Below are 115,343 nucleotides of genomic sequence, written 5' to 3'. Positions count from 1 at the left end.
TTCAAGTATGCAACTATCGTTAGCCTCAGCGAGTGTGGTCGCGTGCCCGCGACCTACCCTTGACGTGCTGATACGTCCCGACAAGGAGGCGACGATGGGGGAGTTCTCTCCGTGGCACTGGTTGATCGTCGCAGTGGTCGTGCTCGTGCTGTTCGGGTCCAAGAAGCTTCCGGACGCGGCCCGCTCGCTGGGCCGCTCGTTGAGGATCTTCAAATCCGAGGTCGGTGGCCTGCATGCCGACGACGACGCTTCACGGCCCACCGTGACTGCTGCGCCTCAGGTGCCCATCACGGCCGCTCCGGATCCGGCGGGACCGCCGCCCGCGTCACGCGACCAGGCCGGTGGATCGGCCGAGGCTGAAACCGGCCCGGTCGGGCGGGGATGACTGCGCGGTTCCCATGGTGCTCGCGCGTTCACCCGTCCGTCTGCAATCGCTTGAGGCCTTTGTCGGCATCTGATATTTGTACAACTCTGCAACTATCCAGCAGGCGGCTTGGCCGTCACGGTCGCTGAACACGTTGGTGCGCCAGGTCGCGGCCCGCAGGGGATCACCCGATCCGGCCTCAGGACGCTCGACCGGGGCATCGGCGAGCGGAAGGTCGGGAGACTGCATGGCATTGCGTCAGGCTGACCAGCGTGTGGTGTCGGGACACGGGTCCGTTCCGGTCGCCGGATTGTGGCGGGCGCTGGGCCTCACGCTCGCGTCGGTGTTCGTATGGGGCGTGGCGCATATCGGGGCCGGACGCCGCCTGGCCGGCTTCGCCCTCATGGGATTGTTCGGCGCGCTGGTGGCCGGCACCGTGACGGCCGTACTGGGGTTTCAGGAGAAGCTCAAGCAGATCGCGGTTCAGCACACCTGGCTCGGCGCCATCACCATCGGGCTCCTGGCGCTCGCCGTGGTCTGGGCGGTGGTCGTCATCCGCTCCTATCAGGTGGTCCGGCCGGTCGGCCTGCCGCTCGCGATACGCGTCGTGGCGGGCTCCTTGGTCGTGGTGATGACGCTTCTGGTCTGCACGCCGCTGGTGTACGCGGCGAACACCACCTACGTGCTCGGCAACACGCTGTCGAACATCTTCCCCGGAGAAGATCATTCCGGGCAGCAGGTGAACGCCGCGAACCCGTGGAAGAACCTGCCCCGGCTGAACGTCCTGCTGCTGGGCGGTGACGGCGGGCAGGACCGTACCGGCATCCGCACCGACAGCATGACCGTCGCCAGCATCGACACCAAGACCGGCGACACCGTGCTGTTCGGTCTACCCCGGAGCCTGCAGAAGTTCGCGATGCCGCCTCGGCTGCGATCCCGGTGGCCGAACGGCTACACCGGGGATCCCGGGGACCAGGGCCTGCTGAACGAGCTGTACATCATGGGGGAGCGCCATCCGGAGCTCGAACCGGGCTACACGAAGGGGCAGCGCGGCCCGCACCTGCTCGAAGACGTGATCGGGTACCTGCTCGACCTGAAGATCAACTACTACGTCCTGGTGAATCTGGGCGGCTTCAAGGACATCGTGAACGCCATGGGCGGCGTACGGGTGCACATCGAAAAACGGCTGCCGATCGGCGGTGAACCCGAACGAGGCATCCCACCCACCGGCTACCTCGAACCCGGCTGGCACAGGCTCGATGGGGAAAAGGCCCTGTGGTACGGCCGCAGCCGGCACGCCGACGACGACTTCCACCGCATGGACCGCCAGAAGTGCCTGCTGAAGGACATCGCCGACCAGGCCGACCCGCAGACGGTCGTCACCCACTTCGAGAAGCTGGCCAGGGCGGCCCAGAACACCATCTTCACCAACATCCCCTCGGCGCTCCTGCCGGCCCTGGTGAAGTTGTCCGGCACGGTCAAACACGGTGCCGACATCCGGAACCTGGCCTTCAACCCCTACAAACTCGCCGGCTTCCACGTGTACCAACCCGATGTCGCTCTCATGCGCGGGGTGGTCGCCAGGGCCGTCGCGGACAGTGGGAACCCGCAGCCGTCGAGTACGCCGACCTCCGCGGCGAAGAAGAAACACCCGGCGCACAGGACGGTGTCCGCCACGGCGACGCCGCCGAGCACGAGCGGCGGCGCCGTCTCGTTGAAGAACGTCTGCGGTTGAATCGGAGTCATCGATGTACGCGCCAATGCACTCGGACGGCCTTGCGGAACAGATCCGATGACGCGGTGGTGTCGTTTGCGCATCCGTGGTCTCCTCCGGAAGGCTGACCATTGGGCGGTGGCAGAACAGACGCGGAGGTTGTCGTGACGGATACCGGTACCGGCGAGCCGGAGTATCTGTCGCCCGAGTTCCTTCAGGACATGGCGGGCACCTTCGGGCTGCTGGCCTCGACGATGCGTCTGCACATCATGTGGGTGCTGGCCCATGGGGACTGCGACGTCGGGACGATCGCCGGCCACGTCGGCGGAAGTGTCCCGACGGTCAGTCACCACCTCGCCAAGCTCAAACTCGCCGGGCTGGTGCGGTCGCGCCGGGACGGGCGACGCCAGATCTACCTGGTCGACGACCCGCACATCGTGACGGTCGTGCGGCAGATGGTCGACCGCATGCGAGACCGGTCCACCGGCCTGGGACGCCGCCGTGGCGTGGGCACCTGACTCCCTCACCGCCCTCCCTCCGCCGCAGCCTGAGGCGGCTGAGAAGCCAGGACTCCCCGAGGTACGCGGCCGGCTCGGCGAGTACGCCTCGATGCCGGTCCTGCAGGTGCTCCGGCGGCTGAGCAGCGGACCGCGGGGCCTGGAGGAGGACACGGCACAGGAACTGCTGGCGCGTCACGGCGACAACATCATCGCCGGTTCCCCCGCACCGCGCCGGGCCACCAGGCTCCTGCACGCGCTGACCAACCCCTTCGTGCTGATCCTGCTGGTGCTCGGTGGCGTGTCGGCGGTGCTCGGAGCGTTCGGCGCGGCGACGGTGATCGGCGTGATGGTGCTGATCAGCTGCTGGTTGCAGGTCCGCCAGGAGCAACGATTCGACCGCGTCGCCGCCACCTTGCGGGCGATGGTGGTCACCACGGCCACCGTGGTACGCCGCGCGAGCTCCGACGCACCGCCGGCCGCCCGCGAGATACCGATCGACCAGCTCGTTCCCGGCGACATCGTGACCCTGAGCGCCGGCGACATGATCCCCGCCGACGTGCGGCTGCTGCGGTCGTCGGGCCTGACCGCGGACCAGGCCGTGCTGACCGGAGAAGCGATCCCGGCCGCCAAGCACGCCACTTCCGAGGACGCGGTCCCGGACGTCTCGGCCGGCGGCCGGGCGACCGGCGATCTCGGAACCATCGACTGCCCGTGGCTGTGCTTCATGGGGAGCACGGTGACCGCCGGTGCCGCCACCGCGGTGGTCATCACCACCGGCACCGCGACGTACTTCGGGGCCATGCACGCCCACCTGGCGCCGAGACGCGCCGAGACCGCCTTCGACCGGGGCGTCAAGGGCGTGTCGCGTGCGCTGATCGGTCTGATGCTCGTGTGCGCCCCGCTGGTGTTCATCGTCAATGCCACCGTGCACGGCGTCAGGTACGCCGCGTTGTGGTTCGCCATCTCCGTCGCGGTCGGCCTCACCCCGGAGATGCTGCCGGTCATGGTCAGCACGGCGCTGGCCCGCGGGGCGAGGGCCGGCGCCCGTCACAACGTGATCATCAAGCGGCTGCCCGCCATCCACAATCTCGGCGCGATCGACGTGCTGTGCACGGACAAGACCGGCACGCTCACCCAGGACCAGGTGGGCGTCGACCGTCACCTTGACGCCGACGGGCACCCCGATCCTCGGGTGCTTCGCTGGGCGGCGCTGAACAGCACCATGGCGGCGCACGGCGATGCCGCCGTCCTGTTCAACGAGCTCGATGAGGCATTGCTGGCCCACGCCGAGCAGACGGGCATCCCGGTCGACGATGTCACCTGCGTCGACGTGATCCCGTTCGACTCCACCCGCCGGCGAAGCAGCGTGATCGTGCGGGCGGGCGACCGCCCGGGCACGGACATTCTGATCACGAAGGGCGCTGCGGAGCAGGTCATCGACTGCTGCACTCGGCTGCGCCGCGATGACGGCGACGTCCCGCTGACCGAGGCGGAACGTCAGCGGCTGCTCGAGTTCGGAGACCGGCACGCCGCCGACGGAGTACGGCTGCTGGCCGTCGCCATCGCCGACCGGCCGCCACGTCTCGGTGCCTACCGGCAGACGGACGAACGCGAACTCACGCTGATCGGCTTCGTCGGCTTCCGCGACCGTCCCCGGGAGTCCGCGGCCGCCGCGGTGGCGTCCCTGGCGGCGCGCGGCGTCACCGTCAAGGTCCTCACCGGAGACCATCCGCTGGTCGCCGCCCGTGTCTGCCGAGACGCCGGCATCGACGCCGGGCGGATCGTGCTCGGCGACGACATCGACGCGCTCGGCGACGCCGAACTCGGCGACCTCGCCGACCGGACCACCGTGTTCGCGCGCATCGACCCGGAACAGAAGGCACGGATCGTCCGTACGCTGCGGGCGGCCGGCCGTACGGTGGGATTCCTCGGCGACGGCGTCAACGACTCACCCGCACTGCGCGACGCCGACGTCGGGATCACCGTCGACGGTGCCGTCGCGATCGCGCGCGAGTCCGCCGACGTCGTACTGCTGCGCGGTGACCTGCTCTCGGTGACCGATGCCATCACCGAGGGACGCCGGACCTTCGCCAACATCAAGAAGTACCTTGAGATCACCATCTCCTCGAACTTCGGCAACGTGCTGTCCATGCTGGCGGCCAGCGTCCTGCTGCCGTTCCTGCCCATGCTGCCGCTGCAGATCCTCGTCCAGAACCTGTGCTTCGACCTGTGCCTGCTCCCGCTCGCCTTCGACCACGTCGACGAGCGCGCGCTCCGGCGGCCGCGTACCTTCGACTCGGCCCGCCTGACCCGGTTCGTGCTGTGGCTGGGGCCGGTCAACACCATGGCCGACCTGGTCGCGTTCGGGATCTTGCTGCACATCACCGGTGACCATCCCGCGCCGGCCGCCCAGGCGCTCTTCCACACCGGCTGGTTCGTCGAGAATCTCCTCACCCAGGCGGCCGCGATCCATCTCCTGCGCAGCCGCCGACTCCCTTCACGGCGCGACCACGCCGCGCTTCCCGTCCTGCTCGGCACGGCCGCGATCGGCGCCATCGCCATGACCCTGCCGTGGTCTCCGCTGGCGGCCCCTCTGGGAATGACGGCCCTGCCCATGATCTGCCTGCTGTCGTTGATCCTCGTGCTCGTTCTCTACTGCGTACTGATCGGCGCGGCGAAGACCCTGTGGCACAGGATCGAGGGCCGTACATCAGCCGCCGCTGGACCGCGGAGCGACGGCCGCCCGGCGACATGGTGATGTGCGACGTCGCCCGGAGGCGGCCGACGAGGTCCTCGACGGGCTGCACGCCTAGTGCGCGAACCGTACGGTGATGGCCAGGCCGCCCTCAGGGCGTGCGCTGGTGGTGAGGGTGGCGTGGTGAGCCTGGGCGACGGCGTTGACGATGGCGAGGCCGAGACCGTAGCCCTCACGACGGCTGTTACGGTCGTGCGCCAGTCTCTGGAAGGGTTGGAAGAGGCGCTGGATCTGGTCGTCGGGGATGACCGGCCCGCTGTTGGTGATCGTCAGAATCGCCCGCGTGCCAGCGGTCTGAGTGGTGATCTGTACGTGCCCGCCTGGGTGGTTGTGGCGGATGGCGTTGTCGATGAGGTTGGCGATGAGGCTTTCGACCAGTCTCGGGTCCCCGGCCGTCACTGCGGGCGTTAGGTGCTCGGCGAGGTCGATGCCCTTTTCTGTCGCCTGGTCGCGGCGTGAGGCGAGCACTCCTCGGACGACGTGGGCGAGGTCGAGGGTGTCGGAGCGGGTGACGCCGCGCTCGCTGGTGGCCAGGGCGAGCAGTGCCTGAACGAGCCGTTCCTGGTGTCCGCCGAGGGCGAGGGCCTCCTGACAGGCCGAGCGCAGGGTGTCGGCGTCGGCGTCGGGGTCGGCGAGGGCGACCTCGAGGAGGGTTCGCAGGCCGGCGAGGGGGGTGCGCAGCTCGTGGGAGGCGTTGGCGACGAAGTGGCGTTGGGCGTCGAAGGAGGCCTGGAGGCGGGCGAAGAGGTCGTCGAGGATGTGGCCCAGTTCGGTCAGCTCGTCGGCGGGCTCGCCGAGGTTGAGGCGCTGGTGGAGGTTTCCGGCGGAGATGGCGGTGGCGGTGGCGGTGATGGCTCGCAGGGGCCTGAGGAAGCGGCCGGCGACGAACCAGCCGGCGGCCAGGGCGATGGGGATGAGGACGGCGAGCGCGACGACGGAGCCGACGAGGAGTCGGTGCGGGCCGATCCCGTGCCCGGTGCCGGCGATCGTGCCTGGCGCTGAGCTGTGGACGGGACGGGTCGACCGGATGCCGACCAGAGGGACGGTGGCGACGGCGAGGACCACGATCCCGGCGGCGAAGATGCCCGCGGCGTAGAAGAGCGCGAGCCGGGCCTGCAGGGATCGTCGGGGGAGTGGCCGGGGGTCGGTCATGGTGGCCCGATTCGGTAGCCGCCTTCGCGGATGGTCTCGATCACCGGTGGGTCGCCGAGTTTGGCCCGCAGCCGGTGCATGGTGTGCTTGACCGCGGAAGTGAAAGGGTCGGCCGCTTCGTCCCAGACTCGTTCGAGTAGTTCCTCGGCGGACAGGACCAGGCCAGGCGAGCTCAGCAGGCATTCAAGGAGCGCGAACTCCTTCGGGCTGAGCTCGAGCCGCCGGCCGGCGCGGAACGCCACCCGGCGAGCCGGGTCCAGGGTGATGTCCCCGCAGGAGAGGGTGGGAGGAAGCGGCGGGGTGGCCCGCCGGGCCAGGGCACGGACGCGGGCGACCAGTTCGGCGAAGGCGAAGGGCTTGGGCAGATAGTCGTCGGCGCCGAGGCTGAGCCCGTCGACGCGGTCCTCGATCGTGTCGGAGGCGGTGAGCATCAGTACGCGGGTGTCGGAGCGGTCGTTGGCGAGTTTTCGGCAGATCTCGTCCCCGTGGACGCCGGGCAGGTCGCGGTCGAGGATCACCACGGCGTAGCGGGTGACGGCCAGGCGGTCGAGGGCGTCGGTTCCATCCAGGACGACGTCGACGGCCATGCCCTCGCGGCGCAGCCCGGTTCCGATGGAGCGGGCGAGGACCTCGAAGTCCTCGACGACGAGGACCCTCACCGCCACTCACCGCCTGTCGTACGGGAAGGACGGCGGGGCGGGCCGCCGGTTCGAGGTGCCATGTGTTCAACGATGCCAGTTCACCGGTCGCAGCCGGGTCGCAGCCGCTGCGACCGGGCTGGAACCGGGTGCCGCGTACAACCGTCGGCATGAATCCATTTCGAACCGTGAGCGAGCTGCGGTGAGCGCCCCGGGGATCGTCGTCGCCGGGCTGCGCAAGCGGTATGGGGCGACCCTGGCTCTCGACGGCATGTCCTTTTCGGTCCGTCCGGGACTGGTGACCGGCTTCCTGGGGCCGAACGGGGCCGGCAAGTCCACCACGATGCGGGTGATCCTCGGCTTGGACGCGGTCGACGAGGGCACCGCGCTCATCGAGGGCAAGCCGTATCACAGCCTTCGGCATCCGCTGAGCCACGTCGGTTCACTGCTGGACGCGGCGGCGCTGCACCCCGGCCGGAGCGCTCGTAACCATCTGCTCTGGCTGGCGCATTCACAGGGCCTGGCCGCGCGGCGGGTGGACCAGGTGATCGAGCAGGTCGGCCTGACCTCGGCGGCCCGGCGCAAGGCCGGCGGCTACTCGCTCGGCATGCGGCAGCGGCTCGGGATCGCCGCGGCCCTGCTGGGCGACCCGCCGATCATCATGCTCGATGAGCCGTTCAACGGGATGGACCCCGACGGCATCATCTGGATGCGTGGCTTCCTGCGGTCGCTGGCCGCTGAGGGCCGCGCCGTCCTGGTGTCCAGCCACCTGATGAGCGAGGTTCAGGACACCGCCGACCACCTCATCGTGGTCGGGCGCGGCAAGGCCATCGCCGACGCCGGCGTGGCCGACCTGATCGCGGCCGCGTCCGGGAACCGGGTGGCCCTACGGACCACGGCCGGGACGCACGCGATGAGGGTGCTCGCGCACGCCGGCGCGACCGTGGCGGCCACCGGCCGCGACACCATCACCGTCTCCGGCCTGCCGGCGGATCGCATCGTGGCGTTGCTCAACCAGAGCGCGGTCCCGTTCTCCGAGGTATCAGCACACCGCGCCACCCTGGAGGACGTCTACCTGGAGCTCACCCGCGGGGCGGTCGAGTTCCGTTCCGCGACGCCCACGGAGGTATCACGGTGACCGCCCCTACCGTTGCGCCTCACCGCCCCGGGCAACGGGCCGGGCGGGACGGCTTCCTCCAGTTGCTGCACGCGGAATGGACCAAGTTCCGGACGGTTCTGGGCTGGGTGACCGGCATGGTGGTGGCGGCACTGCTGGTGGTGCTGGTCGCCCTGCTCACCGGGGTCAGCAGCGATCAGAAGGGCTCACCAGCCGTTCCGACCGGACCGGGCGGTGAGCCGGTCACCGACAGCTTCTACTTCGTGCACCAGCCGCTCGCCGGAAACGGCAGCATCACCGTCTCCGTCTCCGCGCTCAAGAGCAGCATCCCCAAGGGCCCCGGGGACCTGCGGCCCGGCACCGTGCCGTGGGCGAAGGCCGGGCTCATCATCAAGGACGGCACCCGCCAGGGATCACCCTACGCGGCGATCATGGCCACCGGCAGCCACGGCGTGCGGATGCAGGACGACTACGTCAACGACACGGCCGGCCCCCCTGGTCCGGCCTCCGCCGAGTCCCCCCGATGGCTGCGGCTGGACCGCTCGGGCGACACGATCACCGGCTACGCCTCCACCGACGGTACGAACTGGGCCAAGGTGGGCACCGCGCAGGTGAGCGGGCTCGGATCGACCGCGCAGGTCGGGCTGTTCGTCGCCTCTCCGCAGGCCGTGGTGGGCCTGGGCACGACCGGCAGCGTATCGACGGCCGCCTTCGGGGACCTTCGTTTCCAAGGGGGCTGGACCGGTGATGAGTGGACCGGTGCGCAGCTGGGAGCCCACTCACCCACCTTCGCCGGCTTCCCGGAGAACGGGTCGGGTTCGTTCACCCGGTCCGGCGGCCGGTTCACGGTGACCGGCGCCGGCGACATAGCGCCCGCCGTCCGCTATTCCCTCCCGGCCGCCGGCACCCTCAGCGGCGTCCTCACCGGCACGTTCGCCGCGCTGATCGCGGTGATCGTCGTGGGGGCGCTGTTCATCACCACGGAATACCGGAAGAACCTGATCTACGTCACCCTGGCCGCCAGCCCGAGACGGGGCCGGGTGCTGCTGGCCAAGGCGATCGTGCTGGGAGCCGTCACCTTCGTCGCCGGGCTGGCGGGAGCGGTCCTCGCGGTTCCGCTCGGCGAGCGGCTCTCCCGGGCCCACGGCGTGTACATGTTCCCGGTGACGCCTTCGACCGAACTGCGAGTGGCGCTCGGAACCGCGGCGCTGCTCGCGGCCGCCTCGATCCTCGCCCTCTCTGTCGGTGCCATCTTCCGGAACAGCGCCGGCGCGGTCACCACCGTCATCGTGGCCATCGTGCTGCCGTACCTCCTGATCGCCAACCCGTTCATGCCCGCGAGCGTGGCGAACTGGCTGACTCGGGTAACGCCGGCCGCGGCCTTCGCCGTCCAGCAGACGCTTGTGCGGTACCCCCAGGTCGCAAACCCCTACACGCCGTACAACGACTACTACCCGCTGGCGCCGTGGGCCGGGCTCGCCGTCCTGGCCGGCTACGCGGTGGCAAGCCTGGCCGTAGCAGCCGTCCTTCTCAACAGGAGGGACGCATGAGACCGGCCCTGCACGCGGAATGGACGAAGATACGGACCGTCGCCGGCCCACTATGGCTGCTGCTCGGCATGATCGCGGCGACAGTGGCCCTGAGCACCGGGGCGACCTCGGTGGCGCACTGCACGGCCAGCGGCTGCGGCGGTGACACGACCAGGCTCAGCCTTATGGGCGTCTACATCGGCCAGGCGCTGGTCGCCATCCTGGCAGTGCTGATCATCAGCGGGGAGTACGGCTCGGGCATGATCCGCACCACCCTGACGGCGGTGCCGCGGCGAGCCACCGCCTTCGCGGCCAAGGCCATCACTCTCACCGGCGCCGTGGCCGTCGGCGGAACGGTCGCCGTCCTCGGGTCCGTGCTCGCCGGGCGGCTCGTCCTGCCCGACGTCGGCGACCAGGCCCTGTCCTTGACCGACGGGCCGACGCTGCGCGCGGTCTTCGGGACGGTCCTTTACCTGATTCTGATCGGCCTTCTGAGTCTCGGTGTCGCGACCGCCGTGCGGGACTCCGCGACCAGCATCGGGATCGTCCTCGGCCTGCTCTACCTCTTCCCCATCCTCTCCCAGACGATCAGCGATCCGGACTTGCAGCGCCTGCTCGAGAAGATCGCGCCGATGAGCGCCGGGCTCACCATTCAGGCCACCACCGATCTCCACAGTCTGCCCCTCAGCCCATGGGCCGGTCTCGGCGTCACCGCCGGATGGGCCGCCGCCGCGCTCGTGGCCGGCGGCCTGCTGCTACGCATACGCGACGCCTAGAGCGCCCCTGCTGTCGGGCAAGCGGCCGAAGCCTGCTCTCGTTCAGCGGAGGCGGAGGGCCAGGAAGAGGTCGACGCGGTCCTCGAGGCGGGCGAGGTCACGGCCCGTGAGTTCCTCGATGCGCTGGATGCGGTACCGCACCGAGTTGACGTGGAGGTGCATCTGGTCGGCGCACCGGCTCCAGGAGCCGGAGACCTGAAGGAAGGTCTCCAGCGTACGGATCAAGTCGGCGCGGTGCGCCTCGTCGTAGGCGCGGAGCGGCCCGAGCACGCGATCCCTGAACAGGGTCCGCGCGTCGTCGGGAACGCTGGCCAGCAGCAGGGCGTGGGTGGCGAGTTCGCCGGGGCCGACGACGCGGACCGGGTCGGTGCCGCCGGCGGCCAGCGCGCGGGCATGGCGGGCCTCCTTGACGGCGCCGCGCAGTCCCTCGGCGGTGGTGGCCTTGGCGACGCCGACCGCCAGGCCGCCGTCGGTGAGCCCGGGAGCCAGGACCAGGAGCGCCTGCCGGATCTCTCCGGCGAGGTCGTGATCCGGCCCGGCGGCCGGGACCAGCGCGACCGCCTCGTCGTCGAGGAGTCCCACGGCGGACCCGGTGGGAAGGATCTCGCGGAGTAGGTGGCACAGCTCGTCCGGACGTGGTGCGTGCTCGGCGCTCGCGGCCACGGCGATGACGGCGGCGGCGTCCAGCCCGGCCAGTTCCAGGCGGGGAAGGATCTCGGTGGTGGCGGCGTCGGCCACGACGAGGCGTACGAGCTCCTGGGCCAGACGGCTCCCGGCGCTCAGGCGATCGTCCGAGCGGGCCCGCTCGATGGCCACGATCGCGGTCAGCTCGGAGGTCAGGGCCCGGCGTTCGGCGGACCATTCGGTCCAGTCACCCTCGCAGACGAGGAACCAGTCGGCGACGCGTGACGTGGTGTCCCGGGCGACGGGAAGGATCGAGAGGTCCTGGCCCGGGAGCGGGGCCGGCAGGCGGGGGGCGGTGAGGAAGGCGCGGACCAGGTCGGCGGGGGAGAGGGCGTCGGGCAGGTCGTGGGAGCCGGCGACCAGCCGGCCGGGAGGTGCCAGCACCCAGCAGCGCATGCCCAGGTCACGGCCGACGAGATCAAGGAGGGGACCGAGGCCGGCGCCTTCGGTGGCACCCGCGACGAGGCGGCGGTGGCGGCCCAGCACGGCGGTCAGGTCGGCGGCGCGGGCGGTGGACAGGCGCCGCATGACCTGCTCGGTGACGCTGGCGAAGGCGACGTCCTCCGGCACCCGGAAGAGCGGCAGGCCGTGGTGGCGACAGGCCTCGATCAGGTCGGCGGGGATGGTGGCGGCCTCGGCGTCCCAGGCGGCCAGGGCGGAGACCCGGGCCTTGGTGAGGGCCCGCACGAAGATCTCGGTGTCGGCGGGACGGGCCCGCCAGACGAGGCCGGACAGGACCAGCTCGCCGCCGCTCAGGTAACGGCCAGGGTCCTTCAGGTCGGTGGTGACCACCCAGCGGATCGTTCGGTCGAGCTCACCGTGTCCGGTGACCAGTTCCAGCCGCAGATCCGGGATGGCCAGGAGACTCCGCAGCCGCATGAGGGCTCCCTTCGTCGGTCGTCTCCGATCGGTGGACACCCTCGGAGTCGCGGCCGGACGGCCGGCGCGAACGGCCGAGGTTGGAGGAACCTACGGAATACCGCGGAGGCCGGCGGTCACTGTTCGGAGGTCCTGCGTCTCGACCTACCCAGCCCGGCCTGTGTGTACTTGCCGGAACCGGGCGAAAGGCCGAACGGGCGAGGAGGCACGGTGGCGGTACGGTCCGATCAAGGGAGGCCAGGCGATTCTACGCGAGTGCCGTCCGAGGCGGAGCTGCTGGCCTGCTGCGCCTCCCGCCGATGGGTCCGTGCGGTCGCGGCGGGGCGCCACGACGATCTGGCCGCCCTGCGGACCGCCTCGGCCCGCGCCCTGGCCGAGCTGGGCTGGGACGACGTCCTCGAGGCGCTGGCCGCCCATCCCCGGATCGGGGACCGGCCGGACGGGGCCGGGCGCGAGGCCCGGTGGTCCCGTGGCGAGCAGTCCGGGATGGACGCGGCCGCCGCGGAGATCCGGCGGGCGATGGTCGAGGGCAACCTGGCGTACGAGGAGCGTTTCGACCATGTCTTCCTGATCTGCGCCACCGGGCGGAGCGCCGCCGAGCTGCTCGCCGAGCTGCGGGCCCGGCTGGACCACGACGTCGAGACCGAGCGCCGCGTCGTCCGCGCCGAGCTGTCCAAGATCGTCGATCTTCGTCTCGCCAGGCTCGTCACGGAAGGAGATCGCTGAGATGTCCCTGTCCACCCACGTCCTGGACGCCGCGGTCGGACGGCCGGCCGAGGGCGTGCCCGTACGGCTGGAGAGCCGCGCGGCCGACGGATCCTGGAAGCCGGTGGCCACGGGCCGTACCGACGCCGACGGGCGGTTCCGGGACTGGCCGGCCCCCGGCGCGGGCGTCCACCGGCTGGTCTTCGAGACCGAGGGGATCTCCGTCTTCTATCCCGAGGTCGCAGTGGCGTTCACGATCACCGAGCCCGAGCGGCACTACCACATTCCCCTGCTGCTCAGCCCGTTCGCCTACTCCACCTATCGAGGGAGCTAGACCGTGGCAGTCGTGCTCGGGCCGAACAGGTACGGCAAGGCCGAGACCCGGGTCGTCCGGATCACCAGAGACGGTGGCGTCCACCACCTCAAGGACTGCAACGTCAGCGTCTCCCTCTCCGGGGACATGGGGGCCGTACATCGGGTCGGCGACAACGCGGCGGTCCTGCCGACCGACAGCCAGAAGAACACGGTCTTCGCCTTCGCCCGGAAGTACGGCATCGCCGAGATCGAGGAGTTCGCGCTGCTGCTGGCGCGGCACTTCGTCGACTCGCAGCCGACGATTCACCATGCGCGGGTCGAGGTCGAGGAGTACTTCTGGGACCGTGTCCGTACGGAGGGAGCGACGGACCAGGGGCAGCACTCCTTCGTCCGGTCCGGCCGCGAGATCCGCACCTGCGTCGTGCACCACGACGGGCCGTCGAGCCAGGCCACGATCGTGTCCGGGCTGAAAGGACTGACCGTCCTCAACTCCACCGGCTCGGAGTTCCACGGCTTCATCGAGGACGAGTACACCACCCTCCGGCCGACCCGCGACCGCGTCCTGGCCACCGACGTCAACGCCGCGTGGCGGCATCGGGGCGAGCACGAGGACTTCGGCACGTCGTACGAGCGGGCGCGCCGGGCCCTGCTCGACGCGTTCGCCGGGACCCACAGCCTCTCGCTCCAGCAGACGCTGTACGCGATGGGCGGCCAGGTCCTGGAGGCCTGCGCGGAGATCTGCGAGATCCACCTCGCGATGCCGAACAAGCACCATTTCACGGTCGACCTGGAGCCCTTCGGCCTGGACAACCCGCAAGAGGTGTTCTTCGCCGCCGACCGTCCATACGGCCTGATCGAGGGCGCCGTCCTCACCGACGACGCTCCCGACGCCGGATTCGCCTGGGAGTGAGCATGGACTTCCTGCGCCCCGTGACCTGGGAGGAGGCGCTCGCCGCCAAGGCCGAGCGCCCGGACGCCCTGCCCATCCAGGGCGGCACCGACGTGATGGTCGAGCTGAACTTCGACGCGCGCCGCCCGGCGGCGCTCCTCGACCTCGGCCCGGTCCGCGAGCTCGCGACCTGGGAGCCGCTGCCCGATGGATCCGTGCGCGTCGGCGCCGGCGTCCCGTACGCCCGGCTGATCGGCGAGCTCGGCGACCGGCTGCCCGGTCTCGCCCAGGCCGCCCGTACGGTCGGCTCGCCGCAGATCCGCAATCGCGGCACGGTCGGTGGCAACCTCGGCGCGGCGTCGCCGGCCGGCGACGCGCATCCGCCGCTGCTGGCGGCGGGCGCGGTGTACGAGGTGGAGTCGGCGGCCCGGGGCGTCCGGTCGATCCCGGCCACCGAGTTCTACCTGGGCGTCAAGCGCAACGCGCTGCGGGCCGACGAACTGATCCGCGCGTTCCGGCTGCCTCCGGTCGCGGGCCCGCAGTACTTCTCCAAGATCGGCACCCGCAACGCGATGGTGATCGCGGTCTGCTCGTTCTCCATCGCGCTCTTCCCGGGCGAGCGGCGTGTCGGCACCGGACTCGGCTCCGCCGCTCCGACCCCGCTCCGCGCGTACGCGGCCGAGGAGTTCCTGGCCGACGCGGCGGACTGGGACGGCGATCTGGACGAGGCGGTGGCCGGGCGCTTCGGCGAGCTGGTCGGCGCGGCGGCGAGCCCGATCGACGACGTGCGCGGCACGGCCGAATACCGCCGGCACGCGCTGGGCGTTATGGCGCGCCGGACCCTGACCTGGGCGTGGAACGACCACCGGAAGGGAGCCCTGGAGTGCGCGTGAGGTTCAGCGTCAACGACCGGGAACAGGTCGCCGACGACGTGTGGGAGGGCGAGAGCCTTCTGTTCGTGCTCCGCGAGCGCCTGGGCCTGCCCGGTGCCAAGAACGCCTGCGAGCAGGGCGAATGCGGCTCGTGCACGGTCTACCTCGATGACGTGCCGGTCTGCGCGTGCCTCGTCGCCGCCGGGCAGGCGCAGGGCCGGGAGGTGCGGACGGTGGAGGGCCTGGCCTCCGCCGACGGGCTCACGCCCGTCCAGCAGGCGTTCGTGGAGTGCGGAGCCGTGCAGTGCGGCTTCTGCACACCAGGCCTGCTCGTGCAGGCCGACGACCTGATCAGACGGGTGCCCGACCCCTCCGACGCGGAGATCCGCGAGGCGCTGGCCGGCAACCTGTGCCGCTGCACCGGCTACGAGAAGATCCTGGACGCCGTACGGCGGGCGGCCGAGCTGAAGGCCGCCGGCCGATGACCGTCATCATCGAGGGCGCCTACCTCGCGCCGGTCGCCGGCGCCGAGATCCCCGACGGCCATCTGGTGATCGAAGGCGACCGGATCACCGCGATCGGGTCCGGCCCGGCACCGTCCGTCGCCGACCCGGACCGGGCGGAGCGCATCGACGCCGCCGGCTGCCTGGTCACCCCGGGGCTGGTCAACACCCACCATCACCTCTACCAGTGGGCCTCTCAGGGGCTGGCCAAGGACGACACGCTCTTCGACTGGCTGGTGACGCTCTACCCGACCTGGGCGCGGATGGACGCCGACGTCGTGGGTGGAGCGGCCGCCGCCGGGCTCGGATGGCTGGCCCGGTCGGGCACGACGACAACCACCGACCACCACTACGTCTTTCCCAAGGGCCGCGGCGACCTGTTCGCCGCCGAGATCGATGCCGCCCGGCGCGTCGGCGTCCGCTTCCATCCCTGCCGGGGCTCGATGGACCGCGGCCGGTCGGACGGCGGGCTGCCACCGGACGAGGTGGTGGAGAGTCTCGACGACATCCTCGAGGCCACCGCCGCCGCGATCGACACCTACCACGACGACTCGTTCTCCTCCATGCTGCGGATCGCGGTGGCCCCCTGTTCCCCGTTCTCAATCAGCAAGGACCTGCTGGTCGAGTCGGCCGCCCTGGCGCGGGCCAAGGGCGTACGGCTGCACACCCACCTCGCCGAGACCCTCGACGAGGAGGAGTACTGCCGCGAGCAGCTGAACCGCACTCCGGTGGAGTACATGGAGCAGGTCGGCTGGCTCGGCGACGACGTGTGGTTCGCGCACACCGTCCACCTGAGAGACTCGGACATCGCCACGATGGCGGACACGGGCACCGGCACGGCACACTGCCCCAGCTCCAACGCGCGGCTGGGCGCCGGCATCGCCCGTGTCCGCGACCTGCTCGGCGCCGGCGTCCCGGTCGGCCTGGGAGTGGACGGCCCGGCGTCGGCCGAGATGGTCCCCATGGTCGGCGAGCTCCGGCAGGCCATGTACCTGCAGCGGGCCCGGTACGGCCCGAGCGCGCTGACCGCCCGGCAGGCCCTGGAACTCGGGACTCTCGGCGGCGCCCGGCTCCTCGGCCGGCAGGACGAGATCGGCTCCCTGGAGGTCGGCAAGCTCGCCGACGTCGCCGTCTGGCGGGTGGACGGCTTCCACGCGGCGGTCGGCGACCCGGTGGTCGCCCTCGTCCACGGCCAGTCCCCGCCGCTGGCCAGGCTGCTGGTGGGCGGCCGGACGGTGGTGGCCGACGACGTGCTCGTCTCCGCGCCGCAGCATGAGATCGCCGAGGCGGGCGCCACCGCGCGCCGCCGCCTGATGGAACTGGCGGAGGAGGTCCTGTGACGACGGTTCCGGTATCCGCGGCGAAGGACGTCGTCGCCCCCGGCCGGGGCGGGGTGGGCGACAGCGTGCTCCGGCCCGACGGCACGCTCAAGGTCACGGGCGAGTTCGCCTACGCCTCCGACCTCTGGATCGACGGGATGCTGTTCGGCGCGACGCTGCGCAGCCCGCACGCGCGCGCCAGGATCCGCTCGATCGACATCGGCCCCGCACTCGCGGTGCCCGGCGTCGAGGCGGTCCTCACGCACGAGGACGTGCCCGGGCGCAAGGTGTACGGACTGGACCACCCCGACCAGCCCGTGCTCGCCATCGGCGAGGTCCGCCACCAGGGGGAGCCGATCGCGCTCGTCGCGGCCGATCATCCGGAGACGGCCCGGCGCGCGATGGAGAAGATCAGAATCGACTGGGAGGTACTGGAGCCGATCACCGACGCGCGCGCCGTGATCGCCGACCCGGCCAGCCTCAGGGTCCAGGAACGCGGCGGCATCGCCCGCCACCAGCCGGTCCGTGTCGGAGACGTGGCCGCCGCCCGCGCGCGGGCGCAGGTCGTCGTCTCCGGCGACTTCTCCGTCGGCATCCAGGACCAGGCGTTCCTCGGGCCGGAGTCCGGCCTGGCGGTGCCGGGCGAGGACGGCGGGCTCGACCTGTTCGTCGCCACCCAGTGGCTGCACAACGACCTCCGCCAGATCGCGCCCTGCCTCGGTCTGCCCGACGAGAAGGTCCGGATGACGCTGGCCGGCGTCGGCGGCGCCTTCGGCGGGCGGGAGGACCTGTCGATGCAGATCCACGCGGGCATGCTGGCGTTGCACACCGGCAAACCCGTCAAGATCGTCTACAACCGGTACGAGTCGTTCTTCGGCCACGTGCACCGGCACCCCGCGCTGATGCGCTACGAGTACGGCGCGACGCGCGACGGCAGGATCCTCTACGCCACCGCCGAGATCGTCCTCGACGGCGGCGCGTACACCTCCTCCACGCTCGCCGTGGTGGCGAACGCGGCCTCGCTCGGCGTGGGACCGTACGAGATCCCCAATCTCGAGATCGACGCGTACGGCGTCTACACCAACAACCCCCCGTGCGGCGCGATGCGGGGCTTCGGGGCGGTGCAGGCCTGCTTCGCCTACGAGTCGATGATGGACCGGCTGGGCGAGGCGTGCGGCGTCGGGCCGGTGGCGATCCGCCGGATCAACGCCGTGAGCCAGGGTTCCAAGCTGGCGACCGGCCAGGTCATCGACTCTCCGGCGCCTCTCGTCGAGATGCTCACCCGGCTGGAGGCCATTCCGCTGCCCGCGCCGCCGGACACCGCCGACCTGCGGAACCTGCCGGGCGGCGTCTCCCAGACCACCCGCGGCGAGGGCGTGGCCCGCGGCGTCGGCTACGGCGTGGGCATCAAGAACATCTGTTTCTCCGAGGGCTTCGACGACTACTCGACCGCCCGGGTACGGCTGGAGGTCGTCGGCGGTGAGGCGACGGCGGTGGTGCACACCGCCGCCGCCGAGGTCGGCCAGGGCCTGGTCACACTGCAGGCGCAGATCGCCCGTACCGAACTGGGCGTCGACCGGGTCGTCATCCAGCCGGCGGACAACGGGGTGGGCGACGCCGGCTCCTCCTCCGCCTCACGCCAGTCCTACATGACCGGCGGCGCCGTGAAGGCGGCCTGCGAGTCGGTCCGCGCGGACGTCCTCGCGCTGGCCCGGGAACGCCTCGGCGGGACCTACGAGGATCTGTCGCTGGCCGGTGGAAAGGTCGTGTCGGCCTCGGCGGGCACGCTGGCCACGGTCGCCGACGTCCTCGGCGACCGGGTCGTCGAACGGACCCGCGAATACCACCACCGGCCCACCGTCGCCATGGACCCCGTCACCGGACAGGGCGACACCCATGTCCAGCTCGCGCTCTGCGTGCACCGCGCCGTGGTCGACGTCGACGTGGAGCTCGGCCTGGTCAAGGTGGTGGAGCTGGCCGCCGTCCAGGACGTCGGAAAGATCATGAATCGGCTCTCGCTGGAAGGCCAGATCCACGGCGGCTCCGCGCAGGGCCTCGGGCTGGCGCTGATGGAGGAGATCGTCGTCCAGGACGGCCTCGTCCGGAACCCGTCCTTCACCGACTACCTCATCCCCACGATCCTCGACATGCCGCCCATGCGGCTGGACATCCTGGAGAGTCCCGACCCGGCCGCCCCGTACGGGCTGCGGGGCGCGGGAGAACCGCCCACGCTCTCCTCCACGCCCGCCGTCGTCGCGGCCGTCCGTGACGCCACCGGAAGGGCGCTCACCCGGGTACCGATCCGACCGGAGCACATATGCCGCTGATGTTCCTCAATGGCGGGGCGATGCGCGGCGGGCCGCTGCATCACCTCCTGGACGGCGCGCCGCTGGCCGCCGCGACCACGACCGCACCCCGATACCGCTTCTACTCGGTCGCCGACCGGTTCCCCGCGCTTCTTCCGGTCGCACACGGTGGGGCCCGCATCGCGGGCGAGGTCTATGACGTGCCGATGGACGTGCTGCGCGACCGGCTGCTGCCGGCCGAGCCGCCCGAGCTGGAGCTGGGCGTGATCGAGCTGGTCGACGGCACGTCGTCCCTGGCGATGGTGCTCCGCCGCCCGTCGACGTCCTTCCCCGAGCTGCTCGACATCACCGAACACGGCGACTGGTCCGCATACCGGAGAACGAAGTCCCCATGAGCCCGGACTCCGTCTTCGACCTGGTCGTGCGCTCGCGTCGCACGCTGCTCCCGGAAGGGGAGCGGCCCGCGGCCGTGGCCGTGCGAGGCGGGAGGGTCGCCGCCGTCGGTGACCACGATGACCCTCCGCCGGCCGGCACCTGGGTGGACCTCGGCGACATCGCGCTGCTTCCGGGACTCGTCGACACGCACGTCCACGTCAACGAGCCGGGACGTACCGAGTGGGAGGGCTTCGCGACGGCGACCCGCGCGGCCGCCGCGGGCGGCGTGACCACGATCGTGGACATGCCGCTCAACTCGCTCCCGCCCGTGACCACCGCCGCCGCGCTGGCCGTCAAGAAGGAGGCGGCAGCCGGCCGGTGCTTCACGGACGTCGGCTTCTGGGGCGGCGCGGTTCCGGGCAACACGCGGGAGCTGCGGGCCCTGCACGACGGCGGTGTCTTCGGCTTCAAGTGCTTCACCGCGGACTCCGGCGTCCCGGAGTTCCCGCCGCTGTCCTATGCCGAGATGGAGGAGGCGTTCGCCGAGATCGCGTCCTTGCGGGGGCTGGTCATCGTGCACGCCGAGGACCCGGGGGCGCTGTCGGCCCCGGCCGACGGCGGTTATGACGCCTTCCTGGCCGCGCGGCCGCCGAGCGCGGAGCACAAGGCGGTCGAGCAGGTGATCCGGCTGGCCGAGACGACGGGGGCGCGGGCGCACATCCTGCACCTGTCGGCCGCCGACTGCGTCGAGCCGCTGGCCCGGGCACAGGCCCGGGGCGTGCGGATCACCGCCGAGACCTGCCCGCACTACCTGACGCTGTCGGCCGCCGAGATCCGTCCGGGCGCCACTCACTACAAGTGCTGCCCGCCGATCCGGGACGCCGCCAACCGGGACGGGCTCTGGCAGGGCCTTGCCGCCGGAGTGGTCGGCTGCGTCGTGACGGACCACTCGCCGTGCCCGCCCGAACTCAAGCGCGGCGGGTTCGACGAGGCCTGGGGCGGGATCTCCTCCCTGCAGCTCGGCCTGCCCGCCGTCTGGACCGAGGCGCGCCGGCGCGGTCACGACCTGGCGGACGTGGCGCGGTGGATGTCGGCCGCGCCGGCGGCGCTCGCGGGCGTTCCGGGCAAAGGCGCCATCGCGGTCGGGAACGACGCCGACCTGGTGGCGTTCGCCGCGGACGAGACGTTCGCCGTCGACCCGGCGGCGCTACGGACCCGTCACCACGTCACGCCCTACGCGGGCCGCGAGCTCACCGGCGTCGTGCGGGCCACCTGGCTGCGCGGCGAGGTCGTGGGCGACACGCCGCGCGGGCGTCTCTTGGAGAGGTGACCGATGGCCGATTTCACATTGTTGCCGGATCTCGCGGTCCGGAACCTCGGCGGATCCGTCATCGCCGCGAGCGACGAGTCCTTCGCGGAGCGGGAGAACCTGATCAACCCCTGGCCGGCCGGGCACCAGGCGGAGACCTTCGGGCGGAAGGGCCAGGTCTACGACGGCTGGGAGACCGCGCGGCGGCGGCCGTCCGCGCTCGGGCTGAAGGTCGACGACCGCGGCCACGACTGGGCGCTGGTCCGGCTCGGACTGCCCGGCGTGATCCGGGGGGTCGTCATCGACACCGCCTGGTTCCGGGGGAACTTCCCGACGTACGCCTCGGTCGAGGCGTGCGCGGCGGAGGGCCATCCGTCGGCCGAGGAACTGGCCGCCCGCGCGTGGGTGGAGATCGTGCCGCGGAGCCCGCTGACCGGGGACGCCGAGCACCGGTTCCCGGTCCTGGCAGCGCGGCGGTTCACCCATGTCCGCCTGAACATCTTCCCGGACGGCGGTGTCGCGCGGCTCCGCGTGCACGGCGAGGTCGTCCCGGATCCGCGGCTGCTGACCGGCCTGACGGTGGACCTGGCCGCGCTGGAGAACGGCGCGCGCGTCACCGGCTGCTCGAATCTGTTCTACTCCGCGCCGGCGAACATCCTGGCCCCAGGCCTGCCACGCCACCAGGGCGAGGGCTGGGAGACCGCGCGGCGGCGCGACGACGGCAACGACTGGGTCACGGTGGAGCTGGCCGCCCGAGGGACGCCGAGGCTGGTCGAGATCGACACCACGCACCTGAAGTTCAACGCCCCGGGCTGGGCGGCGCTCTCCGGCCGGGACGCCCGGGTGTCGGAGGAGTGGACCCCTCTCCTGCCGCCCACCCGGATCCAGCCGGACGGCCGCCACCGGTTCCGGCTCGACTCTGCCGCCCCACCGGCCGAGGTGACCCACGTACGGCTGGACATCTACCCCGACGGGGGTGTGGGCCGGCTCCGTGTCTGGGGTGAGCTGACGGCCGACGGCGAGCGGGCTCTCCGCGACCGCTGGGACGCCTTCGATGCCTGACTCCGCCGCGGCCGGCTCACGTGAAGTTCCTGTTACATCCCTGACCGTCCCGTTCCCGCGGGCTCAAGCGAAAGGTAGCGTCCAGCTGTGCTGATCAGCCCACACGAGCAGGAGCGGCTGCTGATCCATGTGGCGGCCGGCCTCGCCCGCGACCGGCGTGCCCGCGGGTTGCGGCTCAACCATCCCGAGGCCACCGCGGTCATCGCCTCGTACGTCCTGGAGGGCGCCCGCGACGGGCGGAGCGTCGCCGAGCTCATGGAGGCCGGGCGCACCGTGCTCACCCGCGAGGACGTCATGGAGGGGATCCCGGAGATGCTCGACTCCGTGCAGGTCGAGGCGACCTTCCCGGACGGCACCAAGCTCGTCACCGTCCACCGGCCGATTCCATGACGTCGCCCCGCGGCCGGCGGTCCGTGCCGGTCCTGCCCGGAGCAGAGAAGAGGTTCGGATGAGCGCGGGTTCCGCCCCGGGCGAGATCGTGACCGGACATGGAGCGGTGGAGCTGAACCCCGGCCGTCCGCGTACGACGATCACGGTCGTCAACACCGGGGACCGGCCGGTGCAGGTCGGCTCGCACTATCACTTCGCGCAGGCCAACGACGCGCTCGACTTCGACCGGGAGGCCGCGCGCGGCCACCGGCTCGACGTGCCCGCGGGCACCGCCGTGCGGTTCGAGCCGGGCATCGCGCGCGAGGTGTCGCTGGTGCCCTTCGGCGGGCGCGCGGTCGTACCGGGGCTGCGCCATGACTGAGATCTCCCGCTCTCGCTACGCCCAGCTGTACGGACCGACCGTCGGCGACCGCGTACGCCTGGCCGACACCGACCTGTTCATCGAGGTCACCGAGGATCTGTCCCGGGGCGCGGGGGCCGGCGACGAGGCGGTCTTCGGCGGCGGCAAGGTGATCCGCGAGTCGATGGGCCAAGGTGTGGCGACGCGCGCCGAGGGGGCGCCCGATCTGGTGATCACCGGCGTCGTCGTGCTGGACCACTGGGGTGTCGTCAAGGCCGACGTGGGCGTGCGCGACGGCCGGATCGTCGCGCTCGGCAAGGCCGGCAACCCGGACACGATGGACGGGGTCCATCCCGGCCTGGTGATCGGCCCGTCCACCGAGATCCTGGCCGGCAACGGCAGGATCCTCACGGCCGGGGCGGTCGACTCGCACGTCCACCTGATCTGCCCGCAGCTCGTCGGCGAGGCCCTCGGCGCCGGTATCACCACGCTCATCGGCGGCGGCACCGGCCCGGCCGAGGGCACCAAGGCGACGACGGTGACCCCCGGCGCCTGGCACCTCGCCCGGATGCTGGAGGCGATGGACTCCTTCCCGGTCAACGTGGCGCTGCTCGCGAAGGGCAACACGGTGTCCGAGGAGGGCATGTGGGAGGCGCTGCGCGGCGGCGCGTCTGGCTTCAAACTGCACGAGGACTGGGGATCGACCCCGGCGGCGATCGACGCGTGCCTGCGCGTCGCCGACGCCTCCGGAGTCCAGGTGGCCCTGCACTCCGACACCCTCAACGAGGCCGGGTACGTCGAGTCGACGCTGAACGCCATCGGCGGCCGGTCCATCCACGCGTACCACACCGAAGGCGCCGGCGGCGGCCACGCGCCGGACATCATCACGGCCGCCGGGTACCCGAACATCCTGCCGTCCTCGACCAACCCGACCCGGCCGCACACGGTCAACACGCTCGACGAGCACCTCGACATGCTCATGGTCTGCCACCACCTGAACCCATCGGTGCCGGAGGACCTCGCGTTCGCCGAGTCGCGGATCCGCCCGACCACGATGGCGGCCGAGGACGTCCTGCACGACATCGGCGCGATCTCGATGATCGGCTCGGACTCCCAGGCCATGGGCCGGATCGGCGAGACCGTGATCCGCACCTGGCAGACCGCGCACGTGATGAAGGGCCACCGCGGCGGCCTGGACGACAACCTCCGCGCCCGTCGCTACGTCGCCAAGTACACGATCTGCCCGGCGATCGCGCACGGTCTCGACGCGGAGGTCGGCTCGGTCGAGGTGGGCAAGCTCGCCGACCTGGTGCTGTGGGATCCGGCGTTCTTCGGCGTGCGGCCGCACGTCGTGCTCAAGGGCGGCATGATCGCCTGGGGGCAGATGGGCGACGCGAACGCCTCGATCCCGACGCCGCAGCCGGTGTTCCCCCGCCCGATGTGGGGCGCGACCGCGGCCCCGGCCACCTCGGTGCACTTCGTGGCCCCGGCCGCGCTGGAGGACGGCCTCGCCGAGCGCCTCGACGTGCGGCGGCGCCTGATCGCCATCAAGGACACCCGGCGGCTGGCCAAGGCGGACATGCCGCTCAACGACGCACTCCCGGAGATCAAGGTCGACCCGGACACCTTCACGGTCAGCGTCGACGGGAACGAGGTCGAGCCCGCGCCCGCGTCCGAGCTGCCCATGGCCCAGCGGTACTTCCTCTTCTGATGGACCGCTGATGGACGCCGCACTGCTGCTGCTCGCCGACTCGCGGCTTCCCGCCGGTGGGCACGCGCACTCCGGCGGCCTCGAGACGGCCGCCGCGACCGGCGTCGTCCGCGACCTGGCCACCCTCGCCACATTCCTGCGCGGCCGGCTCGCGACCACGGGCCTCGTCACGGCGGGCCTGGCGGCGGCCGCCTGCGAGTCCGCGGCCCGGGTACGGCCCGATGCGGATGCCGGCGCGCCGCCTGGGGACCTCGCCGGCTGGGCGCGGCTCGACGCCGAGGCCGACGCGCGCACCCCGTCGCCCGCGCAGCGCCGGGCCTCACGGGCGCAGGGGCGGGCGCTGCTGCGCGTCGCCCGCGTCACCTGGCCCGGTCCCGTTCTGGAGACCCTGGCCGCCGCGTCCGGCGGCCCGCACCATCCGGTCGCGCTCGGCGCCGCGGTCGCCGCCGCGGGCGGCGCTCCGGAACGGGCGGCGCAGATCGCGGCGTACGGCTCGGTGACCGGTCCGGCCTCCGCGGCGGTCCGCCTGCTCGGGCTCGATCCCCTGGGCGTGCACCGGGTGCTCGCCGGCCTCGCCGGACGGATCGACGCCGTCGCGGAGGAGGCGGCCGAGGCCGTACGCGCCGGTGACCTGCCCGCGGCGTCCGCGCCCGCGTTGGACGTGTTCGCCGAGCTTCACCAGCAGGCCGAGCTGCGCCTGTTCGAATCCTGAGATCGGAGGCCCTCTTTTGGGACTGGACCACAGCCACGACCCGCACGAGCCGCGGTCGCACCGCGCCCTGCGGCTCGGCATCGGAGGCCCGGTCGGCAGCGGCAAGACCGCCCTGGTCGCCGCGCTGTGCCGCCTGCTCCGCGACGAGGTCGCGCTGGCCGTCGTCACGAACGACATCTACACGACCGAGGACGCCGACTTCCTGCGGCGGAACGGCGTGCTCGACGACGACCGGATCGCGGCCGTACGCACCGGCTGCTGCCCGCACACGGCGATCCGCGACGACATCTCCGCCAACCTCGACGCCGTCGAGGCGCTGGAGGACCGGCACGGCCCGCTCGACCTGGTGGTCGTGGAGAGCGGCGGCGACAACCTCACCGCGACGTTCAGCCGCGGGCTGGTCGACCGGCAGATCTTCGTCCTCGACGTGTCCGGCGGCGACAAGGTCCCCCGTAAGGGCGGACCGGGCGTCACCACCGCCGACCTGCTGGTGATCAACAAGACCGACCTCGCGCCGTTGGTCGGCGCCGACCTGACCGTCATGGCGCGCGACGCCGAACGCGTGCGGGCCGGCCTGCCGATCGCCTTCACCTCGCTGCGGGAACGCCCGGACGTCCCGGAGGTGACCGCCTGGGTCCGCTCCGCCCTCGCCGAACGCGCCCCCGCGTGACTCTTGCCGCGCGGGCCCGCACGGCCGTTCCCACGGACACCGGCCGGGGCGCGGGTGCCGACGGGCGCACCGGTTTCGCGGCCCGCGCCGCCGTGCGCGCCGAGCGCGGCCCCGGCGGGCGGACCCGGATCACGCGGTTGAGGTCGGACGGCCCGCTCGCGCTGCGCGAGTCCGGTGACTCGGTCTACCTGGTCGGCGCGGGGGCGGGGCCGCTGGGCGGCGACGACCTGGAGCTGACGATCGGGGTCGGCCCGGGGGCGCGGCTCGACGTCCGCTCGGCCGCGGCGGCGCTCGTTCTGCCGGGACGCCGGGACGCCGGGGCGTCACGCCTGATCGTACGAGCCGACGTCGCGGCCGGAGGGCGGCTCGTGTTCGCCCCCGAACCCACGATCGCCGCGGCCGGCTGCGACCACCACGCGCTGGCGGAGGTCACTCTCGACGAAGGCGCGGAGCTGGTGTGGCGGGAGGAGATCGTCCTCGGCCGCCACGGTGAGCCTTCGGGACGCTATGTCAGCCGGTTCGACGTCACGGCGGGCACGACGCCGCTGCTCCGCCACGAACTGCGGATCGACGAGAACGCCACGAGCGGCGCCGTGCTCGGCGACGCGGGGGCCGTCGGCACCCTGCTGATCACCGGCGTCACCGCGGAGCCGCACGCCGACGAAGGGCTGGCCGTGCTACCGCTGGCCGGCTCCGGCGTCCTGGTGACGGCCATGGCCGCCGACACCGTACGGCTGCGGGAGCGATTGGACCGGGGCCGCCGCCTCTTCACCTGACGCGCGGTCCCCCAAGGGTAGATCGAGACCCGGAAGCGTTGACCGGGCCCGGTCAGCGGCCGGTGACGCGGTGGGCGGCGGTGGCCAGGAGCAGGGCGGCGTGCACGTCGGGGTCGGTGACCGTGTGGCCGAGCAGTGCCTCGATGCGCTGCAGACGCTGGTAGAACGACTGGCGGCGCAGGTGGAGCACTGCCGCCGTCCGGGTGGCGCTGCAGCCGTGCAACAGGAATGTCTCCAGGGTGCGCACCAGGTCCGTACGGTGTGCGGCGTCCCACTCCACGAGCGGGCCGATGGTGTGGCGGACCAGGTGGCCGAGGTGGCCGCTCCCGCCGTGGCGGGTGAGTTCCAGGTCGAGCGCGATGGAGCGCGCGCTGATCAGGCGGGAGCCGGGCCGCAGGTCCAGGGCGGCCCGGGCGTCGCGCAGCGAACCGCCGAGTTCGCCGACCTCGGTCGCCGGATGTCCGACGGCGATCCGCACCTGCGGCGCGCTCAGCCGGCGGAGAGCCTCGTCGAGCGCCTGCTGCGCCGCACCCACGACGTCGCCGACACTGCGGGGGACGGCCAGGACGCCCAGGACGAGCCGGGACACCCGGCCGCGCAGCGCGGGCGTGTGCAGGACCCGGGCGGCTCGGTCGATGACGGCCAGCGCCGCCGCGGTCTCCAGCGCGTCGGCCGCGAGCCCGATGAGCAGGTGATCCGCCGCCGGGCGGAAGCCCGCCAGCGCCGCCCGTACCGACGACTCGGCCTGGCCTTCGGCGGTGCCCTCCAGAAGGTCGGTGAGCAGGGCGGCGGCCAGCCGGTCGGGTTCGCGCGGCGGGTCGCCGGTGCGCAGCATCGCCAGCGCCAGCGCGACCGTGGTCCGCTCCAGCGCCACCGCCAGGTCCTCGGCGGGCAGCGGGGAGCCCGGCCCGGCGATCAGCCGTCCCCACGTGGTCCCCAGCACGGTGACCGGCGCCTCGGCGAGCGGCGTCTCCGCGGCCCGCCACGCCTCGCGGTCGCCGGCGACGCCGTGCGCGGCGACCAGCGCCCCGTTGTCGGCGACCAGGATCAACGGCCCGTCCACCACCCCGGCGGCTGCCGCGAGAAGCCCGGGGACGCCGATGCCCGCGATCAGGACGTCGTTGAGCGCGCGGCTGATGGAATCGCCCAGCCGCAGCCGGTGGCCCGCCTGGTCGACGATGCGGGTGTTGGCGACCTCGGCGATCCGGCTGAAGGGGACGACGGCGTTCAGGGCGATGAACGGCAGTGCCTGCCGGCGGGCCTCGGTCACAAGTTCGCCCGGTACCTCGGGGAACGTCCGGCCGAGCTCCAGCGCGACGCCGGCGACGTCGCGTTCGGCGATCTCCCGGAGGTAGTGCCGCCGCGCTCCGGCGTCGGTGCCCGACAGGCCGAGGCCGGTGGTCAGCAGCAGTTCGCCGCCGGTCAGCAGCGGGCCGATCTCGTAGATCTCGCTCGAGTGCACCCAGCGGACGATGCGGTCGAGCGCAGTCTCGCCGGCGAGCACCACGGGGCAGGCCTCGCGCATCACGTCGAACGCGAGGATCTCGCGGAGCGTGAGGGCCATCACACCCTCTCCTGACGGATCGTCCAGTTCAGAGGCTAATAGTACGGACGTCATGTCCATTCCCCCTTCCCGGGTCGCCCGGCGATAGTGAGCCCATGACCAGTGATGTCGTCGATGACGCGGCGATGCTGAGCGTCGCGCTGGAGGAGGCGCGCGCCGGGTATGCCGCGGGCGGCGTCCCGGTCGGGGCCGCGCTGTTCGGCGCCGACGGGCGGCTGCTCGGGCGTGGGCACAACCGGCGGGTGCAGGACGACGACCCGTCGACGCACGGCGAGACCGCGGCGTTCCGCGCGGCCGGCCGGCAGTCCACGTACCGCGGTACCACCATGGCCACGACGCTGTCGCCGTGCTGGTACTGCAGCGGGCTGATCCTGCAGTTCGGCATCTCCCGGGTGGTCGTCGGCGAGGCGCGGACGTTCGAGGGCCACCACGAGTGGCTGGCCGGGCACGGTGTCGAGGTCGCCGTGTTCGACGATCCGGAGTGCGCCGAGCTCATGACCGCCTTCATCAAGGAACGCCCCGACATCTGGAACGAGGACATCGGAGAGAGCTCATGAGTACGAGTGGCGTCGTTCCCGTCATCGACCTCACCGCCTGGTTCGAGGGCGACGCCGCCGCCCGGGCGGACGTCGCGGCGCGCGTCGACGCCGCCCTGGGGGAGATCGGTTTCCTGGTGGTCACCGGGCACGGAGTGCCGGCCCCGTTGCGTGAACGGATCCGCTCGGCGGCCAAACGGTTCTTCGCGCTCCCCGACGCGGTGAAGGAACCGTACGCCGTCACGGTCGGCGAGCGCGGCTGGCTGCCGCCCGGCGTCGAGGCCAACGGCTACGCCGAGGGCACGCCGACCCCGCCGGACCTGAAGGAGACGTTCGCGGTCGGCGCCGACCGGCCGACCGGCGACGCGGAGATCGACGCCGAGTGGTTCCTGCCGAACGTCTGGCCGACCGAGGAGCCTGACCTCGAACCGTTGCTCACCGACTACCTCGACCGGATGCGGGCGCTCGCCGACGAGCTGCTGAGGTTGTGCGCGGCGGCGCTCGGGCTCGCGCCGGACTTCTTCACGGCAGAGACGGGGCACCCGTCGTACACGCTGAACATCAACCGGTATCCGCCGCTGTCCCAGGTGGGCCCGGCCGAGCCGGGGCAGTTCCGCATCGGCCCGCACACCGACTTCGGCACCGTCACGATCCTCGACCGGCAGAACGGCGTTGGCGGCCTGCAGGTGTACAGCGCCGACGGCGGCTGGGTGAACGCGCCGTACGTCGAGGACTCCTTCACCATCAACATCGGGGACCTGCTGGCCCGCTGGACCGGTGACCGCTGGCGGTCGAACCGGCACCGGGTCCTGCCACCGGATCCCAGCGCCCCGGACGAGGAACTCGTCTCGCTCATCTACTTCTACGAGTGCGATCCCGGCGCCCGAATCGAGTCCATCGCGCCGCCGATCGGCCGGGTGACCCATGAGCCGGTGCGCGCCTCCGACTATCTCCTCGACAGGCTCAACGCCATCACGGTGGGCTGAGCACTCCCCGCTGGATCGAAAGGCACGCCCATGACGGTGCTCAAGGAGCCCGCTCCCTCCCTGGACGTACGGGAGGGCACGTACGGTGAGAAGGTCGCGGCGGTCGAGCCAGGCGGCGCGGAGTTCATCCCCCTCGCCGAGCGCCACGGCCGGCCCCGGCAGCTGCTGTGGACCTGGACGTCGCCGAATCTGGAGTTCGCCACCGTGTTCCTCGGCGTGCTCGCGGTGGGCGCGTTCGGGCTGAGCTTCTGGCAGGCGGCGCTGGCGATCGTCGTCGGCACGGCCCTCGGCTCGGTGACCCACGGCGTGCTGTCGGCGCGCGGCCCGGCGCACGGGGTGCCCCAGATGGTGCTCAGCCGGATCTCCTTCGGCCACTGGGGCAACGCGCTGCCGGCCGGGCTGAACGCCGTCGTCGCGGGGATCGGCTGGTTCGCCGTGAACAGCGTCAGCGGCGCGCTCGCGCTGAACACGCTGACCGGCTGGCCGCAGGCGCTGTGCCTGGTCATCGTCGTCGTCGCCATGGTGGTGCTGGCCTTCTTCGGGCACAACCTCGTGCACGCCTTCGAGAAATACGCCCTGCCGGTGCTCGCCGTGGTCTTCGCCGTGGCCTCTGTGATCATTCTGGCGAAGTCTCACCCTGGCGCCCCGGGGCACGGCGGAGGCATGGGCGGTTTCCTGCTGACCGTCGGCGCGACATTCGGGTACGCGGCCGGCTGGAACCCGTACGCGGCCGACTACACGCGCTACCTCCCGGCGGAGAGCAGCCGGAAGGCCGTCGGTCTGTACGCCGGGCTCGGCGTGTTCGTCTCCTGTGTCGTCCTGGAGATCGTCGGAGCGGCGTCCGTCACGATCGGCGGCGACGCGCTGGGCCAGCCCACCTCGGCCTTCACCGGTCACCTCCCGACGGCCGTCGCCGACCTCACACTGGTGGCGATCGCGCTCGGCGGCATCGCGGCCAACGCGCTGAACGTCTACTCGGGGGCGATGTCCTTCGTAGCCCTGGGCATCAAGCTGCCGATGACACTGCGGCGGGCCATCGTCGCCGTCGTGTTCGGCGCGATCGGCTTCGTCGTCGCGCTGTCCGGCCTCCACGACGCCGGGCAGAAGTACGAGGCGTTCCTCCTTGTGATCTCGTACTGGATCGGCCCCTGGCTCGCCGTGGTCCTGCTCGACCAGTACCTGCGACGCGGTACGGACGTGGACGGCCTGCTCTTCGACAGGCGGCACCGCAACTGGGCCGGGCCGGTCGCGATGCTGGTCGGCGTGGTGCTGTCGGTGTGGCTTTTCTCCAACCAGCAGAAGTACGTCGGGCCAGTGCCGAAGCACGTCAAATCGGTCGGCGACATCGCGTTCGAGGTCGGCTTCGTGATCTCGGCTCTGGTGTACCTCGTGCTGCGGCGGCCGAAGGCCGGGCGCGCCGGGGAGGTGTGACCCGGCTCTATCGGCGGTGGCGGTGAGCGGCGTCGGCGAAGGCCGCACTGGTCTCGCCGGCGCGTCGCATCGGAGGATCGTCGGCGGTGACGCGGAGGATCTCGGGTTCCCCGACGTCGGTGAGTATCTGCCGCACCAGGTCGGCTTGGCGAGCGAAGTCCTGGTAGTGGCGTGGAACCGGCCCGGTCGCCGCCGGCGCGGCTTCCTCGGACAGGCGTGGAGGAGAGGCTGCGTACGCGGACAGGTCAGGGAGGTCGTCGCGGCGCGGTTCGGGGAGGCTGAGCATCGAATGGAACGGGGCGGCCCAGTCGTCGCGGTCGGTGAGAGGCGCGGCGTTCGGTGCGAACAGTGCGCGCAGCGTGGCGGGGATGCTCGCGTGGTCGCGGACCTCGGCGTCGACGGTGCTTTTTGGGATGTAAGGCGAGACCACGATCGCCGGAACACGCGGACCCAACATCGTGAAGTCGAAGGCCGCGGCCTTGCGGTGGTAGAGCAGATGGCACAGGCGGGACAGACGGCCGATGGGATCGCCGGGCGCCGGAACCCCGGTCGGCGGGGGAACGTGATCGTAGAAACCGCCGTGCTCGTCGTACGTGATCAGGAGGATGCTGCGTTCGAACACGTCCCGGTTCGCATGTAGCGCCTCATAGATCGTGGCGATGAGGGTCTCGGCACGGGCGAAGTCGATGTCCCCACCATCGGCGAAGGTGTCGTACGCGTTGTCGTCGACCAGGTTGTTGCCGGGGTGCTGGCTGTTGCTGCGGTCGCGAGTGCCGATGAGCGGAGTGTGGTCGAGCGTGTGAACGGGTGGGCGGTGATTCGGCTCCACGAACGAGTAGGTGGGAAGCGACCCGGTCTTGGCATGCCGAATGAAGTCAGCGTGTGGGAACCAGCGCGCGTGACGTTCCGGGAGGTTCCACAGATGGGGGAAGGCCCACACCTGTGGGGTGTCATCGTGATAGATATGCCAGGTTTTCCCTTGCTCTTCAAGTAGTTCGAAGATCGTGCGGTCGGTATAGGAACGGACGTTGATGTCGGTCTCGCCATCAGAGGTCGCGGCATGCATGAAGTTGCGATTCGGCCAGGTCTCGCCGGGAACCGAGCAGAACCAGCGGGTGCAGACCGCGAAATCGAGAGCGAGGCGGCTCAGCACCGGCGCTCGCTCTTGGCGCTGGCAGTGCATGATCAGCGGCCCGCGTCCGGTGATCGGAGCCTTCCGGGACGACGCATGACGGGCCCACCAGTTGAGCAGTCCGCCGGCCAGCCCACCGAAGGTCGGCGGACACAAGCCGCGGCCCTTCTTCTCGTAGCTGGCGACGAAGCCGGTGTTGGTCGGCCGCCTCCCGATGCGGCGGAGGGCGAGCTGTTCCATCACCGCATCATGCGAATGATCCGGATCGACGGGCAGGACCATCTTCGCCGTGGGTCGGGCTCTCACTTTCGACCCTGGCGGCCAGGCTGGATTGCTGAACTCTCCGCCGTCGAGGCCATCGAATGCTGAATCAGGGTGACGGAGAAAGCCGAGCATGTGATCGAATGACCGATTCTCCAAGGCCAAGACGATGACGTGTTGAATATCCGGCATGTCTCTATGACGCAATGATTCAGATTGAGTGAATAGGGCCGAAGGTCCTGACCCGCAGTGGAGTCGACTGCAAGCAAGATAGACGGCTAAAATAGAGTAATGCGTCCGATGACGCAAAGTAAATGATCCCTGACCGGTCGTGGCAGAGGCCGGCGCGCCGGTAGCCCGCTTGCGTGGCGTCCCGGTCGGCGAATGGTGTGCGCCGACCGGGACGCCGGGGGCTGCGGCGGGTGGGGAATCGCCGGTGGCCGCGCTCAGTCCTTCTGCGCGTCTTGGGCCGGCGCGCTTCTCGCGCCGATGGTGGGCATGGCGAGGTCCACCGGTCCTGCGCTCCTGCTCTTGCACTGGTCGTGGCAGTTCTTCTCCAGGCTGCAGCAGAGCGAGCAGATCGTCCCTGAGTGGAACGGGCACCCGGCGATGTCGGGACGTTCGAAGACGTCTTGGCAAACGGTGCAGGTGAGGGTGGCCGCGGAGGGCAGGCCGTCGACGAAGAGCGGCTCGGGCAGGTCGTCGGTTCGGGCGATGTAGTACCGGCCCTTCGTCGCCACGGCGAGAACCGGGGAGAGGACCATCGCGATGCCCAGGGCGATGAAGGGGGAGAACGCCTTGCCGTACGGTCCGAAGGCGTTGAAGTACGCCAGGATGGAGACGGCCGAGGCGACGAGCATGGAGCCGAAGCCGACAGGGTTGAAGTTGTACAGGTGAGCTCGTTTGAACTCGATGTAGGACGGGCTGAGCTTCAGCGGCTTGTTGATCATCAAGTCGGCGACGACCGCGCCGATCCAGGCGATGGCCACGTTGGAGTAGAAGCCGAGGACCGTGTTGAGGAAGCCGAAGACCCCGCCCTCCATGAGCGCGAGTGCGACGCCGACGTTGAGGAAGATCCATACCACCCGGCCGGGATGCCAGTGCAGCAGCCGGGAGAAGAAGTTGGACCAGGACAGGGACCCGGAGTAGGCGTTGGTCGTGTTGATCTTGATCTGGGACAGCACGACGAAGAAGGTGGCCAGGCCCAGCGCGACGGGTGCGGCGAAGGTGCGGAAACCGGCGAGGTACTGCTGGATCGGCTGATCCGCCTTCACCAGACCGACGCTGTCGGCGATGTAGAAGGCCAGAAAGGCGCCGCCGAGTTGTTTGAACGCGCCGAGGATCACCCATCCGGGGCCGGCGCTGAGCACGGCCGCCCACCACGTGCGGGAGTTCTCCGGGGTCTTGTCGGGCATGAAGCGCAGGTAGTCCACCTGCTCGCCGATCTGCGCGATCAGAGAGAGCGCGACGCCCGCTCCGGCGCCCACACCGAGCATGCTGAACGCGGATCCGGTGGGTGAGTTGCCGGCGAAGTGGGTGAAGCGCGCGAACTTGTGGGGGTCCTGGACGGCGATGGAGATGAACGGGGCGACCATCAGGACCAGCCAGATGGGCTGCGTCCATACCTGCATCTTCGACAGCGCGGTCATGCCGTAGATCACCAATGGGATGATCGCCAGCGAGGCGATGAGGTAGGCCACGGGAAGCGGAATGTGCAGGCCCAGTTGGAGTGCCTGGGCCATGATCGAGCCTTCGAGAGCGAAGAAGATGAAGGTGAAGCTCGCGTAGATGACCGAGGTGAGGGTCGATCCCAGATATCCGAAACCGGCCCCTCGGGTCAGCAGATCCATGTCGATGGAGTACTTGGCCGAGTAGTACGAGATCGGGATGCCGGTGGCGAAGATGACGACGGCGGCGGCCAGGATCGCGATGAGCGCGTTGGTGAAGCCGTTGGAGATGGCGATGGATCCGCCGATGGCGAAGTCCGCCAGGTAGGCGATGCCGCCGAGCGCCGTGGTGGCGACGACATAAGGGGTCCAGCGGCGGAAGGACTTCGGCGCGTAGCGAAGCGAGTAGTCCTCGAGCGTGGAGTTCTGTGTCCAGCCGTTGTATCGGCGGGAGGTCGTTCCCGAGGCGACGTCCGGGGGGTTCTCCGATGCCTGTCCGGGCGTCGCCGCCCGGCTGTCCACTGCTTCGGTCACGGTCTGCTCTCCTCTGCGGGGGTGAAGGCTGCGCTCTCCGAGACGTGAGGGGTGACGAGAAGAGCTTCCGGCCGCAGTGTTGCGTGCGGGTTTCGCCCGGTGGTCGGCGTTGTTCGGCGGCCATCACCCCGCCCACGCCTCGACCGTTACGGTGCATTCGTGACAGAGGTCAACATGCGCCACCTCCGGTCATTCGCGATGGTCGCGTAGGAGTCGACCATCACGCGGGCCGCGGAGCGGCTGCATCTGGCTCAGCAGGCGGTCTCGACCCACATCCAGCAGCTCGAACGGGCGCTCGGCGTCACCTTGCTGGTGCGTACCTCGCGCGGGGTGGTCGGGTACGGACCTCGGCGAAGCGCAGCCGCTCGTCGCCCACCGGTGTCCACAGGAACGCGGCGTCGGCGCCGCCCGAGGTCAGCAGTGGCAGCGGTGGAGCGGATGGATGGCGCGGTTCGGTGAGCTCAAACGCACGGGCCGTCGTCGGCCATCTGGCGGGCGGTGGCGCGCTCCTCGTCAGTGTCGTGGTCATCGCCGCGGTCGCTGTCCAATCCTTATGCGCTCGCCGGAGTTCTCCCAAATCGCGGTTCGCGGTGGTGGTGTAGCCGAATACCGTGCCCGGCCATCCCTACGGTGAAGGCGTGCTTCGTTTCCGGCTGGCGACATCAGATGCTGATGCGGGCCATGACCGGTCTCAGCTGTCTTCGGAGTCAGGCGGCGGGCTCCGACGGTCTCCACGTATCGGTTCGAAGGTAGGACATCATCGTCAGCCGGGCCCAGTTCGGGGTCACGATGGACCGGAAAGGCGGCGACCAGGACGGGGGGAGTGGCTGTCCCTCGTCGTCTGGGCCGCGTTGATCGTGGGCTCGTTCGAGGCGGGCGCGATGCTGCGCCGGGCTGGGGCGATACCGGTGGACGCGTTTCCGCCGTTGCACGCCGAGCCTCGGTTACTGCTCCGTCCCCTGCTGCCCGCGGTGGCCTTTGGACTGGTCGGGGTGGCGGTACTCCCGGTGATGACGCGGCGGTTGCCCTGGCGACTGCTGTTGGCGGTCGCGTGGCTCGGCTCGGCGGGCTGGGCGGTGGTGCTCCAGCTTCCCGATGGCATCGCGCGACCACTGACCACGCCGACCGAGTACCTCGCCGGGCTGCCTGCCATGGGTGACGATCCCCTGGGCTGGCTGCGTGCCTTCACCATGGAGATGCCGTCCTTTCCCACGCACGTGAAGGGGCATCCGCCGCTGCCCATGCTCGTTCTGTGGGCGGTCCAGTGGACAGGGCTGGCCGGCGCGGGGTGGGCGGCTGCTCTTGTGATCACGGTTGGGGCTTCGGCGGCGGCCGCCATCGCGGTCACCGTACGGGTGATCGCGGGCGAGGACGTCGCCCGCCGGGCGGTGCCGTTCCTCGTGCTCTCGCCCATCGCGCTTTGGGTCGCCACCAGTATGGACGCCCTCTTCCTCGGGGTGGCGGCATCGGCGGTGGCTCTGGTCGCCGTCGCGACCGTCGAGCCGGACTCGTCCCTGAGCCGTATGGCCGGCCGGGGCGTGCGTATCGGGCAATTGAACCGGGCGATGGTCGCGTTGGCGGGAGGGTTGCTGCTCGGTTCCCTGCCGTATCTGAGTTATGGCCTGTTGCCGATCTTCGCGCTGCCGCTCGCGGTGCTGGTGCTGACGCGGCCGGCCTGGCCGGTTCTCATCGCGCTCGTGGCTGGATGCCCGGTCGTTCCGATCGCCTTCACCGTCGCCGGGTTCTCCTGGTGGGAGGGGGTGCTCGGGACGCATGTCGCCTGGCTCATCTCTCATGGCTCCAGGCGACCGTACGCCTACTTTCTCGTCGGTGACCTCGCTGTCCTGGCCCTTCTGGTCGGCCCTGCGGCCGCCGTGGCCCTGCCGGCCGCGCTGCGGCACGCCGCCCGTCTCGTATTCACCACATCTCCCGGTGGCCGAGGACGTCTCGGCCCGGACACACTCGGGTGGCCGGCCGCGGCCGCACTTGCCGGGGTCCTCGCGCTGGATCTGTCCGGCGTCACATGTGGCGAGGTGGAGCGCATCTGGATCCCCTACGCGGCGTGGGTCGTGACCGTCACGGCCGTCCACCGGCCACCGGCTCGCGCGATGCTGCTCGGGCAAACGGCGACCGCCCTTCTGATCGAGGCCCTCGCGCGGTCGCCATGGTGAGGCGCACGTCGCATGGCGGAGCTGTTCAGGCGTGCTCAGCGAACTCGGCCATGCCGTCCTCGAAGCGGATCGACGCGCGGAAGCCGAGTTCGGCGGCGGCCCGGTCGGGGGCGGCGACGATGTGCCGGACGTCGCCCAGCCGGTAGTCGCCGGTCACGACCGGGTCGGGGCCGCTGTAGGCCTTGGCGAGCGCAGCGGCCATCTCCCCGACCGTGTGCGGCTCCCCACTGGCGATGTTGTACGCGCGCGGTCCGCCGGGGGTGCCGGGTGCGTCGAGCGCGAGGACGTTGGCACGGGCGACGTCCCGGACGTGGACGAAGTCGCGCCGCTGGCCACCGTCCTCGAAGACGAGCGGCGGCTCGCCGTGTTCGAGGCGGGAGCGGAAGATGGCGGCGACGCCCGCGTAGGGGGTGTCGCGAGGCATCCTCGGCCCGTAGACGTTGTGGTAGCGCAGCGCCGTGACGGTCCCGCCGGTCGCCCGCGCCCATGAGGCGGCGAGGTGTTCCTGGGCGAGTTTGGTGTCGGCGTAGGCGTTGCGGGGGTCCATCGGGGCGTCCTCGTCGACGGTGCCGGGGGTCAGCGGCGCGGCGCAGGTGGGGCAGCGCGGTGCGAAACGGCCGGCGGCGAGGTCGCCGGCCGCCCGGGGGCCGGGCCGGACCCGGCCGTGGTCCGGGCAGTCGTAGGCGCCTTCGCCGTATACCACCATCGAGGAGGCCAGGACGAGGCGCCCGATCTCGGCGCGGGCCATCTCGGCGAGCAGCACCGCCGTGCCCAGGGCGTTGGCCGAGGCGTACGCGGGGAGGTCGGAGACGTCGACACCGAGGCCGACCTTGGCCGCCTGGTGGCAGACCGCGTCGACCCCGGCGAGCGCGCGCCCGACCGTGTCGGCGTTCCGGACGTCCTCGCCGGACCGAAGGTCGAGCGTTCGTACGTCGTCGCCCCGCGCGCGCAGGGCGTCGACGATATGGGAGCCGATGAAGCCGGAGGATCCGGTCACGAGTACGCGCATGCCCGCACGCTAACCGGAGAGCGCCTCGCGGAGTTCCGTGGCGCGGTCGGCTGTACGCATCCTGTAATAACTGCGGCATTCGATGGGTGCCCGCCGACCATCACATAGCGCCGGCGGCATGTGAGATGCGGCGTGTGCTGTCCTTGCCACAGTGCGCACGGCCGGTCCCAAGGCTCCATGGCTCCTCGGCTCAGGGCTGCGGCCCGGCGTCAAAGCGCGCGTCCTGGCGGTCGCGGATGGCGCATGCGGCGTTGATCAGGCCGATGTGACTGAACGCCTGGGGGAAGTTTCCGATGGGTTCGCCGGTGTCGGTGTCGACCTCTTCGGCGAGCAGGCCAACGTCGTTGGCGTGCGAGACCGCGGTCTGGAAGACCCGCTCTGCTCGTGCGGCCTGGCCTGTCAGGGCGAGAGCGTGGGCCAGCCAGAACGCGCAGAGGAGGAAGGTTCCTTCGCCGCCGGGCAGCCCGTCCGCGGTGGTGTACCGGCGCACGAGGCCGCGGGCGTCGGTGAGGTTCGTCGCTATGGCGTTCACGGTGGCCTGGACGCGCGGGTCATCGCCGGGCAGGAATCCGACCATGGGGATCGTCAGCGCGGACGCGTCCAGATGCGGGTCGCCGAAGGCCTGGGTGAACGCGCCGGCGTCCGGGTTCCAGCCCTGCGTGAGGATCGCCGTACGGATCTGGGCGCGGATCCGTTCCCAGCCGCCGACGCGGTCGGTCGCGCCGAGGGCGGGGGCCAGGGCGATGGCGCGGTCGAGGGCCACCCAGCACATGAGCTTGGAGTGCAGGAAGTGCCGACTCGGTCCGCGGATCTCCCAGATGCCCTGATCGGGCTCCTGCCAGCGGCGGGCGGCAGTCTCGGCGGCGCCGAGCAGGAACGTGCGTGTGATCGGGTCGTACTGCCGGTGCGTCGTGGTGGAGTGGAGCTGGTGGGCGGCGTCGAGCAGTTCGCCGTAGACGTCGAGCTGGCGCTGGCGCCATGCGTCGTTGCCGACGCGCACGGGGGCGCTGCCGCGCCAGCCGGTCAGATGCGGCAGCGGGCGTTCGCTGAGATCGCGTTCTCCGCCGACGCCGTACATGATCTGCAGATCGGAGGCGTGGTCGAGCCGGGTGGCCGCCGCGCGTGCGAGGAAGCCGAAGAACGCCGCTTCCTCCTTCTCACACGCCGCGCTGTCCAGGGCCTGCAAGGTGAGGCTGGCGTCCCGGACCCAGGTGTAGCGGTAGTCCCAGTTGCGTACTCCACCGGCCTCCTCCGGTAGCGAGGTGGTGGCCGCGGCGACGATCGCCCCGGTGGGGGCGAATGTCAGTGCGCGAAGCACCCGCCCGCTGTGGGCCACCTGGTTCTGCCAGGGCCCCTGGTAGCGGGCGTGTTGTCGGGACCAGGACCGCCAGCCTTCGATGGTGTCCTTGATCCGGCGGTGAATGAGCCGCTGGTTCCAGCACTGCGGTTCGGTCTCCCAGGCCGCGCCGGCGTGGAGCGCGAGGCCGAAGCGTTGCCCGGCGGTGAGGGTGACCGTGGCATGCGCGGTGGAACCGTCGGTCTCCAGATCGGCGGGGATCGACAGGGTGAGGACGTGCGCGCCGCCACGGGCGATCAGGCCACCGCGCACCGGTTCCATCAGGGGGCGCACGAGACCGAACTCCGGGCGCGGCGCGTACGTCACGGCGAGGGTGACGGTGCCCTCCACGCAGGTCGCTTCGCGGAGAAGGACACCGGGTGAGGACGCGCCGATCCCGTGCCCACGCTCGCGCCTGCCGAAAGCGAGCGCGTCGACGAGCACGGCCGTGCCGCCGGGGGTATGGAAGGTGGTCTCCAGGACGAGCGTGCCCTCGATGTACCTGCGAGTGATCTCGGCGGGACCGGTGGGGCGGATGGACCAGTGGCCGGCGTCGTCGTCGAGGAGACGGGCGAAGAACGCCGGACTGTCGAACCGGGGGAAGCACAGCCAGTCGACAGAGCCGTCCGAGGCGACCAAGGCGGCCGACCGGCAGTCCCCCAGAAACGCGTAGTCGCTGATCGGCCGTGTGCTCATCAGGCGGCCCCCCTACTTCCGGTGGGGTTTTTCCGGTCGCCGTCTCCGGCGCGGCCCGCGCCGTGCGGCCGCCGCGGTCCGCAGCCGTACGGCGTAGATGATGGCGGAGCCGGCGAACAGCAGGCCCGTGACCAGGAGCCACCGCCCCAGATAGGGGCTGAGACCCAGCCCGACCGCTTTCCGGTAGGTCTCTCCGGATTGCCGCAGGATGAGCGGGAACCAGACGAGCAGCAGGAGCGCCGACAGCCCGGCGGGGACGCGAACGTAGTTGACCCACGGCCGCCACCGGACGTGCGGGCCCGGTCGGCGCCGTCCCCACGGGCGTCGCTGTACGGCCACGTCGGCGAGCGTGTAGAGCGGGAAGAGCACGAGGTCGTGCACGATCGCCGCGCCGACGAACCAGATCACGAAGCCCACCCAGATTCCGGCGGCGGCGACCCGGCTCGCGGCATAGCCGGCCAGGGCGAAGCAGGCGAGCAGGGCGAGCAGATGCAGGGGATCGGCGCCATAGTGCGCGGCGATCCGCTGACGGACGGCGGCGAGCGGACGCCGGAGGTCGTCCCGGGGATGCACGGCGATCCGCCGGCGGGCGTTCTGGGACGGCGGTTTGGCTTTCATGATCGTGCGGGCCGGAAGGTGAGACGGGTGACCCACTTGGTGTTGTGCACGCCTGGCGCGTTCGGAACGATGATCCGGGCGGGGAACCCGTGGTCGAGGGACAGGTCGGCGCCGTTGACGCGCAGCGCGAGCAGCGAGGCCCGGTCCGCGACCTGGCGGGCGCTGAGGGTCACGTGGCCGAAGACCCCTCCGCGTTCGAGGGACTCGACGAAGACCTCGTCTCTGCCGGGCGTGGCTCCGGCCAGCCGGGCGAGGTCGGCCAGGCGCACGCCGGTCCATCTCTGCAGGGTGGACCATCCCTCGACGCAGGCGATCGGGAGGTCGTAGGTGTACTGGGGCATGGCCAGCAGATCCGGGCGGGCCAGGCGCATCCGCTGTGGACCGAGCAGTTCCAGTCGCCAGTCCGGTCCGGCCTCGCGCGCTGTGATGCCCTTGGCGGCCGCGGTCTTGTTCACCTGGAAGTCGTTGGGGCCAGTGCCGTATTCGCGTCCGTGCGGGGACAGCAGCGCGGTACGCCGCAGCGGCCCGTCGATCGTCTGGCCGACGGAAAGGCCGAACAGCGTCAGTGACGCGCCGCCCACGAAGCCGAGCAGCCCGCGTCGTGAGACGGTCGGATCCGCCGGGTCGACCGCGACCAGACCGTCGGGGTCGGGTGGTTCGGGGCGGGTCTCCGCCAGACCGGTACGCAGTTCCTGCCGGAAGCTGCGCGAACGCAGCGCGCTGATCATCCTTGGCAGCTTCAACGCGACATGGACGACGAACGCGCCCAAGAAGATCCACGCCCCGTACAGGTGCGCCGGATAGAAGAACGGAAAGACGTAGAACAGCTGGATGTTGAGGATGCCGGTGACGAACTCGAACACCCCGCCACCGACCAGCAGCAGCAGGCTCACCCGCTCCAGTGCCTGAGCCGGAGAACGCGCCGGAGGCCAGTCGAACAGCTTGGGGATGACCGACCACAGTTTGGCCAGCAGCACGGGAACGAGCGTGATCCCGAGGATGACGTGGATCGCCTGGCTCAGCCGGTACAACCAGACCGGCCGGGTCGGCCAATCGAACAGGTAGAAGCCCAGCACGCCCTTCTGCGGCGTCAGGTCGTTCCCCGCCAACCGCGGATCGTAGGCGGCGTACGACAGCAGCCCGGTCACCGCGAGCATCGTGATACCGACCAGCAGGACGACACCGAACACCGACGTCAGCCACGGACCGCGCACCGGGCTGCGCCAGAACTCACGGCGAAACGGCCCCGGCGGTGGATGCGCGGTCAGCCAGGCGATTCCCCGCCTGCCACCAGGCATCGTCCGCCGGCCCGGCCGATCAGCGGAACGGGCCTCGTTCCGTGCGTCTCGCGGCGATGGTTGATCTGCCACGGCTCCCCCCGAAAGCCACTCTTCCTCCCATTCCCCACAACGTCGGGCCCGATTCCCCATGTGCGGGAAGGGTCATGGTCCGGACCGCCGCCGTGGCGAGGCGATGGCAGGAGCGAGGTCGCGTACGCAGGCGGCGAAACGGGTCCGTGGGGCGATACGCGCGACCGCGGCGGCGTCCACGGCGGTGTCGACGTCGCGCAGCAACGGAAGATCGGCCACTCGCAGGCCGGCGGAGCACAGCCGTTCCCGCTGTACGGCTCCGGTGACCAGAGTGGACATGGGCACGCCCTGCAGCAGGCCCGGGTCAGGCTCCCGTAATCCCAAGGCCCAAAAGCCGCCGTCGGCGGCCGGACCGAACCACGCGTCCACGCCATCCCAGCCGACGGTGAGCAGATCGGGCGTGATCTGCGGAGTGTCCATACCGATCAACAGAGCAGGCCCGGACACCTCCGCGAACGCCGCCGCCAGCCTCTCGTCCAGCCCTCCCGTCACCTGGGGGACGATCTCGAATCCGTTCGGAACCCACGCCCCGGGCCGGCCGTCCAGGACCAGGACGCGGCGGCAGGCGGGCGCGGCGAGCACCGCACGCAACGTGTCCGCCAGCGCGGCCTCGGCGAGCACGGCCGCCTGCTCGAACGAGTACGGAGGCACGAGCCGTGTCTTGACCCGCCCCGGCACCGGCCGCTTCGCGATGACCAGCAGAGTCGTCGCCGCACCGTCAGGTGAGAAAGCGCGACCGCCCTTCACCGGGTGAGCACCGCGCTCATGTCCTGGACCGCCTGGCGGAAGCCGCGGAACGTCCCGGTGACCTTCGAGTGGCCGATCCGCGGCAGGTAGTCGACCTCGACCTCACGCACCCGCCAGCCGGCGTCCGCCGCACGTACCAGCATCTCCAGCGCATAACCGCACCGCCGATCGACCAACTCCAACGCGAGGAGGTCCACGCGCCTGGCCGCCCGCATCGGCCCGAGATCACGCACCCGGATGCCGGTGCGCCGTCGGATGCGTCGTGCCAACGCCCGGTTGGCCAGCCGGCCCGGCAACGGCCAGACCCCATGCGCGACCGGCCGACGGCGCCCCAGCAGCAGATCGGCCGAGCCGTCCAAGACCGGTCCGGTGACCCGCGAAAGCTGACGCGGATCCAGACTCGCATCGCAGTCACAGAAGCAGACCACCTCGGTGACAGCCGCCGAAAGCCCCGCGTGGCACGCCGCGCCGAACCCACGCAGCGGTTCCTCGACGACCACGGCGCCCAGCGACCGGGCCACCTCTCCCGACCCGTCCACGGAGCCGTTGTCGACCACGATCGGGCGAAACCCGTCAGGGAACCGACCGAGCACCCACGGCAGGGCCGCGGCCTCATCCAGGCACGGCAGGATTACGTCAACGACCACACTGGTCACGCTCAGTGATATTCCCTCGGTGCCCAGGACCACACGATCCCGATCTCGGCCTACAGAACGGCCGAGGGCTCAGCCGGTCAGGGTGCCGTAGCCGTCATTGCCGAGACCGGTCGCGGTCTGGCTGCTCCAGAGGTCTCCCTTCGCGCCCAGGGAGGTGATGTCCCCGATCACCTGGGTGTCGACCTGGTCGCGGGGGAGGGCGCCGGCCTGTGCGATGTCGTGGGTGTACGCGGAGGCGGCGCTGCCCGCCGAGGAGACCAGGCCCGGGGTCAGGGAGGACCACGGGGCGCTCAGCGCGGCGCTGCCGCCGCCGAGTGCGAGGGTGGAGCCGTTCAGCGAGCCGTCCCGGTTGGAGTCGAGCAGGTTTCCGCTGTTGTAGGTCGACTGGTTGGAACCCATCTGGTAGTAGGCGTTGGAGGCATTGGTGGTCCTGGGGCCGGTGATGAAGTAGTTGTCCACGACGTCGTGGGTGAACGTGCCGCTGGAGTTTCCGGCGGTGTAGCCGGCCTGGTAGTCGTAGACGACGTTGCCGATGTACTGGGTGTCGGCCTTCGCCAGCGGGTTGCGGTTGTGGGAGTTGGCGAAGACGTCGTGGTACCAGGTGAAAGGGCCGCCTTCGGTGTGCGCGCCGAACTGCTGGCCGATCGGGTCGGCGATGATGGAGTCCTGAATGGTGATGTTCGAGGCGCCGACGGCGTCGATGTCGTCCCACTTGGCGAACTCGACCGAGACGTGGTCGAAGATCATGTTGCTGCTCTGGTAGAGCGACAGGCTGGCCTTGCCGCTGGCCGGGTCGAGGGTGCCTTCGCGGAACCGGACGTTGCGGACGACGTCGTTGGAGGAGTTCGCGAACGACACCTCCCGGGCCATGAAACCGACGCCCTGGCCGGGAGCGGTCGTGCCGTCGATCGTGATGTCGCCCTTGACCGAGACGGCGGAGGACAGCTTGATGTAGCCGGCGACGTCGAACACCACAATGCGGTGGGAGGCGCTGACCGCGTCGCGGAACGAGCCGCTGCCCGAGTCGTTCAGGTTGGTCACGTGGTAGGTCGTGCCGCCGGCGCCGCCCGTCGCACCGGCGCCGTAGCCCACGGCTCCTGGGAAGGCTGCGGCGGAAGCGGCGGTGGCCGAGCTCGTCCAGGCGGCGCAGACGAGCCCGGTGACGGCCGCGCCGAACAGGAGCGCACGGCTCCTCGGTGAGGTACGACGATGCTTGGGGACGGACATGTCGCCTCCGGATGAGCGGGCTTCGGGACTCGGAACGGCAACCGACCACGGTGACGGTAAATTTCGGACCGCGGATGGTCAAGGCGAGAGGATGCCCGAGGTCGCAGGTCCGTCACCGGCCACTTTCGTGCGGCATCGATGTCGCCGGGTCCCCGTGGGCCTTCATCAGCCGATTCGCGGTCTGGCCGTTGGCCGAAATCTTGGAGATAGCGGCATATGGAGCTCGTCCTTGCTGGCGAGTTTTCACGCCGCTTTCAAACGTCGTATGCAGGCCGGACGCGGTTTCTGGCGGCCGACTGCCGCCAATGCAGGCCTGGCGGGATTAATGCCAAGCGGTGTGCGTTATAGTAAAGAGCGTGGTTGCAGAATCGTCCCCACGGCGGCGCACCGGCGGCCGTAGCGCCGCGGTGCTGGCGTCCATCAGGAAGGCCGTCGAGGAACTGATCGCCGAACAGGGCAGCGAGGCCGTCACCATCCCCATGGTCGCGGAGCGTGCGGGGGTGAACCACTCGAGCATCTACCGACGGTGGGGCGACGTGCGGACCATGATCAACGACCTGGCGACCTACCGGCTCGATCCGGACCGTGGCCTTCCCGACACCGGAGATCTGCGAGCCGATCTGACCGCATGGGCGCAGGAACTGATCAGCCACTACAGCATCCCGGTGAACGCCGCCCTCCTGCGAGGCGGGGCCGCCGCGGCCGGTGAGAGCGAGTCGGACTGCCTGCGCGACCGGCGGGCGGAAGCGGCCGACTTCGCCGCCCGGCCTGGCAGCACCTTCACCGGCGACCAGGTCATCGACCGGGTGGTGGCGCCCATCATCTACCGGGTCATCTTCCTGCCCTGGACGCTGTCCGAGGTGGACGCGCGCACGTACGTCGACGAACTCTGACGTTCGGCACCGGAACACGTGCGCCTACGGCTCTTCTCCACCATCAGTGACCGATCGGGGCGATTGCAGGGCCGGGCGCCTATGCCTCACCACTGTGCGCACGGGCGGCCCTCGGCGGCGGGCGCCAACGCGGATCCCTGCCTGAAAGGGCCAGGACCTGGTCGAACAGGGAGGCGCCGGCGTCCAGCGTCACTTCGTCGGCGAGCAGTCCCAGGCCGCGCATCCGTGGAGCCTCCCGCCTGTAGATCTCCAGCGAAGACTCGGCCAGGTGATCGGGGATCTGCGGGCTCTGGCCGGTGGCAACGGCCAGATCCCAGGCGTGAATGGTGAACTCCGCGATCAGTATCCCTCCGATGGTGGCGGTGGCCATGAGCGAACCGCTCAGGTTCGCCTCTCCCTCCCATGCCTGAGGGACGGCCCATGTCTTCGCCGCCGCTTGGGCTCTTTCGGAGAGGAGAGGCGGCCATCCAGTCTCCGGTGTTCCGGCGAGAAACGGCATGGGGTCGGCGGCGGCGATCGAGGGATCCCATTCCGTGCCCGCGCCGACGGCCTCGGTCATGAGGAACATCTTGGCCGTGTGGTTCACCAGATCCCGCACGGTGAACGCGGCGCACGGCGTCGCATCGCCGTACTGATCGACGGACACGCCGGTGAGCACGCGCATGAAGAGGTCGATGCTCTGCCCCAGCCGTTCCGGGGACGATGGGTACGACATGTGAGGTCCTTTGTTGTTCAGGCCAGGCTGGTCGATTCGGCCGCGCTCGTCGCCGAGGCCGGCCCTCCCGGGTGCGAAGGCGGATAGTCGGTGTAGCCGGCGGCCGCCGGACCGTAGATGAGGTCCCTTTTCGGCGCGGCCAGCCAGGAGCCGGAGGCGAACCGGGCGGGGAGGTCCGGGTTGGCGATGAACGGCGTGCCGAAGGCCACCAGGTCCGCCAGGTCCTCTGCGAGGATCCGGTTCGCCCGCCTTTGATCGAAGCCGACGTTGGCGATGATGGTGCCGTGGTAGACCTTCCGGAAGTGCCGGAACATGCCGTCGCCGGCCAGCTGCTCCAGCGGACCTCCGGCAGGGTCGACCATCGTTCCCATCAGGAGCAGGTGTGACAGCTCGTAGTCGTTGAGCCGCCGGAGCACATACTCGCTGTCCGCCACCGCGGCAGGCCCGGCGACGAATTCCCCCGTTTCCGACCAGGCCGGTCCGGCCTTCACGCCGACGCGCCGCAGGTCGACGAACTCACCGACCGCTTCGATGACGTCGAAGAGAAAGCGGGCCCGATTCTCGATCGAGCCTCCGTATTGGTCCTCGCGCAGGTTGGTGCGCGGGTTCAGGAACTGGCTGATCAAGTAGTTGAAGCCCGCCTGGAGTTGTACCCCGTCGAAGCCGGCCGCCATCGCGTTGCGCGCGGCGGTCGCGTAGTCGGCGATGGTCCGGGAGATGTCGTGTGCCGTCATCGCCTGTGGCCGCACGGTCGGTTTGTGGCCGGTGGGCGTGGGCGACGACAGTCCCGGGTTCACGGCCGATGGGGCAAGAGGCGGGCGGCCGTCGAAGAAGTCGGGGTGGGACGCGGACCCTGTGTGCCACAGCTGAGCGAAGATGGTGCCGCCCGCACGGTGGACGGCGTCTGTCACCTCTCGCCATGCGGCGACTTGCTCGCCGGTGAACAGGCCGGGTACGTCGTGCCATCCCACGGCGTCACGGCTGATCCAGACGCCTTCGGAGATGATCAGTCCGGCCGAGGCCCGTTGGGCGTAGTACTCCGCGTGGAGATCGGTGGGCGCGAGACCGTGGTCGCGGGCACGACTCCGCGTCAGCGGCGCCATGACCACGCGGTTCCCAAGGGTGACGTCGCGCATGTCGTACGGCAGCAGCAAGGGCTGTGTGAAGCTCATGGGGACTCCGGTCAACGGAACGAGTATGAAAGTCGATCAAGGGAGCCTCGGCTGGACGGCTGCGTCTCGCGCCCGAAGCCCTGAGCGCGAGGAGGCGCTGCGGGCGGACACGGTGATTCACCAGCCACGGCGAGGCGGACCCTTAAAGCACTGATCTGTGCGTTAGGTCCACCGTAGCACCTCATCGCCTAAAGGCCAAAATCTGTGCCTTCGGAAGCGGCTCGAACGTGATCGCGGGCCGCCGCGTGCCGAGAGACGCCACTGCCGGCCATCCGCGGGCTCGTAGTTGGTCTACCGGGACAGGGGTTTGCGCGTCTCGCATATTTGGATGAGGGGCGGGGAACGGCATCCGTAACGGGTCACAAAAGGAGATCGTCAATGGTTGAATTCGCCCCTATGCCCGATTTTGCCCAGGGCCCGGAAATCCCCGAATCCGGTTATCTTGTCACTGAGCTGGGCGGTGGGGCCTACGGAATCACCAGTGGATTGGACAACACCATGTTCCTGGTGACCAAGAAGGGCGTGGTCGTCGTGGACGCCCCGCGGGACCTCGGCGAAAGGCTACTGATGGGCATCGAGGAGGTCACCCCGAAGCCGATCACTCACCTCATCTACAGTCACGCGCACGCCGACCACATAGGGTCCGCTCACTTGTTGGCACGGGATGGCCTGAAGATCGTTGCCCACGAGCTCACCGCGCGGTTCATCGAGGAGGCGCAGGACGACAATCGGCCCTTGCCCAACGACACCTTCGGCGGGAGGAGGCACGAGCTGAGCGTCGACGGAGAGAGGATCATCCTCGAATATACCGGCGACTGGCATCAGGCGGGCAATCTGTTCATCCACCTCCCGGAACAGAAGATCCTGACCGCGATCGACAGCTTCACTGTCAAGAACGCGCCGTTCTTCCGCCTTGTCTTCTCCGCCCACGTGCCCGCGTACTTCGACGCCATGGATCAAATGCTGGAGTACGACTTCGAGACCGTGGTGTCCGGCCACATGTCCCTCTTCGGCACTCCCGAGGACGTGCAGACGAATCGCGAGTACATACGCGACATGCGGGCCTCCGCTGCTGAGGCGCTGCGCACGGTGGATCTGAGGGAGGCCGCTGCCGGTGTCCCGGAGAACAACCGGCAGGCGCAGCTCAAGGTCTGGATGGACGCGGTCGTCGCTCGTGCGGTAGAGCTGATGCCGACGTCCTGGGAGGAGCGCCTCGGAGGGACCGATATCTTCCTCGCCGACAACCTCAACGCCGTCGCATGGAGCGTTTTCATCGACTGACCCTCTGGGCCGGCGGCGCTGCCACCGGCTACATCCGCGAGACCTCGCCATCGCGATGGTCTTCCGGCCGCCCGGCTCCCGTTCGTCACGCGTGGCGGGCTCGCGCCGCGGACCGCAGCCCGAGGATCTCCACGGCTTGCTCCCGCATCTCGACCTTGCGGATCTTGCCCGTGACGGTCATGGGGAACTCGTCGACGCAATGCACGTACCGCGGGATCTTGAAGTGGGCGAGCCTCCCCGTACAGAACTCGCGGAGAGCGGCCGCGTCCAGAGGTGCGGCACCCTCACGCATCCGCAGCCAGGCCATCAGCTCCTCGCCGTACTTGGCGTCCGGCACGCCGATCACCTGGGCGTCGAGCACGTCCGGGTGGGAGTAGAGGAACTCCTCGATCTCGCGTGGGTAGATGCTCTCTCCACCGCGGATCACCATGTCCTTGATCCGCCCCGTGATGTTGAGGTAGCCCGCCTCGTCCATCGCCGCGAGGTCGCCGGTGTGCATCCAGCCGTCGGTGTCGATGGCCTCGGCGGTTTTCTCCGGATCGTCCCAGTAGCCGAGCATCACCGAGTAGCCGCGGGTGCACAGCTCGCCGGACTGCCCTCGTGGCACCGTCTCGCCGGTCTCCGGGTCGGTGACCTTCACCTCCACGTGTGGGTGCACCCGCCCGACGGTGGAGACCCTCCGATCCAGGGAGTCGCCGACTCTCGTCTGCGCCGAGACCGGGGAAGTCTCGGTCATTCCGTAACAGATCGCCACCTCGGGTGCCCACTTGGTGACCTGTTTCATCACCTCCACCGGGCACGGCGAGCCCGCCATGATTCCGGTGCGCATCGACGACAGGTCGTACGACGCGAAGTCGGGGACGTTGAGCACGCCGATGAACATCGTCGGCACGCCGTACAGGGACGTGCACCGTTCGTCGGCGCACGCCTTGAGCGTGGCGACGGGATCGAACGCGGGGCCGGGAATGACGACGCACGCGCCGTGCGAGGTGGCCCCGAGATTGCCCATGACCATGCCGAAGCAGTGGTAGAAGGGCACCGGCACGCAGATCCGGTCCTGCTCTGTGTAGCCGAGCAATTCGCCTACGAAAAAGCCGTTGTTGAGGATGTTGCGGTGCGACAGCGTCGCGCCCTTCGGGAATCCGGTCGTCCCCGACGTGTACTGGATGTTGATCGGGTCGTCAGGGGAGAGCCCGGCCTGCACGTCGGCAAGCCGGTCCGGTGATGCCAGGTGGCCGCGGTGCAGCAGCGCCGTCCACTCCTCGCCCCCCACGTACACCACCCGCTCGAGGCTCGAGCACTTCGGCGAGACCTCCCTGATCATCGCCGTGTAGTCGGAGGTCTTGAACGACGCGACGGCGAACAGCAGCCGTATCCCCGACTGGTTGAGGACGTACTCCAGTTCGTGAGAGCGGTACGCGGGATTGATGTTCACAAGGATCGCGCCGACCTTCGCGGTGGCGTACTGCACCATCACCCACTCGGCGCAGTTCGGAGCCCAGATCCCGACCCTGTCACCGCAGCCGATCCGCTCCTCGATCAGGGCCAGCGCCAATGCGTCCACATCGGCGCGGAACTCGGCGTACGTCCACCGCCTCCCCGCCGCAATGTCGACCAGGGCCGCACGCCCCGGAAACCGCGAGACGGTCTGGTCGAAGCTGTCACCGATCGTCGTGTCCAGCAGCGGCTCGTCGGCGGGACCAGCCGCGTAACTCAGCCTGGTGTTCATGCTCGCTCTCCGGCGACGCGACCCCGCCGCTCGATCATCCAGTGCATGCATACTCCTCCGATCGGACCGGTGCGGGAACGCCGTTCCAGTGTCGCTGTGCCTTCCCGTCTCGACCACCCCCGGCTCGGGCAGCGAGCGGATGGTCGCGGAGGAGTGTGAACATGGACACGGGCACTGCGAGCCCCCCGGAGGTGGGTCCAGCCGGTGGACCCACTGTTCTCCGCCGGCCCCCTACCGTTGAGTGAAGGATCAAATATGGCTTTCGACGTTCATGCGCTTCGCGAGCGTTTCCCGTCTCTGCGGAGCGGCATTGCTCACTTCGACGGACCTGGCGGTACGCAGACCCCGGTCGAGGTCGGTGAGGCGATCGCCCGAACGCTCACCGGGCCGCTGTCCAATCGTGGTCTTCGGGTGCCATCGGAGAAGAACGCGGAGAAGGCGATCGCCGACTTCCGTTCCGCCTACTCCGACCTGCTCGCCGTTCCAGCGAACGGTGTTGTCTACGGACGTAGTGCCACGCAGATCGCGTACGACTTCTCTCGGCACCTGAGCCGCAGCTGGAAGCCCGGGGACGAGATCGTCGTAACCCGCCTCGAACACGACTCGAATGTTCGCCCGTGGGTGCAGGCGGCGGAGCGTCAGGGGATGATCGTCCGGTGGCTGGAGTTCGACATCGCCACATCAGAGCTCGTTCTTGACGACCTCGACGAGAAGATCACCGAGCGGACCAGGCTGGTGGCCGTCACGGGCGCCTCCAACCTGCTGGGAACCAAACCACCCGTCCGCGCCATCGCCGACCGGGCCCACGAGGCCGGGGCGACGGTGTACGTCGACGGCGTGCACTACACCGCACACGACACCGTTGACGTTTCCGAACTCGGCGCTGACTTCTTCGCCTGCTCTCCTTACAAGTTTCTCGGCCCCCACTGCGGAGTCCTTGGAGCAGACCCTGCGCTTCTGGAGACCATTCGTCCTGACAAGTTGGTACCGTCACCGGATGTGGTGCCGGAACGCTTCGAGTTCGGCACGCTTCCCTACGAGATCATGGCAGGAGCGACCGCTGCCGTGGACTTCCTGGCAGAGGTCTCACCAGGGGGCGCGACTTCACGCCGCGACAGGCTCATCGCTTCGCAGCACGCGATGGAGGCCCACGAGCTGGCGCTGCGCGAACGGCTCGACTCGGGTCTGGCCGGACTCGGCGACCGCGTCGTCGTGCACTCCCGCGCCAAGGACCGCACCCCGACCACTCTTATTACGTTCCCGGGCCGTTCGTGTCAGGATGCCTACGCTTTTCTCGCCGATCGCAACATCTCGGCTCCGGCCGGCTCCTTCTATGCGTACGAACCTTTCAAGGCCCTCCGGCTCGACGACCCGCACGCTCTCCGGATAGGCCTCGCCCCGTACAACACTTCAGAGGAGATCGATCGCCTGCTCGAGGCGCTGGACGAGTTCACGCTCGGCTGAGGTGGTCCAGCGGCGCGAAGGTCGGGCTGGTCATGACAGGAGTGCCAGCGCGCTGTACCAGACCGGGCTCACGTTGAGCCGATCCGGATAGAGCCGCAGCATCTGGTCGTAGAACTCACGCGGGCTCGGTTTTGCTGCCAGTAGGCGCTGTGCGTCGAGCAGATAGCCGCGGGTCTGTTCCAGGATCGACGGGTCATCGGGCAGGTCTCTGTTCTTGTGGCCCGCGACGACTGTGCGCGGGTGCAGGGCGGCAACGGTGTCAAGTGCGGTGAGCCACTTCTCGATTCCGCCACCGACGCTTTCCAGCAGGTACTGGTGAACTCCGTTGTACGCGACGTCGCCGGCCACGACGAGGCCGATCGATGGCACGTGCAGGACGGTGGTGTCGTCGGTGTCGGTGTGGCCGGTCTCCACCGCCAGTAGGCGGTGGCCCTCCAGTTCGAACCCCTCTGCGGGAATCGTTCGGTACACCACGGGACTGTCGGGAATGAGCCCGGGAAAGTCCACATCCCACATCTGTTCGCGTCCCTCGGTCGCCTGCTTGTGCATCAGCCGGATCGTGCCCTCGGTCGCATACGGCACGGCGCCGGGGAATCGTCGCATCAGTAGATCGGTGCCGAACCAGTGGTCGCCGTGCCCGTGGGTGGCGTAGATGTAAGCCAGCCGTTTGCCCCACTGCTCAACCCAGTCGCCGACCGTTTGCACCTGCTCGCGGGTGAACGGCGGGTCGACCAGGACCGCGTCCGTCTGGCCCAGGATCAGGGTGGATGCCACTGGCGAGGATACGATCGGACCTCCGTCGGGCAATCGCATGGATCGTTGACGGCGCAGCCCGTCGGAGACCAGCACGTCGTAGCGCAGCTCCGTCACGTCACACCTCCTGGCTCGGTTGGTGAGACCGGTCCTCGCTACTTCTTTCCGGGAACAAGGAATACCTTTCCCTGTCTGCCCTTCTGCTCTGCTTGGGTTACGGCGTCACCGACCTCGTCGAGAGAGTATTTAAGCCCGGGGGAGGTTTCAATAATTCCCTCGCGCATGAGCGCCACGATATCCTCACCCAACTGCTGTCGTTCTGCGTCGGTGAGCCTCGGAAGCCAGTAGCCGAGCCAGTAGACTTCCAGAATACGGCGGCCCGCCAGGATGTAGCGTGGATCCTCACCAACACGGATCGGCTCGCCTGTCAAAGAGCCGTAAACCAGCATGCGTCCATCCTCATGGAGCGCCTTGAAAATCTGGGTGCCGGTTTCTCCGACCACAGGGTCGACGGCGTACTTGACGCCTTCGGGCCCGACGATTCGTCGGACTTGTTCGTCGATCGGCCCCTCGGTGGACACGATGACGGCGTCGGCTCCCAAGCGTTCCAGTTCGGCTACCGCTTCGCGTCTGCGGACGACATTCACGGTGCGGATACCATCGCGCTTGGCCAGCTTGATGATCATGCGTCCCAGTTCGGACCCTGCCGCGGACTGGAGGAGCCACTCGCCTCTAGGGACCGCCAACACGCGGCGGACCATGAGGATCGCGGAGGCCGGATTGATGACGAAGGAGGCCACCTGCTCATCGGGGATCTCATCGGGTACCGGGAACAGGTCACCCGCGGGGACGACGGCATATTCCGCCCAGTTTCCCCCTTGGCCATTGACAACCGATAGCCGCTGCCCGGTAGCGAGGGTCTTCACCCCAGGCCCGATGGCGTCCACAATGCCGACGCCTTCGAAGCCGACCGGCGCTGGAAACCGGGGTTCGACGCCTGCGTAGTATCCCCGTACGTACAAGAGGTCAGACGGGTTCACTGGAGTCGCCAGAATACGAACCCTTACTTGCCCATCGCCAGGCTCCGGGAGAGGCACGTTTTCAGTTTCAAGAACCTTGGATGGCTCACCATGTTGAGCGAATCGGATGGCTTTCATCTCTCAACCTCCCCCCGTACGCGCCACAAGGCGAGATACCCTCGAGATCGACGATCGACTTCGTCAGAGCCGCAGCGCCGTGACGAATGGGCACCGTTGGTAGCCCTACCCAGTTATCGTCGTGTGGGTACCGGCTAGCCTTTGGCGGATCTGGCCGAGCCCCAGAGTGCGCCCTGATTGACTCGGGTCGGGTGCAGTTCGAGCATGCCGCGGTAGAGGTCGAGGGCGGTCGTAGTGCGCTCGGCGAGCGTCTCGAAGTCGTGGATGTACTTCTGGGTCTCGGCGATGTTCTTCGGGTCGTCGGGCCGGCCGGGGCGCTTGTGCCCCGCGATGACGGCCTGCGGGTTCAGTGCCGCGACGGTGTCGAGCGCGCGGAGCCAGGCTCGACGGCCCTCGGCGGGCGATTCGGCGAGGTAGAGGTGGACATCGTTGTAGACGGCGTCGCCGGCCACGACCAATCCGATGGACGGCACCTGCAGGCACGTGGTGTCGTCGGTGTCGGTGTGCCCGAGCCCCACGACGACGAGTTCGTTGCCCTCCAACTCCAGCCGGTCGCCGACCAGTGGCTCGGCCGCGACGAGCCTGTCGGGGATCTGACCGGGGAAGCGCGTGTTCCAGAACGATGCGACGAACTCCGGTGCCATCTGCTTCTTCATCTGTGCCACCACGGCCGGTGCTGCGACGGCGCGGGCGCGTGGGAAGCGGTCGAGGAGGACGCCCAGCCCGAACCAGTGGTCGCCGTGCCCGTGGGTGACGAAGATCGTGGTGAGGTTCTTACCGCTCGCCGCGACCCGGTCCGCCAGCCGGCCGGCCTGCTCGATGGTCATCAGCGCGTCGACCAGCACCGCGTCCCGCTCGCCTGTGATCAGCGTGGCCGTGATCGGCGACCACATGCGCCGGGGAAGGTCGGGCGGCAGGTCTGAGATCTCCGTCGGGATCGACGGTGCGGTGTGGATGCTCCAGTTCAGCGGTGCTCCAGGCATGATCATTTCCTCGGATTCCTCGTGTACAGGGTCGGTTTGAAAATCAAACCGTTAGCTCTATGCTGGCCTCCGGCGGCCGTGGCCGGCAGAGGATCGCTACCACTTCATCCGCTTGATCAAGCGTCTCAACGACGACCTGGTGGACCAACGCGTACACCGGGCTCGGCGCTGGTGCGCTCCCTGGTGCCGTGGCGTGACAAGGAGCAAGGTACGCATGACGAAGGCCGCGTCCCCCACCCCAGGGGGAACCGTCTCAGGCATAGCCAGTCCGGCATCACCCGTCAGACTCACGCATCGCCAGATCTTGACCATCCTCAGCGGCCTGCTGCTGGGGATGTTCCTCGCGGCGCTCGACCAGACCATCGTCAGCACCTCCATCCGTACCATCGCCGATGATCTGCACGGTCTCAGTCATCAGGCGTGGGTCACCACCGCGTACTTGATCACCTCGACGATCAGCACGCCGCTGTACGGGAAGCTGTCCGACATCTACGGGCGCAAGCCGTTCTTCCTCGCCGCGATCAGTATCTTCATCGTCGGCTCGGCCGCGTGCTCGTTCTCCACCTCGATGATCGAGTTGGCCTCCTTCCGGGCGTTCCAGGGCATCGGAGCCGGCGGTCTGATGTCGATGGCGCTGGCGATCGTCGGTGACATGGTCCCGCCCCGCGAGCGCGCCCGATACCAGGGCTACATCCTTGCGACGTTCGGTTCCTCCAGCGTGCTCGGCCCGCTGATCGGCGGGTTCCTGGCCGGGCAGGGCAGCATCTTGACCATCACCGGCTGGCGCTGGGTCTTCCTGGTCAACGTGCCCATCGGCGTGGTCGCGCTGTTCGTCGTCGCCAAGGTGCTCAAGCTCCCGCACACCAGGCGCGATCACCGCATCGACTGGTGGGGCGCCATCACCATCGCCATCGGCGTGGTGCCACTGCTACTCGTCGCCGAGCAGGGCAAGAGCTGGGGATGGACCTCGACCGAATCGGTCGTCTGCTATGCGATCGGCGTGGCGGGCCTGGCGGTGTGGATCTTCGTCGAGCGGGCCATGGGCGACGAGGCGCTCATCCCGATGCGGCTCTTCCGCAGCGCGGTGTTCAGCAAGATGAGCCTGTTCTCCGTGCTCGTCGGCATGGGGTGGTTCGGCGGCATGATGATGATCCCGCTGTACATGCAGATCGTGAAAGGCGTCACCCCGACCAGGTCCGGATTGCTGATGCTCCCGCTGGTGGGCGGCATGCTTCTGGCGACCTTCACGGTCGGCCGTGTCATCCGCAGGACCGGCAAGTACAAGATCTTCCCGGTCATCGGATCCGCGCTGATGATCGCGGCGATGCTGCTCTTCCATTACCGCGTGCAGTGGAACAGCCCCCTGCCGGAGACCATGAGCTTCATGGCGCTGTTCGGGGCGGGGCTCGGCGGCTGCTTCCAGATCCTCACGTTGGCCATGCAGAACGCGGTCGAGCCCAGGGACATGGGCGTCGCAACCGCCTCGGCCAACTTCTTCCGGCAGATAGGCAGCACCGCCGGCACGGCGATCTTCCTCTCCGTGCTGTTCAGCACCCTCAGCACCAAGATCAGCTCGGCCTTCAAGGCGGCGTACGAGACGCCCCGATTCCAGCAAGCCGTCCATGACCCTGCCGTGCTCTCCGACCCGGCGAACGCACCGGTGCTGACCATGCTCAAGCATGCGCAGTCGGGCGGCGGGAGCGGCTTGGGCGTTGTCGATGACTCCTCGTTCATCCAGCACCTCGACCCGCGGCTGGCCCAGCCGTTCAAGGTCGGCTTCACGGACTCGATGCACCTCGTTTTCCTGCTCGGGGCGGCCGTGATGGTCCTGGCCTTCCTGGTCGCGACATGGACCAAGGAGGTGCCGCTGCGCAAGGTCTCCGGACTGGAGGCAAGGGCCGCCGCAGAACGAGGTGCCGCAGCCCCGGACGCCGGGCCCGCGCCGCAAGGTTGATCGCGCATGGCAAAGGCACATCCGGCGAGGCCCTAGCGCAGGTGGCGGTGGAACCAGTCACGGGCCGCCCCGCTGGATTCCTGGAACCCGGATAGATAGGGATCGAAGTGGTCGCCCGGCAGCAGTACCAGCTTCTTGGGCTCCAGGGCACGCTCGAACGCGGCCAGCGCCAGGTCCGTGAGGGTGATGGTGTCGTGGTCGCCGACCACGAGCAGTAGCGGAGTGGGCGAGACCCGGCCGATCCAGGCGCCGGGCTCGTACATGCGGGCGGCGCGCGTGGAGCGCAGGGTCACATGGTTCTCCCAGACGCCTGAGGGCAGCGGCTGGAGGTAGAAGTCGATCGCGTCCTTGCCCCGGTACGCCGCCGCTACGGCGAGGTCGTCGCTGACGACCGCCTGCGTGTGGGGCGGCTCGCCACGGAACTGGGCCCGTTCGTCCTCCGAGAACGCCTGCTCCAGGCCGGCGACGGAATCCGGCGGGACACGGCGCAGGCCCTGCTCGTATCCGCTGATGGTGGGCACCTGCGCGACCACACACCGCAGGCGCCGATCGGTGGCGCCGAGGACGATGGCGTGGCCGCCGGCGTAGCTGGTGCCCCACAGGCCGATCCGGTCGGCGTCGACCTCGGGCCGGCTCTCCAGGAAGGAGATGGCGCGGCGCCAGTCGGCGATCTGCTGCCAGGGGTCGATGTCCTGGCGGGGGAGGCCCTCGCTGGCCCCGAACGTGCGGTGGTCGTGAAGGAGGACCACGAAGCCGTCCCCGGCGATGGCCTCGGCGAAGCGCTCCAGCCCGTGCTCCTTCACGCCGGCGAATCCGTGGGCCATGGTGACCGCCGGGTGCGGGCCGGGACCGTCCGGAACGAACAGCCAGCCGCGCAGAACGACGCCGCCCTCCGCTGTGAAGGCGATATCAGTGCGTCGCGTCATGTGCCGTCCCTCTCGCGCCCCTAGCGGTCGCCGTCGTAGAAGTGCGCTGGGTCGATGCGCCCGCGCAGGCGGTCCCGCAGCTCGGCGGAGAAGCGGAGTACGACGCCGAGCGGCCGGTGATGGACCGCCGCGCGGACGATCTGACCGTGCTCGTCCTTGGTCAGGATGGTCACGCCCCGGATCCGCGTCCCGCCGAACGCCGTGGCCTCCCACTCCAGATAGGTGCGCGGCCCGCTGGAGCTCTCCTGGGTGAACGCCAGCGATTCGTAGATGCCGCTGGCCGCTCCCATCACCTGCTTGACCTGCTCACGGCCCTCGACCGGCCGGGTGAGCGTGCTCGCCTCCAGCACGACGTCCTCGGCGAATGCCTCGGCGAAGGAGGCGGCGGACTTCTCGGCGAAGGCCAGGGTCCACTGCTGCGGCCCCACGCCGCGCGTTCTGTTGCCCGCGGGATGTGCCTTGGACAGGAACGCGTCCAGCAGAGCGGCGACGGCGGCGGGCCGCTCGATGTGCACCCAGTGCCCGGCCCTGTCGACCGTGGCCGCCTCGACCGTGCCGAACCGCTCCAGCACCCCGTCGGCGACCATGTCCTCGGTGACGAGTCCGTCGTCGGCACCGCGGATCACCAGCACGGGACCCGTGTAGCGGCTGGGCCGCTCCCCGTCCGGGTGGCCGGCGTTCCAGCAGTCCACCAGCGCGCGCACCACCTCGGGCCGCACCCGCCCGCCGACCACCGCGAGCCTGTCCAGGTCTGCCTCGCCGAGCCCACTGGACAGCTGTTGCCGGAGGGCCCGCTGGGCCCGCGGGTCGCCGCCCAGCCCGCGGAAGGACTCGACCGCCTCGTCGGGCAACCGTGCGCCGCCGAGCGGAACGGGCGTCACCAGCACCACGCCTAGGGTGCGCTCGGGACGGGCGGCGGCCACCAGTTCCACGATCGGCGCGGCCATGCTCTGCCCGATGAGCACCGCCGGCGTGTCGAGGGCGTCGACCACGGCCCCGACCTCCGAGGCGAACCGGTCCAGCGTGAACGGACCGCTCGCATCCGTGCGCTCACCCATACCGGCCAGGTCGAGTTGCACCGTCTCGACGCCCTCGCTCCTGAGCTCTCCGATCACCGCGTCCCAGACATGCTGGTCGTCGAGGAATCCGTGGACGAAGACCAGTGCCCGATCACCCGCGCCGTTCCGCTGGAACCTGATGTCCGTGTCAGCGATGCGATCCAACTGCATGCAGTTCACTCTTTCCCAGGAGTCACTGTGGCTCCGGAGGCAGACCACTCGGCGCGCTCCGGATGGAGACCGTCCCTGACATGGGTCCGCGCGACTTCACCCCGGACGACGTGGTCGGGGCCGCCGACGGGGACGATCCGGTTCACCACACATGCGAAGGAGGTCGGCTTCTTCGTGATCTGCGGCGCGCGATCCGCTTCGCCGAGCATGTTGCCTGGCTATCCGACCGCGACTGCAGGGCCTTTTGGGTGGCGTCTGTAATTGACCGTTGTGGTCATTCCCTAAATCCACCAGTCGAAGCGCGGGGACGCGGCGTATCAGGCTCATGGCATCCGGGCCCGAGGGGGCGGGGTCGGCGAACCGGGACCATGGCCGGGCGGGACTCGCCGTACCTCAGCGGCCGGCAGATCCCTTCGGCGCCGCAGGCGGCTTCTTCGAGTTCTTCGAGACACTCACGGGGCCGGCGAGATCCCAGTCCGCGGCGTTCGAGGTCTTCTCCACCTCGTCCTCGTGAACGGGCCCGCCGCACGTCTCACAGATGACTCGGGGACGGACCGGGTGGCCGTGGTGCGTGACACTGAGCGGGGGATCCTCGACGACCCACTTGTCTCCCCAGGCGCGCAGCGCCGACAGGACCGGTACGAGTTCCCGGCCCGCCTGAGTGAGGTGGTAGTCGTACCTGGGCGGGTGCTCCTGGTACTGGCGCTGCTCAAGGACTCCTGCGGCGACGAGGCTCTTCAGGCGCGCGGCAACGCGGTCGCGAGGGGCTCCGGTGTTGCGGACGATCTCGCTGAACGTGTGGTTGCCGAATATCACCTCGCGGACCGCGAGGAGCGCCCATCGGTCTCCCAGAAACGACAGCGCCGCGGCGATCGAGCAGGGGCGGCCGTGCTTGCTGTCCATATACCTAGGTTTTCACATCAAACCCATCTCCGGGCCGGGCGATGGTCTCCGCCGCGTTCGGCGGAGGCGAGCCGGTCGGCCGGCATCCGTGGCGCGTGCACCAGGACCATGCCGGCGGGGGAGCACCAGGCGGGAGCAACGGTCGGGGTCATCCGGGAGCGGTGCTCCCGGGTGACCCCGACCCACGAACCGGCGACCAGGGCCCTCCCGTGCGGTCAGCCGTGCGCCACGGTCAGGGCGTAGAACTTCACCTTCGCGCCCTTGCTGGTGCTGTCCGACGCGGACTGGTTGTAATCGCCGGCCTTGAAGTACTGGTGGTAGGAGTTGAAGCCGGAGGCGATCGGGTAGCTGGTCGTGCTGCCGTTGACGGTGATCTGGATCCGGCCGCCGGTGATCGCGATGATGTAGCTCCACTGGGTGCCGAGCGCCACGTTGGCCAGCGTGTGGAGGGTCTGTCCGCCGTCGGGGGAGTTCTCCAGGCCGAGGACGATGTCCCCGTTGCTGTGGTAGTAGAGCTCGAGCAGCGGTTTGGTCGAGGAGCCGCCGCTGCCGAGGTGGATCTGCCCGACGCAGACGTTCGAGGTCACCGAGACGATCCGCAGCCTCGCCGACAGCCGGTGGGTGCCGGACAGCGACCAGTCGGCGGCGCTGCCGTCGGCGTTCATCTCACGGAGCTCGGAGCGCGGATAGTTGGAGTTCGGCGTGGTGACCCCGGACTCGGGGTCCCAGAAGGTCATCGAGCCGTCGTTCTTGTCGGTCCAGAAGTACGCGGGGTTCGTGTACCCGTTGGCGCCCTTCAACCGCGATGGCGGGATCGTGGTCGGAGAGCCGGGCGACCCGATCGGAAGCTGGAGCTCCCACACCGACAGGTCGAAGTTGCCACCCGGCGAGACGGTCGGATCGAGGGCGGCGCTGCTCAGCGGTGTCCAGGTTCGGTCGCCGGCGCAGCCGTTCGGCCGGACTCCGGCGCCGCCGGCCGTACCGGCCGACGCCGCGTCCGCGCACGTGCCGCCCGGTCCGGTGATCTGGCGAGGGGAGGCGGCCGCGGTGCCGACGACACCGGACCCGGCCGCGGCGATCATCATGGCGCCGGCCGCGGCGATCACCAGCTTCTTGCCGCTGGTGCGCCGTGTCGCGCCGTTCTCTGCTGTCACGCACGTTCTCCTTCACGGGGGCGCACGCCTGTCCGGCGGCGCGGAGCTCCGAAGGCGACCGTGGGAACACGGCCGGTCGGTCTCCTGACGGAGGGGCCAGACCCGGGCCATGACGTCACGGTAAGCACGCGGCCGACTATTGTAAAGACAGTGAACAGTAACTGAGGAAGCGTCCGGTGCCGCGATGCAGGCAGCGGCGGTCGGCGGCCGAGGAGAAGTCGCGGTCGATAAATTCAAGGCTTGACTTAAGCCTCAGCAAAACTAGGCTTCAGGCACCCAGACCCTTTCCGCAAGTTTCCTCCGCCCGAGAACGAGCCCCGATCCACGACTGCGCATCGAAGCGGCGGCGGCCACCACCGGAGCCTGCCGTGAGGACCCCCATTCTCAGGAGGCGCCGTGAGGCGTTTCATCACCGCTGCGCTGGCCGCCGCATCCGCGACCGTCACCGTGCTCGCCGTTCCACTGCCGGCGACGGCCACGGCGGGGCCGGTCCATCACGACCCGCTCGTGGCCGGCACCTACTCCACCGGTGCCGCACACCAGTGGCGGCCATTGCCCGACGTTCGCCTCGGGAACGACGAGAGCGCGCCCGCCGACGCGACCGTCGTCGTCGACCCCGGCCGGACGCGCCAGCGCTACACCGGTATCGGCTTCTCCCTGGACGAGACGAGCGTGTCGAACCTGTGGAAGCTCAGCCCGGCCAAGCGCGAGGAGGCCATCCGGCTGCTCGTCGACCCGAAGAAGGGCGCCGGCCTTGACCGGTTCCGCGTGACGATCGGCAGCCCGGACGTCATCGAGCACCTGCCGTTCTGGTCGGAGGACGAGCCCCCCGCCGGCGTCGCCGAGGACTTCGGCCTGAAGTACTTCTCGATCCGGCACGATCTCGACCTGCACATCATCGACACCATCAAGCTGATCCAGCGCTACAACCCCCACGCGACGTTCTTCGCCTCTGCCTGGAGCGCTCCGGCGTGGATGAAGACGAACAACCGGTTCACCGGCGAGGTCGCGCTGCGGCCGGGCAGCACCACGAGCTACTACCAGGTGGGCCGGCTCCGCGACGACTGCATCGACGTCTTCGCCCGCTACTACGTGAAGTTCATCAAGGCGTACGCGCGGCACGGCATCGACATCGACGCGATCACACTGCTCAACGAGCCCGGCATGGACGTCGTCTACCCGGCCATGGACATCACCGTGGCTCAGCAGCAGAAGCTGGCGCTCGCGATCAAGCGCGAGTTCCGTGCCGCCGGGCTCGGCACCGGGCTGTACGTGCACGACTTCAACTTCTGGGACTGGCGGGACCCGAACAGCACGGAGACCAAGAACTACCACCGCATCTTCGAGGACGCACCGGACGGCTCGGTGACCGGTGCGCAGGTCCGCGCGGCCGCCGACGCCGTCGCCTTCCACCCCTACTGGGGCGACCCGACGGTCATGCGAGACACGTACGAGCAGACCGGCAAGCCGGTGCAGATGACCGAGACGAGCGACCTGTCCCCGAACACGATCCTCAACTACTTCCGGCTGGACGCCGGCTCGTACATCCTGTGGGCGCAGACCACGGACCAGGACGGCGGGACGCTGCACTGGACGGACAAGCGCGACAACAACGTCGACTGGGAGGAGATCGGCCGGACGACGAAGTGGCCTGACCGGCTCGTCAAGGTCGACACGAGGACGGGCGAGTTCAGCGTCCGCGACGAGCTCTACACGATCGGTCAGTTCGCGCGATACCTGAGCCCCGGCGACGTACGGGTGGAGTCGAGCGCGACGGCGAACGGCATCGGCAACGTCGTTTACCGGCACGGGTCGAACGACTTCGTCGCCGTCCTCGGCAATGGCAACGACACCGACACCCGTGTGCGCGTCCTGCTCGCCGGACGGTCCTTCGTCGAGACGGTGCCGGCGCACTCGTTCGCCACGTTCCGCTGGAAGGGCCTGCTGCCGCCGGCGAAGGGCGATCACGCCCCGGTGCTGGACAACGTGGCCGACGTGGTCGCCGACCAGTACGGCACGGTGCGGGTGCCGCTGAAAGCGACCGACGCCGACGGCGATCCGCTCGCCTTCTACGCCTCCGACCTGCCGGACGGCGTCAGCGTCGACGCCACGACGGGGCTCGTGACGATCCACCCGACCGTGGCCGGCGAGCAGGACCTGACCCTCTTCGCCACCGATGGCCGGGCGAGCGACGAGGTCACCGTGCACGTGACCGTGAAGCCGCACGGCGCGCCCATCGGGGAGAAGGTCGAGGCCGAGTCGTACGCCGCGCAGCATGGCTGGACCGAAGGCGGCGGCAACTTCGTCGAGAGCAACCCCGCCGCCTCCGGCGGAAAGGACGTCGGCTGGACGGCGGCCGGCAACTGGCTGAAGTACCGCATCGACGTGGCGCGGGCCGGCACGTACGACCTCGAGTTGCGCGTCGCCAACGGCACGGGTGCCGTCGCGACGAACGCGCTGTCGTTCCGCGACGCGGCCGGCATCGTCCTCGCGACCGTCTCGGTGCCGGACACCGGCGGCTGGGCGGTCTACCAGTCGGTGCACGTGAGGGTCGGCCTCCCGCAGGGCGATCAGCTGGTCACCGTCTACTGCGAGACGGGCGGGTTCAACCTCGACTACTTCCGGCTCACGGCATAGGCCGTGTCGTCGGCGCGCGACGAACAACATTCCTCACCCTGGGAGCGAGAACGATGCGCAGGAAGCTCGCCATCGGCATGGCGGCCCCGTCCCTGACCGCGGCCACCGCCGACACCTGCACGCGCGGAACCGCGGCCTTCGCGTGCGGGATCCACGTCGGTCACCGCCTCCCGGTCGGCCACGGGGACGCCCGATGAGGCGCCCCCTCAGGGCGGTCGCCGCCGTCATGCTGGCCCTCGCCGGGATGACAACGGCGGGCCCCGCCCACGCCGATCCCGCCGACTGCTCGGCCTGGATGGACACGCATCTGCCGGCGAGCGAACGCGCCGACCTGGTCACCGCCCAGATGACCCTGGACGAGAAGCTCGGCATGATGCACGCCGTCTCTGACAGCACGCACGACCGCGAGACGCTCCCGATCCCGCGGTTGTGCATTCCCGCGCTACGGCTGAACAACGGCCCGGCCGGCGTCGGCTCCAGCGGGCCCGTACAGGCGCAGACGACGGCGCTGCCGGCGCCTTTGGGACTCGCCGCAAGCTTCGACCCCGCGGTGGCACGGGCGTACGGCGTCGTCGAGGGGCGCGAGACGCGCGACACGGGCCGCAACCTGATGGAGGGCCCGGACATCAACATCGCACGTACGCCGCTGAACGGGCGGACGTTCGAGGCGTACGGCGAAGACCCGTACCTCGCGGGTCGGATCGCCGCCGGCAACATCGACGGCATCCAGTCGCAGGGTGTCATCGCCGACGCCAAGCACTACCTGGCCAACAACCAGGAGACCGATCGGGACCAGGTCGATGAGCACATCGACGAACGGACGCTGCACGAGATCTACATGCCGGCGTTCGAGGAGTCCGCGAAGCGTTCCGGCTCGATCATGTGCTCGAAGAACAAGGTCAACGGCGCGTACGCGTGCGAGCACCAGGCCCTGCTGCAGGGCGTGCTGAAGAACGACTGGGGTTACCGGGGGTTCGTGGTCTCGGACTTCAGTTCCTGCCACGACACTGTCCGCTGCGCGACCGGTGGGCTGGACTTCGAGCTGCCGAACGGCGCGCACTACGGTGACCCGCTCAAGACGGCCGTGCAGTCCGGGCAGGTCCCGATGGCCACGGTCGACGAGCACGTGCACCGGATCCTCAGCACGATGTTCCGGTTCGGGCTGTTCGACCGGCCGCAGGCCACGCGGCCGATCGACGCGCGGCGGGACGGCGCGGTCTCCCGTACGGCGGCCGAGGCCGGGACGGTGCTGCTGAAGAATTCCGGGGGCGTGCTGCCGCTCCGCAAGGACAGGTCGGTGGCGCTCATCGGCCCGGGCGCGGGCAACGCGGCCGCCACCGGCGGCGGCAGCGTCGGCGTCGCGCCGCTCTACAAGGTCAGCCCGCTGGACGCCTTCAAGAAACGCGGAGTCACGGTCGAGTACGCCGAGGGCATGCCCCCGGTGGACCTCGGGCCGCAGCCTGCGCTTCCGTCGTACACGATGACGTCCGAGGACGGCGGGCATGGCTGGACCGCCCGCCACTACGACAACACCACGTGGACCGGCGAGCCGAAGCTGACCCGCGTCGATCCGTGGATCGACATGGATCCGACGGGCGGGATCCCCGCGCCGGGACTGCCGCCGAACGGCTGGTCGATCCGGTGGACGGGCACGTTCACGGCACCGGTCGACGGCGACTACACCTTCAACCTCACCAACCACGCACACGCGACGCTCTACCTCGACGGCGCGAGCGTGCTCGACAACAACGGCGGTTTCCCCGGCGTCACCAAGTCGGTCACCGTGCACCTGACGGCCGGGCAGCGGCACTCGATGCGGGTCGACTGGGCCAAGCCCAACGCTCAGGCCATGATCGAGCTGTCCTGGGCGCCCCCACCGAACACACCGGACGTCCAGATCGCGGAGGCCGTCCAGGCGGCGAAGAAGGCCGACACGGCCGTGGTGTTCGTGGCGAACAAGGACACCGAGGCGATCGACCGGTCGAGCCTCGCACTGCCGGGCTACCAGGACAAGCTGGTCGAGGCGGTCGCGGCGGCCAACCCGCGCACGATCGTCGTGCTCAACACCGGCGGCCCGGTGTCGATGCCCTGGGCCGGCAAGGTCGCCGGGCTGATGGAGGCGTGGTACCCGGGCGAGGAGGACGGCAACGCGATGGCCGACGTGCTCCTCGGTGACACCGATCCGTCCGGCCGGCTGCCGATCACGTTCCCGAAGAGCCTGGCGGACACCCCGGCCAGCACGCCGGAGCAGTACCCCGGCGTGAACGGCGTCGCGACGTACTCCGAGGGGCTCCGCGTCGGCTACCGCCACTACGACGCGAAGAACATCGAGCCGCTGTTCCCCTTCGGGTACGGCCTGTCGTACACCACGTTCGCGTACCGGAACCTGACGGTCCACGGGCACGGCACCGACATCACGGTCGGCGCGGACGTCACCGACATCGGTCACCGGATCGGCACCGCCGTGCCGCAGCTCTACATCGGCGCGCCGGACGAACCCCCCGCACAGCTCAAGGGATTCATCAAGATCCGGCTACGGCCGGGGCAGACGCGGCATGTGGCCTTCACCCTCGACTCCAGGTCGTTCGCCTCCTGGGACACGGCCTCACACGGGTGGACGGTGACCGGCGGGACGTACCGCATCATGCTCGGTACCGGATCGCGGGACATCCGCCTGCGGCACGAGATCCATCTGCCGCCCACGAAATCGTGAAGACGTCCATAGAGATATCCGCCACCTGTCTGTCGACACGATGAGGTGACGCCGCCATGCCGCTGCTGCACATTCTCGGTGCCGCGGCGGGTGGCGGCGTGCCCCTGTGCCGCTCGGCGACTATTGGCCGATGATGTAGGGACGGGTCTGAGTGCCGAATCCGGTGGCGGCGGGGAGGCGAGCAGAATGGCTGAGCCGCAACCGGAGCGGGGCGGTGCCCCCGAGGAACCCGATGAGGGGCGTTGGCTGAGCCCTGGGGTCGGTGGTGTCGGGCTGGCCAGCTTCTTCTCTGACGCCGGCCACGAAATCGCCACCTCGGTGCTCCCGGCCTTTCTGTCCAACGTGCTGCACGCCTCAGCGTCGGCGTTGGGACTGATCGAAGGGCTGAGTGACGCGCTGATCGGGGTGGCGAAGCTGGTCGGCGGGCCGCTCGCCGACGATCCACGCCGCCGCGGCCGGATCGCCGGCGGCGGGTATCTCGGCACCGCGCTGGCGACCGGCGCGATCGGCCTGGTCACCGCGGTGTGGCAGGCGGGGATCCTGCGGGCCATCGCATGGTGGTCACGCGGCATCCGCTCACCGGCCCGCGACAGCCTGCTCGCCTCACTGGCTCCTCCCCGCGCGTTCGGCCGCGCGTTCGGGCTGGAACGCGCCGGTGACAACCTCGGCGCGGTCGCCGGCCCCCTCCTGGCCGCCGGACTGGTCACCTGGCTGGGGATTCGTCCCGCCCTGTGGTTCGCCTTCGTTCCCGGCATCTTCGCCGCGGTCGCGATCACCATCGCCGCCCGGCAAGCGCGCCGGCACGATGGTGTGCGCCGACCGATCCGGCTCGATTTCAAAGGTCTGCGCGGGGCCGGGCTGGTCCGGCCGCTCCTGCCGATCGCGGCGTTCGAGTTCGGCAACGTCGCCGTCACGCTGCTGATCCTGCGCGCCACCCAGCTTCTGCACAGCACGGGCCGGTCGGCCGCCGCCGCGGCCTCACTGGCGATCGTGATCTACGCGGCCCACAACGCCTTCGGGGCCGTCATCGCCTACCTCGGTGGCCACTGGATCGACCGGGCCGGCCCTCGGCTGGTGTTCGGGGCCGGCGCCGTCGTCTACGTGCTGGCGTACGCGGGGTTCTCCATCGGCCCCCACTCGCCGTGGGCGCTGCTGATCGCCTTCAGCCTCGCCGGCGCTGGAATCGGGTTCGCTGAGACGGCCGAGTCCGCGCTCGTCGCGCTACTGCTGCCCGACCGGCTGCGCGGCAGCGGATTCGGCGTGCTTGGGGCAGTCCAAGCCCTCGGCGACCTGATCTCGACCGTGGTCGTCGGTGTCCTGTACACCACGGTGTCGCCCGCCGCGGGATTCGGTTATGCCGCCGCCTGGATGCTCGCCTCCGTGCTGGCCACCCTCACCGGTGCGTTCAGCACCCGGCCGACCGTTTCCTGAGACTTATGATCTTGCGCCGAACGGTCCGGTCCCATCGAGGCCGCCGATCGAGCCGATGCTTGACCTTCGCAGTTGTGGTGGGGCTGTCTGCGTCGTGACTGTGGTGCCGCGTCACCGGCCGGTCTCGGGCGCGGTCGTCGGCGGCTCGGGGCGGTGTACGGGACCGTGGGACTCGTCGCAGTGTTCTTCTGCCTTGCCGTCCGCGTTGGTGATGGACAACAGCGGGTCCGGCGCGTGGTCGACCTGAAGCGTGGTGTGGGTGATCTTGTATTCGGTGGCCAGGACCGCTTCGAGGTCGGCGCGTACGGCGTGGCAGTCCTTCCCCGAGTCGACCAGGACATGGGCCGAGGCGGCGGGCATCCCCGAGGTGATCTGCCAGACGTGCAGGTCGTGGACCTCGGTGACGTGGGGGCGGGCGGCCAGGGCCTGGCCGACCTGTTCCGGTGACAGCCCGGCAGGAGCGGCCTCCAGGAAGACGCGCCCGGATTCGCGTACCAGCCCGATACCGGCCTTGAGCATCAGCGCGACCACGACGAGTGAGGCGATCGCGTCCGCGCGGGCGAACCCGGTGAGCACCATGATCAGACCGGCCACCGCGGTGGCGATGAAGGCGTACAGGTCGGTCAGGATGTGCTGGAAGGCGCCTTCGACGTTGAGGCTGGACCGATTGGCCTTGCTGATCAGCCAGGTCGCGGCCACGTTGATGGCGACGCCGACCAGCGCCGTACCCAGCACCAGCCCGCCTGTGACCTCCGGCGGTTCGACGAGACGGCGGATCGCCTCGTATCCCAGCCAGGCCGACAGCAACAGCAGTGACAGCCCGTTGGCCTGGGCCGACAGGATCTCCGCGCGCTTGAGCCCATAGGTGTACCCGCCCTCGGGCGGTTTGGCGGCCAGCCGCATGGCCACCAGCGCCAGCACGATCGAGGCCGCGTCGGTCAGCATGTGCGCGGCGTCGGAGATCAGCGCCAGCGAACTCGCCAGGATGCCGACCACGACCTCGCCGGCCATGAATACGGTGATCAGCGCGAGTGCGCCGGTCAGGTAACGCTTGTCCGCGTCGGCGCTCACGCCATGGGAATGACCGGCGTGGCCACCGCCGTGGTCCGCCTCGTGGTCGTGTCCGTCCTCATGGTCATGGACGGCATGTCGATCGGTGTGCGTGTCGGCGGACCGGCCGGTCATGAGCGCTCTCCAGAGCTGGGGTCGTGTTCGGGGTGGGCGGCTGCGGGAGCATGCCCGATGTGGGTGAGCGCCACGTCCAAGAGCATGCGCACATGTGCGTCGGCGAGCCGGTAGTAGGCCATCCGGCCCTTACGGCGTACGTGGACTACCCGATGCGCGCGCAGCAACCGCAGGTGATGAGAGACCGCGGACTCACTCGCGCCGGAAACCGCGGCGAGGTCGCACACGCACATCTCGCCTTCCAGCAGCGCGACCAGAACCCGCAGCCGACCGGGATCGGCGAGCAGCCCGAACACGTCCGCCAGTTCGGCGACGTCGTTCTCGGCGGGCATCGACGCGGCCACAACGGCCACCCGGTCACGGTCGACGATCCGGACGCTGCAATCGCCGATCCCCGTCAAGGGCTTCGCTACAACATCTGCACGATCGTTCATATGTTGTACCGTACCGCGCACCTTGATGACCTCGCAGTTCCTCAGCGCGAGGGCGTCGCGACGGCCGACGGCGCGGGACGGCGATGACATGGCTGACCCTGCTCGAGATCTCGGGCAGTACCGAACCATGCCTCACTGGCGCCGTCCAGCGCCGATCGCGGGGTTGGCGCCGGCCGCAACCGCCGCAGTGATCGCTCTGGCGGCCAATGCGGTCGCGGCGCGACGGCTGTCCGAGTCCGATCGCCACCTGGGATCGGGGCCACTGGAGTTGCACAGGATCGGCAACGGGGTACGGACGGCCGCACGCCGAAGTAACGGATCACCGAAGCGCGGTACCCGCCGGCATCACGTGGGTTCCGTTTGAGCGGCGATGGGAGAGCCGCCGTTCGGCCAGGGGGCCGAAGAGCAGCCCGAGGGCGGCCCAGAGAGTGGCCTGGATGCCGAGGGAGGCGAGGCGGAATCGCCAGAGCACGACGGCGGGAAAGTCCTTGGGGACCTCCTGGACGGCCGGCATGGTCAGGTAGGCGACGCCGAGCAGGACGATGAAGACACCCGCGGCGGTCAGGGCGGCGTTCCAGTTTCCGAATCGTGGCGCCAGCCGCCGGCCGATCAGTACGGCCGCGATGGCGAACAGGACACTGATGAGGATCAGTCCGAAGTACAAGGCGGTGCGCTTGCCGATGGTGTCGGGGTTGCCGACCGACGGCGGGTTGGCCGGGTACTTCAGGAACGGGGCGAGCTCGACGGCGATGAAGCCTCCGAAGGCGACCAGTGCGGAGGTCGCTCGTGCCCCGAAGGAGCCGATGCGGCCGTAGGCGAACGCGAACGCGAGGGCGAAGACGCCGCCCAGCGCGATGCCGTACAGGCCGACGCCGGTGGCCAGGCCGAGAGTCTTTTGCACGCTGCGGCTGACGAGTTCGGGTTCGGGCGGCTCGCCGGCGAGGGCGGCCTGATGTTCTTCGAACCCGATCGCGCGTCCGACCTGGGGCTCACCGAAGATCCATGCGACGACGAGGGCGAGGAGGGCCGCGGCAAGCCCGACGAGCATGCCGCGGACCAGAAGGGATCTGACCATGCGCTCGTGCCCGCTCAGTGGCAGGGGAAGCCGAGCAGGTGACGGCCGTCATGCACGAACTCGTGCACGTAGTGGCCGCCGATGAGGGAAGTGGCGCCCTGTTCGGCACCGACGAAGTAGATCAACAGCAGGGCCAGAACGGAGGCGAAGATCGCCCAGGGCAGCAGTTGCCGGATTGGGATGCGTACCGGGACGGGCTGGGAGTGGGATTCAGGGACAGCGGCTTGGGCCACGGTCGGCCTCCTTCGGGATCACGCGTCCCGCTCGATGGGGCCGTGACAGGGCGGGGTCTGACTTCCGGGGCATGCCCGGTCACAGTGGCGCGGCCGTGCCAGAGTCTCGCTGGCTTCCTACACCGTCACGATGTCGCATGGAACGTAACCCACCAGTCGTACCGCGTCAACGAGGGTGACAGGCGACAATGATCACCTCATGACCACCAGGCTCCAGTTGATCAGTCACGCCTCGACCGCCGCCACCGCCCGGGCGGCGTTCCCGGGCGACGAGCCGCTGGACCCACGCGGCCTTCGGCGCGCCGAAGCGCTCGCCGGCAGGGTCACCGGCACTCGGTCGTCGCTCACCGGCCCGGAGTTGCGTTGCACGCAGACCGCGAAGGCGCTGGGTTTGACCGCGATGGTCGACCCGTCGCTCCGCGATTGGGATTCTGGACGGTGGAGCGGGCGAACACTCGCGGAGACGGAGGCGCGCGAGCCTGAGGCGGTACGAGAATGGCTGGCCGATCCGGCCGCCACCCCGCACGGCGGTGAGTCGATCCTCGACCTCATCGAACGCGTCACCGCATGGCTCAGCGGCCTCACCTCAGGCTCCATCGCGGCCATCACTCACCCGGCCGTCATCCGGGCCGCCGTCGTCCACGCCGTGGAGGCGCCACCGGCACGTTTTTGGCATATCGACGTGGAGCCTCTGGCCGGCGTCTTCTTGAGCGGACGGGCGGGTCGCTGGCGACTGAGGTACGTGTCGGCCGATGACCGCGGACATCATCTCAGCGAGTAGCCGTCAGGTCAGCAACAGTCCTCACCGCGCCACGCCTCGAGGCCTTCCCGGACGGCGACGGCGGCGACGGCCAGGCCGATGAGGGGATCGAGCCACCACAATCCGAACCAGGTATTGGCGCCCAAACCGATAAGGACCGCGCCGGCGAGGTAGGCGCAGAGAAGGTTCTGCGTGCCCTCGCCCGCGGTGGCTCCGGAACCGAGGCGGGCGCCGAGGCGGTGCTTCGCCTTGCCGAGCGCCGGCATGATCAGCAGGCTGGCGACGGTCACAGCGATTCCCAGGGCCGTGGTGTCGGCGCGCTGACCGCTGATGAGCTTGTGGCCCGATTCGACGGCGACGTAGGGGGCGAGCAGCCAGAACGAGACGGCGACCGCCTTTTGCGCTCGGTGCTCGGCGGTCGGGGACAGGGTGCGGGACCCCGTGAAGCGCCAGATCACGATGACACTGGCCAGCCCCTCGACGACTGAGGACAGCGCCCAACCGATCAGCGCGATCGACGCCGCGCCGACACCCGCGACCAAACCGGCCGCGCCCTCGAGAGTCATCCAGACGAGACTTGCCCAAGACAGGGCCTTGGCCGCCCGGGCGGCTCGCAACCACCGCTCGTGTGCCTCTGGTTCGACCACCGGAACGGCGCAGCAGCCGTCCTCGCATGTCGCCTCGCCTGTGGGCGTCGCCTGTGAGTCTTGCGGCGGTAGAACCATGATCATTTTTCCGATTCGCTGCCGGACAGTGGACGGGTGAACGGAATCACCGGGTTGCCGCCCGGCCTTTCGACCGTACCTCGGAGGCCGTTGACGCCACGCGCCTGATCATCTGAACCATTGCTCATACATTAAGCCGAAGGCGGGCGGGCGCCAAGGGGTGGGCGTCAACGTCAGGGCTTCCGCGCCCGCTGGTGTCGACCGGTGGGGCGTCGTATGCAGGGTGGATGACAACTGAGATCAGGTGTGGATCGTCTTATGACCGGACGGCGGTGAACGAAGGCATCGATACGTCGATCGCTGCCTTCGCACAGGGGTTTCCTCGCTGGTTTCTGCCGCACCGCTGCGCCGGACGGTGTCGCGGTTCCTTCGGGTCCGCGGAGGCGCAGAGGGCGGACGTTCGCCGCCGCCGGCGGTGGCCTGGTGCTGATCGCCGGCCTGATCGTCGCCGGGATCGTCGTACGCCGGTCCGACGCCGCACCGAAGGGACGCCTCAGTGCCCCGGTAACGGCCTGTGCGGTGCCACAACGCCGGGCCCTCACCGACTTGGCGGCAGTTCTTGCGGACGGCATCCAGTAGTTGCTGGAGAGCGGCATGGAGCCAGGGGACCGGTTCGACCGTACGAGGACGCAGGCGCTCATGACGGCCGCCTGGTATTCCGACCCGAAGCTGGGGGCGCGGCGTGATGCCCCGGACGCTTCGGTCTCAGGAGAGAGTCCTATGCGCCTCGAAGGCGGACAGCACCACGGAACGTGTCGCCTCGCTGCGCAGCAGCTGTGCCCGATCGCAGGCCATGCGTACGTTTCGGACGGTGTCCGACTCGAACGCGAATTCCTTCTGTGGCCCGTCGGCCGAGGTGATGTTCACGACGTTCCCGCTCCAGGAGCAAACGCTGGAATGACAGGCTGCTACGAGGTGACTGAGCCAGTCGGCATATGTATTGGCCATGTGCCTGGCGCTTTCCGTCGCCTCCTCCTCGCTGCTCCCGGCGGTTCGCAGGGTGGCGACGACCGCACGCTCGACGTTCTGCACCAGTGCGTCCACGAAACGCTCGGGATCCTCGGAGAGAAGGGACATGTCAGCCCTACTCGACAGGTCTTGTTCGGGTGATCGCGCGCCTATCCCAGAAAGCGCGGTCCGATAGCTGTCGAGAATCATCTCTGGTGTGCCGGCCTCGGCGTTGAAAAGGATGATCACGGGCGGTTTCTGTTGGGATCGGGCGGTCGCGGAGGCGACTTCGAATGCGAAAGAGGCCGACGTGCAGTACGCGGCGACCGCTGCGACGGGCCCCTCGCCCGGAGAGACGCCGGCAATAATTCGTGAGGCATATGCGGTGGCATCGACCGCACGCGGCAAAGGGTGGCGCAGGAGGTTGCGAACACGCACGCCATACTGATCTAGTTGTAGATCGTCGACCCGCGCTTCCGTCCGAAATCCGGGGTAATCCAGTACATAGAGGAGCGGTTCATCTTCGTGACGCATATTTATGGACCTCTGTATCTTTCGCCGTCATCCCCGCCGTTCGACGTCGTCGAACAGCGTGCGAAGTTGAGTCGTCATGAGGTCTGACACCTCATCCACCAAATGGCCCATAAGGGTGAGCTGGCGGTCGGCGAGCCGGGCGATGAGCGACCCGGAAACCGCGTCATCCACGGACTGCCGCTCCGTCTCCACGTCGTCTTCGGGCATGCCGGGCGGTGCGAACCGGTCGCGGCGGAACGGATAACCGGGCATCGGGATACGTCTGCCCCGTGCGGCGATCTGTTCCCAGGCAACGGAGGCACCACGGCGATAGAGGGTCGCCAGGGCGTCCCAGATCCCGCGAGCTCCCTCCACACCGCGTACCTGGCCGGCCGTCCACCGGGCATGCGGGAAGGTACTACGACCGATTCCGGTCAGGACATCGCTTGGGCCGATTTCGAGGAAGTCGTGGCACTCGACGGCGTCCAGTTCGGTCAACGCCCGGTGAAAGAGGACAGGGCGACGGGCCTGACGGACGACGAAATCGGCGTCCAAGACCGTCCCCGCCGGCAGCAACTCTCCCTCCGCTCCTCCGGCGCACGGTATCCGTAGGGGCATGAAGCGCAGTTCGGCGGCGGCATCGCGTAGCCGCGGGAGGACCGGGTCGATCAAAGTCGAGTGGAAAGCCCGGTTCACCGCCAGTGGGCGGCACATCACGCCTTCGGAGGTAAGGAACTCCTCCGCCTTGTCGACACTCTGCGCAGACCCGGAGAGCACATGGGCGCGCGGCCCATTGACCACGGCCAGTTCGACGCCTGTCGAACGGCACACGCGCCGAACCGTCTCGGCGTCGGCGGCCACCGCGAGCATCCGGCCCGGAGCCGTACCGGCACTCATGAGCCGCCCACGGATCACCGTAAGACGCAACCCGTCGGCGAGGGAAAGAGCCCCCGCCTCGCAGAGCGCGGCGATCTCACCCAGGCTGTGCCCGACCATGAGGTCCGGCTCGATTCCGAATGATCTCCATAGCCGCGCGAGCGCGACCTGGAAGACGAACAAGGCTGGTTGTGCCATGGCGGTCGGCGGCGGTCCTGCCGACTCCTGCAGTAGGACGTCCAGCAGGCCTCCTCGCTCATGCCGGCGGTACAGGCCTTCGCACTCGTCAAGGACATCGCGGACGACAGAGAACTCGGCATACAGGCTCCGTGCGGCCCCGGAGACGGAGCTTCCCTGTCCCGAGAAGGCGAAGGCCAGTGGCCCTGAACCCCGTACCGGTTCGCGCTTCCATGAACCGCGAAGATTCTCGAGCGCACTGACGAGTTCTGCGGGCGACCGGCCGTATATCGTCGCACGGTGTTTCAGGTGCGGCCGGCCGAGCGCCAGGCTGAACTGCACATCCGCAGCGGAGACCTCGGGGTTTTCGAGCAGATGATCGCGGAGTCGTTCCGCCAGCTCCCGCAGGGAATCTTCGCTCTGCGCGCTGAGCGGTACCAGCAGGGGGGCCGTCGCCGGTGGCGTGACCGGGGGAGCGGGCGGCTCCTCGAGCAGCACGTGGGCGTTGGTGCCGCCGAAGCCGAGCGCGCTGACTCCCGCACGCCGCGGTGACGCGTCCCCTGTCTTCCATTCCTCGAGTTCAGTAGCGAGACGGAACGGGCTTTCATCCCACGAGAGCCGTGGGTTCGGCCGCGTGACCTTTACCGTGGGCGCGATCACTTTTTGCCGCAGCATGAGGACGGTCTTGATCAGTCCTGCCATTCCGGCACAGGTGTCCAGGTGGCCTACGCTGGGCTTCACCGACCCCAGAGCGGCGAATCCGGTCGTGCCCCGACTCGACCGGTAACCTCGGGACAGCGCCTCGAACTCCACTCGATCGCCCAATTCCGTGCCCGTCCCGTGCGCTTCCACATAGCCGACGGAGTCGGGCTCGATGCCGGCGTGGGAGAGCGCTTGGCGTATCACGTCCGCGTGGCCCTGGACACCGGGCGCGGTGAAAGCCGCCTTTCCGTCACCGTCGTTGTTCACCGCTGAGCCCAGGATGACAGCGTGGATGGTGTCGCCGTCGGCCAGCGCCCGGTCGAGCCTTTTGAGCAGCACGGCCGCGACTCCGTTGCCGCCGACCGTTCCGTCGGAAGCGGCATCGAAGGCGCGGCAGTGACCGGTGGACGAGAAGATGAAACCCGGTTCATATCGATACCCCTCTTCCTGGGGCAGGTGCACGGCGGCCGCGCCCGCGAGGGCGAGGTCGTTCTCGCCGGTGAGCAGTGACTGCATGGCGAGGTGGACCGCCACGAGTCCGGTGGAACACGCCGTCTGCACGCCGATGGCCGCTCCGGTGAGACCGAGACGGTAGGCGACGCGGGAGGCGAGGAAGTCGTATTGGCCTCCGATCAGCCTTTGCATGTCCTCGGGGGCGTTCTCGGTCTCCCGGCCGACGGTGGTGTCCTTCCCGGATCGTGCGTAGTACGGCGGCTGCGGACCGTACAGATTCATCCCGCCACCCGCGTAGACGCCGATACGCTGCTCATGGCGGGCGTCCGCGTAGCCACCGTGCTCCAGCGCGTGCTGACAGCACTCCAGGAACAGCCTGTGGGCTGGATCCGTGACCCGCGCCTCCCGCGGAGTCATCCCGAAGAACCGGGCGTCAAAGCAGTCGACGTCCTCCAGGACGCCTGCCACGGGCCGGTGATCCGGATCCACCCCGGTGGAGCGGAAGGTGCTCACGCTGCAAACGCCGGAACGCAGATTCTCCCAGTACTGATCCACATCACGGGCACCGGGAAGATACGCGGCCATACCGACGACCGCGATTCGCCGGTCCGGGCCATCGAGGCGCGCCCCGCCGTCAACCGCGGGCACGTCCCTGCTCACCGGCCCGCCGGAGGAGGCGAGGTACGCGGCGAGAGCCGCCACGGTCGGGTGCTCGAAGAGATCGACGTCGGAGAGCGGACGGCTGAGTTCTCGTTCGAGACGGAGCCGGACACGCACGAGGATCAGCGAAGTAAGCCCGAGATCAAGGAAGGACGTGTGCATGTCGACGGGGCGCTCTGACACGTCTTCGACGATCTGCCGGACGCGCTGCCCGAGTTCCCGTTCCGTCAGTGCGCGAGGCGCCGGGCCGATGTGATGGTCCGGCATGTCAGCGCTCCCGCTCTTCCAGCCATGCCGCCACCGCGCGGATCGTGGGTGCGCCGAGGAAGTCGACCATGGGGATCTTGTGGCCCAGTGCGGCTCTGATGCGTTCCAAGAGACGGACGGCCGACAGCGAGTTTCCGCCCACGTCGAAGAAGGACCGCTCCGGAGGAACGGCGTCAGCACCCAGCTCGGCGGCCCACAGCTTCTGCACGGACAGCTCCATCTCGGTCAACGGGGATTCGCCGGGGCCGGCAGCGGACGCGACCTCCATCTCCAGGAGCCGCTCCCGATCGAGCTTGCCGTTGGGACCGGTCGGGATCCGGTCCAGGCGTACCCAGACCTGCGGAACCAGATAGTGCGGCAATACGGAGGCGAGTTGCGTACGCAGCGGATCCCAGTCGTCCTCACCGGCCGCTCCGCCCCGCAGGACCACATAGGCGACCAGCTGGTTCTCTCCTGCCCTGTCGGGGCGGGCGAGGACGACGACCTCCTGGACCTCCGGCAGCCGGCTGAGCGCCCACTCGACCTCTCCAGGCTCGACCCGGTTCCCGCGGATCTTCACCTGGCCGTCGATACGTCCGTGGTAGCTCAGCGTGCCGTCCGCCTGCCAGCGCGCCAGATCCCCCGTGTGGTAGAACCGCTCCTCCGAACCCATGGGGTCGGGTCCGAACTTCTCGTTCGTGGTCTCCGGGTCGCCGAGGTATCCGTGCGCCGGCGCGCTACCACCGATCAGGAGCTCTCCGACGGCGCCGACCGGCGAGGGGCGTCCGAAGCCGTCGACGATGCGTATCGAGACGTTGTCGATCGGCCTGCCGATGGGGGGAACCGCCTCGGTGGCCACGTCTATCTCGTGCGACGTCACCACCACCGACGCCTCCGTCGGCCCGTACTGGTTGTACAACGTGAGATCCGGGCGCTCCTCGGCGAGACCACGCAGCCCGGAGGTGATGCTGAGCTTCTCACCGGCGATCAGGACCTGCCGAAGAGACGGAACCTCCTCGAACTGGTCGGCCAGGTACTTCAGCGGTGTGAAAGGCACGCTGATGCGCTGAACGTTGTGCCGCCGCATGTGCTCGGCCACGGCCGATGGTTCGTGGCGGGTCTGGTCGTCGAGGACGACCAGTGTCGCTCCGGACGCCAGGGTCGTGAAGATCTCCTGAACGCTGACGTCGAATCCGACCGAAGTCCACTGCAGGGTGTCCAGCGGTCCCAGGGCTCGCACCTGCCAGCGGACGAGGTTCACCGGGCCGCGGTGCGGGACGGCCACGGCCTTCGGCCGGCCGGTCGATCCGGAGGTGTAGATGCAGTACGCCGTGTCTTCGGGGTCGACCGGCCGCCCCGGGGAGGCGGTCGTCCCATCGGAGCCGACGTCCTCGATCCACAGAGCAGGGCACGGAAGCGCTTTCTCCGCCGATGCGTCCAGAGCGCGGCTCGCTATGACCAATCCGGCTCCGCTGTCCTCCATCATGAACCTGCGACGCTCGATGGGCAGCGATCGATCGACCGGAACGTACGCGGCACCGCACTTCAGCACGGCCAGGATGGCGGTGACCTGCGCCGCGCCACGAGGCAGGCATATGGCCACCCGACCGCCACGGGATACTCCCCGGGAGACGAGATGGTGTGCGAGACGGTTCGCCGACGCGTCGAGGTCACCGTAGCTCACCGCGTCGCCGTCGCCCGCGATCGCGATCGCGGCGGGTGTCTTGCGCGTCTGTTCTTCGACGAGCTCGTGCAGGCCGGCAGAGGGCGCGGCGGTGCGCTCTCCCTGCCATTGCGCCTGCAGGCGCTCATCATTCTCCGTCAGGGCCCGTAGCCGGGACAGCGGAGTGTCGGGAGACCTCACGGCACGGCGTAGGAGGTCGTCGACGTACTCCATGATGCGGCGTACCGTGGCCGCGTCGAAGAGGTCCGCGTCGTATTCGACCGTGCAGCGAATGCCGTCGTCTCGATCCGAGAAGTACAGGGTGAGATCGAACGGGGTCACGGTCCTGGAAACGTCCAGCAGTTCGGCGGACAGTTCCCTGTCGTCGAAGTCGAGCGTGGCCTGTTCCTCGAACGTCACCATCACCTGGAAGAGCGGGTTCTCGCCCGCGACCCGGTCCGGGTTGATCGCTTCGACGACCTGATCGAATGGGACGTCGGAGTGGTCGAGGGCCTGAGTCGAACAGGCGCCCACGCGCCCGACCAGTTCGCGGAAGCCGGGATCGCCGGAGAGGTCGAGCCGCATCGCGATCGTCTCGACGAACATTCCCACGACATGCTCGGATCCGCTCGGCCGGTTGTTGACGACCGTGCCCAGGGTGACGTCCTCCTGAGAGGAGAAGCGCCCCAGGACCGAGCCGACCGCTCCGAGGAGCGTCATGAACGGCGTGCGTCCGTTGGCTCTGCTGAAACGACGGATCTCGTCGGAGAGCAGACGATCCAGGTCGTGCACGAGACTCGCGCCGTTGCTCTTCGGACTCACCGGTCGTGGACGGTCTGCGGGCAGCGTCAACGGAGCCACGTCCGCCAACTGCCGTTTCCAGAACTCGATGCTCTCCGCCAGGTGCTCCGCCGGTCGCTCGTAGGGCGCGCCGGGCCAGGGAGCCGGCACCGTGAGGCCTGCCGGTTCACCGGGCCACGAGCCGTAGAACGCGGCGAGGTCCCGGGCGAACACCTGGGTGGACTGCGCATCGAAGACGATGTGGTGCGCCGCGATGTACAACAGGTGGCGTTCGGCACCGAGTACGCCGAGCCTGACGCGTAGCAACGGTCCGCTGCTCAGATCGAAGCCGGTTTCATCCTCCATGTCCCTGAGCCGGATCAGAGCGTCCTCGTCACCGAGTCCGGTGAGATCCGTGATGGGACACTCGACCGGGACCGTCGGCAGGACCACCTGATTGAGAACGCCATCGTCCTCCCGGAAGACCGTGCGCAGGTTCGGGTGTCTGTCGACCACCCGTCGCAGTGCCGCCTGAAGAGCCGCAGTGTCGAGTGGGCCTTCGAAGAGGATGGCCTTGGGCTCGAGATAGGTGTTGTTGCCTGGGTACATGCGGTCCAGCAGCCACAGCCGACGCTGAAGCGATGAGGCCGGCGCGACGGCGGATGCGGGGCCGGCACCTTCGCCCGGAGCGAGCGAGCATGAGGGGCCGGAGTTCTCGCCGGGACGCGGACCGTACTCTCGCCGGAGCGCGTCCAGTTCCGGAAGCGCCGCCAGCATCAGATCAGGTGCCACACCGAAATCGATGAAGCACCCGACCTCATCGGTACCCGCCGCTATCAGGGCGTCCATGACCGCGCGACAGCCGGCAACGCTTCCGATCAGTGCCCGGCTCTTGCAGTACCGTTCGTACGCCTGTTCCAGAACGAAGTCCAGATCATCTTGATCGGTTTCGCCCAGGTCGACGTCGATGCCGAGGCTGTTGGCGACATTGTTGAAGAGGGTGAGTGAAGAGCGCAGATAGTCGCAGAAGGGCCGGAACGCCTCCTGCTTGGCGCGCAGGGCGTCATCTCCCAGATACGTGTGAACGAGCACGACCACGCGACCCGTCTCAGGATCGAGGCCGTGCGTGGCTCTCGTGCGGCGGTAGAGGGCGATGTTCTCACGCAGATCATCGATGCTCTGTGACATGAGGTTCGTGACGATTCCGAGACCGTTCCGGGCAGCCTTCTCGTAGCTCTCGGGATTCGACAGGACAGCGGCGAAGAGCGGCGGCTCCTCCTGTACCGGAGCCGGATGCAATGTCACCTCGACCTGTTCGCCGCTACCGGAGGCGGCCCGGATGGGACGGCCGGCCCACAGCTGCCGGAAAGTGTCCAGGTATTCGTACATCACTTCGCGCTGGCGGCCGTAGTTGTCCGGAGCGAGCACGAAATCGTTGGAATGCCATCCGCTGGCAAAGCCGATTCCCACGCGGCCGCCGGACAGGTTGTCCACCACGGACCATTCTTCAGCCACTCGAACGGGGTTGTGCAACGGAAGGACCACGGAACCCGCGTGGAGGCGAACGCGGGACGTGCGGCTCGCCAGAGCAGCGGCCAGCACCGATGGGCTGGGAAACAACGACCCGAAGGAATGGAAGTGACGTTCAGGAATCCATACCGCGTGAAATCCGTTCTCGTCGGCAAAGGTCGCGGCACTCAGCAGATGCTCATAAGCGGCCGCCGCGTCCTGCTGGGGATAGTCGCCGAAGAAGTACAGGCTGAAGTCCGGGGTCCGGCTCCGCGGAGCCGCTTGAGCGGTGGGACGAGGCCGGCTCGTCGTGTCCGGATCCGGCGGCCGGGGACCCCGGGGGGCCTGGCGTCCCGCGGTGGGCGGCGCCGCCCGCGCGGAGGATGGAGCCGCCCGCGGCGGCTCTTTCCGTGGTTCCGGGGCGGACCGCAGCCGGCCCAGGACATCGAGCTGCTGGGACGTCAGTTCCGAGAATCTGGAGATCATCTTCTCGGCCAGCTCCAGTTGGCCGTTGAGCACTGAGATGACGGCTTCCGAGGCGCCGGCCGTGGCGGAGGTCGATTCGTACGCCGGGCTCGAGGTGGATGTCACCGCCGGCATGCGTGGGTGTGTGACGGCAGGGGCCTCTTCCTGGGCGTCCGTGGTCGCCGGGGCCGGTCGCGGTTCGTGCCCGGGAGTGTCACCGAAAAGCATCCGGGACAACTTGAGCGGCGTATCGAACTCGGTAAAGAGGTCTTTTATTGATACTCGCACACCGAAGTCCGACTGAAGCCTCCTGGTCACGGCCAGCAGACTCAGCGAGTCCGCTCCCGACTCTATGAAGGTCTTGTGGACGTCGAGTTCGTCCACCGGACGTCCGAGCTGGCCGGCAATGAGAGCCACCAGGTCTTCCTTGTTGCCTGTCATCGCCGTATGCTCCGCTTCATCCGCCGCGCCGCCAGAAGGCGCCCAAGCCGTCGATGTCCTCGATAGGGTCAGTGACCCCGAACTCGGCACGCCAGTCATGAACGGCTTCTCTGCAAACCGGAACGTGGTAGTCGTCGATGATCACGAATCCGCCGGGAGAAAGTTTTGGATAAAGATGCACGAGCGTTTCCATCGTGGACTCGTAGAGGTCGCTGTCCAGACGAAGGACCGAAAGGTGATCTATCGGGGCGCTCGGCAGTGTTTCCCGGAACCAGCCGGGCAAGAATTCAACCTGCCCGTCGAGCAGGCCATAGCGCTCGAAGTTCTGTCGCACCGTGGGCAGATCGATCGCCAGGAGCTCATTGTATCGATCGGTCCCGAGCCGGCGGTCGCCATCGTGAGCAGAGGAATGTGTGGGCGGCATTCCCTGAAAGGAGTCCGCCACCCAGACCCGGCGGTCTTCGATTCCGTACGCCTTCAGTACGGCCCGCATGAATATGCAGGTTCCTCCACGCCATACGCCGGTCTCGATGAAATCGCCGGGAATATCGTCTTTCAGTACCGTGGCCATGCAGTTCTCCACGTTTTCAAGACGCCGAATCCCGATCATCGTATGCGCAACGCTGGGCCAGTCGACTCCCAGCCGGCGGTTAAGTTCGTCGTATTCCTTGGCCGGTGCCCAGCTCGCAGGAATCGGCGGATCCTCATAGATCGTGTTCGCCAGAACCTTCTTCATGAGATCCAGATAAAGGTCTACGGCGTCTTGCACGTCACAGCCCTCCGCGCCACGACTCACCTGCCTGTGTGTCGAGTGACCAATATGCGGCGAGTGTCACGACGACCAAAGGGCAGAGTCGTGACCGCTCGCGAATCCGAGCCCATTGCGCTCGTGATGATGTTAGGTCTTCGGGATGTGTTGGATCAAGGGCGTTCGGGCGACGCCCAGCCGACTGGAAATTGGCCGCCGGGTGGAATCGGAAGTGACTTCTGCTTGCTCTGCCGGTCGACAATCGGAACGTCGGGAATTAATCACTGAGTGGTACTGTGCGAACTCCGGACCGTCGTCCGGTTCCCGGCCGTCAGTCTAGCGAGCTGGATCGTTCCACACCAGAGGTGCCCGGGAGTCGGAAAGCCAGCTGCCATGCGAGAGAGGAGCGACTCTTGGCCAGCCGCATCGTGGACCTGATCGAGACTCAGATAAGACATCGCACAGACGCACCCGCACTAATCGCATCAGACGGCCGGCTCACCTATGGCGAACTGGATCGGCGCGCGAGAGTACTGTCCACGCGTCTCATCCGGGAAGGGCTCCGTCCCGGTGACGTGGTCCTCGTCCAGGCTCCGCGCGGCCTCGCCCTGGGGCTGGCCGTATTGGCGATTCTCCGGGCCGGCGGGGCTTTCTGCGTGGTCGATCCTCGATACCCCGCAGAGCGGATCCGTCATATGTGGCGGCGTAGCGGCGCCCGGTTCGCCCTGCTCACACCCGACCAGGTTCCGGCTCGGACGGGGCCCGCGCCGCGTGTCCTCGCGATGACCGACGATGAGGCCGCAGAGCCCGCAGGGCCGCCACAGGTCCATGACGTGGGAGGTGAAGACGCCGCCTATATGGTCTTCACGTCCGGTTCCACGGGTGGTCCCAAGGCTGTTTCGATGCCACACCGGTGTCTGGACAACCTCATCGAGTGGACCCTCGCGAGCACTTCCTCCAAGCCCCTCCGAACCATGCTGTTCGCGCCGCTCGGCTTCGACGTCTTCGTTCAGGAGATGTTCACGGCGTGGTGCAGCGGAGGATGCCTCCACGCTCCGGCCGACGACGAACGCACTGATCTGCCGCGCATACTCGATCTACTCGCGACCTGGGAGATCGAGCGTTTCTTCGTGCCGCCGGTCGTCCTGAGCCGATTGGCCGATCTGGCCGTTGAGTTCGATCGGTTCCCCACGTCTCTTCGGGAGGTCGCCGTCGCGGGCGAGGCGTTGCACATCACCGCTCGCGTTCGCGAGTTCTTCAGCCGGATCCCGGGGTGCCGTCTGCATAATCACTATGGCCCCGCCGAAACGCATGTGGCGGTCGCCCACACGCTCGCCGGCCCGCCGCGATCGTGGTCGGATACTCCTCCCATCGGTCTGCCGATCCCCGGGATCGAAGCTCATGTCCGTGCGCCGGAGGACCGCGAGATGGCCCCTGACGGCGGGGGTGAACTATGGCTGGCGGGTGTGGGCCTGGCCCTTGGGTACGCCAACGATCCTCAACTCACAAATGAGCGTTTTCCCGTGGTACAGGTGGACGGCCGGCGGATACGTATGTACCGCACCGGAGATCTGGTCGTTCAGGAAACGGACGGGGTCCTGAATTACGTTGGCCGGGCGGACGATCAACTCAAGATCCGTGGATATCGCATCGAGCCCGCCGAAGTCGAGGCAGAGTTGCGCCGTCATCCGCATATCAACGAGTGCGCCGTCGTGGCGTGGACGCCCCCGCAGGGGGAACGGCGGTTGGTCGCTCATGTGGTCACCGAGCCAGGTTGCTCCGCTGATGAACGGGAACTCCGTTCCTATTTGAGCAGGCGGCTGCCCGACCACATGGTTCCCCGGCACTTCGTCACCGCCGGATCCTTGCCATTGTCCCCTAACGGGAAGGTCGACCGTCGGCGTTTGAGCGGCCCGGCGGCCGCCGCGCCGCGGCGCGAAGACGACGATGCAGGTGATGTGAAGAGGCGCGTTGCCGCCATCTGGTCCGAAGTGCTGGGTTTCGAAGACATCGCCGACGACCGGCCGTTCGCGGAACTGGGTGGAACATCTCTTTCTGCGGCGGTCGTCATCACGAGGGTTCACGCGCGCTTCCGAGTAAGAATAGAAATGCATGAGTTCCTGAAACGGCCGACCGTCGCCGAGCTGAGCGCCCTGATCACAGAAAGGATGGGCACGTGACACATTTCGGTGGCTACGCGTCTTGGATACGCTCCTTCCACAACGCCGGCGACTCGACGCACCGCTTGTTGTGCTTCCCCTACGCGGGTGGATCCGCAGGCTATTTCTTTCCCCTATCCGCCGCCCTTTCTCCGGCCGTCCAGGTGCTGGGCGTTCAATACCCTGGAAGACAGGACCGGTACACCGAGCCCGCCATCGAGGACCTGGCGGAGATCGCCGACAAGGTCGCCAGCCTCATCGGCACGGAGAACCACTCGCGACTGGTCCTTCTCGGGCACAGCATGGGAGCTCTGATCGCCTTCGAAACTGCCAAGCGCCTCGAACTGAACTACGGCGTCGCACCTGTCAAGCTGATTGTTTCGGGGATGCAGGCGCCCTCGCGACACCGCGGCACTCGGCATTGGGACGGCGACGAACCTCTTGTGAACGAGATCCGGCTGCTCCACGGCACCGATCCGGCATTTTTTGAAAATGAAGAGCTTCGGGAGTTGTTCCTTCCGGTGCTGCGCAGCGACTACAAGGCGGTATGCTCCTATCGTGGTGATGTCCATACCGTTCTGTCCTGCCCGATCACGGCATTCCTCGGGCGAGCGGACCCTCGCGTCTCGCGAGGTGATGTGTCTCATTGGGCCGGCCACACGTCATCCGGCCTCTCCGTGCGGATGTTCTCCGGCGACCATTTCTACCTGAACGGCTTCCCGCCGGACGTCGTGGACGCCGTCAAATCCGAGATTCCCCACCCCTGAATCCCCATCGAAGAAGAGGAAACCGACGTGCCCGTGCGCCTCTTCCTGCTGGTGGCGGGAACGTTCTGCATCGGTACCGATGTGTTCGTCATCGCCGGGATGCTCCCCGAGATCGGTGACTCCCTCGGCGTGTCCATGGCGGCCGCCGGGCAGCTCACCACCGGCTTCTCGATCGGCTACGTCCTGCTCGGCCCTGTGCTGGCCGGTCTTCTCAGTGCCTGGTCACCGCGTACGACCTTGTCGGTCGCGCTCGGTGCGGTCGCCCTCGGGAACCTGATATGCGCCGGCGCGGACTCACTCCTGATCGCGATGTCCGGCCGCGTTCTGGTGGCCGCCGGCGCCTCACAGTTCACGCCCCACGTATCGGCCTTCGCGGCGAGGCTCGTTCCTGAAAACCGGCAGGGGAAGGCACTGGCGTGGGTCAGTGGGGGGCTGGCGATGGGATCCGTCCTCGGAGTCCCGGCGGGCACGTGGGCCGCTTCGGCGTTCGGGTGGAGGCTCACCTTCCTGTCGCTGTCCCTCGGCACGGCGTGTGTGGCCGTGGCGTTGAGCGCGACTCTTCGCGGAGCTGAAGGGCTTCGGCCGGGCGTCGGCGCGCGGGCACGGTTCACCGCCCTGAGGACTCCGGAGGTTCGGCTCGTCCTGGTCATCACCGGACTGATCGTGACCGCCGAGTACTCCGTCTACACCTACGCCGGCGCGGTCTTCGCCAAGGCGACCCACGGCGACGGCCGCCTCCTGGCGGCGCTCCTGCTGTCCTTCGGACTTGGCGGCCTGGTCGGCAACGCCATCGCCGGCGCGCTCACGGACCGCCCCGCCGGCCGTCACATCGTCCTCGTATCGGTCATCGGACTGGGCGGTGATTTCCTTCTGCTGCCGCTGACGAGCCGATCCTTCACGTCCGCGGTCATCGCCATGGCCGTGTGGGGCGTCAGCGGATGGATGTACGCGGCACCACAACAGCATCGGCTGCTGCGCCTGGCAGGCCCCGGCGGCCCGCTCGCCGTGGCGATGAACAGTTCCGTCATCTACGTCGGCGTCGCCCTCGGCGGCGCGATGGGAGGCCTGCTCCTCGGAAGCGTGACCGGGGATATGAACGGCGGCCGGTTGGGCCTGGCCGCCGCCGCCCTCAGCACACTGGCCTTGCTGCCCGAGGTGCTCTTCCGCCGTGCGGAGGCGGGAGGGCGAAGGACGACGGGCGCGGTCCTTCCCCATGAACCCTGACCTTCAACCGACCGCGTCCGCGGCCTCAGACGGTCACTCCGCCTCATCCAGCGTCCGAGGACCCGGCCGCGGTGGACGTGGTGGGAGGAGGATCATCGCTGGTTCCCGCCGTGGGACGGCCGATCAGGGTCGGTGCGTACGTGTGAGCGCACCCCTTGCAGGCCGAACAGGATGAGAAGCTCGACGACGCCGCCGTCGGCGCTGCCCAGCCAGTGCGGCAGAGATGTCTCGAACTCGGCTGCCTGACCGGATGCCAAGGTCAGGTCGCGCTTGCCGAGCACGAGCCGCAGACGCCCGTTGAGCACGTACAGCCATTCGAAGCCTTCGTGGGTTTGCGGGGTCGGTTCGAGCGGTTCCGGCCGGGCAGGGATGATCATCTTGAACGCGTGCACTCCGCCCGGGCGGCGGGACAGAGGCACGAAGGTCATCCCGAACCGCTGGATCGGCTTGAGGTGGATCCGGGGGTCGCCGGTGCGCGGGGCGCCGACGAGGTCGTCCAGTGGCACGTCGTAGGTACGGGCCAGCGGCAGCAGCAGCTCCAGGGTCGCCCGGCGCTGCCCGCTCTCCAGCCGGGACAGCGTGCTCTCGGATACGCCGGTCGTGGCCGCGAGGTCGGCGAGCGTGATGCCGCGGTCGCGGCGCAGCGCGCGCAGGCGCGGTCCCACCGCGTCGAGCACGTCTTCGATTTCGCGGTCCACGACGGGCATCTTGCCAGAACCGCAAGTTTCCGTGCCAGATCGCGGGACACCTGGTGAGACCGAGCGCGTGCCGACCTCTTACCGAGATCCCCGTCGATAGCCTCGATGTCGTGGTGTTCGAATCCGCTCTTTTCGATCTTCAGCCGTATGTGGGTTTCGACATGGCTCGTTACGTTCGGCGGACGTATTGCAGCTGGGAGGACGCCGGCTGGCGGTCCTTGCTCGTTCAGCGGTTCGAGCACGTCCCTGTCGTCGAGGACATGGAGCTGCCCGGCACGGCGGATCTGCACCTGGTGCTGCCGGTCGCGGGACGGGCGGTAATGGAGACGCGAAGCGGTGGCCGGGGGAGCCGTTCCGCGTGGGAGCCGGGACGGCTTGCGCTGGAGATCCCGGATCAACCTGTTCTTCGCAGTTATCGCGGGGACGGATCGATGCGGAGCGTGCAGGTCCACATCCCACGTGGCACCGTCGATTCGGTCGCGGGGCAGTTGGGCGGCCGCGCGGCGGACCACGAAGCCATGGCCGCGTCCTTGGCCGCGGGTGACCCGCTGATCGAGGAGACCGTCCGGGCGGTCGGTTCCACGGGCGAGGCCGATGATCTGTATGCCGAGTCCGCGGCCGCCTTCCTGGCCGTGCACCTGCTCACCCGCCATTCGCGGCTGTCGGCTCCTCGGCCGCCGGCGCGGGAAGACGCGCGCGTCCGCGCGGCTGCCGCGATGATGCGCGAGCGGCTGGCCGATCCGGTCACCCTGGCCGACATCGCTGCTGAGGTGCACCTCAGCGTCTACCACCTCGTCCGGGTCTTCAAGGAGGCGACGGGGGCGACCCCGTACCGGTTCCTCACCCGGCTACGGATCGAGGAGGCGAAACGGCTGCTGCGCGACACCGACCTGGCGATCGCCCAGATCGCGCTGCGGTGCGGCTTCGCCAGCCCCGGCGCCTTGTCGGCTGCCTTCTTGCGACACACCGGAGTACGCCCCTCGCTATATCGCAATTCCTGACCGTTACCCCGCAATCTCGAGCATGGGGGCAGCGACAACCCGTGCCTAGGGTTGCGGCTATGACCGACGTTCTTGCGACATGGAGTGCGGGTCAATGCGGTCGGCCCCGCCTTCATCGACACACCGCTCTTGGCTGATGCCGACAAGGAGGCCGTGGTGTCGCTGCATCCGCAGGGCCGGCTGGGACGGGCCGAGGAAGTGGCGGAAGTTGCGATGAAGTCCGATTGGAGTTCCCGATGCCCACATACGACGTGACCGTGTCCACGACGGCTCCTCCGGCAGTCGTTTGGAAGCTGCTGCTCGACGCCGAAACCTGGCCGACCTGGTCGCCCGTGGACAGTCTCGATCGAGAACGGTCGGTCGGCCTCGACCCCGACGGCCGCGACGGGGTCGGGGCGATACGCGCGTTTCGTACCGGCCGGACCGTGACGGGGGAGCGGCTGACTGAACTGTACGAGGAACGCCTTCTCGCCTATGAGGACGCCTTCAACCCGGTCTTGCGCCACTACCGGGCGCGGATCGAGCTCGATGAGGAACCCGCCGGAGGCACTCGCATCCGTTGGCGCGGCGAGTACGAGACGTCGTGGCCTGCGAGCTGGTACCTCCCGCGCTACCTCAGCAAGTTCATGGCGAGGATGGCTCGCGGGCTCGGGGCGCACGCCGCAGCGATACACGACGAGGCAGCCTAGTGTTCGCCCCGAGACGCGCGTGTACCTGACCGCCGGGCACCCCCGAAGGACAGAGGCCACCGACATGCCATGCCGAGCCGGACGGGACCCGAAACCGGATCGATACGATGCGGAGCATGGCCGTCGTGGGCGTCCTCCTCGGAGCCGGCACGCTCGCCTCGGTCACCGAACCTCCTCCGGCACGAGCCGCTCGTCGTCCGAACCGGGCGGCACTTCAGGTTTGTCGAGGCCGGATCGGGTTTCGTGCCGGCGCCGCCTGAGCGCGGCGGCCACGAACGACGCGACCAGCGGTCGGCGGTCCTGCTCGTTCCAGGCGAGCACGAGGCGGCTGGGCGGCGCGTCGGTCACCGGGATGCAGACCAGGCCGTCCGGGACCGGTTCGACCAGGGAGCGGGGCAGCACCCCGATCATCCGGCCCACCGCGATCATGTCACGCAACTGGACGACGTCGGCGACCTCGGGACCGGTGCCGTCGCCCCCGGGGATCCCTTTCCAGCGCGGCAGCGTCTCACCCTCCAGATCGGACATGCGTACCGAAACCCGCTCGGCCAGCCGGTGCCCGGACGGGACGATGACCACGCGGTCCTCGGTGAGCAGCGTCTCGTGGGCCAGGCCGTTGAGATCGTCGAACGGCGCGTAGAGCAGGCCGACGTCGGCCCGGCCGTCGCGCAGGATGTCGGCGCGGTCGGCGGGGCCACTGAACAGGATGTCCACCCGGCGGGCGTCGGGCTCGTGGGCGTACTCGGCCAGGATCCCGGACAGCAGGCCGGCGTCGCCGCCGGGCTTGAGCACGAGCCGCAGGGGGGCCTGGAGGTCGCCGGCGCGCCGGGCGTTCCGGACGGCGGCGCCGACCGCGTTGAGCGCATGCCGCCCGTGTTCCTGCAACGCCTCCCCGGCCGGGGTGAGCTCGACGTGCCGGCTGGAGCGGATGAACAGCGGGACGCCGAGCCGGGTCTCGATCCGCCGGATCGCCTTCGACAGCGCCGGCTGGGCGATCGAGAGCCGGACGGCGGCCCGGCCGAAGTGCAGCTCGTCGGCGACCGCCATGAAGTACTCGAGCTCGCGGGTCTCCAGTTCAACCATGCCTCCAGGTTATCGCTGAAGATCCAGCCGGTCTTGGACATCAGCGGCGTACGCCATCAAGAATCGACACGTGATCAACCACACGATGATCGTCTCCTTCGATCAGCCCCTGCCCGAAATCGAGCTCGACCAATACCTCGCGGACATCGAACGGGTCATGCTCGACTCCGGTTTCGTGCAGTCGGTCGTGGCCCGGCGCCACATCCCCATCCCCGGTGAGGAGGCCATTCCGGCGCTGATCGCGACCACGATCGTGCGGGTCACCGTGGCCGACACCGACGCGCTGGCGAAGGGGTTCAGCGCGCCCGGCATGCACGAGGTCATCGACCGCTGGCAGTCGCGGCACCCGTACAAGGTCGCCTGGGCGAACCACGAGCCGCTGGCATGAGCGCCGTTTCCCGGAAGGTGGGACTGGTCACCGGCGCCGGCAGTGGGATCGGTCGCGCGGCGGCGCTGGAGTTCGCCCGGAGCGGCGCCGCGATCGCCGTGCTCGACATCGACGAGAGCACGGCGGCCGAGACCACCGAGATGATCAGGAAAGACAACGGGGAAGCACTGACCGTCACCGTCGACATCGCCGACGAACGCTCCGTGCAGGCGGCCGTCGAGCGCACGGTCACGGCGTACGGTGGCCTCGACTTCGCCGTGAACAACGCCGGCCTGGACTCCCACCACCGGCAGCTCGACCAGATGACCCTGGACGAGTTCGAGCGCGTGGTCCGCGTCAATCTGGCCGGGACCTTCCTGTGCATGAAGTACGAACTGCCCGTCCTGCGGCGGCGCGGCGGCGGTGCGATCGTCAACATCGCCTCCAACGGCGGCCTGTACGCGATCCCGACCGCTCCCGCCTACGTGGCCGCCAAACACGGCATCGTCGGGCTCACCAAGGTCGCCGCGATCGACTACGCGCCGGACAACATCCGGGTCAACGCCGTCTGCCCTGGCCCGACCCTCACTCCCGGGTTCGAGAGGGTGGCGGCCGGCACCGACATGATCGCTCGGCAGGCGGCGATCACGCCGCTCGGCCGACTGGCCACGCCGGAAGAGGCCTCGGCGGCGGCGGTCTGGCTCTGCTCGGACGCTGCGTCCTTCGTCACCGGGATCGCGCTGTCGGTCGACGGCGGGCGGCGGGCATGAGGGTCATCGCGGTCGAGGAGCACATGGCCACCGAGGCGTTCCTGCGCGTCGCGCACGGCCTGGACGTCGTGCCGGGCGACGAGACCGAGATGGATTTGATGCGTACGGTGGAGAACCCTGCTGATTCTCGCGCTCGACTCGTCGATCTCGATGCCCGTTCACCACGAGCGGCATCGACGATCCGGACGTGCTGAGCACGCCGAACAACCCCGCCTTTTCGCTCACCTCCTCGTGGACGTCGGCGCTCGTCTCAGGGCCGGGGACGATCAGGGCCGCCTTGAGCCCGGCCAGGAGGCATGCTGGATCATCAAGCCCAAGGGCCTCAAGGGCTTCTGAGGCTCTGCGCACAAGACCTCGCCGAGACGCACGCACGTCCGGCGAGGTCTTGCGTGTGCGGGTCGGGAGCCGGCCTGTCAGCCGGTGACACCGACCGGTTCCTGCTTCCGCTCTCTGCTCCGTGGGTCGCTGAACTCGGTCATTCCGGGGACGAGGAGCGTCAGCAGGGCACTGCAGATCACCAGTAACCCGGCGCCGGTGAGCACGGTCCGGGCTCCGGCGGCGTGGACCATGATCGGGATGACGGCGAAGCCCACTGGGCTCATTCCGTACGAGACGACGAAGTCCAGCGAAGAGATCCGGGCCTGCAGGCGTTTGGGCACTTCGCGTTGGATCGCGGTGAACCAGGGGATGTTGAAGATCTCGATCCCCATACCGCCGATGGCGCAGGCGGCCACGATGATCCAGCTTTGCGATGCGTACGCGAGAGAGATCGGAACGAGCCCGTAACCGGCGAGCATGACCATGCCCGGGATGCCGACGCGTCGGGGCCTCCAGCGGCTCATCACGAGGGCGCCCACGATCGCGCCGGCGGAGTAGGCACCGAGGGCGAGACCGATGAGCGCGGTGGAGTCGAATCGTTGCCGGCTCACCACGGGCAGCATCACGTACTTGGCCGCCTCACCGAAGGCGAGCCAGAAGACCAGAGCGGCGAGGCCGGCGAGGAACCAGCGGTGGCGGCGCGCTTCGGCAAGCCCTTCGCGGAACTCGGTCAGTGCATCGGCCTTCGCTTCCGGTGCCGGCACGGCGCGATGCCTGGTGGCGACGGTCGCGGCGAGCAGCGCGGACACTATCCAAAGGGCCGCCGAAGCCGTGAGGCTGAGGTCCCGGCCGACCTGGGTGTACAGGGCCACCGCTGTGGTCGGGCCGCCGACCAGCCAGATTCGCAGGCTGAGCGTGGTGATCGCGTTGGCCTCCTGCAGCCGATCCTCGCCGAACAACTCTCCGATCATCGCTTGGTAGGCGCTGCGGAACATGCCCTCGCCCGCACCGGCGCAGCAGATCGCGATGCAGAGGGCAATGAGGGGCAGATCGGCGAACAGCCCGACGACCGCGGTGGCGCCGCCGCGCACCGCACTTGAGATCGTCAGGACGACCGCGCGCGGGTAACGATCGGCGATGATGCCGCCGGGCAGGGAACCGATGACGAATCCGAGTGTCCGCGCGCCCAGCACCAGGCCGAGCGCGGTGAGGCCGTGTGGCCGGTCGAGAATGGCGAGCGTCAGCGCGGTGGGCATCATGCCTGTCGCGGCGGCCGACGCCGAATAGCTCAGCCATAGACGGCGGAACATCCTCTCCCGCAGCAACGTCAGCATCGATTCCCTTTCCAGTCCGAGCGGGCGAGAACGGGGCTGGGTGAACCGAGTTCGGCCGCCAGTTCGGGCTGGTGGTTCGCGCATTCCTCGGCCGGCCTGGTCGAGTACGGCGCCAGCTCCTCGACGCGTTTACGCAGGGTCTCCGGGTCGGCCGTGGTGGTGAGTCCGTGGGCGCGTAGCCAGTTGTCGTTGAAGGCGGTGGCCAGATACCGTTCGCCGCGGTCGCAGGCGAGGAAGGCGACCTGCCGACCGGAACGGGCACGTATCGCCTTGGCGAGAGCGACAGCGAGCGCCGCACCGGTGGAGACACCCGCGAGCAGTCCCTCCGAACGCACCAGGGTGCGGCATGCCTGATAGGCGTCCTCGTCGGTGACCTTGTACACCTCGTCCACCAGCGACAGGTCGAGGTTCGTCGGAGTCCAGCTCAGCCCCACGCCGGGGGTGAGGTAGGCGTGTGATTCGCCGCCGAAGACCGCGGAGCCTTCGACATCGACACCGACCACTTCCACGTACGGCGAGCGTTCTTTGACCGCACGGGCGATACCGCCGAGTTGGCCGCCGGTGGAGACGGTGCACACGACCGCCGACAGGCCGTGGGTCTGGTCGAGCAACTCACGGGCGGTGGTCCGGTAATGCGCCTGACCGTTGAGCGGGTTGAAGCACTGATCGGGACGGAAGGAATTCGTGATCTCGCGTTTCAGCCTGTTGGCGAGCGCGATCCGTGTCTTGTGGTACGAGCCGGAGTCATCGGGCTCGTCGACGACGACGATCTCTGCCCCGTAAGCCTCCAGGAGGCCGCGGTTGGTGGCAGTGAGCTTGGGATCGACGATGGCGATCACTCGGTAACCGCGGGATGCGCCGATCATCGCCAGTGCGATCGAGAAATTCCCCGAGGACGACTCGATGATCGTGCCGCCGGCGGACAGCTGCCCGGTCCGCTCGGCATGCTCGATGATGTACCAGGCCGGTCGGTCCTTCAGGCTGCCGGCCGGATTCGTGCCTTCCAGCTTGACGACGAGTTGCGCCTCGTCCTGAGTCGTGAGGTTGCGAAGACGTATCACGGGTGTGCACCCGATGACGTCCAGGAGCTCCGGCACATACGTATGCGCTGTTCGCATGGGTGATGGTCCTTATCGGTCGCGCGGCGTGACAGTGGGCCTTCTGCGCCGGCGTGGTGCCGACGCGCGCGACTGATCAGGATCGGAAAACGCACAGAACGGCCAGGGCGGCAGCCCAGTCGTGGCGTACTGAGTGACCTGTGTGTGCCGATATCGGCGGTGACCGCTCCCGCCCGTTCGCCTCGGCGTTCACCCACGCGAACATGGGCATGACGTGCGAAGACATGGGAGCACGTTGGCAGGAAAGACCCATCCGTAGCTGACTGTCAGAGGTCGATCCCATCGGCGGATCGTCGTGGCATCTATGCCCGCTGTTGTCGCAGGTCCCGTGTCCGAACGTGGGCATCGAATGCGAGGGGGAGGTGATGGTGAAAGTGCGATGGAAATCGCTATGAAGATGTCCTGCTGGAACGCATGGGCATCCGTATGCCATGAAGACCAACAGCGACAGGAAACCGTGGATAAGCAGGCCGGTGCGATCTCGACCTAACGCGGGGATCCTGGCGAACGCCATCACGGGTGTAACCATAGCCAGAAGATCGCCATAGCTGTTTAAGGTGAGGGTGGTAACTCCTTAATGGTTTGGCAACCCGAAAAAAGTTGGACCGAATATGTGTCAGTCCTTCGACTGTTGGAGTTTCGGGCGTGGGACCTTAACCGAGGTCCATCTACCAGCTCGCGCCTTCGAATGTCAGGTGCCGGCGTTCAGCTTCTGCTCGATGTCTCGAGACGAAGCGGTACCTCCTCAGATCGGGATGTCGCCAATATCCGATGACGGGGCGGCACCTCGCGGCGGGAGCGATACCGCGATGCAGGGATGATCGTTGAACATCTCCTACAGAGAGTAGTAAGCGAGGGCGAGCGGAGCGATCTGGGGCAGCGGTGACGGCGAGATGACGACTCGCCGCCGTGGCCTTCGGGTGAGTCGTGCGGTGGAACATCGCTCCAGCGTGACGCTAGGTGGTTGGGTGAGACGCGATCGGTGAGACCGCTGATTCTCTCAGTTCTTATCTCCAGGCTCACTTGCCGCTTCCGCGACATTGCTACTACATTGCGTCGGAGTCGGACTGCGATCTACCTCCCACCAGGGAGGTACGGTCTGATCCGCCTAGTCCTGTGCCGCAGCCGGCGGCGCGGGAGCCGGGGACCCATCTGTCTCTGGGGTGAATCCGCCTGTGCGGTAGGGCTTCCCTGGCCCGAACCCGTCAGCTAACCCGGTCGGCGGTATAGGGAGAGCGATGGATCCGGTAGGACACAAGCTGCTGCAGATCGCCAAGAGCCAGCTCGGGTACGCCGAGAAGAGCGGCGGTTACACCAAGTACGGCGACTGGTACGGCAAGCATGTCGACAAGGGCTCCTACTACAAGACGGCCCCCTGGTGCGACATGTTCCTGGCCTGGGCTGCCGACAAGGCCGGTGTTGAGGACTGGGCGGGCGAGTTCGCCTCCACACCCCAGCACGCGCTGTGGTTCCAGAAGCATCATGCCTGGGGACACAAGCCCGAGCCAGGAGCGATCGTCTTCTTCTCCTTCTCCGGGAACAAGAGCATCGGCGGCATCGAACACGTCGGCATCGTGGAGAAGGTCGACGGCCACACGCTGCACACCATCGAGGCCAACCACAACAATGCATTGCTGCGCGCGACCCGGGACATCAGCCAGGTCGTCGGGTTCGGGTATCCGGCGAAGGTGAAGGTCAAGGGCAAGTCGATCCCGGGCACGGAGCAGAAGGCAGAGCAGAAGACGGGGGAGAAGTACGTTCCGAAGCACTCCGCTCCGCCGCCCTCGGTCGGGTCGCTCGTCAGCGACGTCGGGCCGGCGACGCATGCCGTCCAGACGACTCACTCAGCACCGGAAAAGCCATCCGCGTTCGCCGAGCAAGGTGCCGCGTTGACCGGGCTCCTGGCCGTCGTCGTATTCGGAACGGCCGCGCTGGCCATCGCCAAGTCCAAGGTCAAGGTGCCGGTGCCCTCTTCCGGAGTGCAGCTTCGCAAACGCGGAAGGCACCACCGCACTCCGGCCGAGCTGCCGGCGGATGTCACCGTAGCTCATCTCGAGGACGCCGACGCGAGTACGACCGTCATGCCTGCGCTCACCGCGCACGCGGCGGCGCAGGCCGAGGATCGCGAATTCTGGGGCAAGATCTCTGAGCTGGAGGAGGACACGGAACTCGCGTTCTGGGACTCGCTTCATTCGGTCGTGGCCGACACGAGTCAGAAGGCAGGCTCATCAAGGTCGGCAGTGTCCTCCGGCCGTTGACGAGGCTCTTCTCCCTGTGGTCGGCCACGTCGAGCCGTAGCCGATTCGTCGGGACGGGCCGCTACGACCTGGCCTTCCATGCGCCGCTCTGGGCGGTTGAGGTCCGGCGCGGTGCCGTCATCACCAACAGGGGCGTCGTCGGCGTGGAGATCACACCTTTCCGAATATGAAACGACTTCCAGTGGCGGCGTGGGGCGGACCGAGCGCGATGAGTGTGTCTGGCGGAGACATTCGGGCGGTACGAGCCCTCGATGGTCAACTTCCCGCACGGACCCTTGAGGGTTACCGCCGTGGGGGTTCTGTCGTCCGTCGAGAACTCGAAGACGCGGAACGATGGCGACGTGACCTCCTCGGCCGGCCGACCGGATCATCCGACCAGACATCCGCCGCTGCGGGACGGTTGCTCTGCGTCTGGAACGCCTATGCGCTGCAAACGCTCGGTGAACACCTACTCGACGCCATCCATCCCTACGACGACGGAAACCTGCCGTCCGGAGCGGCGGCTCGGACCCTCGCCTTCCTCGGACAGGTCGAGCGCTGGCTCTTTCATGCGCGCCGAATAGCGATTGATTCGACCTACCGGATCGAAGACCACGTTCACCTTCCCGCGGACCCTCCGACCTGGCGCGTGGATGAGCCCAGCGATCGTCGGCTGCTGGCGGCGACGGCGACGGCCGCGCGGGCGATCCACGCGCGAGGCCTGGTCGCTCTGGTCCGCCATGCGGATGTGCCGGGAATCCGGTCTGAGGACCGCGACCGCCTCAGGCGAATCCTCGGCCGTGCCGGCGATGCGATCGAGTATGCGGCGCGAGCATCGCTCGACGGTGATCCGGCGACCATGCCGACACCTCCCGATGTGCACCTGCGGTACGCGATCCGCACCCTGTACGCATTCGGCCAATACCTCGCGATGCCGCATCTGCTCGATGGCCGAGACGCTACGAGGGCGGTCTCCCTGGCCGCCCGCGTCGTGGAGAAGACCGATCCATGGTGCCTCACGGACCCTGACCAACGCCCCATCCTTCAGTCGCTCCCCGGAGCGCACGCCGTTCTCGAGCGGATGTGGGCGGCGGACAGCTGCCGGGCGGCGACCGTGCGCGTTCAGGCCCAGATCGCCGCGGCGCTGCGCCTGGGAGCGATCGTTTTCGCGGTCGACCGGGCCGGTGAACGGCTGGGATGTTTTCACCGCTGTCCGTGGCCGGCCGTATATGAGGTGCGGCGTCCGGTGACGATCGGCGGCATCCAGCTCTGGCCATTGCAGCACTTCACTTACGACGTCACGGGTCCGCGCGAAACGGACCTGTTCGCGCGTCGCATCCTCGTGTCGGTCTTCACCCCCGCAGAGGATCGGCCGATCGGCTGGTGACGATTCTGCGCCGGTCTCCTCCTATGGTACGCAGTAGGTGTAAGCCGCTCTTGCTCCGTGATCGAGCCTGCACGGCCTAACACTTGGTGCGGGCCCAATCCTGACCGTCCCTACATGTACTATGGTCCATAGTAGAATGGGGGTGCGACAGCAGTCCGGGGACATGGAGTAGGCGATGGCACTACGGCAGTTCGGTGAACTCGAAGCAGCGATCATGGATTGCCTCTGGCGCTATGGCCGGCCGGTTCCGGTGCGCGAGGTCGTGGAGGACCTGCAAAAAGACCGGACCATCGCGTACACCACGGTCCTGACGGTGATGGACAAGCTGCACAAGAAGGGCTGGCTGCGGCGGGAGAAGGCAGGGCGAGGGCATCTGTACGAGCCGCTGGTCAGTCGCGAGACCTATACGGCACGCCTGATGCGTTCGGCGCTGGCGACCAGCAACAATCAGGCCGCTGCTTTCGTTCACTTCCTGTCTGAACTATCCACTGACGAAGCGCAGGCATTGCAGGCGGCGATGCGGATCGTGTCTCCGGAGAAGAACTCATGACCGCAGCCCTGGCGCTGCTGATCTACGCCGCGGCACTTCTCACCGCAGGACCCCGCCTGTTGAAGAGACTCGACTGGGTCGATCGGGCGCCACGGCTCGGACTCGCGATGTGGCAGGCGGCGACGGCATCGGCGCTTATCTCCCTCGCCTTGGGCGGGCTGGTTCTTGTCGTGCCGGCGATCCGTGACGCGGGCGGTCTCACCCACGTCCTCGACGCATGCGTGACGGCCATGCGCGACCACTACTCAGGTGTATCGCAACCTGTCGGGGCGGTCGCCGGTCTGCTCAGCTCGGCGGGACTCGTTCTATGGGCCGGCGGTCACGTCATAGCGAGCCTTGCCCGCGCCTGGTGGAGTAAACGAGCTCACCTCGGTGCACTGGCCCTGGTCGCCCGGCCGCTTCCGGAGAAGGGCATCGTCGTGGTCGAGCATGCCGCACCGGTCGCCTACTGCATCCCCGGCCGGCGTTCTCGCATCGTGCTCACCACAGGCACGCTTGATCGGCTCGACGGCGCACAGTTGTCGGCCGTGCTCGAGCACGAAAAGGCTCATCTGCGGGGACGGCACGACATCGTGCGCAACGTTGCGGTCGCGCTGGCGAGAGCGTTCCCCCGAATTCGCCTCTTCCGGGACGCGCGGCTCGAGATCGCCCGCCTGATCGAACTCATAGCCGACGATTCGGCCGTGCGCCGCCATGACAGAGCGGTCGTGGCCGCCGCGCTGGTCTCTGTCGCAGCTGGCCCGGTTCCGGCGGCGGCACTGGGAGCCGGCAGCACTGCCCTGTTGACGCGAGTACGAAGGCTTCTCAACCCGGCGCGTCCGTTGAGCCGTGCCGCTCGTGGCATCAACGCCATGGGGATCGCTCTGCTTCTCGCCCTGCCGCTGGGGCTTGCCGCCAATCCCGCGATCGTCGCGATCTTCGAGCGCCACTGCCCGGTAGGTTGAACCGCCTGCCGTCTGCACGCGTCGGCGACCGGACGAGGCCGCTCGTTGCGCCTCTAAAGCTACTACCCCACATAGTTCTTGCTTCTTAGGGGTCGTTCTCTTCGTAATGGCGCGACACCCTGTTTGCAGGTGTTAAACCGTCCCGCCTCCACTTCGACGGTCCGGCGTTCGCGGTACGCTTGCTCAAGGATCTACTATCTAGAGTAGTAGGAGTCCGATGTGTGCGTCGTTCGGGGCCGACCCGTCGCACATGGGCGGAACCAGCGCATGATGGCCACGAACCAGAGAGTCTCCATGGGGATACCGGCTCGCTTCCTTGGGCAGATCCCAGGCGGCCCTTGTCGGCGCGGCCTGCGGTGTCTCGCTCGTTCCCGCAGACCCACCCCACGCGCGGTGGGCAGCGAGATCGGACGCAAGGACCGGTCCCGCGCCGGAGAATCCACGGTCGCGTCTCGTCGTCCCCGAAGCCGTCAGTGGCTGGTGCTCGTCGGTCTGTTCCTCTTGTCGGCACTGCTCGCCGTACACGGACCGGAGGATTCGGCCTCGACGACCGCATCGGGTGAGTCGGTCGTCCTCAGCCTGGCGATCCGCCCTGCGAATATCGGGCCGTCGGCCGCGCGGACGACGGTCGCTGAAGGTCACGAACGCGCGGGGCACCCCCACCGCCCGGCGAAGTCACTGGAGCCGTCCGGGCAGGTCTGCCTCGCACTGCTCGCACTGACGTTCCTCCTGATCGCTGCCGGAGTCGGCGCCAGGCGCGAACACCTCCCCACCGGTGCCCCGGCTTCGGCAGGCGCTTTGCACCGCGAAGACCGTGCGTATCGGCCTCCGGAGATCTTCGAACTGTCCGTGCTGCGGCTGTGAGGGATCGGACGGCTCACCTCCCACCGAGCCGTTTCGTCCATCCCCTCAATCCACACCTCAGCCATGGAGTGTTCTTGATGCGTCTGTCCGACCTCGCGATGTACCTACCCGATGCGACCCTTGACCAGGCCCACGGTGACTACGACGTGCTCCGCGTCATCCACGACTCTCGGCAGGCACGGCCAGGTGACCTGTTCGTCGCCGTGCGTGGTCTACGCGCCGACGGGCACGACTACGCCGCTCGCCTCGCGCGGGAGGGCATCGCGGTCGCGATCGAACGTCCGCTACGGCTCTCGGCCGCCGCGCCGGTGCTGAGGCTGCCGGACACACGAACCGGATTGGCCGAGGTCGCCGCAGCCCTGCACGGAAGACCTGCCAGGCGGCTCCTCATGGCCGCGGTGACAGGCACGGCCGGCAAGACGACGACCGCGCACATGACGGCCCACATTCTCACCGCCGCCGGTGTTCCGGCCGGCTACCTCAGCACGGTCGCCCACGGAACCGGGTCTCGCAGCAGAGACAACCGGTCCGGGCAGACGACGATGGCGGCGCCGGACAACCAGGAATGGCTGGCCCGGATGGCGGCGCGCCGCATGCGCGCCGCCGTCATCGAGACGAGTTCCCATGCGCTGGAGCAGGGCTGTGTCGCGGCGTGTGACTTCGACGTCGCGGCCTACACCAATATCGGCACGGATCATCTGGATTACCACGGGACTTGGGAGAACTACTTCCTCGCGAAGGCCCGTCTCATGGAGCTCGCCGCGCGAGCGGCCGACAAGGGTGTGCCCAAGACGACGGTCCTCAATCGTGACGACCCCTCCTGGGAGGCGCTCAGCGCCCACTGCCTGACGGAGAGGCGGCTGACCTACGGGATCGAGCACGCCGCCGACGTACGCGCTACCGACGTGTGCGTCAGCGGAAACGACGCCCGATTCACCCTGCGCACCTTCGCGGGGACGGCGCAGGTGCGTCTCGGCCTCCCGGCCCTGTTCAACGTCCGCAATGCACTGTGCGCCGCCGCATCCTGCCTGGCGCTCGGAGTGCCGGTCGAGGCCGTGGCCGATGCCTTGTCCGGCTTCGACGGCGTACGCGGGCGCCTCCAGCGAATCGACCGGGGACAGCCGTTCGACGTCTACATCGACTTCGCCCATTCCTCGCTCCGGCTTACCAGCGTGCTCGGCGAGCTGGGAAAGAACACGACCGGGCGGCTGATCGCCGTCTTCGGCGCCACCGGTCGTGCCGATCACGATCCGGCGGGCATGGGGCGCGCGGCGGCGCATCATGCCGACTTCTTCATCATCACGACCGACGACCCGGCCGACGCGGATCCAGGGGATCTGGCCGGTCAGATCGAGTCCGGAGTCACGGGACGGCGCCGCGGTACCGACTACGAGGTGATCCTCGACCGGCGCAGCGCGATATGGCGAGCCGTTGAGGTGGCGCGACCGGGCGACGTGGTCGTCCTGGCAGGCAAGGGCCCCGAACGGACGATGTTGCTCGCCAATGGTCCAGTGCCGTGGGACGAGCAGGCCGAAGTCGAGACCGCCCTCCGCAAGATGGGCCGGGCCATCGCCTGAACGGACACGGGGTCGGGCTCTGGCACGCCGAGGTTCCGGAGTGCCAGAGCCCGACGCGTGGCGGGATGAAGAACGGACTGGACGGCCCCGTACGTCGCCACCGCCGGCGGCGTAGGAGGCGGTCAGGTGCGATAGCCGAGCACGGTCATCATCCCGGCTTCGAGATGGTAGGCGTTGTGGCAGTGGGTCATCCACTGGCCCGGGTTGTCGGCGTCGAAGTCGCAGGTGACCGTCTGGTTCGGCAGCACGATCACGGTGTCCTTGCGAGGCCCGGTGCCATTTACCTGAAACGTGTGGCCGTGGATGTGCATCGGATGCCACATCGTCGTCCGGTTCCGGAACGTGACGCGGACCCGCTGACCCGTCCGGATCGGCAGCGGCCGCGCCGGATCATAGGGGTGGCCGTTGATTCCCCAGTCGTAGCGTGTCATCGAGCCCGTGAGATCGAGCCGGTGCTCGACGTCAGGATTCTTCGATGGCAGGCGTACCCGGTCGGCCGGCTTCAGATCGGTATACCTCAGGACCTTCTCGTTGAGCTGGCGAGGCCGGGCCGAGGGCGACGGCCGGCTCCCCGAGCCGGTGCCGATCAGCGCCATCCCGGCGGACTTCTTGCCCTCCGCCAACGCGGTCAGCGGAAAGACACCGTCATCGAGGGTCACCACCGCGTCGTAGCGCTCGCCCATTCCGACCAACAGGGCGTCGGTGTCCACGGGGACGACAGGGAAGCCATCCGTGTGGGTGACCCGCATCCGATGCCCGCCCAGCGCGATCCGGAAGGCGGTGTCGCTGCCGGCGTTGATGATGCGGAGCCGGACACGCTGGCGGGGACGGGCCCGGAAGGTCGCCGGTGCTGCTGCCACCCGCCCGTTGATCAGGTAGTGCGGGTACTTCACGTCGCCCGCGTCACCGCCGAGCAGGTCGCTCGTGGCGCCCATCAACATCGGGCCCATGTCCATGCCGTCCATCCCGCTCATGCCGCCCATGCCCTGGCGGAGCATGCTGAGCACCTGGTCGGGGGTGTTCTCGGTGCCGTCGATCCAGTCGTCGAGGACGACGGTCCACTCGTGGTCGTAGGCGCCGGGTTCGGCGGCATCCTCAACGATCAGCGGCGCGTAGAGCCCACGGTCCAGCTGCACGCCGGTGTGCGGGTGGAACCAATACGTGCCGGGATTTTCGGCGATGAACCGATAGGTGAATGTCTGCTGGTGCTTGACGGTGCTTTGGGTGAGGTCCGGGGCCCCGTCCATGTCATTGCGCAGCGTGAGGCCGTGCCAGTGCACGGTGGTGTCCGCAGGGAGGTGGTTGGTCAGCCGTACCTCGACGATGTCTCCGGCGCGGACGCGGATCTCCCGGCCGGGCAGTGCGCCGCCATAAGTCCACGTGGTGACGGTCGGTCCACCCAGGTCCACGCGCCCGGAGACGGCGCTCAGAGTAAAGGCGTGAGTACGGCCGGTGGTACGCCGAGCCGCCTCGGCCGCCTTGACCCGCGCGTCGGTGGGCAGAATCCAGCGCGGCTTGGTAGAGGAGGGGGCGCAGGCGGCCAGCAGACCCATTCCGGAGACGGCCAGGCCGGTACGCAGGAGGGTGCGGCGATCTATAGAGGACATCGTGGACACCTCGTCGGTGAAGTCCCGTCCGCAGGCCGGAGGGGACGATGGGGGATCAGCCGAAGTGAAGGCATGCGCGGGCGCGCGGAGGCGTTGCGCGTACCCCGCCATGAGGCATGCCGGGGTACGCGAAGCGCCACTCGGAGTGGCTCGCTCATTCAGGCGATACCGCGGCGGACGGCTCGCCGAGTTGTCTTGCGGGGGAGGGCGGTCGACAGGCCGACCGCCCTCCCGGGGTCACAGGTTCTTGAGCAGGTTCCGCATCGTGGTGATCTCGGCGCTCTGTGAACTGATGATCGAGTCGGCCAGGGCCTTGGCATCGGCGTTCGAGCCCTGCGCCTGCTCGACCTTGGCCATGATGATGGCGCCCATTCGCCCTTCCGTACTCGGGGTGTGCTGAATCAGGCGTTGCGGGTCATCGGTGGACCCGGACGCCTGTCACAGCCGTAGTACGGAAAGTTGGAAGACCGATGGTGGAGGCGGCGCCCGGCCTTGGTCGTCGCGTCCCCGCTTGGCGGCGCTGTCCATCGCAAGGGGCGACCTACTGCGGCCGACGAAGACGGCGGCCATGACCAGCAGCCCGGCTACGACCAGCAGCGCCAGGCATATCTGGCCGCCAGGGTGCTTGTGGCCAGGCGAGTCGTGGGAGGGCGGTACGCCCATGTGGTGCCCGGTCTCGGCGCTCGTGTGAGCCATGCCGGGCATCGCGGCGGCGACCGTGGCGGGGTGCGTCTCTACCGGGCCGGTGGTCGACTGAAGCCCATGCATCGCGAACAGGCCGAGCATCGTCAGAGCCAAGAGCAGCAAGTGGCCCGGTGCCAGAGCGCGCGACCACCGCTGCCTGCTGCTCATGGCCCCGACCATACCCGAGGCAGCCGGGGCACCGGCCCTGCTCTGGGACGCTCGACTCTCACGGCCGCCGGTGACGCGCCTATTCATCGTCATTGAGCAGATGAGGCGCGGCTGCGACCCGACCGAATCCGTACAGCGTCTCGATGGCCCGCCGCAAGTGGTGTGCCACAGCCGCCCGATCGCCGCGTCTGGGGCCATCGGCCAGCATCTCCTGCGCGAAGTAGATCGTCGCCGATGCTTCGGCCAGTATGTGCCGGGCATCGCCGACGGGCTCCGTGTGCGTACGTGAAACGCGCGCAACCTGGGTCAGCAGGCGACCGGCGCACTCGATGATCTCCTTCCCGGCTGCCACCATGGCGAGCAGGTGCGCGCGCGGACAAGGATCGATTTTCACCCAACGTGGAAACGGGGCAGGCCGCATCTGCACGGCCCGATCGCTGAGATCGGTGGCCGGCCCTCCTGAGCGGGCCATCCAAGAGTCGGCCCCGTCGAAGAAAACCGCGACCTGCTCTGCCGTCGTCATGGACACGAAACCGGCCGTCTGCGGGCGAGCGGCATAGTCGGCATCGAGCATGTGCTCTCCGACGACCTGGAGGACGTAGGCGTACCAGACGACGATCAGTCGTTCGGTTGCTTCGGGCGATGATGCCGCTTTGACTCTGAGGTCTTCGCGCCATGATCGTTCGGCGTGGCGAAGTTCTTCGTAGACGATGCGGCCGCTCCGTCGACTGTTCTCCAGGGCGTCCGCAGCTACCTCACCGCGACGTGCTGCCAGCAGTCGAATCCATGGGCTTGCCTGACCCGGCATCCGCGCTCCTCCACATTCACTACGACTTGTAGGAGTTGGACGGCGCAACGTCGCTTTTGGATCGCTCGAATCGTCCGGCGTCGCACGCGCTGAGAACCAGCAAGTGAGTTGGCTCTCCCCTTCTGAGGGAACGCCCGGACTAGGATAGTTCTCCTACATTCTGTAGTAGCATCGGGTTGCGCGAACCACAGAGCGCGTGCCTGAGCCGACATCATGCCTCGGTCGAGAACACGGAGTGAAACGTGGTCTTTGAGCCTGGTGAACGGTCTGACGCCTCAGGATGCGGCTCTGCTTCTCCCCGAGGCCGGCGAGCCTCTGTCCGCCCCGACACCGATTCGATCACCAAGCATGCTGATCCGGCATCGGATGAGGTGCCTCGTAAGAGGACCGACGACCAGGCGTGCGCACACGCTGTCGCATCGCCTGACCGGCTCCATAGAGCGTGCCTCGAGGACCCCGTCTTCCGGGACGATCATCACGACGGCGGGTCTCCGCTCGACGCTCGGTCGCCACAGAAGTCCCGGTGGCGGTCGGTTCGCCGTGTACTCTCCACGGTGCTGGCAGCGGCCATCGGGATACCCGTCTTGGTCGCCTTTCAGGTCTGGTCTACGGCGCGCCGGGACGACCGGACGTCTTCGGACGTGATCCTCGTGCTGGGCGCCGCGCAGTTCAACGGCCGACCGTCCTCGGTTCTCGAGGCCCGGCTCACCCACGCGCTGGAGCTTTACCGGCAGGGAGTGGCTCCGCGAATCGTCACGGTTGGCGGCAACATACCGGGCGATCACTTCACTGAAGCGGGCACCGGCCGACACTGGCTCAACCATCAGGGCGTGCCTCTCTCGGCGCTGCATGCCGTGCCGATAGGAAACGACACGCGCCAGAGCATCGTCGCGGTCGGCAAGGAACTCAGGGACCACGGCTGGAAGTCAGCCGTGATCGTTACCGATCCCTGGCACGAATTCCGCTCTACCGCGATGGCACGCGACAACGGCATCCAAGCCCACCCGTCGCCGAACCGAAGCGGCCCGACCGTCGACAACCGCGATACCGAGTCTCGATACATCGTTCGGGAGATCGGCGGCTATCTGTACTACGAGCTCTGTCGCGCCGTCTGCTGATGCCGCCCTGGCGAGTGGTGGGGTCCGGACCTGCAGATTGTCCGGGAACGACTCGGCCACGCCGGCCTGCCCCATCAAGACGCCCAAGAGGACGTGGCGGGCCGGAGTTCGGCAGTCATTGACAGAGCCCTATGAGTTTGTTATTGGCAGCGGCCCATTTCGTCATGTCACGGTTGGAATCACTGGCATCCGGGTTGCTGCTGGCATGTTCTCGTTCCACGTCATCGGCCATTGCGTGGCTGGCGTCAGCGAGATCCTGGATCACCGATCTGACGTTAGGGTCGGTAGCCTTCTGTGCCGCCGCATCCATGTCATCGCCCAACTGTCGGTAGCCCGGAGCGACATTAAGATCAGTCCTGGTTCTGACCGTCTGGTTGTGACGGCCCCAGGCGGTCCTGACTTCTGCGCATCCGGCGGGCATCCCCGACGTATCGATGTGGTGGATGAGTTTAGGCACGAAGATGATCCCGAGAACAATGAGCGCGATGACACCTGAGGCACTGCGGAGGAGATCGGGTTTTTTCCGCGGAAGCGCCTTTTCCGGCGCCGGGCTCGGCCGGGCTGGAGACTTGCTGTCGTCGAGGTTGGTCCCAAAGGTGGTGGGCAAAGCCTTCGTCGCGGTGGATGTGGTGAGTCGCTTCGTCGCGGGCTTGGTGGACTCGCCGGCGTGGGGGGTGTCGAGGAGGCGGCGGGCCTCGGCGATGTCGGGGCGTGCGTGGGGATCCTTGTCCAGCAGTCGTGTGATGAGTGTGGTGAGCGGCCCGGCGTGGGCGGGGGGCGGGGGATTGCGCAGGAGGACGGCGGTGATGGTGGCGGTGGGGGTGTCGCGGCGGAACGCGGAGGCGCCCTCCACGGCGTGGTAAAGCGTGGCGCCGAGGGAGAACAGGTCGCTGGCGGGGCCGGCGGCCTTGCCGTCGAGGCGTTCGGGCGCGATGTACTCCACGGAGCCCACGATGGTGCCGGAGGCGGTCAGGCCGGTGTCGGCGTGGTGCTCGGCGATGCCGAAGTCGGTGAGCAGCACACGGCCGTCGTCGGCGAGCAGGATGTTGGCGGGCTTGACGTCGCGGTGGGTGATCCCGGCGTCGTGGGCGGCGGCCAAGGCGCCCAGCAGCGCGGCGGCGATCCCCGCGGTGTCGTCGGCGGGCAGCCGTCCCCGCTTGGCGATGCGCTGTTCCAGTGAGTGGCCGCGCACCAGGTCCATGACGATCCAGGGGGCGTCGTCGACGGTAAGGGCGTCGTGCACGGCGACGATGTTGGGGTGGCCTCGCAGCTTCGCGGCGTTGCGGGCCTCACGTTTGGCGCGGGCCAGCCGCTCCCCGTGCTCGGCGGCCGACGTGGCCGGCGGCAGCCACACCTCCTTGACGGCGACATCGACGCGCAGTTCCTCGTCGCACGCCTGCCACACCCGGCCGAACCCCCCAGCGCCTATCTCCCGGACCAGCCGGTACCGGCCGCCCAGAAGATAACCAGCATCCACCGTCCGCGTCCCTTCCGTCAGAAGAACATTTGTGTACGCGTAACGGGATCCTTTCAGGAAGCGGCCTTTCCGTGAAGTGGCTTGTTGGCCTGGCACCGCCGGCCGGTCACCCAGCCCGAACCCGGTCGGGCGTCCGCCGATCCCGGACGAGCTTCGGGACCTGGTGGTCCGGCCGGCCCGGGAGAACCCGAGATGGGGGCACCGGCGCATCCGGGGTGAACTGCTCGGCCTATCGGGAAGCGCCGACGGGGGGCGCCGGGGAGAACTCCACCGGCAGCGCGGTGAGGCCACGGACCTGGAAGGACGACCGCCATTGGAGTTCGTTCGGCGGGAGCGCCAACCTCACGTCCGGAAGGCGGTCCAGCAGCACCTCGACGGTGGTCTGGGCGATGACCTCGGCGATCTCCGGAGCCGGGTAGGGGCACCCGTGGTCGCCGTGGGAGAAGGACAGGTGGGCGTGGTTGCCCCCTGCGCCGACGTCGAGTCCGGACCGCACCTGCGGATCGGCGTTTCCTCCGGCCAGCCCGATGACCATCAGGTCGCCGGCCTTGATGTGCCGTCCGCCCAGTTGGGTGTCGCGGGTGGCCCAGCGACCCACGGTGCCCTGCGCGGGCGATTCATCCCACAGCACCTCGTTCATCGCCTGGCCCACACTCTGGCGGCCGCCCGACAGAGTCAGGGAGAACCGGTCGTCGATCATCATCAGGCGGAGGGTGTTGCCGATCCAGTTGGACGTGGTCTCCTGTCCCGCTGTCATCATGATGATCAGGTCCTGAGCGAGTTCCTCATCGGTGAGTCCCGCCGGGTGGGCCACCATGCGAGAGGCGACGTCGGGGCCGGGCTCGACGCGTTTGGTCTGCACGAGCTGGGACATCGCGGCAGCGACCCGCCCGAAGGCCTCGAGGGAGCCCTCTCCACCGTCGAGCGCCGTGACGACGTCCCGGGCGACGGCCTGGATCCGGCCCGGAGGGATGCCCATTATCCCCGCGACGGCCAGTACCGGCATCGCGTACGCGTACTGGGTCAGCAGTTCCGCCTTGCCGTTGCCGGCGAACTCGTCGATCAGCCCGTCGGCGAACTGTTCGCACTGAGCCCGCAACGCGAACTGGTCGACCTCGGCCAGGGCGTCGCTGATCGCCCCGCTGCGCCGCCGATGCTCGGCCCCCGCGGTGAACAGGATGGAGGGCTGGTAGCCGACGAACGCCATCAGCGGCCAGTCGGGCGGGACCCGATCCCACTGGTTCCAGTGGCGGGAGTCACGGGCGAACAGCGTCGGGTCGCCGACGACGTGGTGGAGCTCGCGGTACCCGATCACCAGCCAGGCGGGGATGTCACCCACGAGCAGCACGGGCACGACCGGCCCGTGATCCTTCCTCAGCTCCCTGTACATCCGGGCGGGGTCTTCCCTCTCGTAACTCGATCCGTACAGGGGAACGGCGTCCGGGTGAGCCGGGGACGGAGGGCCCAGGGGCCGGATCGTCGCGCCGGTGGTCGGGTCCAGTGGAGACATGGCCTGCTTTCCAGGAGACTGCGATCGGGATCCCCCGGCGCTCGATGCCGGGGAGGATTTCATGGTCGGCGCGGTCAGGCCACGGGTCTGAAAGCGCCGTCGAGCTCACCCTGGGGGAGCTCGGCAGGGTCGGTCATGAGGTGCTTTCCACAGTGTCGATGAGAAACCGCCGACGGGGTGCGTCGGAGAGAATCTCACGGGCAGGCTCATCAGGCCGCGGACCTGGAAGGACGTCCGCCAGGTGAGCTCTTCGGGCCGTACGGCGGGCATGCGGCCAGAGGCTGGGGGACGGCGTGGTTTGCGTGGGAATCGGACGCTGCGCCGGAGCCGGCCGTCAGGCACAGCAGTGCCGCGAGGACCATTGCTGGCCGAGTGATGTTGAGAGTCACGGTCAGATTTCCTGCTGGTCAGCGGTCAGATTGTGCTCTTGGATGTGTGGGCGTTGATGGCGTCGGTGATGAGGGAGTTGATGTCTGGCCGGACCAGGTCGCGGAGTAGTGCGGCGCCGACACCCTACAAGATCATTTGGCATACGATGCACGCCGGGCTGAGGACTGTCCACCCAAACGCGGAATTGCTCATTCATTGCTCACGTCCCGTGGAATTGCTCGCGCAGACGTGGAACCGACATCACGAACCTGTTTGGGGTGCGGGTGAACCCGACTACCCCTCCGGGATGGGTCTTATAAGACTGTGATGTGGGCGGCGCGGTAGGCCATCATCGCCAACCCGGAGCAGTCGAAGCCGTCCGGGCCGGTGCCGCGTCAGCCGCGGCATCCTCACCGAGACCGAACCGGGATTGTTCACCCAGCCACGCCCATGACCCAACCACGGGGCATCTGACCAGCCGACCTCATCCAGCCCCGACAACGATGAAAGGACATGGGTCTAGCTCGGTCTGAGGGAGTGGCTGAGCGGCACGGTTACGGGTCTGAGCGGGGGGCATCGTGCACCGTGTTTCTGCCGGCGGGGGCCGGAGACCTGTCCATCTCCCGAGCTGAGAGGGCGGAACTGGTGATCTTCAGGGTCATTGCGATGTTTTCATGGTCGGGTGAGGTATGAAGAGATGCTGTCCGGCGTGCGTGAGCTGTGTGTTGAACATCTGGGCGAACACGTGGGGGGCCAGCTGGCGGCGTTGGCGCGGCCCGGGTTCGATCTGAAGCCGGCGGATGAGGATGCCGCGGCGACCGGGCTGTGCCGGTGGGGCGGCCCGGCGCTGCTGGAGCCCGGCACGGAGTGGCCTGCGTACGCGGGCGTGCCGCTCAGCCTGTATGCCGTGCTCGATGTCGGCGCGCTCGGCCCGTGGCTCGGTGATCAGATCCCGGCGACCGGCTCCGCGCTGCTCAATTTCTTCTTCCTGGATCCATGGACCGGGTCCCAGGAGGTTCCGAAGGATGCCGGCGGCTTCAGCTATGACGATCCGCAGGTATGCCGGGTCGTGCCTGCTGACCCGCAACGCGCCGTTGAGGTGCCGCCACCGGATCCGGCTCCGAGGTTCGACCGTGTTCGGTTGCATGCCAACCCTGTCGTCACATTGCCCTCTGCCTTGTCCTACGACTGCGACCCGGTGCTCGGCACCCTCGACTACCGAGACGAGATCGAGGGGGCATCGCTTTACCACGCGGATCCCGCCTGGCTGGTGGTCGACAAGTTCGGCGAGGACGCCTGGCAGCGGTACTGCGCGGACGAGCAGGGCATCGAGTGGGGCGGCATGAGCAATCAGGCGTTCGGCTGGCCGCCGATCCGCAGCTACGGCGTTGACCTGTTGCAGGAATTGTCGCAGGACGAGCCTTACGCTCACCTGCTCACTCTCGGCGGCACCGACATGTGGGAGTGGGGCGACGGGGGAATTCTGCGGTTCGTCACACCGGCCAAAGCACTCCGGGAAGGCGACATGAGCCAGGTGCGAGCCAACGGGGACGACTGGTAGAACGGCCATCACACTCCCTTCGTGACGGTGCTTCCTTCTCTCAAATCGAACTACGCCCAAAGGACATCAACCCGCGAAACGACCTCTAAAAAGCTCGTCCTATCCAAAGTGCGCGCAACGACAGCACACCCACTGTGGGTGGGCGTCTTCGCACGCAAGTCGACCGGGCGATAAGGGATGCTCAAGCAGATCCGCGTGCGAGACGACGTTGATCGAGGTGGATCGCCGACAGGTCAGGCGGCGCGTGCGGGGGGTATGCCGAGGACGCCCTTGTCGAACGGCTTGTGGTGCAGCGCGCACAGGCAGATGCCGTTGGTCACCTCGTCGGGGCCGTCGAAGGCCTGCCAGTCTCCGGCCCACGCCGCACCCCTGAGATCACGTCAGGAGACCCCGGGCGCGTGGAGTGTGCGGCGAACTGCGTCGCGGAGCCAGTGGTGGGCTCCGTCGGCTGCATGGCGGGGGTGCCAGGCCATGCCGATGGTCAGGGGCGGCAGCGGCAGGGGAATGTCGAGGAGGCGCAGGCCGAGGGCGGTGGCGGTGTGGGTGAGAGGCGTTTCGGGGTCGCCGGGGAGTGCGGCGGGGACGAGGCAGACGACGTCGCTGCGGACCGCGAGGGTCATCGCCGCCAGGTGGCTGGGGAGGACGGCGGTGACGCGCCGGTGGAGGTTCCGCTCGGCCAAGGCGGTGTCGAGAGGGCCGGTGAACTGGCCTCGTCGGCTGACCGCGACATGTTCGGCGGCAGCGAGCCGCGCTGGGTCCAGGGCCTCCTCGGCGAGGGGGTGGCCCGGGCGGACGGCCGCCACCATCCGGAGCGTGACCAGTTCTTCGACCTGGGTCTCCGGGTCCACGTGGTCGATGGATCCGACCTCCAGATCGATCCGGCCGTCGCGGAGGGCCGGACCGGCCTCCAACTCCTCTGCCCGGAGCCGGAACGAGACGCCCGGCGCCTCCTGCCGGGCCAGGCGCAGCAGTCCGGGGGCCAGCGCCGCACCGACCAGGTCGGCGGCCTGGAGGGTGAACGTGGTGCGCAGGGTGGCGGGGTCGGTTCCGTCGGCGGGGCTGAGCAGCGATCCGAGGCGGCGTACCACTGCGGCGGCTTCGTCGCGCAGAGCCAGGGCGCGGGGGGTCGGGACCATGGCCTGTCCGGCCCGCACCAGGAGTGGGTCCTGGAGGGTACGGCGGAGGCGGGCGAGGGTGCGGCTCATGGCGGCGGGGGAGGTGCGCAGGCGGGCTGCGGCGCGGGTGACGCTCTGCTCGGTCAGCAGGGCGTCCAGTGCGACGACGAGGTTGGCGTCAAGGGCCGAATGCGGGCTGCTCACCAGCGTAATTCCACTTCAGGCAATGTGTCCTTGCTGAGGTTCCCATTGTGGCATCACGGTGGCGCTCCTCAGGATGGAGGCGTACCTACTCGACACGAAGCCTTGAGGTTTTCATGATCGTCATCACTGCCCCCACCGGGAACATCGGCCGCCACCTGCTCACCCGGCTCCTGGAGTCCGCCCCCGCCGCCGGTGAGGAGCTGCGCGTGATCGTGCGTGACCCCGCACGGCTGCCGGACGCGGCACGCGGACGCGTCGAGGTGGTCACCGGCTCGCACGGCGACGCCGAGGTGGTCGACAGGGCCTTCAAGGGCGCGGACGCCGTCTTCTGGCTCGTCCCCCCGGACGCCTCCCTGACCCCGGAGGACGCCTGGACCGGCTTCACCCGCCCCGCTGCGAGGGCGCTCGCCGCCCACGGGGTCGGCCACGTCGTCGGCGTTTCCGCCCTCGGCCGCGGCACCCCGCTGGCCGGCCGCGCCGGACTCGTCACCGCCTCTTTGGCGATGGACGACCTTCTGGCCGGCACCGGCGTCGCCTACCGGGCCCTGGCCGGCCCGTCCTTCTTCGAGAACCTCCTGGAGGAGGCCGCCTCGATCCGCGACAAGGGCGTCTTCACCGACGCCGTCGACGCCGACCGCAAGGCGCCCCTGGTCGCCGTCGCCGACATCGCGGCCGTCGCCGCCGGCCTGTTGCTGGACCGCTCGTGGACCGGCACCGGCAGCGTCCCGGTCCTCGGACCGCAGGACCTGTCCCCCAACGACCTCGCCCGCATCATGACCGAGCAGCTCGGCCGCCCCGTCCGCTATGAACACCAGCCGCTCGACGAGCTGCGCGCCGACCTCGTCGGCTACGGCCTCGACGAGGCGTTCGTCCAGGGCATCGTCGACATGAAGCGGGCCAAGGACGAGGGCCTCGATGCCGGCGTCGCCCGCACCCCGGACACCGCCGGCCCCACCACCTTCGAGCACTGGTGCGCCCAGACCCTCAAGCCCGCCGTCCTCTCCTGAAGCCACCAGCCCTTTCGCCATCGCCCATGGCGCCGATGGCGTCAAGACCACCCACCACTGGGGAGACACCCATCATGCCGGTTGCGGAAACCGAACCGCCGGTCACCGCGTTCATGCTCGTGAAGACCACGCCCGAGTGGCTCGCACTGACCGTCCCGGAGCGGATCGACGCCTTCACCACCCAGGTCGTCCCCACGATCGAGGCCAGGACCAGCGGCGTCCGGTCACGCTTCTACGACACGGAGTTCTACTCCGCGCGTGTCACCGACGTCTGGGTCTGGGAAGCGGACGATCACCACGCCTACCAGCTCCTCATCGACGCACTGCGCGAAACCCCGTTCTGGGACCGCTACTTCGAGGTCGTCGACATCCTCGTCGGCACCGAAAACGGCTATGCCCGCAGCTACCACGTCGACCCCGCTGCCACCATCAGCACCTGACACACTGCTCCGCATCAGTAAACGTGTGGCTGTTCAGCCGAGGGTCCGGCTCTTCTTGAGGGGCCCCGGCTGAACTGCGTCTGCGGCTTGACCGGTCCTGGGGCTGATCGTCTTCTACCGTGTCGGGCGTAGACATTCCCCCTTCGGCCGCGATCACCCTCCACGATTGCGGGTGGCGTTCATCGCCGGGCACGCAGCAGGTCGAGACGCTGTGCTTCAGGTACGCCCGGACCTCGCCCAGGCTTGCGGGTCCGCAGCCGGCGGAGCATGGTGAGGAGAACCGAGTCTCCGAAGCAACTCCGTGCGGCGCACCGGTTCTTCGTCGAGCACGCTACAACCGCACGAACGCGCCGACAAGACCCGCCTGTACCCGGCTGGCGCGCGGGCGCTGGGCGGCACGGAGGTGAGCCGCGATGAGGCGCGTACACGCCGAGATCGGGCGGCTCGCCCGTCAGACGGGCCGCCACCTCGACCTGGCGGACGACGGTGGCTCTGGCCGGATCAGCGCGATGACCTGGAAGAGCGCCTCTGCGGCCCGCGTACCGTACCGACCTTGCATTTCGTTCAGGGGGAAGAGGCGTATTTCTCGCTTTCGACGGGTGTCTGATCGGTAGCCCGGAGGGGGCGCGGCCATCGAAGAGGGGAGGATCGTGCATGGGGAATGGCGGCGAGAGGAAACGGCTTCCCCGGCGGGTTTACGCACGGGAGCTCTACCGGCTTCAGGGCGAACTCGTGAAGTTGCAGGAATGGGTCCGTGTGACCGGGGCCCGCCTGGTCGTGGTCTTCGAGGGGCGTGACGCGGCCGGCAAGGGCAGCACGATCAAGCGCGTCATCGAGTATCTGAACCCGCGTGTCGTCAGGATCGTGGCACTGCCCGTCCCGACCGAGCGTCAGCGTACGCAATGGTACTTTCAGCGCTACGTCGAACATCTGCCGGCGGCCGGCGAGGTCGTGTTGTTCGACCGTAGCTGGTACAACCGGGCCGGCGTCGAGCATGTCATGGGCCTTTGCACGGAGGAGGAGTACGCGCGTTTCCTCCGCCAGTGCCCGGTCTTCGAGCGGTTGCTCATCGAAGACGGCATCCTGCTCCGCAAGTACTGGTTCTCGGTCAGCGACGCCGAACAGGAGACCCGGTTCCACGAACGGCTCGAGGATCCGATGCGGCGCTGGAAGCTGTCGTCGATCGACGTGGAGTCGATCCTCCGCTGGGAGGACTACTCACGTGCGAAAGACGAGATGTTCCGCCACACCGACACCCCAGAGGCGCCGTGGTATGTGGTCGAGAGCGAGGACAAGAGGCGGGCGCGAATCAACATGATCGCGCATCTGCTCTCGACCGTGCCGTATGACGAGATCGAGCCGCCCCGCCTCACATTGCCGGCCCGGCCTCTGTCCACGGGCTACCGGCGCCCGCCCCGCGAGACCCAGACCTACGTCCCGGACCACTCCGCGACACTCGGCGAACCTTGAGACCTGTACTTGTCGATGTGTTTCGTGACTACCGAAGGGGCTCTGAGCCAGTGGCCATGGCCGGCCTCACTTCATCGGTCAGTCGGGGGCCATGCGCGGGCGGCGCTGCCAGGCATGGTCGGGGCCGTGGGGGCGGATGACCCTCAGGGCCCGTTCGGCCGAGTCGTCGATCGGCCCGGAGGTGTCGATCGTGATGGCTTCCGGCCATGGGTCGGCCGACTGCGCCATCTGGGCCGCGATTGTCGGGTCGGCGTCGGACGCCCCGCGGGGGCGGGTGTGCAGGCGTTCGCCGGCCAGCGGTGTGTCGCACCGAAGGGAGATCAGGTCCGCGTGCGCCTGTTCGGCGGTGCGGGCGGCATCGGCACGATGCCGGGCGGACGTCCAGGAGGCGTCGACGATGACGGATTCGCCGTAAGAGAGCAGGCGTGCGGCGCGGGTGAGGAGTTCGGTGTAGGTGCGCCGGGTCCAGAAGGCGTTGTAGATGCCGGTGCCGTACGGTGCCGGGGCAGGGGTGTCGGGTGAGAGCTCGGCGAGTTCCTTGCGAATGCGATCACTGCCCAGGACGGTGTACCCGAGCCGGTCGCCGAGGGCTTCGCTGAGGGCGGTCTTGCCGGTGCCGGGCAGGCCACCGACCAGGATCAGGCCGACCGAGCCGGCGTACAGGTGACGCAGTGCGATCCCGGTGTATCGGCCGGCGTCGCCGGCCGCGTGCGTGTCACCCTGACCCC

The 115,343-nt window shown here is 68.8% G+C and carries 101 protein-coding genes, 2 pseudogenes and 1 riboswitch (1 of these 104 only partly in view); of the genes and pseudogenes, 57 read left to right on the top strand and 46 right to left on the bottom strand.

The genetic code is table 11. The features are described 5' to 3' along the window. Positions 1–64 precede the first annotated feature (64 nt). The 4 genes from tatA to mgtA all read left to right on the top strand — a co-directional run bounded on the left by tatA (position 65) and on the right by mgtA (position 5,336). Complete coding sequence (gene tatA, locus ABEA24_RS25100; RefSeq protein WP_345433490.1) at positions 65–385, top strand: Sec-independent protein translocase subunit TatA; 321 nt, start codon at positions 65–67, stop codon at positions 383–385. 226 nt (positions 386–611) lie between these two features. Further along, positions 612–2,099: an LCP family protein gene (locus tag ABEA24_RS25095; protein WP_345433489.1), complete on the top strand. Its 1,488-nt coding sequence runs from the start codon at positions 612–614 to the stop codon at positions 2,097–2,099. Positions 2,100–2,242: 143 nt separating this feature from the next. Further along, a complete protein-coding gene (locus ABEA24_RS25090; protein ID WP_345433488.1) occupies positions 2,243–2,596 on the top strand; it encodes an ArsR/SmtB family transcription factor in 354 nt (117 codons plus the stop codon). Next, positions 2,580–5,336, top strand: coding sequence for a magnesium-translocating P-type ATPase (mgtA, locus tag ABEA24_RS25085; RefSeq protein WP_345433487.1), 2,757 nt, complete (start codon positions 2,580–2,582; stop codon positions 5,334–5,336). Before ABEA24_RS25090 ends, mgtA begins: the two co-directional genes overlap by 17 nt. A gap of 51 nt (positions 5,337–5,387) precedes the next feature. On the opposite strand, the gene ABEA24_RS25080 is transcribed toward mgtA, so the two are convergent. Beyond that, the gene (locus tag ABEA24_RS25080) at positions 5,388–6,485 is read right to left on the bottom strand and encodes a sensor histidine kinase (RefSeq protein ID WP_345433486.1); all 1,098 of its coding nucleotides are present in this window, start codon (positions 6,483–6,485) and stop codon (positions 5,388–5,390) included. Next, on the bottom strand, positions 6,482–7,144 hold the full coding sequence (locus ABEA24_RS25075; RefSeq protein ID WP_345433485.1) for a response regulator transcription factor: 663 nt from the start codon (positions 7,142–7,144) through the stop codon (positions 6,482–6,484). Before ABEA24_RS25075 ends, ABEA24_RS25080 begins: the two co-directional genes overlap by 4 nt. Before the next feature lie 250 nt (positions 7,145–7,394). Here ABEA24_RS25075 and ABEA24_RS25070 point away from each other — a divergent pair, with 250 nt between their 5' ends. Genes ABEA24_RS25070 through ABEA24_RS25060 form a run of 3 tightly spaced genes read left to right on the top strand, consistent with a single transcriptional unit; the run spans position 7,395 to position 10,545 of the window. Further along, complete coding sequence (locus tag ABEA24_RS25070; protein WP_345433772.1) at positions 7,395–8,261, top strand: ATP-binding cassette domain-containing protein; 867 nt, start codon at positions 7,395–7,397, stop codon at positions 8,259–8,261. Then, positions 8,258–9,790 carry a DUF1349 domain-containing protein gene (locus tag ABEA24_RS25065; protein WP_345433484.1) on the top strand — a complete coding sequence of 511 codons (1,533 nt, stop codon included), beginning with the start codon at positions 8,258–8,260 and terminating at the stop codon, positions 9,788–9,790. The genes ABEA24_RS25070 and ABEA24_RS25065 overlap by 4 nt, the downstream gene beginning before the upstream one ends. Continuing rightward, on the top strand, positions 9,787–10,545 hold the full coding sequence (locus ABEA24_RS25060; RefSeq protein ID WP_345433483.1) for an ABC-2 transporter permease: 759 nt from the start codon (positions 9,787–9,789) through the stop codon (positions 10,543–10,545). Before ABEA24_RS25065 ends, ABEA24_RS25060 begins: the two co-directional genes overlap by 4 nt. Positions 10,546–10,587: 42 nt before the next feature. On the opposite strand, the gene ABEA24_RS25055 is transcribed toward ABEA24_RS25060, so the two are convergent. Continuing rightward, positions 10,588–12,108: a PucR family transcriptional regulator gene (locus ABEA24_RS25055; protein WP_345433482.1), complete on the bottom strand. Its 1,521-nt coding sequence runs from the start codon at positions 12,106–12,108 to the stop codon at positions 10,588–10,590. A 255-nt stretch (positions 12,109–12,363) separates the two neighbouring features. Here ABEA24_RS25055 and uraD point away from each other — a divergent pair, with 255 nt between their 5' ends. The 16 genes from uraD to ABEA24_RS24975 all read left to right on the top strand — a co-directional run bounded on the left by uraD (position 12,364) and on the right by ABEA24_RS24975 (position 26,362). Beyond that, positions 12,364–12,834, top strand: a complete 471-nt coding sequence (gene uraD / locus ABEA24_RS25050) for a 2-oxo-4-hydroxy-4-carboxy-5-ureidoimidazoline decarboxylase (protein WP_345433481.1) — start codon at positions 12,364–12,366, stop codon at positions 12,832–12,834. 1 nt (position 12,835) lies between these two features. Continuing rightward, entirely contained in the window at positions 12,836–13,147 is a 312-nt protein-coding gene (uraH, locus tag ABEA24_RS25045) for a hydroxyisourate hydrolase (protein WP_345433480.1), read from the top strand. A 3-nt stretch (positions 13,148–13,150) separates the two neighbouring features. After that, positions 13,151–14,038, top strand: coding sequence for a factor-independent urate hydroxylase (pucL, locus tag ABEA24_RS25040; RefSeq protein ID WP_345433479.1), 888 nt, complete (start codon positions 13,151–13,153; stop codon positions 14,036–14,038). Positions 14,039–14,040: 2 nt separating this feature from the next. Then, the gene (locus tag ABEA24_RS25035; RefSeq protein WP_345433478.1) at positions 14,041–14,910 is read left to right on the top strand and encodes an FAD binding domain-containing protein; all 870 of its coding nucleotides are present in this window, start codon (positions 14,041–14,043) and stop codon (positions 14,908–14,910) included. Further along, positions 14,901–15,374 carry a (2Fe-2S)-binding protein gene (locus ABEA24_RS25030; protein WP_345433477.1) on the top strand — a complete coding sequence of 158 codons (474 nt, stop codon included), beginning with the start codon at positions 14,901–14,903 and terminating at the stop codon, positions 15,372–15,374. The genes ABEA24_RS25035 and ABEA24_RS25030 overlap by 10 nt, the downstream gene beginning before the upstream one ends. Next, complete coding sequence (locus ABEA24_RS25025; RefSeq protein WP_345433476.1) at positions 15,371–16,732, top strand: 8-oxoguanine deaminase; 1,362 nt, start codon at positions 15,371–15,373, stop codon at positions 16,730–16,732. The genes ABEA24_RS25030 and ABEA24_RS25025 overlap by 4 nt, the downstream gene beginning before the upstream one ends. Continuing rightward, a complete protein-coding gene (locus ABEA24_RS25020; protein ID WP_345433475.1) occupies positions 16,729–19,038 on the top strand; it encodes a xanthine dehydrogenase family protein molybdopterin-binding subunit in 2,310 nt (769 codons plus the stop codon). Before ABEA24_RS25025 ends, ABEA24_RS25020 begins: the two co-directional genes overlap by 4 nt. After that, positions 19,029–19,412 (top strand): allophanate hydrolase-related protein, encoded by a 384-nt coding sequence (locus ABEA24_RS25015; RefSeq protein ID WP_345433474.1) that lies wholly within the window; start codon positions 19,029–19,031, stop codon positions 19,410–19,412. The genes ABEA24_RS25020 and ABEA24_RS25015 overlap by 10 nt, the downstream gene beginning before the upstream one ends. Then, complete coding sequence (gene allB, locus ABEA24_RS25010) at positions 19,409–20,722, top strand: allantoinase AllB (RefSeq protein ID WP_345433473.1); 1,314 nt, start codon at positions 19,409–19,411, stop codon at positions 20,720–20,722. Before ABEA24_RS25015 ends, allB begins: the two co-directional genes overlap by 4 nt. A 3-nt stretch (positions 20,723–20,725) precedes the next feature. Further along, positions 20,726–21,763, top strand: coding sequence for an allantoicase (gene alc / locus ABEA24_RS25005; protein ID WP_345433472.1), 1,038 nt, complete (start codon positions 20,726–20,728; stop codon positions 21,761–21,763). An 87-nt stretch (positions 21,764–21,850) separates the two neighbouring features. Next, a complete protein-coding gene (locus ABEA24_RS25000) occupies positions 21,851–22,153 on the top strand; it encodes an urease subunit gamma (protein ID WP_345433471.1) in 303 nt (100 codons plus the stop codon). 58 nt (positions 22,154–22,211) lie between these two features. Continuing rightward, the gene (locus ABEA24_RS24995; RefSeq protein WP_345433470.1) at positions 22,212–22,514 is read left to right on the top strand and encodes an urease subunit beta; all 303 of its coding nucleotides are present in this window, start codon (positions 22,212–22,214) and stop codon (positions 22,512–22,514) included. Further along, positions 22,507–24,204 (top strand): urease subunit alpha, encoded by a 1,698-nt coding sequence (locus ABEA24_RS24990; RefSeq protein ID WP_345433469.1) that lies wholly within the window; start codon positions 22,507–22,509, stop codon positions 24,202–24,204. Before ABEA24_RS24995 ends, ABEA24_RS24990 begins: the two co-directional genes overlap by 8 nt. Before the next feature lie 10 nt (positions 24,205–24,214). Continuing rightward, on the top strand, positions 24,215–24,916 hold the full coding sequence (locus ABEA24_RS24985) for an urease accessory protein UreF (RefSeq protein WP_345433468.1): 702 nt from the start codon (positions 24,215–24,217) through the stop codon (positions 24,914–24,916). A gap of 16 nt (positions 24,917–24,932) precedes the next feature. Continuing rightward, on the top strand, positions 24,933–25,586 hold the full coding sequence (gene ureG / locus ABEA24_RS24980) for an urease accessory protein UreG (protein WP_345433467.1): 654 nt from the start codon (positions 24,933–24,935) through the stop codon (positions 25,584–25,586). Next, positions 25,583–26,362 carry an urease accessory protein UreD gene (locus tag ABEA24_RS24975; RefSeq protein WP_345433466.1) on the top strand — a complete coding sequence of 260 codons (780 nt, stop codon included), beginning with the start codon at positions 25,583–25,585 and terminating at the stop codon, positions 26,360–26,362. Before ureG ends, ABEA24_RS24975 begins: the two co-directional genes overlap by 4 nt. A 52-nt stretch (positions 26,363–26,414) precedes the next feature. Here the strand turns inward: ABEA24_RS24975 and ABEA24_RS24970 are convergent, their stop codons facing one another. Continuing rightward, positions 26,415–27,926, bottom strand: a complete 1,512-nt coding sequence (locus ABEA24_RS24970) for a helix-turn-helix domain-containing protein (protein WP_345433465.1) — start codon at positions 27,924–27,926, stop codon at positions 26,415–26,417. Between the two features lie 95 nt (positions 27,927–28,021). On the opposite strand from ABEA24_RS24970, the gene ABEA24_RS24965 reads away from it, so the two are divergent. The 3 genes from ABEA24_RS24965 to ABEA24_RS24955 are packed head-to-tail and all read left to right on the top strand — an operon-like array spanning position 28,022 to position 30,879. Continuing rightward, entirely contained in the window at positions 28,022–28,483 is a 462-nt protein-coding gene (locus tag ABEA24_RS24965; protein WP_345433464.1) for a nucleoside deaminase, read from the top strand. Further along, positions 28,480–29,448: an isopenicillin N synthase family dioxygenase gene (locus ABEA24_RS24960; protein WP_345433463.1), complete on the top strand. Its 969-nt coding sequence runs from the start codon at positions 28,480–28,482 to the stop codon at positions 29,446–29,448. The genes ABEA24_RS24965 and ABEA24_RS24960 overlap by 4 nt, the downstream gene beginning before the upstream one ends. A gap of 30 nt (positions 29,449–29,478) precedes the next feature. Beyond that, positions 29,479–30,879 (top strand): purine-cytosine permease family protein, encoded by a 1,401-nt coding sequence (locus ABEA24_RS24955; RefSeq protein ID WP_345433462.1) that lies wholly within the window; start codon positions 29,479–29,481, stop codon positions 30,877–30,879. A 7-nt stretch (positions 30,880–30,886) separates the two neighbouring features. On the opposite strand, the gene ABEA24_RS24950 is transcribed toward ABEA24_RS24955, so the two are convergent. Then, positions 30,887–32,464 (bottom strand): alkaline phosphatase family protein, encoded by a 1,578-nt coding sequence (locus tag ABEA24_RS24950; protein WP_345433461.1) that lies wholly within the window; start codon positions 32,462–32,464, stop codon positions 30,887–30,889. A 254-nt stretch (positions 32,465–32,718) separates the two neighbouring features. Then, positions 32,719–34,473 carry a purine-cytosine permease family protein gene (locus ABEA24_RS24945; protein ID WP_345433459.1) on the bottom strand — a complete coding sequence of 585 codons (1,755 nt, stop codon included), beginning with the start codon at positions 34,471–34,473 and terminating at the stop codon, positions 32,719–32,721. Between the two features lie 219 nt (positions 34,474–34,692). Between ABEA24_RS24945 and ABEA24_RS24940 the strand changes: the two genes are divergently transcribed. Together ABEA24_RS24940 and ABEA24_RS24935 are read left to right on the top strand one after the other, a co-directional pair. Continuing rightward, positions 34,693–34,932: a helix-turn-helix domain-containing protein gene (locus ABEA24_RS24940; protein ID WP_345433771.1), complete on the top strand. Its 240-nt coding sequence runs from the start codon at positions 34,693–34,695 to the stop codon at positions 34,930–34,932. Positions 34,933–35,444: 512 nt separating this feature from the next. Then, positions 35,445–36,644 (top strand): hypothetical protein, encoded by a 1,200-nt coding sequence (locus ABEA24_RS24935; RefSeq protein ID WP_345433458.1) that lies wholly within the window; start codon positions 35,445–35,447, stop codon positions 36,642–36,644. Positions 36,645–36,669: 25 nt separating this feature from the next. Here ABEA24_RS24935 and ABEA24_RS24930 read toward each other — a convergent pair whose 3' ends face one another. The 7 genes from ABEA24_RS24930 to ABEA24_RS24900 form a co-directional block, all read right to left on the bottom strand. Next, the gene (locus ABEA24_RS24930) at positions 36,670–37,653 is read right to left on the bottom strand and encodes an NAD-dependent epimerase/dehydratase family protein (protein WP_345433457.1); all 984 of its coding nucleotides are present in this window, start codon (positions 37,651–37,653) and stop codon (positions 36,670–36,672) included. 190 nt (positions 37,654–37,843) lie between these two features. Then, entirely contained in the window at positions 37,844–39,685 is a 1,842-nt protein-coding gene (locus ABEA24_RS24925) for a glycoside hydrolase family 15 protein (RefSeq protein ID WP_345433456.1), read from the bottom strand. A gap of 12 nt (positions 39,686–39,697) precedes the next feature. After that, positions 39,698–40,303, bottom strand: coding sequence for a hypothetical protein (locus ABEA24_RS24920; protein ID WP_345433455.1), 606 nt, complete (start codon positions 40,301–40,303; stop codon positions 39,698–39,700). Continuing rightward, a complete protein-coding gene (locus ABEA24_RS24915) occupies positions 40,300–41,517 on the bottom strand; it encodes a molybdopterin-dependent oxidoreductase (protein ID WP_345433454.1) in 1,218 nt (405 codons plus the stop codon). Before ABEA24_RS24915 ends, ABEA24_RS24920 begins: the two co-directional genes overlap by 4 nt. 228 nt (positions 41,518–41,745) lie before the next feature. Beyond that, positions 41,746–42,420, bottom strand: coding sequence for a TIGR04282 family arsenosugar biosynthesis glycosyltransferase (locus tag ABEA24_RS24910; protein ID WP_345433453.1), 675 nt, complete (start codon positions 42,418–42,420; stop codon positions 41,746–41,748). Next, positions 42,417–43,076: a glycosyltransferase family 2 protein gene (locus tag ABEA24_RS24905; protein ID WP_345433452.1), complete on the bottom strand. Its 660-nt coding sequence runs from the start codon at positions 43,074–43,076 to the stop codon at positions 42,417–42,419. The genes ABEA24_RS24910 and ABEA24_RS24905 overlap by 4 nt, the downstream gene beginning before the upstream one ends. Before the next feature lie 69 nt (positions 43,077–43,145). Continuing rightward, positions 43,146–44,303, bottom strand: a complete 1,158-nt coding sequence (locus ABEA24_RS24900) for a hypothetical protein (RefSeq protein ID WP_345433451.1) — start codon at positions 44,301–44,303, stop codon at positions 43,146–43,148. Positions 44,304–44,659: 356 nt separating this feature from the next. On the opposite strand from ABEA24_RS24900, the gene ABEA24_RS24895 reads away from it, so the two are divergent. Next, complete coding sequence (locus tag ABEA24_RS24895) at positions 44,660–45,196, top strand: TetR/AcrR family transcriptional regulator (RefSeq protein ID WP_345433450.1); 537 nt, start codon at positions 44,660–44,662, stop codon at positions 45,194–45,196. A 79-nt stretch (positions 45,197–45,275) separates the two neighbouring features. On the opposite strand, the gene ABEA24_RS24890 is transcribed toward ABEA24_RS24895, so the two are convergent. Further along, the gene (locus tag ABEA24_RS24890) at positions 45,276–45,911 is read right to left on the bottom strand and encodes a TIGR03086 family metal-binding protein (RefSeq protein WP_345433449.1); all 636 of its coding nucleotides are present in this window, start codon (positions 45,909–45,911) and stop codon (positions 45,276–45,278) included. 17 nt (positions 45,912–45,928) lie between these two features. Next, a complete protein-coding gene (locus ABEA24_RS24885) occupies positions 45,929–47,083 on the bottom strand; it encodes an alkene reductase (RefSeq protein WP_345433448.1) in 1,155 nt (384 codons plus the stop codon). 378 nt (positions 47,084–47,461) lie between these two features. Here ABEA24_RS24885 and ABEA24_RS24880 point away from each other — a divergent pair, with 378 nt between their 5' ends. Next, positions 47,462–48,364 (top strand): MBL fold metallo-hydrolase, encoded by a 903-nt coding sequence (locus ABEA24_RS24880; protein ID WP_345433447.1) that lies wholly within the window; start codon positions 47,462–47,464, stop codon positions 48,362–48,364. Between the two features lie 85 nt (positions 48,365–48,449). On the opposite strand, the gene ABEA24_RS24875 is transcribed toward ABEA24_RS24880, so the two are convergent. Continuing rightward, positions 48,450–50,093 (bottom strand): AMP-binding protein, encoded by a 1,644-nt coding sequence (locus tag ABEA24_RS24875; RefSeq protein WP_345433446.1) that lies wholly within the window; start codon positions 50,091–50,093, stop codon positions 48,450–48,452. 255 nt (positions 50,094–50,348) lie between these two features. On the opposite strand from ABEA24_RS24875, the gene ABEA24_RS24870 reads away from it, so the two are divergent. Further along, on the top strand, positions 50,349–51,557 hold the full coding sequence (locus ABEA24_RS24870) for a cysteine desulfurase-like protein (RefSeq protein ID WP_345433445.1): 1,209 nt from the start codon (positions 50,349–50,351) through the stop codon (positions 51,555–51,557). Between the two features lie 30 nt (positions 51,558–51,587). Here the strand turns inward: ABEA24_RS24870 and ABEA24_RS24865 are convergent, their stop codons facing one another. The 3 genes from ABEA24_RS24865 to ABEA24_RS24855 all read right to left on the bottom strand — a co-directional run bounded on the left by ABEA24_RS24865 (position 51,588) and on the right by ABEA24_RS24855 (position 54,450). After that, complete coding sequence (locus ABEA24_RS24865; protein ID WP_345433443.1) at positions 51,588–52,427, bottom strand: MBL fold metallo-hydrolase; 840 nt, start codon at positions 52,425–52,427, stop codon at positions 51,588–51,590. Between the two features lie 38 nt (positions 52,428–52,465). Continuing rightward, positions 52,466–53,467 carry a zinc-dependent alcohol dehydrogenase family protein gene (locus ABEA24_RS24860; protein WP_345433442.1) on the bottom strand — a complete coding sequence of 334 codons (1,002 nt, stop codon included), beginning with the start codon at positions 53,465–53,467 and terminating at the stop codon, positions 52,466–52,468. A 134-nt stretch (positions 53,468–53,601) separates the two neighbouring features. Beyond that, positions 53,602–54,450: an MBL fold metallo-hydrolase gene (locus tag ABEA24_RS24855; RefSeq protein WP_345433440.1), complete on the bottom strand. Its 849-nt coding sequence runs from the start codon at positions 54,448–54,450 to the stop codon at positions 53,602–53,604. A gap of 304 nt (positions 54,451–54,754) precedes the next feature. On the opposite strand from ABEA24_RS24855, the gene ABEA24_RS24850 reads away from it, so the two are divergent. Next, positions 54,755–56,404: an MDR family MFS transporter gene (locus ABEA24_RS24850; protein ID WP_345433439.1), complete on the top strand. Its 1,650-nt coding sequence runs from the start codon at positions 54,755–54,757 to the stop codon at positions 56,402–56,404. 32 nt (positions 56,405–56,436) lie between these two features. Here the strand turns inward: ABEA24_RS24850 and ABEA24_RS24845 are convergent, their stop codons facing one another. From ABEA24_RS24845 to ABEA24_RS24830, 4 genes are all read right to left on the bottom strand, one after another. Continuing rightward, the gene (locus ABEA24_RS24845) at positions 56,437–57,330 is read right to left on the bottom strand and encodes an alpha/beta hydrolase (RefSeq protein ID WP_345433438.1); all 894 of its coding nucleotides are present in this window, start codon (positions 57,328–57,330) and stop codon (positions 56,437–56,439) included. Between the two features lie 20 nt (positions 57,331–57,350). Beyond that, a complete protein-coding gene (locus ABEA24_RS24840) occupies positions 57,351–58,559 on the bottom strand; it encodes an alpha/beta fold hydrolase (protein ID WP_345433437.1) in 1,209 nt (402 codons plus the stop codon). Positions 58,560–58,952: 393 nt separating this feature from the next. Continuing rightward, positions 58,953–59,462, bottom strand: a complete 510-nt coding sequence (locus ABEA24_RS24835) for a winged helix-turn-helix transcriptional regulator (RefSeq protein WP_345433436.1) — start codon at positions 59,460–59,462, stop codon at positions 58,953–58,955. A gap of 215 nt (positions 59,463–59,677) precedes the next feature. Further along, positions 59,678–60,616: a polysaccharide lyase family 7 protein gene (locus tag ABEA24_RS24830; RefSeq protein WP_345433435.1), complete on the bottom strand. Its 939-nt coding sequence runs from the start codon at positions 60,614–60,616 to the stop codon at positions 59,678–59,680. A gap of 396 nt (positions 60,617–61,012) precedes the next feature. Between ABEA24_RS24830 and ABEA24_RS24825 the strand changes: the two genes are divergently transcribed. From ABEA24_RS24825 to ABEA24_RS24810, 4 genes are all read left to right on the top strand, one after another. Further along, on the top strand, positions 61,013–63,253 hold the full coding sequence (locus ABEA24_RS24825) for a carbohydrate-binding protein (protein WP_345433434.1): 2,241 nt from the start codon (positions 61,013–61,015) through the stop codon (positions 63,251–63,253). A gap of 53 nt (positions 63,254–63,306) precedes the next feature. Continuing rightward, positions 63,307–63,450: a hypothetical protein gene (locus ABEA24_RS24820; protein WP_345433433.1), complete on the top strand. Its 144-nt coding sequence runs from the start codon at positions 63,307–63,309 to the stop codon at positions 63,448–63,450. Then, positions 63,447–65,966, top strand: a complete 2,520-nt coding sequence (locus tag ABEA24_RS24815; RefSeq protein ID WP_345433432.1) for a beta-glucosidase — start codon at positions 63,447–63,449, stop codon at positions 65,964–65,966. The genes ABEA24_RS24820 and ABEA24_RS24815 overlap by 4 nt, the downstream gene beginning before the upstream one ends. 186 nt (positions 65,967–66,152) lie before the next feature. Continuing rightward, the gene (locus tag ABEA24_RS24810; protein WP_345433431.1) at positions 66,153–67,397 is read left to right on the top strand and encodes an MFS transporter; all 1,245 of its coding nucleotides are present in this window, start codon (positions 66,153–66,155) and stop codon (positions 67,395–67,397) included. A gap of 111 nt (positions 67,398–67,508) precedes the next feature. On the opposite strand, the gene ABEA24_RS24805 is transcribed toward ABEA24_RS24810, so the two are convergent. The 4 genes from ABEA24_RS24805 to ABEA24_RS24790 form a co-directional block, all read right to left on the bottom strand. Beyond that, the gene (locus ABEA24_RS24805; protein ID WP_345433430.1) at positions 67,509–68,582 is read right to left on the bottom strand and encodes a cation diffusion facilitator family transporter; all 1,074 of its coding nucleotides are present in this window, start codon (positions 68,580–68,582) and stop codon (positions 67,509–67,511) included. After that, a complete protein-coding gene (locus tag ABEA24_RS24800) occupies positions 68,579–69,016 on the bottom strand; it encodes an ArsR/SmtB family transcription factor (RefSeq protein ID WP_345433429.1) in 438 nt (145 codons plus the stop codon). The genes ABEA24_RS24805 and ABEA24_RS24800 overlap by 4 nt, the downstream gene beginning before the upstream one ends. 319 nt (positions 69,017–69,335) lie before the next feature. Beyond that, positions 69,336–70,091: a CbtA family protein gene (locus tag ABEA24_RS24795; RefSeq protein WP_345433428.1), complete on the bottom strand. Its 756-nt coding sequence runs from the start codon at positions 70,089–70,091 to the stop codon at positions 69,336–69,338. Positions 70,092–70,105: 14 nt separating this feature from the next. Next, positions 70,106–70,324: a CbtB domain-containing protein gene (locus ABEA24_RS24790; protein ID WP_345433427.1), complete on the bottom strand. Its 219-nt coding sequence runs from the start codon at positions 70,322–70,324 to the stop codon at positions 70,106–70,108. Positions 70,325–70,523: 199 nt separating this feature from the next. Here ABEA24_RS24790 and ABEA24_RS24785 point away from each other — a divergent pair, with 199 nt between their 5' ends. After that, positions 70,524–71,105, top strand: a complete 582-nt coding sequence (locus tag ABEA24_RS24785) for a histidine phosphatase family protein (RefSeq protein ID WP_345433426.1) — start codon at positions 70,524–70,526, stop codon at positions 71,103–71,105. A gap of 8 nt (positions 71,106–71,113) precedes the next feature. On the opposite strand, the gene ABEA24_RS24780 is transcribed toward ABEA24_RS24785, so the two are convergent. From ABEA24_RS24780 to ABEA24_RS24760, 6 genes and pseudogenes are all read right to left on the bottom strand, one after another. Then, positions 71,114–71,731 carry a cation efflux transmembrane domain-containing protein gene (locus ABEA24_RS24780; RefSeq protein ID WP_345433770.1) on the bottom strand — a complete coding sequence of 206 codons (618 nt, stop codon included), beginning with the start codon at positions 71,729–71,731 and terminating at the stop codon, positions 71,114–71,116. Positions 71,732–72,514: 783 nt separating this feature from the next. Beyond that, positions 72,515–73,291 carry a hypothetical protein gene (locus ABEA24_RS24775; protein WP_345433425.1) on the bottom strand — a complete coding sequence of 259 codons (777 nt, stop codon included), beginning with the start codon at positions 73,289–73,291 and terminating at the stop codon, positions 72,515–72,517. Between the two features lie 27 nt (positions 73,292–73,318). Next, the gene (locus ABEA24_RS24770; protein WP_345433424.1) at positions 73,319–76,138 is read right to left on the bottom strand and encodes a type I polyketide synthase; all 2,820 of its coding nucleotides are present in this window, start codon (positions 76,136–76,138) and stop codon (positions 73,319–73,321) included. 30 nt (positions 76,139–76,168) lie between these two features. Continuing rightward, positions 76,169–76,405 (bottom strand): annotated as a pseudogene (locus ABEA24_RS53685) (acyl carrier protein); the annotation flags it as partial. Position 76,406: 1 nt separating this feature from the next. Beyond that, complete coding sequence (locus ABEA24_RS24765; RefSeq protein ID WP_425551231.1) at positions 76,407–81,242, bottom strand: MupA/Atu3671 family FMN-dependent luciferase-like monooxygenase; 4,836 nt, start codon at positions 81,240–81,242, stop codon at positions 76,407–76,409. A gap of 16 nt (positions 81,243–81,258) precedes the next feature. Continuing rightward, positions 81,259–82,011 (bottom strand): TylF/MycF family methyltransferase, encoded by a 753-nt coding sequence (locus ABEA24_RS24760; protein ID WP_345433423.1) that lies wholly within the window; start codon positions 82,009–82,011, stop codon positions 81,259–81,261. 392 nt (positions 82,012–82,403) lie between these two features. On the opposite strand from ABEA24_RS24760, the gene ABEA24_RS24755 reads away from it, so the two are divergent. From ABEA24_RS24755 to ABEA24_RS24745, 3 genes are read left to right on the top strand one after another with little or no spacing between them, the layout of a single operon-like run. Continuing rightward, positions 82,404–84,170 carry a non-ribosomal peptide synthetase gene (locus ABEA24_RS24755; RefSeq protein WP_345433422.1) on the top strand — a complete coding sequence of 589 codons (1,767 nt, stop codon included), beginning with the start codon at positions 82,404–82,406 and terminating at the stop codon, positions 84,168–84,170. Continuing rightward, a complete protein-coding gene (locus tag ABEA24_RS24750; RefSeq protein ID WP_345433421.1) occupies positions 84,167–84,916 on the top strand; it encodes a thioesterase II family protein in 750 nt (249 codons plus the stop codon). Before ABEA24_RS24755 ends, ABEA24_RS24750 begins: the two co-directional genes overlap by 4 nt. Before the next feature lie 27 nt (positions 84,917–84,943). Then, complete coding sequence (locus tag ABEA24_RS24745; RefSeq protein WP_345433420.1) at positions 84,944–86,140, top strand: MFS transporter; 1,197 nt, start codon at positions 84,944–84,946, stop codon at positions 86,138–86,140. Positions 86,141–86,232: 92 nt separating this feature from the next. Here ABEA24_RS24745 and ABEA24_RS24740 read toward each other — a convergent pair whose 3' ends face one another. Then, the gene (locus ABEA24_RS24740) at positions 86,233–86,838 is read right to left on the bottom strand and encodes a helix-turn-helix domain-containing protein (RefSeq protein ID WP_345433419.1); all 606 of its coding nucleotides are present in this window, start codon (positions 86,836–86,838) and stop codon (positions 86,233–86,235) included. Between the two features lie 161 nt (positions 86,839–86,999). Between ABEA24_RS24740 and ABEA24_RS24735 the strand changes: the two genes are divergently transcribed. From ABEA24_RS24735 to ABEA24_RS24730, 3 genes are all read left to right on the top strand, one after another. Beyond that, complete coding sequence (locus ABEA24_RS24735) at positions 87,000–87,839, top strand: helix-turn-helix transcriptional regulator (RefSeq protein WP_345433418.1); 840 nt, start codon at positions 87,000–87,002, stop codon at positions 87,837–87,839. 84 nt (positions 87,840–87,923) lie between these two features. Beyond that, positions 87,924–88,094 (top strand): Rossmann-fold NAD(P)-binding domain-containing protein, encoded by a 171-nt coding sequence (locus ABEA24_RS53680; RefSeq protein WP_425551230.1) that lies wholly within the window; start codon positions 87,924–87,926, stop codon positions 88,092–88,094. Beyond that, complete coding sequence (locus ABEA24_RS24730) at positions 88,076–88,528, top strand: SRPBCC family protein (protein ID WP_345433417.1); 453 nt, start codon at positions 88,076–88,078, stop codon at positions 88,526–88,528. Before ABEA24_RS53680 ends, ABEA24_RS24730 begins: the two co-directional genes overlap by 19 nt. 162 nt (positions 88,529–88,690) lie before the next feature. Here the strand turns inward: ABEA24_RS24730 and ABEA24_RS24725 are convergent, their stop codons facing one another. Next, positions 88,691–89,611, bottom strand: a complete 921-nt coding sequence (locus tag ABEA24_RS24725) for a LysR family transcriptional regulator (protein WP_345433416.1) — start codon at positions 89,609–89,611, stop codon at positions 88,691–88,693. Between the two features lie 70 nt (positions 89,612–89,681). On the opposite strand from ABEA24_RS24725, the gene ABEA24_RS24720 reads away from it, so the two are divergent. Genes ABEA24_RS24720 through ABEA24_RS24710 form a run of 3 tightly spaced genes read left to right on the top strand, consistent with a single transcriptional unit; the run spans position 89,682 to position 90,942 of the window. Beyond that, complete coding sequence (locus ABEA24_RS24720) at positions 89,682–89,999, top strand: hypothetical protein (protein WP_345433415.1); 318 nt, start codon at positions 89,682–89,684, stop codon at positions 89,997–89,999. Then, positions 89,996–90,748 (top strand): SDR family NAD(P)-dependent oxidoreductase, encoded by a 753-nt coding sequence (locus tag ABEA24_RS24715; RefSeq protein ID WP_345433414.1) that lies wholly within the window; start codon positions 89,996–89,998, stop codon positions 90,746–90,748. Before ABEA24_RS24720 ends, ABEA24_RS24715 begins: the two co-directional genes overlap by 4 nt. A gap of 23 nt (positions 90,749–90,771) precedes the next feature. Next, on the top strand, positions 90,772–90,942 hold the full coding sequence (locus tag ABEA24_RS24710; protein WP_345433413.1) for a hypothetical protein: 171 nt from the start codon (positions 90,772–90,774) through the stop codon (positions 90,940–90,942). Positions 90,943–91,161: 219 nt separating this feature from the next. Here the strand turns inward: ABEA24_RS24710 and ABEA24_RS24705 are convergent, their stop codons facing one another. Together ABEA24_RS24705 and ABEA24_RS24700 are read right to left on the bottom strand one after the other, a co-directional pair. Beyond that, positions 91,162–92,400 carry an MFS transporter gene (locus tag ABEA24_RS24705; protein WP_345433412.1) on the bottom strand — a complete coding sequence of 413 codons (1,239 nt, stop codon included), beginning with the start codon at positions 92,398–92,400 and terminating at the stop codon, positions 91,162–91,164. Continuing rightward, positions 92,394–93,518 (bottom strand): cysteine synthase family protein, encoded by a 1,125-nt coding sequence (locus ABEA24_RS24700; RefSeq protein ID WP_345433411.1) that lies wholly within the window; start codon positions 93,516–93,518, stop codon positions 92,394–92,396. The genes ABEA24_RS24705 and ABEA24_RS24700 overlap by 7 nt, the downstream gene beginning before the upstream one ends. A gap of 1,095 nt (positions 93,519–94,613) precedes the next feature. Continuing rightward, positions 94,614–94,757: riboswitch (cyclic di-AMP (ydaO/yuaA leader) on the top strand. Here ABEA24_RS24700 and ABEA24_RS24695 point away from each other — a divergent pair. The 6 genes from ABEA24_RS24695 (at position 94,757) to ABEA24_RS24670 (ending at position 101,077) form a co-directional block, all read left to right on the top strand. Beyond that, complete coding sequence (locus tag ABEA24_RS24695; protein ID WP_345433410.1) at positions 94,757–95,776, top strand: CHAP domain-containing protein; 1,020 nt, start codon at positions 94,757–94,759, stop codon at positions 95,774–95,776. Its footprint overlaps the riboswitch before it by 1 nt. 400 nt (positions 95,777–96,176) lie before the next feature. After that, on the top strand, positions 96,177–97,142 hold the full coding sequence (locus ABEA24_RS24690) for a hypothetical protein (RefSeq protein WP_345433409.1): 966 nt from the start codon (positions 96,177–96,179) through the stop codon (positions 97,140–97,142). A gap of 175 nt (positions 97,143–97,317) precedes the next feature. Then, the gene (locus ABEA24_RS24685) at positions 97,318–97,692 is read left to right on the top strand and encodes a BlaI/MecI/CopY family transcriptional regulator (protein ID WP_345433408.1); all 375 of its coding nucleotides are present in this window, start codon (positions 97,318–97,320) and stop codon (positions 97,690–97,692) included. Continuing rightward, the gene (locus ABEA24_RS24680; protein ID WP_345433407.1) at positions 97,689–98,636 is read left to right on the top strand and encodes a M56 family metallopeptidase; all 948 of its coding nucleotides are present in this window, start codon (positions 97,689–97,691) and stop codon (positions 98,634–98,636) included. The genes ABEA24_RS24685 and ABEA24_RS24680 overlap by 4 nt, the downstream gene beginning before the upstream one ends. A 393-nt stretch (positions 98,637–99,029) precedes the next feature. Further along, a complete protein-coding gene (locus ABEA24_RS24675; protein WP_345433406.1) occupies positions 99,030–99,500 on the top strand; it encodes a cytochrome b family protein in 471 nt (156 codons plus the stop codon). A gap of 77 nt (positions 99,501–99,577) precedes the next feature. After that, entirely contained in the window at positions 99,578–101,077 is a 1,500-nt protein-coding gene (locus ABEA24_RS24670) for a Mur ligase family protein (protein ID WP_345433405.1), read from the top strand. Positions 101,078–101,199: 122 nt separating this feature from the next. Here the strand turns inward: ABEA24_RS24670 and ABEA24_RS24665 are convergent, their stop codons facing one another. From ABEA24_RS24665 to ABEA24_RS24650, 4 genes are all read right to left on the bottom strand, one after another. Further along, positions 101,200–102,684, bottom strand: coding sequence for a multicopper oxidase family protein (locus ABEA24_RS24665; protein ID WP_345433404.1), 1,485 nt, complete (start codon positions 102,682–102,684; stop codon positions 101,200–101,202). Positions 102,685–102,921: 237 nt separating this feature from the next. Beyond that, positions 102,922–103,056: a DUF305 domain-containing protein gene (locus ABEA24_RS24660; RefSeq protein WP_345433403.1), complete on the bottom strand. Its 135-nt coding sequence runs from the start codon at positions 103,054–103,056 to the stop codon at positions 102,922–102,924. A gap of 66 nt (positions 103,057–103,122) precedes the next feature. After that, the gene (locus tag ABEA24_RS24655; protein WP_345433402.1) at positions 103,123–103,536 is read right to left on the bottom strand and encodes a DUF6153 family protein; all 414 of its coding nucleotides are present in this window, start codon (positions 103,534–103,536) and stop codon (positions 103,123–103,125) included. Positions 103,537–103,615: 79 nt separating this feature from the next. Then, complete coding sequence (locus ABEA24_RS24650) at positions 103,616–104,344, bottom strand: hypothetical protein (RefSeq protein WP_345433401.1); 729 nt, start codon at positions 104,342–104,344, stop codon at positions 103,616–103,618. 554 nt (positions 104,345–104,898) lie between these two features. Here ABEA24_RS24650 and ABEA24_RS24645 point away from each other — a divergent pair. Next, the gene (locus ABEA24_RS24645; RefSeq protein ID WP_345433400.1) at positions 104,899–105,462 is read left to right on the top strand and encodes a YdcF family protein; all 564 of its coding nucleotides are present in this window, start codon (positions 104,899–104,901) and stop codon (positions 105,460–105,462) included. Positions 105,463–105,577: 115 nt separating this feature from the next. Here ABEA24_RS24645 and ABEA24_RS24640 read toward each other — a convergent pair whose 3' ends face one another. Both ABEA24_RS24640 and ABEA24_RS24635 read right to left on the bottom strand, forming a co-directional pair. Further along, on the bottom strand, positions 105,578–106,939 hold the full coding sequence (locus tag ABEA24_RS24640; protein WP_345433399.1) for a serine/threonine-protein kinase: 1,362 nt from the start codon (positions 106,937–106,939) through the stop codon (positions 105,578–105,580). Positions 106,940–107,168: 229 nt separating this feature from the next. After that, the gene (locus ABEA24_RS24635; protein WP_345433398.1) at positions 107,169–108,293 is read right to left on the bottom strand and encodes a cytochrome P450; all 1,125 of its coding nucleotides are present in this window, start codon (positions 108,291–108,293) and stop codon (positions 107,169–107,171) included. A gap of 1,207 nt (positions 108,294–109,500) precedes the next feature. Between ABEA24_RS24635 and ABEA24_RS24630 the strand changes: the two genes are divergently transcribed. Continuing rightward, positions 109,501–110,379 (top strand): DUF1963 domain-containing protein, encoded by an 879-nt coding sequence (locus ABEA24_RS24630; RefSeq protein WP_345433397.1) that lies wholly within the window; start codon positions 109,501–109,503, stop codon positions 110,377–110,379. Between the two features lie 242 nt (positions 110,380–110,621). Here the strand turns inward: ABEA24_RS24630 and ABEA24_RS24625 are convergent. Together ABEA24_RS24625 and ABEA24_RS24620 are read right to left on the bottom strand one after the other, a co-directional pair. Continuing rightward, positions 110,622–110,726, bottom strand: a pseudogene (locus tag ABEA24_RS24625) (HNH endonuclease); the annotation flags it as partial. A gap of 33 nt (positions 110,727–110,759) precedes the next feature. Next, positions 110,760–111,698, bottom strand: coding sequence for a LysR family transcriptional regulator (locus ABEA24_RS24620; RefSeq protein WP_345433396.1), 939 nt, complete (start codon positions 111,696–111,698; stop codon positions 110,760–110,762). Between the two features lie 113 nt (positions 111,699–111,811). Here ABEA24_RS24620 and ABEA24_RS24615 point away from each other — a divergent pair, with 113 nt between their 5' ends. The 3 genes from ABEA24_RS24615 to ppk2 all read left to right on the top strand — a co-directional run bounded on the left by ABEA24_RS24615 (position 111,812) and on the right by ppk2 (position 114,615). Next, positions 111,812–112,705, top strand: coding sequence for an NAD(P)H-binding protein (locus ABEA24_RS24615; protein WP_345433395.1), 894 nt, complete (start codon positions 111,812–111,814; stop codon positions 112,703–112,705). Between the two features lie 74 nt (positions 112,706–112,779). Then, positions 112,780–113,145 (top strand): darcynin family protein, encoded by a 366-nt coding sequence (locus ABEA24_RS24610; protein ID WP_345433394.1) that lies wholly within the window; start codon positions 112,780–112,782, stop codon positions 113,143–113,145. Positions 113,146–113,877: 732 nt separating this feature from the next. Further along, complete coding sequence (gene ppk2, locus ABEA24_RS24605) at positions 113,878–114,615, top strand: polyphosphate kinase 2 (RefSeq protein WP_425551229.1); 738 nt, start codon at positions 113,878–113,880, stop codon at positions 114,613–114,615. Between the two features lie 78 nt (positions 114,616–114,693). On the opposite strand, the gene ABEA24_RS24600 is transcribed toward ppk2, so the two are convergent. Further along, on the bottom strand, positions 114,694–115,343 hold the end of the coding sequence (locus tag ABEA24_RS24600) for a bifunctional aminoglycoside phosphotransferase/ATP-binding protein (protein WP_345433392.1). Its footprint extends 838 nt past the window's final position; the window shows 650 of its 1,488 coding nt (coding positions 839–1,488); the start codon falls outside the window, past its right edge; it ends in the stop codon at positions 114,694–114,696.

This window comes from Actinoallomurus vinaceus (assembly GCF_039542055.1).
Classification (GTDB): domain Bacteria; phylum Actinomycetota; class Actinomycetes; order Streptosporangiales; family Streptosporangiaceae; genus Actinoallomurus; species Actinoallomurus vinaceus.
This window is presented reverse-complemented; position numbering and strand designations above follow the sequence as displayed.

Bases quoted from the DNA above. Each gene is read 5' to 3' on its own strand.
- ABEA24_RS25095 (WP_345433489.1), top strand. From the start codon at position 612: ATGGCATTGCGTCAGGCTGACCAGCGTGTGGTGTCGGGACACGGGTCC.
- ABEA24_RS25080 (WP_345433486.1), bottom strand. From the start codon at position 6,485: ATGACCGACCCCCGGCCACTCCCCCGACGATCCCTGCAGGCCCGGCTC.
- ABEA24_RS25070 (WP_345433772.1), top strand. From the start codon at position 7,395: ATGTCCTTTTCGGTCCGTCCGGGACTGGTGACCGGCTTCCTGGGGCCG.
- ABEA24_RS25060 (WP_345433483.1), top strand. From the start codon at position 9,787: ATGAGACCGGCCCTGCACGCGGAATGGACGAAGATACGGACCGTCGCC.
- ABEA24_RS25055 (WP_345433482.1), bottom strand. From the start codon at position 12,108: ATGCGGCTGCGGAGTCTCCTGGCCATCCCGGATCTGCGGCTGGAACTG.
- uraH (WP_345433480.1), top strand. From the start codon at position 12,836: ATGTCCCTGTCCACCCACGTCCTGGACGCCGCGGTCGGACGGCCGGCC.
- ABEA24_RS25035 (WP_345433478.1), top strand. From the start codon at position 14,041: ATGGACTTCCTGCGCCCCGTGACCTGGGAGGAGGCGCTCGCCGCCAAG.
- ABEA24_RS25025 (WP_345433476.1), top strand. From the start codon at position 15,371: ATGACCGTCATCATCGAGGGCGCCTACCTCGCGCCGGTCGCCGGCGCC.
- ABEA24_RS25015 (WP_345433474.1), top strand. From the start codon at position 19,029: ATGCCGCTGATGTTCCTCAATGGCGGGGCGATGCGCGGCGGGCCGCTG.
- allB (WP_345433473.1), top strand. From the start codon at position 19,409: ATGAGCCCGGACTCCGTCTTCGACCTGGTCGTGCGCTCGCGTCGCACG.
- alc (WP_345433472.1), top strand. From the start codon at position 20,726: ATGGCCGATTTCACATTGTTGCCGGATCTCGCGGTCCGGAACCTCGGC.
- ABEA24_RS24995 (WP_345433470.1), top strand. From the start codon at position 22,212: ATGAGCGCGGGTTCCGCCCCGGGCGAGATCGTGACCGGACATGGAGCG.
- ABEA24_RS24990 (WP_345433469.1), top strand. From the start codon at position 22,507: ATGACTGAGATCTCCCGCTCTCGCTACGCCCAGCTGTACGGACCGACC.
- ABEA24_RS24985 (WP_345433468.1), top strand. From the start codon at position 24,215: ATGGACGCCGCACTGCTGCTGCTCGCCGACTCGCGGCTTCCCGCCGGT.
- ABEA24_RS24970 (WP_345433465.1), bottom strand. From the start codon at position 27,926: ATGGCCCTCACGCTCCGCGAGATCCTCGCGTTCGACGTGATGCGCGAG.
- ABEA24_RS24965 (WP_345433464.1), top strand. From the start codon at position 28,022: ATGACCAGTGATGTCGTCGATGACGCGGCGATGCTGAGCGTCGCGCTG.
- ABEA24_RS24960 (WP_345433463.1), top strand. From the start codon at position 28,480: ATGAGTACGAGTGGCGTCGTTCCCGTCATCGACCTCACCGCCTGGTTC.
- ABEA24_RS24955 (WP_345433462.1), top strand. From the start codon at position 29,479: ATGACGGTGCTCAAGGAGCCCGCTCCCTCCCTGGACGTACGGGAGGGC.
- ABEA24_RS24950 (WP_345433461.1), bottom strand. From the start codon at position 32,464: ATGCCGGATATTCAACACGTCATCGTCTTGGCCTTGGAGAATCGGTCA.
- ABEA24_RS24930 (WP_345433457.1), bottom strand. From the start codon at position 37,653: ATGCGCGTACTCGTGACCGGATCCTCCGGCTTCATCGGCTCCCATATC.
- ABEA24_RS24925 (WP_345433456.1), bottom strand. From the start codon at position 39,685: ATGAGCACACGGCCGATCAGCGACTACGCGTTTCTGGGGGACTGCCGG.
- ABEA24_RS24920 (WP_345433455.1), bottom strand. From the start codon at position 40,303: ATGAAAGCCAAACCGCCGTCCCAGAACGCCCGCCGGCGGATCGCCGTG.
- ABEA24_RS24900 (WP_345433451.1), bottom strand. From the start codon at position 44,303: ATGTCCGTCCCCAAGCATCGTCGTACCTCACCGAGGAGCCGTGCGCTC.
- ABEA24_RS24890 (WP_345433449.1), bottom strand. From the start codon at position 45,911: ATGTCGTACCCATCGTCCCCGGAACGGCTGGGGCAGAGCATCGACCTC.
- ABEA24_RS24885 (WP_345433448.1), bottom strand. From the start codon at position 47,083: ATGAGCTTCACACAGCCCTTGCTGCTGCCGTACGACATGCGCGACGTC.
- ABEA24_RS24880 (WP_345433447.1), top strand. From the start codon at position 47,462: ATGGTTGAATTCGCCCCTATGCCCGATTTTGCCCAGGGCCCGGAAATC.
- ABEA24_RS24875 (WP_345433446.1), bottom strand. From the start codon at position 50,093: ATGAACACCAGGCTGAGTTACGCGGCTGGTCCCGCCGACGAGCCGCTG.
- ABEA24_RS24870 (WP_345433445.1), top strand. From the start codon at position 50,349: ATGGCTTTCGACGTTCATGCGCTTCGCGAGCGTTTCCCGTCTCTGCGG.
- ABEA24_RS24860 (WP_345433442.1), bottom strand. From the start codon at position 53,467: ATGAAAGCCATCCGATTCGCTCAACATGGTGAGCCATCCAAGGTTCTT.
- ABEA24_RS24855 (WP_345433440.1), bottom strand. From the start codon at position 54,450: ATGCCTGGAGCACCGCTGAACTGGAGCATCCACACCGCACCGTCGATC.
- ABEA24_RS24845 (WP_345433438.1), bottom strand. From the start codon at position 57,330: ATGACGCGACGCACTGATATCGCCTTCACAGCGGAGGGCGGCGTCGTT.
- ABEA24_RS24840 (WP_345433437.1), bottom strand. From the start codon at position 58,559: ATGCAGTTGGATCGCATCGCTGACACGGACATCAGGTTCCAGCGGAAC.
- ABEA24_RS24835 (WP_345433436.1), bottom strand. From the start codon at position 59,462: ATGGACAGCAAGCACGGCCGCCCCTGCTCGATCGCCGCGGCGCTGTCG.
- ABEA24_RS24820 (WP_345433433.1), top strand. From the start codon at position 63,307: ATGCGCAGGAAGCTCGCCATCGGCATGGCGGCCCCGTCCCTGACCGCG.
- ABEA24_RS24815 (WP_345433432.1), top strand. From the start codon at position 63,447: ATGAGGCGCCCCCTCAGGGCGGTCGCCGCCGTCATGCTGGCCCTCGCC.
- ABEA24_RS24810 (WP_345433431.1), top strand. From the start codon at position 66,153: ATGGCTGAGCCGCAACCGGAGCGGGGCGGTGCCCCCGAGGAACCCGAT.
- ABEA24_RS24805 (WP_345433430.1), bottom strand. From the start codon at position 68,582: ATGACCGGCCGGTCCGCCGACACGCACACCGATCGACATGCCGTCCAT.
- ABEA24_RS24800 (WP_345433429.1), bottom strand. From the start codon at position 69,016: ATGAACGATCGTGCAGATGTTGTAGCGAAGCCCTTGACGGGGATCGGC.
- ABEA24_RS24795 (WP_345433428.1), bottom strand. From the start codon at position 70,091: ATGGTCAGATCCCTTCTGGTCCGCGGCATGCTCGTCGGGCTTGCCGCG.
- ABEA24_RS24785 (WP_345433426.1), top strand. From the start codon at position 70,524: ATGACCACCAGGCTCCAGTTGATCAGTCACGCCTCGACCGCCGCCACC.
- ABEA24_RS24775 (WP_345433425.1), bottom strand. From the start codon at position 73,291: ATGCGTCACGAAGATGAACCGCTCCTCTATGTACTGGATTACCCCGGA.
- ABEA24_RS24765 (WP_425551231.1), bottom strand. From the start codon at position 81,242: ATGACAGGCAACAAGGAAGACCTGGTGGCTCTCATTGCCGGCCAGCTC.
- ABEA24_RS24735 (WP_345433418.1), top strand. From the start codon at position 87,000: ATGGCTCGTTACGTTCGGCGGACGTATTGCAGCTGGGAGGACGCCGGC.
- ABEA24_RS24730 (WP_345433417.1), top strand. From the start codon at position 88,076: ATGCCCACATACGACGTGACCGTGTCCACGACGGCTCCTCCGGCAGTC.
- ABEA24_RS24725 (WP_345433416.1), bottom strand. From the start codon at position 89,611: ATGGTTGAACTGGAGACCCGCGAGCTCGAGTACTTCATGGCGGTCGCC.
- ABEA24_RS24715 (WP_345433414.1), top strand. From the start codon at position 89,996: ATGAGCGCCGTTTCCCGGAAGGTGGGACTGGTCACCGGCGCCGGCAGT.
- ABEA24_RS24710 (WP_345433413.1), top strand. From the start codon at position 90,772: ATGGCCACCGAGGCGTTCCTGCGCGTCGCGCACGGCCTGGACGTCGTG.
- ABEA24_RS24705 (WP_345433412.1), bottom strand. From the start codon at position 92,400: ATGCTGACGTTGCTGCGGGAGAGGATGTTCCGCCGTCTATGGCTGAGC.
- ABEA24_RS24700 (WP_345433411.1), bottom strand. From the start codon at position 93,518: ATGCGAACAGCGCATACGTATGTGCCGGAGCTCCTGGACGTCATCGGG.
- ABEA24_RS24695 (WP_345433410.1), top strand. From the start codon at position 94,757: ATGGATCCGGTAGGACACAAGCTGCTGCAGATCGCCAAGAGCCAGCTC.
- ABEA24_RS24685 (WP_345433408.1), top strand. From the start codon at position 97,318: ATGGCACTACGGCAGTTCGGTGAACTCGAAGCAGCGATCATGGATTGC.
- ABEA24_RS24680 (WP_345433407.1), top strand. From the start codon at position 97,689: ATGACCGCAGCCCTGGCGCTGCTGATCTACGCCGCGGCACTTCTCACC.
- ABEA24_RS24670 (WP_345433405.1), top strand. From the start codon at position 99,578: ATGCGTCTGTCCGACCTCGCGATGTACCTACCCGATGCGACCCTTGAC.
- ABEA24_RS24665 (WP_345433404.1), bottom strand. From the start codon at position 102,684: ATGTCCTCTATAGATCGCCGCACCCTCCTGCGTACCGGCCTGGCCGTC.
- ABEA24_RS24660 (WP_345433403.1), bottom strand. From the start codon at position 103,056: ATGGGCGCCATCATCATGGCCAAGGTCGAGCAGGCGCAGGGCTCGAAC.
- ABEA24_RS24655 (WP_345433402.1), bottom strand. From the start codon at position 103,536: ATGAGCAGCAGGCAGCGGTGGTCGCGCGCTCTGGCACCGGGCCACTTG.
- ABEA24_RS24650 (WP_345433401.1), bottom strand. From the start codon at position 104,344: ATGCCGGGTCAGGCAAGCCCATGGATTCGACTGCTGGCAGCACGTCGC.
- ABEA24_RS24615 (WP_345433395.1), top strand. From the start codon at position 111,812: ATGATCGTCATCACTGCCCCCACCGGGAACATCGGCCGCCACCTGCTC.
- ABEA24_RS24610 (WP_345433394.1), top strand. From the start codon at position 112,780: ATGCCGGTTGCGGAAACCGAACCGCCGGTCACCGCGTTCATGCTCGTG.